Source organism: Haloferula luteola, assembly GCF_014201715.1.
GTDB lineage: Bacteria > Verrucomicrobiota > Verrucomicrobiia > Verrucomicrobiales > Akkermansiaceae > Haloferula > Haloferula luteola.
In genome coordinates this window covers 1-115,343 of the sequence record NZ_JACHFD010000007.1, presented here as the reverse complement: position 1 = coordinate 115,343, position 115,343 = coordinate 1, and the positions used below count along the sequence as shown (strand labels likewise).

Below are 115,343 nucleotides of genomic sequence, written 5' to 3'. Positions count from 1 at the left end.
GCACCTACCGAGGATCCTGAAATGACAGAGGCAGGTCAGCGTGCCGTCGAACGGCTGGAGGCTCTCGGGCGAATCTCCGACGACCCTCACTTCCTCCTTCGCACCTTCCTCTCGCCCGCCAGCCGCCAGGCAGGGGATCAGGTTATGGAGTGGATGCGTGCCATCGGCATGTCCACCGACCGCGCCCGCGACGGCACACTCCGTGGCATTCTTCCCGGGTCACAACCCACCGCACGCCCGCTGCTACTCGGCTCCCATCTCGACACCGTCAAGGACGCCGGAAAATACGACGGCCCCCTCGGAATTCTAACCGCCCTAGCGGCGCTGGAAACACTCGGAAATCAATCCCTCCCCTTTCCCGTTCATCTCCTCGCATTTTCCGACGAAGAAGGAGTTCGCTTCCACACCACCTACCTCGGCTCCCGCTCACTCGCGGGACCTCTCGACTCCGAAACTCTCGCCCAACGGGACGCCTCCGGCACCACTGTCGCCGCGGCCCTCGCTCACGAAGGCTTCGACGACGGAGTTGAAATCTCCTATTCATCGGACTCTATTCTCGGCTACGTCGAAGCTCACATCGAACAGGGACGTGTCCTCGAAGAAGCAGGGGAAGCACTTGGCGTCGTCTCGGCCATCGCCGGCCAATCGCGACTCACACTGACCCTCACCGGTCGCACCGACCATGCCGGCACCACTCCCATGCCGCTCCGCCGTGATGCCCTAGCAGCAGCAGCCGAGTGCATTCTCCACATCGAAGCTCAGGCCCGTGCGCACCCCCCTCTCGTCGCCACTGTTGGCACCCTTCATCTCCACCCCTCGGTCTCCAATTCGATTCCTGGCTTCGCTTCGCTCTCGCTCGACTTTCGCCATCCCGATCCAGTCGAACACCGACTGCTCCTGGCTCGCCTCCACGATACCCTTCACGAAGTCGCCTCACGTCGCGAACTCACATTGAACTGGTCCATCGTCCAGGAGAACCCTCCTGTTCCTTGCGATCCGCTGCTCACACGGCACCTCGCCGAGGCCATTGAGCAAGAGTTCGGCATCTGCCGTACTTTGGTCTCTGGTGCTGGTCACGATGGCGTCGCCATCTCCGCCCTTGGCCCCATCGCCATGCTCATGGTCCGTTGCCGGGATGGGCTTTCCCACCATCCCGACGAATTCGCCTCCCCAGAGGACATCGAGGCCACCATCCGCGTTCTTGTGCGCTTCTTAAAATCCCTCGCTAACACCTGATGTACGATCTTCTCGTCCACGCTCTGGCGCCTGACGGCCAACCCCTCTCCCTCGCCGTGGAAGAAGGGTTTGTCGTCGACTCCGGTCCTTCAGTGAGCGGATCCGCCCTTGAAGAGATGGAGGCAATTCACGCGGTTCTCCTTCCGGCTTGGATCGATTCTCACGTGCATTTCAACGAACCGGGTCGCCAACACTGGGAAGGCATCGCGACCGGCTCCCGGGCACTCGCCGCCGGAGGAGGATGCGCCTTTTTCGACATGCCGCTCAACTCGTCTCCTCCGGTCACCACCCGCGAACGCCTCGAGGAAAAGCGTCGCTTGGCCGAATCTCTCTCCCATCTCGACTTTGCGCTCTGGGGCGGACTCACGCCCGATTCCATCCGCCATCTCCCGGAAATGGCCGCCGCGGGTGCCATCGCCTTCAAGGCTTTCATGTGCGATTCCGGAATCGACGAATTTCCCGCGGCGGATGCGGCAACCTTGCGCGAGGGCATGCGCATCGCGGCCGACCTTCACCTTCCCGTCGGAGTTCACGCCGAAATCGCCCAACCCCGGCAACTCACGGGTCACGACATGGCCGCCTGGCTCGAATCAAGACCGATCGACTTCGAGCTCGACGCCATCCAGCTCGCCCTCGACCTCGCTCACGAAACTGGCTGCGCCCTCCACATCGTCCATGTGACCTGCCCCGAAGGCATCGATCTGGTCACGACCGCAAAATCGGCTGGCATCGACGTCACGGTCGAAACCTGCCCCCATTACCTCCTTCTCGACACGGATGATGCCCAACGCATCGGTGCTGCCGCAAAATGCGCCCCTCCTCTCAGGTCACCCGCCACGGTCGCAGCGCTTTGGCAACGACTCCTTTCAGGACAGATCGACACTCTCGGCTCGGACCATTCTCCATCTTCTCCCGAACTCAAAATCGGCGACGACCTCTTTGCCATCTGGGGAGGCATCGCTGGCATCCAGCATGGCCTCCCTTTGCTCTTCCAGCACGCCATGGACTTTGCTCCGGCTTGGAGCTCCCGTGTCGCATCCCGCTTCCGTCTGCCACACAAAGGTCATCTTCTCCCCGGATTCGAGGCCGACTTCGTGCTCGTCGAATCCAACTCCGAGCCCATCTCCACGGATCAACTCCTCACCCGCCATCCCCTCTCACCCTACCTCGGTTTCACACCCCGCTACCGCATTGCAGAGACCTTCTTGAGAGGCCAACGGGTCGCCGCGCAGACCCGCGGTCGCTTCCTTCGGCCCTCTCACACCGAGCACGGACCCATGCCCCTTTTCCCATGAACACTCGAACCTCCGTCCAAGCCCGCCACGCCCTCATCGCACCGGATGGGCATGTTCCGTCGGACTTCCCTCATTGGTCCGGAGTGCGCACCCACGTCATCCTATCCCCCGCCATCGGGGCCTCCCTCAGCCAATTCCTCCTGCTGTTCGAACAACCCCTCGCGACTGCATTTTTTCCCGAAAGCGACCACGAGCACGCCATCTACGTCGAATACGGCCCGGTCCGCGCCGAATGGTCGGGCGGCTCTCAAGAACTCACCTCAGGCGGCTTCCTTTTCACCCCGGCTCACACCCACCTCACCCTCCACGGGGAACCTGGCGCGCGCCTCACGGTATTCCGCAAAGTCTTCGCGGCGATTTCCGGCATCCCGAGCCCTCCCGTCACCCATGGAAATGCCGCCGACATTCCCGCCGAACCGTTTCTCGGCAACCCGCGCGCCCTCCTGCAAACCCTTCTGCCCACCGATATCCACTTCGACCTCGCAATCAACATCTTCACCTACCAGCCCGGAGCCACCCTTCCATTTGTCGAAACCCATATCATGGAACACGGACTCCTGATGCTCTCCGGACAGGGGATCTACCGCTTGGAGGACCGCTACTATCATGTCCAGGCAGGCGATGCGATCTGGATGGCCCCCTACTGCCCGCAATGGTTCGCGGCCATCGGCGACGAACCCGCCACCTACCTCTACTACAAGGACATTCATCGACTCCCATGACCCCGATCGGTGCGTGGACTTCCTCAAGCACCTTGCCACCTCACCTCCGTGCCTCTCCTTCCCAACATCCCCCGCCTTCTGGATGAACTGGCTCACCTCGCCACGATCTCCGCGCACCCGGCACCTGCCGTGACCCGAGTGCTCTTTTCCGAGGAAGACCTCACCGCACGCGCCTGGCTTCTGACCCTTGCCGAAAATGCCGGCCTTCGGACCCGCTCCGACTCGATCGGCAACCTCTTCATCACCCTGCCAGGGAGCGATCCCTCCCTGCCCGCCGTCGCCACTGGCTCCCACACCGATGCCATCCCGAATGCCGGCGCCTACGATGGCGTCGTCGGAGTCCTCGGCGGCCTCGAAGCTCTCCGCTCCATCGCCGAATCCGGTGAAACACCGCGCCGCTCGATTGAACTCATCATGTTCACCGCCGAAGAACCGACCCGCTTCGGCATCGGTTGCCTCGGTTCCCGCATGATGGCCGGCACGATCACCGCCGACGAAGCCCGCCAACTCCGCGACCCGAACGGCATCTCCCTTGAACAACTACGACCTCCCCAGTATTCCGGCGACCTTGCCGCAACACGCCTCACTCCCGGCTCCTATTCCCACTTCATCGAACTTCACATCGAACAAGGCCCTCACCTCGAAGCCGCCGGTATCGATATCGGGCTTGTCGAAAAAATCGCTGCTCCCGCCGCCTTCCGCCTCACTTTCACCGGTACCGGCGGCCATGCCGGGGCCGTCCTCATGCCTGGCCGCCACGATGCCTTCCTCGCCGCAGCCGAAACCGCCCTCGCCGTCGAAACTGCGGCCCTCGAATCCGGTTCCCCCGATACCGTTGGCACCACCGGCGTCATCGAAGTCAAACCAGGGGCGATCAACTCAATCCCCTGCCACGCCCTGATGGAGATCGATTTCCGTGATACCGACCTCGCCGCCCGCGATGCCGCCCTCATCCGAATCCGCCAGTCCGCAGAGACCATCTGCGAACGACGCGGCGTCCAGCTCGATTGGTTCCTCATCAATTCCGATCCACCCGCCCTTTGTTCCCAGGAAATTCTCGCAGTCGCAGAAACTCACACCACCGATCTGAGCTATACTTCCACCCGCCTGATCAGCCGCGCCTACCACGATTCTCTTTTCATGGCCCGACTCTGCCCTACCGCCATGATTTTCATCCCCTGCCTCAATGGCTGGTCGCATCGTCCCGACGAATTCTCCTCTCCCCAAGCCATCGCCAAAGGCACCACCCTGCTCGCCCATACCCTCCTCACCCTCGCTGCTTCGTGATCCCCGGCCCCGAATCCGACTGCTGAAAATCCGCCCTTCTCTTCCGTGCCCACCCTCACCATCAATCGCCGCGCCTTCGATCTCGCCGGTCTTCCGCCCCACCGGAGCGTTCTCGATTTCCTCCGCGATCACCATCTCACCGGCACCAAATGCGGCTGCAACGAAGGCGACTGCGGCGCATGCACCATCCTTCTCCTCGAAGTCGATCGACCCCCGCGCGCCATCAACGCCTGCATCACCCCCGTCCTCTCCCTCTCCGGTCGCGAAATTGTCACCTCCGAGGGCCTAGCAGACTCCCATCGCCTCCATCCTGCCCAACAGGCAATGGTCGACCACCACGGGTCCCAGTGCGGCTACTGTACCCCTGGTTTCATCTGCTCGATGGTCGAAGCCGCCGACCGGGGCATCACCTCCGACCCCGCCAAGCTCGCCGACCAACTCTGCGGCAATCTTTGTCGTTGCACCGGCTACCGCCCCATCCAGCACGCCGCCGCCAATCTCCCCCCGTCTTCGCTTCGCGAGCACGCTTGCTGCGCTCCGAACTCGGCGGACCTGGGCACACCCAACTTCCATGTCCCCACCACTCTGGCAGAGGCCCTTTCGCTCAAAGCCAACTTCCCCGATGCCCTCTTTGTCGCCGGAGCCACGGAACTCGCCGTACTTTTCAACAAGCGTGCCCTCCGCCCCGCCGCCCTCATCTCGCTCGAAAACATCGCCGAACTGAAGCGCATCGAAACTTCCGACTCCCATTGGCATGTCGGTGCCGGAGCTCCACTCACCGACGTCGAAGATGCCCTCGCCAACGAGTTTCCCATCCTCACCGAACTCTGGCCCCAATTCGCCTCCCGGCAAATCCGCCACCGCGCGACCCTCGGTGGCAATCTCGCCACCGCTTCGCCCATTGGCGACACCGCGCCCGCCTTGCTCGCACTCGACGCCTCCCTCACCCTCGTGTCGCGCAACGGCTCCCGCACGCTTCCGCTCAGTGACTTCTTCGTCGCTTACCGGAAAACCCAGCTTCAGGACGGCGAACTCATCCTCTCCATCAACATCCCCCGGCGGCAACTCGGCACCGCTCACTTCTTCAAGGTCGCACGCCGCCGCGAACTCGACATTTCCATCGTTTCCGCCGCCATCCGCATCGCCCAGGACGGAAACGGCCGCATCACCGATGCCCGCCTTGCCTTTGGCGGTGTCGCCCCCACCCCAATCCGCGCCCGCAAAACCGAATCCGCCCTGCTCGGACTCTCCGAATCCGCGGCGCGATCCGAAAACATTCTCTCTCTGCTCGCCACCGAGTTCGCCCCAATCTCCGACGCCCGCGCCTCCGCCACCTACCGCCACCAGCTGATCCGCGATCTCTACCTCAAATTCACGTGCGCCACCGGCACCGGCACCGGCCCCCCTCCCCGCCCGCACCCGGCAACCCCGTCGGCCCGATCGCTCGGCACTCCGCATGAAAGTGCGGTGAAACACGTCACCGGCTCCGCACTCTACACCCAAGACATCGCCCTGCGCCGCCGTACCCTCCACCTCCACGGCGTCCGCTCGACCGTCGCCTGCGGCGTCCTCGAGTCCATCGATCTCTCCCTCGCCCACCAAGCCCCCGGCGTCGTCACCATCCTCACCGCCACAGACATCCCCGGCAGCAACAACACTGGCTGTGCCAGCCACGACGAACCCCTGTTCGCTCACCACGGAATCGACTTCCACGGCCAGCTCATTGCTGCCGTCATCGCCGAAACTCCCGAACAGGCCCGTCACGCCGCCTCGCTGATCACGCCGAAATTCACCGCCCTTCCACCCATCCTTGGCATCCCCGCTGCAATCGAAGCCGGATCCTTTCACACCACCCCACACACCCTCGCCCGTGGCGATGTCGACGACGCCCTCGCCCACTCCGAATGCCGCCTCGATGGCCGCTTCGAAATCGGCGGCCAGGAGCAATTCTACCTCGAAACCCAGGCGGCCCTCGCAGAACCCGATGGCGAAGGCGGCATCCACATCACCTCCTCCACCCAGCATCCCAGCGAGACTCAGACCATCGTCGCTGAAGTTCTTGGCCTGTCCCGGCACCAAGTCGTCGTCGAGTGCCCGCGCATGGGTGGCGGCTTTGGCGGCAAAGAATCCCAGGCCAACCCCGTCGCCGCCCTGTGCGCCCTCGCCGCCATGAAAACCGGATATGCCGTGTCCCTCCAGCTCGACCGCGATGAGGACATGACCACCACCGGCAAACGCCACCCTTTCCTCGCCGAGTACCGCGTCGGCTTCAACGCCACTGGCCGGCTCCTCGCCGCCGACGTGCAGCTCTATTCCGATGGCGGCTGGTCGCTCGACCTCTCCCTTCCCGTCAACGACCGCGCCCTGTTCCACCTCGACAATGCCTACTTCATCCCGCACGTCCGCTTTCGCGGCCAGGTCTGCAAAACCCACGTCACCAGCCACACCGCCTTCCGCGGCTTCGGTGGCCCCCAGGGGATGCTCGTCATCGAGGAAATCCTCGCCCGCATCGCTGAAAAGACCGGACTCCCCGCTGAAGAAGTCCGCCGGAAAAATCTCTACCACGGCAGCGGCGAGACCAATACCACCCACTACGGCGAGGACCTCGGCGACAACCGACTCGACCGCATCTGGACCGAACTCCTGGATTCATCGGAGTTCACCGCGCGGAGAGCGACCATCGATACTTTCAATGCCGGCAGCCCTCACCTCAAACGAGGTCTCGCCATCACCCCGGTCAAGTTCGGCATCAGCTTCACGTTGAAACACTACAATCAAGCCGGCGCGCTCGTCCTCATCTATGCCGACGGCTCGGTTCAAGTGAACCACGGCGGCACCGAAATGGGCCAGGGCCTCCACACCAAAATCCTTAGCGTCGCCTGCCGCGAACTCACCCTGCCCGCCGATCGCATCCGCATGATGCACACCCGCACCGACAAGGTGCCAAACACCTCCGCCACCGCCGCCAGCAGCGGCTCCGACCTCAACGGCATGGCCGTTGCCGACGCCTGCCGGACCCTGCGCCAACGCCTCACCGGCGTCGCCGCCGGCAACCTCGGCGTCGCCCCCGAGGACCTCACGCTCACCAACGGCAACTTCCGTACTTCTTCAGGCGAATCCCTCACTTTCGCCGAAACGGCCGCGCTCGCCTACATGCAGCGGGTCCAGCTTTCCGCCACCGGCTACTACAAGACCCCCGGCCTCCAGTGGGACTGGTCGCAGCCCAATCCCAAGGGCCGCCCGTTCCACTACTTCGCCTTCGGTGCCGCCGTCACCGAAGTCGAAATCGACGGCTTCACCGGCATCCACCGCATCCTGCGCACCGACATCCTCCACGACGTCGGGGATTCGCTGAATCCCGCCACCGATCTTGGGCAGATCGAAGGCGGCTTCGTCCAAGGGGCCGGCTGGCTCACCAGCGAGGAGCTAAAGTGGGACGAGCACGGCCACCTCCTCACCCACAGCGCCAGCACCTACGCCATCCCCGCTTGGTCCGATGCCCCCGCCGACTTCCGCGTTTCACTCCTCACCGACGCGACCCAGGACCACACCATCCATGGTTCCAAAGCCGTTGGCGAACCCCCCCTCATGCTCGCCATCTCCGTCCGCGAAGCCCTTCGCGATGCCATCCACGCCTTCGGCAATACCGAGACCCTGCTTTCATCTCCCCTCACCGGCGAGGTCATCAAACAGGCCATCGGCCTCTTGGAGGTGGGACGCCCCCGTCCCACAACCTAGCAATCTCAGCCCATTTTTCCCCACTACCACTCCAACATGGATCGATACGAACTCCGACCCGACCTCAGTGGCGTCGTCTTCAGTTCCGGGGCAAACTACCCCATCGCCGAAGCGCTGGCCGAACTCCTTGGCAAGCACTTCCCCATCGTCCCCTACCGCAGCTTTTTCGACCGCGAGGGAGAAACGATCCTGACCACTTTCCTACGCAAGCTCCTCACCATCGACGTCGCCGTCCTCGTTCTCGGCGCAGACGACGTTCAACTCCAAACCCTCGTCGACGGCTCCAGCCGCGAAATCCGAGTCCCTCGCGACAATGTCGTTTTCGAACTCGGTGCCACCATGGCCCGGCTCGGCACCAAGAAGGTGTTCATGCTCGTTCCTTCCGAGTTGAACGTCCGCGTCCCCTCCTACATGCGCCACAGCAAGCTCTTCTCCTACGACCCGGCTCCTGCCATGCCGTGGGAGGAAGCACTCCAACCGATCGCAAACGAGATCATCGCCCAGCTCTCCAATCTCGGCGAAGACCTCTTCCACTCCGACCTTCCGGCCCTGGGTCTCGTTCAGAGCTACTTCTACAACTTCGTCAACCCGGTCCACGAGAAGCTGGATGAAGAGCAGTCGATTCGTTTTGAGGACGACTCAGCCCATCCATGGAAGAAGGAGTCGGGCTACACTCTCACCATCGTCGTTCCCAACCATCTGATGAACCGCAAGCAGGTGGATGAATACTGCAAGCAGACTCTCCACACCTCGAATGTCCACGTCCGAATCCGCGACGGTAGGGACATCAGCGTTTATGCTCTTCCAAGGACAGGGGCGAACTCACCCCTGCACATGATCGACATCCCCACCACGCTCCTCACCTCGGATGAGGTCATCACCCGCGTGGACGATTTCTGGCGGACTCAGGACGAAACCCGCCAGTTGGAAGCCAACGTGGAATTCCGGCAGCAACTCGCCCGCCGGGAGATCGCCACCTTCTATCGCCGCATGACCGCGATTCTTTCCGAAAAGGGCATCACCACCTCGACCATCGAACTCAATTCCATCCGGGTGATTCGAATGGAAGAGCTGGACAGCTATCTCCCTACCCTCGGAGATTGATTCAATGCCTCAGCTCTTCGGCTCCTTCTTCTCTCCAGCCTCCTTCAGTCGCCGGTAGTCGAGAAAATGCAGGTTCGCCTGGATGTTGTCGGTGTTGGAATACACGTAGCTCAGAAAAAACTCCTCGATCGCCGCGTCGCGCTTTTTCAGCTCCTCGCACAGCCGTAGGATCAGCGCCGGGCGGTGGCGGTTCTCGTTTTCAAAGGTCTCCCACCACTTGCGCGCGCTGCCGGTCGTTTCTCCCCATCCGAGCCTCGCCTTGATCTCTTCCACCCGGTTCCAGATCGCCTCTTCGGTCCAACCGGAGACGTCGGTCAGGCCGTCCGCCGCGGCGTGCCGCAGCACCGGGCGCGGCCTCGGCGGCAGGCCCCGCAGGCTTTCCCGGCGCAGATCCTCATCGATCGGCTCGAAGATCCGCTCGCCCTTCACCAGCGTCGGCTCGCCTTGGCCCAGCGCGGCGGCGCTGTCGATCTCCACCCGCGTGACGCCGTCGCGGGCCAGCTCCGGCCAGCGGTAGTCCACGCCGTCCACCGCCTTGCCGATCAGCCGGTGCAATCCGCGCGCACCGGTTCCCAGCTCCTGCGCCTCGCGGGCGATCGCATCCAGCGCGTCGTCGGTGAGGACCAGCTCGATGCCATGGGCGCGGGCCAGCTTGCGCTGGCGGCTCAGCGGCGATTGCTCGGTCTCGGCACCCGCGATGGCACGCAGGTCGTCGAGGCTCAGCTCGTGCAGCACGCTGACCGTGGCGAAGCGACCGATGAATTCCGGGATCATCCCGAACTTCACCAAGTCCGCCGTCTGCGCTTCCCCCAGCAGCTCCCGGGTTTCCGCGTCCTTCCCGCCCATGGCATGGAAGCCCATCGTCCCCTTCCCCCGACCGAGGCGCGCTTTGACGATTTCCTCAAGCCCGACAAAGGCCCCGGTGCAGACGAAAAGCAGCTTGCCGGTATCCACTCCGGCGTGGCGGGAGGTTTCCTCACCATCGGACATCCGGCCGTCCAGCAGGGTGAGCAACGCGTTCTGGACCCCCTCGCCACTGACGTCCCGGCCACCGGTTTCGCCACGGCGGATCTTGTCGATCTCATCGAGGAAAACGATGCCCTTCTCCGCCTTCCGAGCATCGCCCCCGGCGCGGTCGAGCAGCGCCCGCACCACGCTTTCCACGCTGCTGCCCTTGTAGCCGGCCTCCACCAGCGAGGTCGCGCTGGAAAAGCCCACCGGCACGCCGAGGAAATCGCCGAGGGTCCGGACCAGATAGGATTTCCCCACACCCGTCGGGCCGATCATGAGGAGGTGATGGCGGCCGAGATCCTCGCCGTCCCGCTCGCGCAGGGCCCGGGCGAGGTAGTGGTTGTAAACCGCCACCGCCAGATCCCGCTTCGCCAGCGTTTGGCCGCGCACGTAGCTGTCGAGATGCGCGGTCATCTCTGCAGGCGTCGGCAGTTCGTTCGAGGGGTGGTTCATGCGTCAGAATTTTCGCCGCTGCGCGGCGGGAAGTTCGTATTCAGATCCGCTCCGTCCACCCCTTCCGCCACGGCTGCGTCGTCCCTCCTTGCCTTGGCTCCAGTCGCGGACTCCGCTCTGGCCTCCGGCCCCTGTTTCACTGGACCGGGGAACACACACAGGCGGAAGCCGATGAGCCTGTGGCGGAGGCCGGGCCAGCGCCTGAAGCGATACGCCGAGCGGCACCCCCAGGCCGTGAAGTCCCAGGAGCCGCCGCGCAGCACGCGAGGGCGGTGGTCATCCTTGCGCCGTGGTCCGCAAGCCGGCCAAGGCATCACCGCCCCGGGCACCACCATCCGGTAGGCATCGTCCTCATCAACATCCGCGCACCACTCCCATACATTGCCATGCATGTCATGCAGGCCGAAGGCATTGGGACGCCGCTTACCCGCAACCACGTGCGTGCCACCCTTGACCCATTCCTCGCCATGCCATCCCACCTCCACCAAGGCAGCCTCCCCATCACCACTCCAATACTCCGTCTGCGTCCGCGCCCGGCAGGCGTATTCCCACATCGCTTCACTGGGCAAACCCACCCCATGCACGCGAGGCAGCCGATCGAGAGCCTCCATCCGTTTCCGCAATTCCACCGCCACCGCCATTGCATCATCCCAACTCACCTGCTCCACCGGCCGCCGTGCCGAATCCTCGAGATTCTCGAAATAACTTGGATTCGGGTCCAACCCTGCCCAGCCCGCCATCACCCCATACTGCTCCAGCGTCACCGGTGTCTCCCCCATCCAGAACTCCCCGACGAAGACTTCCGTCACCGGCTCTTCGTTCGCCTCCCCACCCCGCTGCCCCATGCGGAAGCTCCCCGCCGGGATGTGCCGGAAGGTCAAGGTGACGCCATCGTCCAGGGGAACAATGATCGGGGGCTTTCTTTGTTGTCCCACAGCCAAACGACTTAAGTGTTCCATTTGCATTCAGCACCCGGGGCCTTTCCGGTTCGAATGCGTGGTTTCCAATCCCTTCTTCACGTGATCGAGAACTTCCGAAAAATCCCAGCCGCCACCAGGCAAGCTCAAAGCATGCGCGTATGTCCCGAGATTTCCACGGCGCGCTTGAAAGACCGCGAGATTACTCACCGCAGTCTTGAAGTGCAGGCTCATATCCTGCAAAGGTTTGAACTCCACTTGGCCATCAGAGCCTTCAGCAACGTATTGGCGCCAAAAGTGATCCTCGAGTGCAAGGAACCGCGTCTTGGCGACCCTGTGGATCGTTCTTGAATTGACGATCTCACCAGGAGAATAGATCACCACCGTTTGCGCCGGAACTCGCTTGCCACTCGCCATCGCCTTGACAGCATCCGCCAGCTCCCACGCACAATAAAATTTGGAATTGTCCTCAGATAGGTAGTGATCCGAGAGGATGAGAACAATCACCGGAGGAAGTGACAGGCTCTTCATGAAGTTCATCAACTCCGCCCGGTCGCCCGAGCGGCATTGATCGTCGCGATACCAAGCAGTCCTAAGACCCTTGGCTTTCAGGAAACCAACGAGCGCTTCGGCAAGCGACGCGTCCGCGCCCGCACTCGATACTGCCACTTGAAAGTCCCCACCTTCCAGCTTCCGATAGAAACTGATGTCCAATTCATCGTGACAATCTCTCGCTCGTTTCAATCTGCGCAAGACCGGAACCGGACAGGCATCACCGGCCAACGCTTCCTCAAGGAGGCCTGCATAGGCCTCGATGACATCGCTGTCAGCGCAAATCCGGGCGTTCAGGCGCCCTGAGAAGCCGTCTTTCTCCTCCTCTTCCCATTTCAACTGAATGAACCAGTCCGGATTGAGTTCATCGTTGGTTGCGAACATTCCGTTGCGGAACCAGATGACGTTTTTCCCGAATCGAGTGCTGAGGTAACCGCTGAGGGCGCGGTAGTCGAATTCCGAAATCTTCGGTTCCTCGAATCGGAAGTCCTCTCGCATCAGGGTCCGCGTGCCCGGTCGCCTTACATACTCGGCCACTGCGGAAATCCGGGCTTCGACCGCAGCGAATTCAGGCAGGAGCCACTTCTCTGTAGCAACGTACAATGCTCCGCCCAAGCGCACCTCTCCGTCCCCTGCAATTCTCGCGATCACCCGACACTCCTCCATGTAGCGCAGGATCATCTCACGCTGCAGCCCATCGGGTAGCCGCTGCCAGGTTTTCGTGACCTCCAGCGCGGCCAACTGGAACCATCCTCCGTTCTCTTTGATCACCCTTGTGAGAGGCGATCTTGGGGAAAGCAGCGAATAAAGGATCCTGCTGCCCCAGTATTGATCGATCAGAATTGCCTCCTCGCCATTCCCCCGGACCCTGAAGATCCTCCCACCATCGTGCAGGTAACGAGTGATCGCTTCGATGTCGTTCGAATCCAGACCCAGGCTGGATGAGGTTTTCGCGTGCGCTTCCTGCACTCTCTTGCCCCAATCCTTGGCGCTGATCAGGAGATGCCGGGGATCCCTGTGCCGGGCCCGCTCCCGCTCGTTCTCTTCGAGCAAACTCCCGACGTAGTCACCGATTTCCCCGAAGAAGCGGGGCTGGACGATTCCCGTCCGCCAAGCTTCCCCTGCGCACTTCTCAGCCAGCCACTTGCGCAGATCCTGATACTCTTGATTCGCCGCGCAGTCGATGTCATCGACGCTATCGAGATGGAAGCACTCGATCCCCTCGCGGGCCGTGTGGCGCCCGAGTCGCGGCTTCCATGGTGCCCTGGCTGCGGTCGATTTGCACCCGGTGCACACCAAGGCAACTTTGGCGTCCTCCCGCATTGAGAAGATATAGTCGAGCCAGTATTCAAGTGTTCTCCGCCGGTTGAAGTCGCGCCATTCCTCCGGCGAAAAACCAACGGTCTCGCCCTCCTTGTCGATCTCCTTCCAATCCGGATCATTTTCATTCCAAACTAGGAGGAACACCGTCCCTTCGCTGGCGAAGATCCGGTGGGTCATGTGATAGAGTTCCTGGCCTCCGAAATCGAGCATCCGAACCGTGGCGGGCATCGTCCCGAATTCATCGCACGGTGGATCGAGGCGGGCTCGTTCCGCTGTCGCATTGAGTTCGTTGGCCTGCTCCGGCTCGAGGAAGACGCGCGTTTGCCAACTGCGGAAAGCGACCTTTTCGGTAAAGGGCTCTCCGACCACCGGTCTGGCGGAATGATTCGCCGCCTGCCAGTCCGAACCCATGCTGTCCCAAACGAGTCGCTTCGCGAGCGTGGTTTTCCCAACCCGGCCATCTCCCATAAGTAGGATTTTGGCGTGGGCGGAAAATCCGATTTCGTCGCCGAACTTCTGCCTACTCCGAAGATTGGCGATAACGTTCTCATCCTTAGCTCCCCGGTCGAGAGGACCGAGCTTCTGACCGAGAAATCCGGTCAAGACGTCACAGCCATGCAGGATCACGTAACGCATGCCCGCAGGCAACTTCGGCAAGTTTTCCAGAGCTTTGCACCCTGAAAGGTTGAGATGATAGAGCCACGGGTAACCCGCGAGACAAGGCAGTTTCCGAAGAGACAAACAGCCTTCGAGCACCAATTTCTTCAGCCTCCGCGGAGGGAACTGCGGGTGCCCTTCTCCATCGGGCGGGTTGGCGTCCTGCTCTGGCAACGTGAGTTCGTCGATTTGGCTGCATCCTTTGGCGCTGAATTCCTCCAAATCCCGGCAGTCCTCCAAGAAGCTGGAGATCCGTTTCGATGAAATGTCCAGGCAGCCGTCCACATGGAACCAGCGCAGACCGGAGATCCCCTGCTTTGGGAGACCCTTGTCCTTGAGTGCCACGCATTCGCCGAGATCGAGGGTTTCGAGCGCGTTCGGGAGTACTGGCAAAAGGGTAAGCCGAGAGCACTTCCTCACATCCAGCACCTTCAGTTTGTCCGGCAACGGGCCGAGTTGTTCCATCGGCAGGCCCCAAAAGTGGAGGTGGGTGAGATTGGGGAAATGGTCCTTGAGGCCGGAGGCGAGGATGGGGAGGACATCGGACCAGTCGTTTTCGTCCATGGCTTCGCCCAATCGGCCGAGGACGAGTTTGACGATGTGTTCCCTCTCGCCGGGTTCGACGGGCCAAGTGGCATTGCGAACGGGGCCGCTTTGCTGCCAGTCTTTGCCGTTTTCTGATCTGAGGGCACGTTGGATTTCGGAAGGGGTGGTCATGAAAATAAAAGGGCTTAGATAGTCAGAAAATTTCGCCGCCGCTGCGCGGCGGGAGGGTGGCGTGGCTCAGGTTCACCGCAGTCGCTTCGTCCCCCGCCTGCGCTTGCTGCACCTCGTCCCTCGGCTCCACTGCTGCGGCTGCGGACTCCGCTGCTCGTGGGCCTCCGGCCGCCGGGTCATCGGAACCGGGGAACACGCAAAGACGGAAGCCGATGCACCAGAGGCGGTAGACGGGCATGAGCCTGTCGCGATACGCCGAGCGGCACATCCCGGCCGTGCTGACCCAGGTGCCGCCGCGCAGCACGCGATCACGGTCGCCTTTCTTCCTCTCTACTTCATTCAGATAGGTCGCGTCGTCTCCCGCATCCGCCTCATCCCCCTCCCTCGCGACCCAGCCATCCGGGCGCTTCCGATACGCCTTCGCATCCCACACATCCGCGCACCATTCCATCACGTTGCCGTGCATGTCATGGAGGCCCCTGGAATTGGCGGGCAGCTCACCCACGGGGTGGGATTTCCCAGTATTGTTATCGGAAAACCAACCGACTTCCTTCAGCGCCGCCGCCCCATCACCGCTCCAGTATTCCGTGTCGGTCCCTGCCCGACAGGCGTATTCCCAATGCGCCTCGGGTGGCAGAGCCGAATGCCAGCCCGCAGGCAAAAGCCCGGAGTGAGTCAACCATCGTGCGATGGCATCCGCATCCTCCCAACTCACGTTTTCGACCGGGTGCAAGTCGCCTTTGTACTCGCTCGGATCGATGCCCAGATTGTGTTCAATGGCGCTGAGGTCCGCCAAACAAGCCATCGCCATCGCGCGATATTGCACCTGCGTGATGGCAAAAGTGCCGAGGTAAAAAGGCTGGGGAATTCTCACTAGGTGAACGGGTTCTTCGTCATGCGGTCCGCCGCGCTGACCCATGCGGAATCCCCCCGCCGGAATGCGGCGGAAGTGGAGGGGGACGACCAGATTCTCTTCGAGTGGCAGATGGATCGTCAGGTCGGAATCCTTCTCCGCCTGGAGCCAGCCGGGCGTGGGATCGTCGGGTTGCCAGATGCGGGGAGTCATGGGAAACAACGTGGGCAGGATCACCCCGCCATGAAGGGCTCCAAAGGACGGGCGCGGTGCTGGATGAGCCACTCAGCGTTCTCATTGAGGGCCTCGCAGCCAATCTGATAGAAGATGTCTTGGATTTCAAAAAGCAGGCGGGCTTCCTCCGCACTGCCTTCATCTGCGGCCTGGTAGCGGGGAATGAGCCGCTCCAGCCGGCGGTCGGCACAGCCAAATAAATCGGCCATGGACCGATACTGGCGGGCTTCCTCGCCAAAAAAGTTCCGCTCCGCCCACGCGATACAGAGTCCGCCGGCCAGCAGCGCGGCACCGGTGAGGATGATCCACCAGTTGTGGCCGTCCGGCCAGACGGTCGTCAACTCGCCGAGGGTGAACGCGATGGGGAAGATGAGGGAGGCGATGACCAGTGCCGCTCCCCAAGTCTGCCAATCGCCGAAGATCCAGCGCAGGAAGCCGGTCCGCCGCTGCGCATCCCCTGGCTCCACCTCATGCGGGCTGCCGCTGTGGCCGCGCTTTTTCCCCAGGAAGAAAAGAAGCAAGCCGCCGATCCATCCCGGCAGAGCACATTTCCAGTAGTGATGGTGCAGATAGTCCGCAAGCGGCGGCGAGAGTTCCACCAGGAGCATGGCGATCATGCAAAGCAGCCCGGCGGTGGTGAAGATCCAGCCCCGCGAATGAAAATGGTGGGCTTTCCTTTCGGACTTCGGCGCCTCGTCGCGGAACCACTCATGCTGCTTCGCGATCCACTCCCGGTGAGCAGACGAAAGGAGCACGACGCGAGCCTCTTTTCGGAGACCCAGCATTCGACGGCGGGCTACCTCGAAGGGAATCGAAAGGGAAGAGACCACGTAGCGAATCCAGTCGAGTTCATCGCGCTGGCGCTGCATGTAATCAGCGGACACGCTGCGCCCGGTGCCCGCAAGCTGCCAGTAGAACTGGACCCGCAACGCCTCGCCTATGGCACGGTAATCGAAGCGGTTCTCCTCCGTCCCGGAAATGCGGTAGCGGTAATAGCGGATTCCGGAAACCAGAAGGCTGACCAGCGCAACCACCAGCAGCCCGCACTGGATGCGCGAACCGGTGTCGTGGGCGAACCACGGCAGAGGCTCCGGCAGATGCGGGTGGCTCAGATGGTGATGCCAGTGCTCGTATGCTCCGAAGGTCAGCGCGGCCACGGCGATCAAGCGCAGCAGATTGAGGAGCATGGAATCGCGTTTTTTCTTTAATCTTGAAGCCTCGTTTGCCGCGCGGCGGCGGACGCAGGCGATCGGATCGAGGCTACTGGCAAAGGCCAACGCTTCTGGAACTTTCGCCACCTCGTCACCGGCCATCTTGAGAAGCTCGCTCTCTTCCTTGGAGTCCTCCGGCAGGCGGTTGAAGCGCTCCTGCCGGACGAGCACCCGTCGGAAACGCTCATCGCCCGCCTTTTGCCAGGCGGGATCATTGTCCGGTCGTTCAGATCTCGAAGCGAGGATGTCATACGGATGCAGGAAGTGCATGGGCCCAGGCTCCGGCAGGGCGGCCGCATTGTCGGGATCAAGGGTGAGGCGTTTGGTGCGCCTAATGGGTAAGACCAAGACCGGGCCATTGTCCGCCCAAGCCACGTTGTTCGAAACCGCAAGGAGTTCGTGGGTCAGGCCCGAGCGCTTGGACTCGACGATCGTCGCGCTTCCGGCTTCGAAGATGTCGTCGGCCTTCGACTGGTCGAGTGCATCGTCGAACACCGCGAGGAGGAGGTCGCTGTGGGCGGCGATGTACTCTCCCGCAGCGCGGTAGCGCAGGCGACGGCGGGGTTTCCCGAAGCAGGGATCGATCGCGGTGAGGTCATCGTGAGCCTCTTCCGGATCGCCCCGCAGGAGATCGTTATCTAGCGCGACCTCGAAAAGCCGGCCTTCGTCGAGGCGGCTGCAAAGCTCTAGGAAGCGCTGCTTTTTCTCCGGAGTGTCGAAGGTGCTCGCCTCAACATAAACGTCGACTGGGAATGGCAGTGGCGCGAGGATTGAAATCTCGGCGTCAGGATGTTGTTCGGCGTAATCGAGAGCAGCTTCGACCACAATCGTGTCGATTCCCGGGGCGAGTGAACTCAGGATTAGGATCGGGGAATGAGTCATCCCAAGCCCCTGCCAGCATGCAGCCTCTCCCGTGTCTCTATGGCCATCACCAGGACGCGCATGTGGCAGGAAACGCCCGGCCATCGGATCCAGCTCCCCTTTCCCGGCGCGGACCCAGTCGAAAACGGCTTGGATGCGCGCTCGCAGCTCAATGATCTGGGGCGAAGCGTCGCAGGTGGCGTGGTCATCGTGATAACCCTCTGGATCCACGTTGCCGGTGACGCCAATGACAAACGGAGGGCGCGGAGTGTGCGAAATCGGTATCGAATAGGGAGACATGGCAGGAGGACTGTTGGAGATCCAAAATGAAAACCAGCATTCAACTAACATAATCCGCCCGTCCTCGCATGTTCAAATCCCCGGTCGGAAGCGATAAACTTCACCGCTCCTTCCATCCGCTTACAGTTGCCCGACGAAATGTGCCATCTTCTTGGGTCTCAATACTGCAATCGCGGGGTCAACCATCTCCTTTTGAAGCTCATCACCGAGCAACTCAAATGGGACGAGCACGGCCACCTTCTCACCCACAGCGCCAGCACCTACGCCATCCCCGCTTGGTCCGATGCCCCCGCCGACTTCCGCGTTTCACTCCTCACCGACGCGACCCAGGACCACACCATCCATGGTTCCAAAGCCGTTGGCGAACCCCCCCTCATGCTCGCCATCTCCGTCCGCGAAGCCCTTCGCGACGCCATCCACGCCTTCGGCAATACAGAGACCCTGCTTTCATCTCCCCTCACCGGCGAGGTCATCAAACAGGCCATCGGTCCGATCCAGCTCGGACGATGACCCTCACTTCAGAATCTCCACTCCCGCAGATTGCATCTCCTCCACGGCTCTTTCCACATCGCCAGGCTCAAGATTCACGCCGCGGCAGGCATCCACGATCAGGCTCGTCCGGAATCCTTCCCGCAAGGCATCGAGCGCCGTGAATTTCACACAGTAGTCGGTCGCCAACCCGCAGACCGCCACTTCATCGACCCCCTGAGCTCTGAGCCAATCCCCCAGGCCGGTGGCATGGCGGCGGCCGTTGTCGTGGAAGCCGCTGTAGCTATCGACCTCGACTCGGGTTCCCTTTGAAAACACCCGGTCGATCCGGTCGACCGCAAGGCCGTCGGCGAACTCCGCCCCTCGGGACTCCTGCACGCAGTGCACCGGCCACAGCACTTGCGGCAACCCATCAAGTTCACCCAACTCGAAAACCTTCCCGCCCGGATGATTCACGGCGAAACTTCCGTGGTCCGGCGGATGCCAATCCCGCGTCGCCACGATGCGGGGAAATGCTTCCATCCATCGATTCACCACCGGCAAGATTTCATTCCCTCCGGGCACCCCCAAGGCCCCGCCGGGCAGGAAGTCGTTTTGCACATCCACCACAATCAATGCCTTCATAACAGTTTCTGGTAAAGTTCGAGGTCAGCCTTCGAGAAACAGCAAAACGTCACCGCCAGGTCGGCCCCCGTCTCCTCCAGGAAATCGCGGCAGGTTTCCACTGCCACCTGAGCTGCGAGATCCGGTGGATATCGATACACCCCCGTGCTGATGCACGGGAAAGCAATGCTTCCCGCGCCCTGGTCCATCGCCAGGCGCAATGAATTTCGATAACAACTCGCCAGTTTCTCCCGCTCGTGAAGGCCTCCGCCATTCCACACGGGCCCAGGAGTGTGAATCACCCAGCGGGCGGGAAGGCGGTAGCCTTGAGTCAGCCGAGCCTCACCAGTCTTGCAGCCACGGAACTTTCGACACTCCTCCACCAACTCGGGTCCGGCTGCCCGGTGAATGGCACCATCCACTCCCCCGCCACCAAGCAAACTCGTATTCGCAGCATTCACAATCGCATCCACCTGCAATCGAGTAATATCTCCCTGAATCGCCTTCATTCGTCTAACTGATTTCCCAGGACAAGCGACCTCCGGAAAGCTTCTGACCACTTCAATGCGTCCGACAATCCGGCGATTGAACTCATCGAGTTCCTCCGCTGGCACCCAAAGTTCCACATGCTCCCTGCCGCCAACGACCTGCACGGGAAACCTCTGAAGATATTCGGATTCTACCTGAAACTGGGTGACAAAACCCGATCCCGAAGACGGCACATTCCAGTCACGAGCAATCTGAACCGCATCGTCCACATTCAACACCGGATAAAAAATCGGCTGATCCGGCAAACGCGGAGGAAAGGCAGTCCATTCACTTTCTTCAATCCGCTTCAACTCGAGTGGCCCCACCGGGCGGTACAAGGTGGTTGTCTTCATGATGATTGAAGAAACTTGGGCGGCACCTCATCCACAAGCCAAACTCCATTGGGCGAGCGATAAAAGGCATACCCTTCCGCCGCCATCTCTTTCGCAAGGACGACCAGGATGACAGGACTCCCCCGCCGCATGGCCACCTGCCGGGCAGTCGATCGATCCTGACTGAGATGCACATGGTGACGCCGACCCCGAATCAGCCCACGCTTGTGGATGCTTTCGAGGAACCGCTCGACAGTGCCATGGTAAAGCCGATCGGGGGGCGACTCTTGGGGAAGTTCCAATTCCACGGAAACCGAATGCCCTTGATTTGCACGAATTCGCTTTCCATCAGCACTTAAGGCAAACCTTTGCTTGTCACTATTTTCTACCAATTGGCGCAGCTGCTCAAAATTCACAACATTTCCACGCTTCGCCAGCGCTTTGAGCAACGCATCGCAGGAGATCCATCCGCTTTCATCCAACTGTAGATCCAGAGTCTCGGGACGATGTCTCAACACCAAACTCAGCAACTTGCTGATTCTTACTTCTTCTTTTGCATTCATCTTCGTTGTTTCTTCAAATCATCCTCCAAGCCCCTCACCACTCAGAATTGGCCATCGACAGAAGGTCTTGGGATCGAGGTTCTCATCATCAAGGTGAAAACAGGGGGCGTAGCGTTCGCGCTTCCATTGATTTCTCCTCCACAGACGGAAGAACGCCTCCACCCACCTTTGTCTCTGCTCTGCCGAAATTTCCGGGAAAGTCACCCCGAGTTCATCGAGCAACCCCTCAGGGTCCTGACGATCGCACAGAAACGCTCGCTCGATGAAATCGAGAACAGGGTAGGGCATCAAATCCACTTCATCGGTTTGGCCGCATCCGGGGGGACGGAGCTCAGCCGTGGGTTCCTGCCGATTGACCAGCGCAAGCTCGGGGATGGCTCGTCGTCTTCCACCGATGACCGGACCAGTAAGCTCCAACCACTTCAACCACTCACGAAGGAAGGCTTTATCGATTCCGGAGATTGGAGCCAATCCACCCGAAGTATCCCCATCCATCGTGGCATAGCCAACCGCGGCCTCACTCCGGTTGCTCGTACTCAGGAGAATCGCACCTCGCAAATTCGCCAGCATCCAGATCCCAGGGGACCTCACCCGAGCCTGCACATTCTGCAATGCCACGTCATGATGCTCCCAGTCGAGGGTTTCACCGACCGCGCTCTCCACCATCGCCACATAGGCCTGCCGAATGGCCTCCACCTCCAGTTCCCGGTGGCAGGACCCAATCGCCGTCGCCACCTCGCGAGCAGCATTCCGGGTCAACTGCCCGCTGTTCTCCGTCGCTTGGTAAGCGGTCAGCAAAAGATCCTCGAAACGGTCCACAGGCAGCTTCTCGCCGATCCTGCCTTCAAGCTCCTCATGAGCCATCTCCCACATCAGTCGCACCAAACAGGCTGCGGCCGAAGAATCCGCACCACCACTCAGCGACACCACATACCCGCGGGCCCCCGATTTCCGAAGATAGTCAAACAGCCCCAAAGCCACAGCCCGGGTGAACTCCTCCATCTTCTCCTCTCCGATCGGCTCCGCTCGACAGACCCTCTCAGGTCCCACTTCCGGCCAAATCCACTCAACTCTCACGCGCCCCCGATCTTCACCGAGTTGAGGAAAATAGCTGGCGCTCTCCGCCATTGCGAGCCGACCCGATCTGAGGTTCACCGTCGCTGTAAGAATCTCCGAATCCTGAAAACCAAAACGTCGACTTTCGGCAAGGATTCGACCCTCTTCAGCAATCATCAACTGCCCATCATAGAGAATCCGTCCCGCCTCGTTGCCGAGGAGGTTAGCATAAACATACACCGCACCAAAGGCTCGCGATCCCTCTTCCACCAGCCGCCGACGTATTTTCGATTTACCGAACGCAAAATGGCTGGCGCTCGGATTCACGATCAACTCGACACCCCTGGCCGCAAGGAGAGCTCCCGGACGCTGAGCCACCCAAGCGTCCTCACAAATCTCCAGTCCCAACCGGACCCCTCCGACCTCGACCACCAAGTTTCCGATCGGAACACCCCCCTCAGGTCCCCGATACTCATCGACCACGCCCACAGGCCATGGCTTGAACCAACGAGGCTCATAGTGGATGCCATCGCCTGCGAGATGTTGCTTCGCCACTAGCGCCTCGATTTCACCGTTCACCAACACCGCCGAGGCATTGAACAACGCCCCTTCGTGACGAATCGGCAATCCCACCACCACGACAAGCCCCTGAGTCCTCGGCTTCAAGTCCTCCAAAGATTGCCAGGCATGCTCGGCGGTGGATGGCAGAAAGAACGCATCTTCACATCCATACCCACACAGACACAGCTCAGGAAGAACCACGATCTGGGCACCCTGCTGTCGAGCGCAGTTCACGGCCTCCCGGATCCGCATCCCGTTCCCTACCCAATCCAAGGGCGTTTGATTCACAGCCACCGCCGCCACCCGAACCCGCTCAGGTTTTCCGCGCAGCCCTCGACCCGTTCGACCATGCCTCATGCTCTCATGAACGTTCATGCTCGCGCCTCCAAGAGAGTTTCCCGATATTGCCACAATCCCCGCTCCAAACCTGCGGGATAACGATGAGGATTCACTGCCCTGCGGACTCCCGGATGGAGTGCAGCCAGTCCCGCTCGGCACCGTTCCCGCGCCTCATCCAATCCTTGAGTGGCCCCCACTCTCCGGCCTCCCCGCCATACCGGCTGAAGGAGATCGAAAGACTCTCCTACCAGCTTCTTACGGCGCACCGGATCCGCGGGATCCACAATCACGGGATCGCCAGTAAAGCCACGATCTTCGTCGTAGATCGCATCTCCCACCCACTCCGAGCGATTCCGAAATCTCCTCACCTGCAGACGCCCCGGAATCGAACTTTTGGCGCTTTGTTCGCTGCGCTTGATCCGTGGCTTCCAGCTTCCATCCGGCTGCCGGAGTGCCGCGAGCTTGTAGACTCCACCCAAAGCGGCCTGATCTCCTCCCGTCACCAGTCGCGTTCCCACTCCCCAGACATCAATCCGAGCCCCCTGCTGGCGCAGACTTTCAATGATGGACTCATCCAAGTCATTGCTCGCCACAATCTTCACCTCCGCGAACCCAGCTTCGTCGAGTAGCATCCGGGCTTGCTGGCTAAGCCAGGCCAAGTCGCCCGAATCCAGTCGAATGCCTCCCAGCTCATGTCCCCTCTCCCTCAACTTCCGTGCAGTGAGGATGGCATTCCGGACACCTTGCAAAGTATCGTAGGTATCCACCAATAGAATCGAGTTGTCCGGCATGGCTTCCGCATAGCGATCAAAGGCTTCGGTCTCCTCATCAAACGACATCACCCACGAGTGGGCATGGGTTCCTCTGACCGGGATCCCATAGCGTTGCCCCGCGAGGACATTCGATGTTCCAGCGCACCCTCCCATCCATGCCGCACGACTCGCCGACAAAGCCCCATCCGGACCTTGCGCCCGGCGATACCCAAACTCGACGACAGGGGCTCCTCCCGCCGCGTCGACCATGCGCGCAGCCTTCGTGGCGACAAGGGTCTGAAAGTTCACCATGTTCAGCAGAGCCGTTTCCACCAACTGAGCATGGAGAATCGGCCCCTGCACCCTCAGCAGCGGTTCATGCGCAAAGACCGGCTCCCCTTCCGCCACGGCGTCGATCGATAGATCAAGCCGCAACTCCGAGAGAAATTTCAGAAATTCCGGCGGAAACATCAACTCCCCTCGTGGCGTTCGCAATTCGCCCAAATAGGCGATGTCATGCTGGGCAAAATGAAAAGTCTCCACCCACTCCAGCACCGATTCCAATCCGGCAGCGATCGCATATCCACCTCCAAATGGCAATTGACGGAAGAACGCATGAAACACGCTTTCCTGATCCGCAGTGCCGGAATGCCAATAGGCCGCCGCCATCGTTAACTGATACAAATCCGTTTGTAATGGCGAGTTCATGATGAGGTCCGATCCAATGTTCGCAGTCCGAAGATCAACCCCGCAGTCGAGGCGACACCGGCTTGTGGTGTATTTTTCACACCTTGTCAAGCTCCACTGAATTTCTCCTCTTTTCGATCCGGCCCAGCTTCTGCTATCACTGACTGATCCCCATGGACCTGCCACCCTGCGATTACATTCCCGAGGCCTATCAGGGCCCCTCGAAGGAAGAACTGCTGGCCCGCCGCAAGGCAGTGCTCAATCCCGGCATCTTCCTGCTCTACAAGGACCCCTTCTATCCTGTCCAAGGGTACATGCAGTACTTGTGGGATGAAACGGGGAAGCGCTACCTCGATGCCTTCGGCGGCATTTGCACCGTGAGCGTCGGCCACTGCCATCCAGAGGTCACGGCAGCCATCACCGCCCAGGCGGGAATGATCCAGCACGCGCCCACCTGCTACCTCCATCCCGCCGTCGTCGAGTTCGCAGAATCCCTCGTATCGACCTTTCCCGATCCGCTCAAGCGAGTGTATTTCGTCAATTCAGGTTCGGAAGCCAACGACCTGGCGATCCTGATGGCGCGGCTTTTCACCGACCACCACGAGGTCATCTCTCTGAGAAATTGCTACCATGGCGGCAATGCGGTCGGCATGTCGCTCACCGGCCATCACACTTGGAAATACCCCGTGCCTCCCATGCCGGGCTTTCAACACGCCAAGGCACCTCACCCGATCTGGGGGCCCATTCGCTACGACACCCCTGGAGCCGGGCGCGACTATGCAGCAGAAATCCAGCAACTCATCCAATTTGGCACCTCCGGCAAGATCGCCGCATTCATTGCCGAGCCCATGCAAGGCGTCGGAGGCACCGTTCCCTACCCAAGCGACTACCTAGAGCACGCCTACGCCCACGTCCGCGCGGCGGGCGGCGTTTGCATCGCCGATGAAGTCCAGACCGGCTTCGGACGCACTGGCACCCACTTCTGGGGTTTCGAGAACTACGGCGTCACTCCCGACATCGTGGTGATGGCAAAATCGATCGGCAACGGCTTCCCGCTCGCGGCTGTGGTCACCACCGATGAGATTGCGGCAAAAATGTCCGAGCGCATCCACTTCAATACCTTTGGCGGCGACCCGCTGGCCATGGTCGCCGGAAAGGCAACCCTCGACGTCATGTTGCGCGACGACACGATGGGGCACTGCAAGCTCATCGGCGACCGCCTCATCACTGGCTTGAAGAGCCTCCAGTCCCGGTTCCCGATCATCGCCGACGTCCGCGGCAGCGGACTGATCCTCGGAGTCGAATTCGTCATCGATCGCCAACCCGCCACCGCCTTCACCGCCGATTTCTTCGAGCGCTGCAAGGACCATGGCCTGATCGTCGGCAAAGGTGGCCTGTTCGGGTCGGTGATCCGCATCAAGCCGCCAATGTGCCTCACTGAAGCCGATGCGGATTTCCTGCTCGGCGTTTTTGCCGAGGTCCTGGCAGAACTTAGCTGAACATCGGGGTCACTCAGAAGTGCGTCGGAATCCGGGCAAGAAATCGCCCGTGCCCGGCCTCACCCACAAACTTTCCCTCGCGCACCATGACTTGCCCCCGCACCGTTACCATGCTGGGGCGCCCGAGAATCTCCATGCCCTCGAAGCCCGAGTAGTCGGTGCGCATCGAGTGCGTTTCGGCGGAGATCACGCCCCGGTATTCGGGATCGTACACGACCACATCGCCATCGCTGCCCGGTGCGATCTCGCCCTTCCTCGGATAGAGACCGAAGATCTTCGCCGCTTCGGTGCTCGCCACTTTCACGAAAGTCGGCAAGTCGATCCGGCCAGTTTTCACCCCCGCAGTGAAAAGCAGGTTCACCCGATCTTCAACACTGGGAATCCCATTGGGGATCAGGGTGAAATTTCCACCTTCTCCACGCGGGGAGAAGTCCGCAGTCACGGCCTTCTCCACGTCGGGATGTCCCATGTGTTTCTGAGTCTCGAAATCGAATGGTGCGTGATCGGTCCCCACCGTGCTGATTGAACCGTCCGCCAACCCTTCCCACAGCGCAAACTGATGAGACTTATCCCGGATCGGGGGGCTCATCACCCACTTCGCACCTTCAAAGTCAGGCCTCTCAGCATACGACTTGTCGAGAACCAGATAGGGAATGACCGTCTCGACCCAGGCCTGCACGCCGCGGGATTTCGCTCCGCGAATGACGTCGAGCGCATCTTTACAGCTCGTATGGACGACGTAGACATGCGCTCCGGTCGCCTCCGCGAAAGTCATCAAGTGATGGCAGCCCTCGGCCTCTACCTGCACCGGGCGGGACGGTTCATGCCACTCCGGACCGGTCTTGCCGTCCGCCACCAGTGCCGCCTGGAGTTTCGCCACGAGCGCAGCATTTTCGCAGTGGGCTGTCACGATCACTCCCAACTCCTTCGCCAGCCTCAACGTTTCGTAGAGCTCGGTATCGTCGATGCCGAACGCTCCTTGATACGCGAGGAAAACTTTGAACGATGCCACCCCCTCTCCGACAATCTCCTCGAGTGCCGAAGCGGTCGCTGAATCAAACCGGGTGACCCCCATATGAAAAGTATAGTCGCAGGACGAAAGTCCCTCCGCCTTGCTCTTCCAAAGATGAAAGGCTTCCAGGGGATCCTCGTCGCGGCCTGGACAGCACATCTCGATCAAGGTCGTTGTGCCTCCCATCAACGCCGCCCGGCTCGCACTCTCGTAGTCGTCCTTGGCGAACGTTCCCATGAACGGCAAATAAATGTGAACGTGAGGATCAATGAACCCAGGAAAGACGTACTTCCCCGTCGCGTCGATGACCTCGACTCCCTCTGGAGCCTCCAAATCGGGGCCCACCGCTTCGATGGTTTCCCCGAGGCACAACACGTCTGCCACGAATTCTCGCTCCGCGGTCACCACCGTTCCATTTTTGATCAGCCAACTCATCGCTCCAAGATTACTTCACCCAGATGTCGCCCTCGCCGAAGCTGAACCAGCGCACCGTGGTCGTCTTTTGTTTGGTGTAGAAAAGCACGCCTTCACGGCCCTGCATGTGAAGATCACCGAAAAAGCTCCGGTTCCAACCGGTGAACGGAAAGTAGGCAAGCGGCGCCGGCACGCCGACATTGATGCCCACCATCCCAGCCGACACCCGGTGCCTGAACTCCCGGGCCGCCTTCCCCGACGTGGTAAACAAACACGCTCCGTTGCCAAATGACTGCCGGTTCGCGGCCGCGATCGCATCATCCAGCGTCCGAGCCCTCATCACACTCAGCACCGGCCCAAAAACCTCCGTCGTTGATAAGTCGTTCCCGTAGTCGACACCGTCGATGATCGTCGGACCAACGTAGTAGCCGCCCGGAGCATCGTCCACGCGCACCGAACGTCCATCGGCAAGCACCTTCCCACCTTTGGCTTCACCCAGTGAAATCAGCTCTTTCACCCGGTCGCGATGGGCCCCAGTGATCAGCGCACCCATGTCAGGTTGGTCGGCCGTATCAGTGGGACCAATCCTCATCGAGCCGAGAATGTCCACCAACGCGGGGAGCACCCGCTCGCCCGCCTCACCCACCGCCACCGCCACGGACCCCGCCATGCAGCGCTCGCCTGCACAGCCAAAGGCGCTGTCACGCAGCGCCGAGGCCGTCGCCGCGACATCGGCATCCGGCAAAATCACCAGAAAATTCTTTGCTCCTCCTGCCGCCTGGACCCGCTTTCCGTGGAGACAGCCCTTCTGATAGACCGCTTCGGCCACTGGCGTCGATCCCACAAAAGACACCGCCGCGACCCCAGGATGCTCCAGCAATGCATCGACCACCTCACGCCCACCGTGAACGATCGAAAACACCCCGTCGGGAAGCCCCGCCTTCTTCATCATCCCAGCGATCCGCTGCATCGTCAGCGGCACCTTTTCACTCGGCTTGAGGATGAAACAATTGCCGCACACCAGCGCCAAGGGCCACATCCACATCGGCACCAGAGCGGGGAAATTGAATGGACAGATGCCCGCCACCACCCCCAGTGGAATGCGGTCGGTGTGGCAATCGATGCCGCGTGCGATGTTCTCAAGACTTTCCCCCATCAGCAGCGTGGGAGCCCCGCAGGCATACTCCACCATTTCGATGCCCCGACGCAGATCCCCGCGTGCTTCCACCAGGGTCTTGCCGTGCTCTTGGCAAATCCCCATGGCCAGCTCCTCGAACTCATCTTCGAGCATGGCCTTGAGCCGAAACATCACCTGCGCACGGTCGTTCGGCGGCGTTTCTCGCCAATCGGGAAATGCCTTGAGTGCCTCGGCAACGGCTTCTTCGACTTCTGCCGCTGACGACATCGGAACCGCCGTAAGGCTTTCGCCCCGCGAAGGATTCATGACAGGAGAGGTCTCTCGCACGTTCGGCGTCCGCCATTGACCGCCGATCAAATTCGGGAGCAGCTCCATATCAATTGCGGGCGAGCCCATCCGACTGTTTCACGAAATCATCTCCATCCCAATCGCCGTCCGCGGTCACCATTCCCGCTTTCTTGGCCGCCTCCTTCGCCTTGCGCTCCGTTTGCATCCGCACCAACTCGGCGTGGGTCGTGAAATACTGCAAACTATGGCCCTTGAAATCGTCCAGGGTCTCGAAGCCCTTCGACTCCATGAACTCCAGCAGCTCATCACAGAAACGCTGCACAACCGGATATCCAAACTTCATCACCCCCGTGCACACCTGCACGGTATCCCCTCCGAGGAGGATAAACTGAGCCGCATCCCAACCACTTTCCACACCCCCGATGGCCGAGAGGGATTTCCCGGGAAACTCCTTCCGAATCATCGTCGCCAATTCCATCACCATCCGCAACGCAATCGGTTTCACCGCCTTGCTCGAATACCCGCCAGGCGTCGTGAAACCCTCCACCGTGGGTTCTGGCCTTAAAGTCTCCAAATCCACGCCCATCACCGAGCGGATCGTATTGATTGCTGCCAACCCCTCGCACCCGGCACGCAGGGCCGCCCGACCTGGATCTTCAATGTGAGTCACATTCGGGGTCATCTTGGCCCACACGGGAATCTTCGCGACCTCATTCACCCATCCACATACCTCCTCGAGAATCGCGGGATCTTGTCCCATCGCCGCCCCCATTTTGCGTTCTGGCAGACCATGCGGGCAGGAAAAGTTCAGCTCAAATCCATCGACACCCACTTCCTGGCACCGCTCGATAATCTCACACCAGGCGTCCTTGTTGAACTCCTCCATCACCGACGCGATCAACACTCCATCCGGATAGCTGTCCTTGCACTCTTTGAACTCATCGAGCCACTTTTCAAACGGCCGATCACTGATGAGTTCAATGTTCTCCCAGCCGATCACCTCATTCCCATCTGCCGATTTCAACTTCGCGTATCGGGGACCCACATTCACCACCTTCGAAGCATCGAGGCTGATGGTCTTGGCGATCACCGCTCCCCAGCCCTCCTTGAAGGCACGCTGAATCACTTTGAGATTGGTCCCTGGAGGCCCCGATCCGATGACAAATGGATTGGGGAGATGAAGTCCGTCAACGGTCGTGGAAAGCGTGGGCATGATTTCTGCATCAGGTAGCTCGCCCGGAACGAGTTCCGGGCGATAAGTTGAACCCTGACATTTGAGCAGAAACCCTGCCAGATGGCTATGCCTGTTTTTCCCATGTCGTCGCAACCTCCTCAACTAACCTACGGCATCGAAGACAAACCACCATTGCGCGAGTCGATCCCGCTCGGTTTTCAGCACTATCTCACGATGTTTGGGTCGACCGTCGCGATCCCCTTCATTCTTGCCGATGCCCTTGGGGCATCCCCCGGCCAGGTGGGTCAGCTCATTGGTACGATTTTCTTCGTATCTGGCATTGCCACCCTGTTGCAAACCACCTTCGGCAACCGTTTGCCCATCATTCAGGGCGGAACCTTCTCTTTCCTTGCCCCTACCATCGCCATCTGCAGCATGGCCGGCCTGGCCGAGGCCGGCTTCGAAGTTCGCATGCAGCACGTTCAGGGAGCCGTCATCGCTGGGTCCATCTTTGAGATACTGCTGGGCTTCACGGGCGCTGTAGGACTTCTTTTACGCTTCGTCTCTCCGGTCGTGATCGCCCCCACCATCGCGCTCATCGGCCTGGCGCTATTCCAATTCGGGGCCACGCGCTCGGGAGCTGGGGCCTTCTGGCCGATCGGAGGCCTCGCCATTGGCTTGATCATCGCGTTCAGCCAGTATCTTCGGAAAGTCCATCGAGCCTTCAGCATGTATCCTGTCTTGCTGGGAATCGTCGGTGCTTGGGCCGCCTGCATTCTCGGCACCGAAGTGGGTTGGTTTGGTCCCGGTCACCCGGCATTCACCGATTTTTCAAAAGTCTCCGACGCCCCTTGGTTGCGCGTTCCCTATCCCTTCCAGTGGGGCCCTCCCCATTTCACCATCACGGCGATCGTGGGGATGCTCGCTGGCTACATCGCCTCCGTCATCGAATCCGTGGGCGACTACTACGCTTGTGCCCGTTTGTCAGGCGCCCCGATCCCCACAGCGCGCCAAGTCAACCGTGGGATTGGCTTCGAGGGCATCGGTTGCTTCATCGCCGGCATCTTTGGCTCCGGAAATGGGACCACTTCCTACTCGGAAAACATCGGCGCCATCGGCCTCACCAAAGTCGGATCCCGGCGGGTCGTGCAATGCGGCGCGGGCTTCATGCTGATTCTCGCCGTCTTCGGAAAATTCGGCGCACTCTTTTCCACCATTCCCCAACCCATCGTTGGCGGAATGTACTGCGTCATGTTCGGCATGATCGCCTCCGTCGGACTCAGCAATCTTCAGTTCGTCGATCTCAACTCGGCCCGCAATCTCTTCATCATCGGTTTCTCGCTATTCATGGGGCTCTCCCTTCCGGAATACTTCCGAGCTCTCGAACACCCGCTGCTCGACGGCCGTGCCAAATGGCTGGGAGATATCCTCACTTCCATCGGACTGTCCGGCATGTCCGTGGGGGCGATCATGGCCTTGATTCTCGACAACACCATTCCTGGCACCGCCGAAGAACGCGGCCTCATCGCCTGGCAGGGAAAACCCTAACCTCACCCCCTGACCTGCAACAGGCGCGCCACAATACTGACCGCAATCTCTGCCGGATCATTGCCCCCGATGGGAAGTCCCAAAGGACACTCCAGTTTCTCCAAGAACGCATCTTCCACCCCCTCGTCCCGCAATTCCTTCCACAACACAGCACGCTTCGAAGCACTGCCAATCACTCCGACGAAGGACCAATCAACGCCCGACTTGGCCACCTCCCGCAACACAGGCCGATCACTGGCGTGCCCCTTGGTCACACAAACGACAAAACTCCCGTTTCGCACCAAGCGCACACCATCTTCAAAGCGATCCACACGATGTTTCCTCAGGCGCGCACCGTCCGGCACCGCCGCAAGCCACTCCTCGCGGGGATCCACCAGATCCACCGTACATCGGAGAGTGTTCAATAGTCGAACCAAGGCCGCCCCGACGTGTCCGGCACCGAAAACCACGATCGACCAGTTCTCACTCGCAGCCACGTTCTCAAACAAGAAACCCATTTCGCCGCCACAGGTCATGCCGATGTCCCGTTGCAGATTCCAGATCACCGATTCGCAAACGCCACCCTCCTCCAACATCTTCATCGCATGAGCCACGGCTCGGGCTTCGACTTTCCCTCCTCCCAAGTTCCCCGCAGTCAATCCCCATCGGCTCACCAGAGCCTTGCCGCCAAGCTCCCCAGGCACACTGCCGCGCGCTGAGATCACGGTGACGACCACCATGGGCATTCCCGACTTTCGGGCTTCGGCAATCGCCAGCCAAACATCCATGCCCCCATCGTCGCCACGCCGCCACAGCAAAACAATCCACTTTTCCGAGATTGCGGTCCCTCTACCATCTCGGCAGAAAGATCGATATGACCCTCGATGCCCTCAATGAGCTTTCTCCAGAAGCCTTCCTCGATGTCATGGGAGGCATCTACGAGCACTCCCCTTGGGTTGCCTCCGCGGCCTTGCCTTTCCGACCCTTCCCCAATCTCCCCTCCCTACAACAAACCCTGCGCGAAACGGTCGACGCCGCTCCCCTTGCGCGGCAAATGACTCTCATTCAAGCCCACCCTGACCTCGCGGGCAAACTCGCCCGCGCAGGCAACCTCACCGCAGAAAGCACCCGAGAACAGGCCGGGCTTGGACTCGATCAACTGTCCGACCAAGAATACCTTCTCTTTTCCGAACTGAACGCCCGCTACCGCGAACGCTTCGGATTTCCCTTCATCATCTGCGCTCGTAAGCACTCCCGGGACTCGGTCCTCGCCGCATTCCGGCAGAGACTCAAACACGACCGTGACTCGGAAATCCTCGAAGCTCTCCGTCAAATCCATGACATCGCCGCGCTGCGATTGGGCGACGCCATCCACTCAGGATCTTGATCCTAGCACACCTCCTGCTAGGAGAATGCCATGGAATCAGGTTTTTCCGAAATCGCCGCCATCCTCTTGAGATTCGCTCACGTGGTGGCAGCGATCATGTGGATCGGGAATTCCCTCCTTTTCACTTGGATGGAGTTGCGATTGATCGCTCGCAGATCCGGCGCTCCGGATGATGATCTCATCGGGCATCTCGACATGCTCCACGGAGGCGGTGTGTTTCACCTCGAGAAACGCATCCTTCGTCCCGGCGCGATACCCGTGCCGCTCTACTGGTTCAAGTGGCAATCCTACACCACGTGGTTGACGGGATTCAGCCTCCTCTGCGTGCTCTTCTACCGGGACGGCTCGACCCTCGCGGATGCCACTCGCTCAGACCTCAGTGGACCCGCATCCGCCGGTCTCAGTCTCGCAGGACTCGTCATCGGGTGGATCTACTACGACCTCCTCTGGCGCTCCCCCCTGGGAAAAAACCTCTGGACCGGTGCCATCGGCACCTTCGTCGGCATCGCTGCCGCAGCTGAATTCTACGGCCACTATTTCAACGGACGAGCTCTCTACCTCCAAATCGGTGCCATGATGGCCACTTGGATGACCGCCAATGTCTTCGTCCACATCATGGGCAATCAGCACCGCTTCATGCGAGCCCTGGAATCCGGACAACCTCACGACCCCAGTTTCGGCAAACGAGCCAAATCCCGCTCGCTACACAATCATCACCTGACCTTTCCGGTGCTCTTTCTGATGCTGAGCGCCCATTTCCCCCGCCTCCATGCCGCCGACCTGCGTGTGCCGATTCTCTTGGTCACCATTCTCACTCTCGTCGCCGTCAAAGCGCTGATGAATGCTCGCCTGCACTTCCGTGCATGGTGGATCATCCTCACAGCACTCGTGGTCAGTGCCACCGCCATCGTCGCCGCCCTCATTCACCGACCTTCCACTTCCCCGGTGAACCCCGAGATCACCCACGGCCGTCAAGTCTTCGAAGCGATGGCTTGCGGCTCGTGCCATATGCAAGGAGTGGCCCAGATTGCGCCTTCACTCCACGGGATCTACGGCACCCAGCAGGCGCTCGCAGATGGCACCACAGTCCTGATCGACGAATCCTACCTGCGTGAATCCATTCTCACCCCCCAGGCCAAAATTGCCGCCGGTTTTGCCCCGGCCATGCCCAGCTTCCAAGATCGGCTGAGTGAAGAAGAACTCTCCGCTCTCATCGACTACGTGCGCTCTCTCACGCCCACCAATCCCTGATTTTCTGGGAGCCGCGAAGACGTAATCGCCAGATCATCAATTTCAGTTAAATATCGAGCCGTCTTCAACACCTGCCGAATCGAAAGCGGACTCCCTTGGATTCCCCCAGATTGAGCCCAAGACCCGAGACGCTTTTCCCCAGCAGACCGCCGCGAACCTTCCTTCGATTTTCCCCGAAGGCCGGTCAGAGCAGGAGATGCAACCCGTATCCACTGAAACCCCCGAACTCCCGCTTCCGGTCCCCCGCTGGAAGCGGGACGGCGGAGGGGCCCAATTCCTTTCCTTTTACGAGGCCTCCTTGCGGAGCACCGCAAACCAAATCCAGGCAAACCCTGCCACCATCGCCAACCCTGAGGGCACCGCCCATTCCCATTGCTTCAACAGGGTGTAGCCGATGAAGAACATCCCTCCCCAAATCAGCGCCATCCCCGCAAAAAAATTGGGCAAAAAGTGCCGCGTCACCTCCCGATCTCGCTCGCCGCCGATCTCTGCCAAGTCCCGCCACCAACCTCCTGGCCGCACCTTCTGATAGAATGCCCGAAGCTGCTCTGAAGGTTCCGGAGGAGTCGCGAAGGTGACTCCCAACCAGGCCACCACCGAGACACCCACCACCACCAGAAGCTGGAGATGAAATGGAAATGGATGCCCGGCGATCACCGGGTCCCGACCGAAAAGAACATAGGCCTCACCTCCACGCATCGTCTGCACTGCCGCCAGCACCTCAAATCCACAAGTCGCCAGGAAGGACACCGCCAACGCTGAGATCTCCGACCAGGCGTTGATCCGCCACCAGAACCACCGAAGGATCAAAACCAGCCCGATGCCGCTGCCCATCGCCATCACGAACTTCCAAGCCTTTTCAATGCTCCCCATGTTGCGAGCAATGACAGCCGCCACCACAATCAGCCCCACCGTCGCCAACTGCCCCGCCACCACATAGTGACGCTCGCCTCGATTCGGCTGAACAAATCGCCGGTAGATGTCGTGAACAAGATAGGAGGAACCCCAATTCAAGTGAGTATCCACCGTCGACATGAATGCCGCGAGGAAACTCACGATCAGCAGCCCTTTCAAGCCAGGGCCCAACAACTGGTTCATCACAAGCGAGTATCCCGCTTTCTCCCCCATCGGGTGCCCGGCCAGATCCGGAAACAACACCACGGAGACGAGCGCCACCAAGATCCACGGCCAAGTACGCAGGGCATAGTTCGCGAAATTGTACCACAAATTCGCCGCCAAGGCATGTCGTTCATTGCGCGCCGCCATGGTGCGCTGGATCAGATAGCCTCCGCCATCCGTGGCATGATTCGACCACCACATCACCAGAATCAAGACCAGGAACTGGAAAAACTGAGAGTTGAGAAACTCGAATGAAAACCACGAAACATCGGTCGGCACTACCGGCACCACACTGATTGCCTCCGCCGCCGATTTCGGCATCTGTTCGTAGGCACCCTGCAGTGCGGCCACCACCTCGGGCGTCGCCCCCGCCTCCCGGCTCGCTTCCAACTGCACTTGGGCCGCCTGCGCCTTCGCCGCGAAGGTCGTATCCAAACCTTCCATCAACCCATCAATCCCTCCCACTTGGTTCACCGCCACCACCGCGAGCACCACTGCACCCGCCATCGCGATGAAAAACTGAATCACATCGGTCACCACCACGCCCCAGAAACCGGACAACAAAGCGTAGAGCGTCGAAATCCCCACCAATACCCACACCATCACCTCCCGAAAGTCCCACTGCACTGACCATCCCGCGATCTCGAAGGCCAAGGGCTCACCATTTCCTAACATCACCGTCAGCACGGATGACATGCCGTTGATCACCCAGCCGAGAACGATGAAATTGTAGAGCAGCGCAAAATACCCCGCCTTGAAGAACCTCAAAAAGGCTGCCGGCCGCCCGGAGTAACGCATTTCCAATAGCTCATTCTCCGTCAAAACCTCCGCCCGTCGCCACAATCTCGAAAATAAGAACACCGCCAGCAACCCGTAGAGCAACCAATTCCACCAAAACCAGTTCTCCCAAATTCCCTTCATCCGCGACATCTCCGTGATCGCCAAAGGAGTGTCCGCAGCAAAGGTCGTCGCCACCATCGATGTCCCCAATGCCCACCACGGCAACTTTCGCCCGGCGAGGTAGTATTCTTCCGAGTTCTCACTGGCCCTCTTCCGACACGCGATGCCGATCCCCAAAGCGATCAGCAGGTAGAGTCCGATGATGCACCAATCGATGGCGGCAAGCTGCATGGAGGCAATACGGCAGGTTCCCTGGATTCATTCAAACCTCAGCTCACCCCAACGCTCGGGCCAGTGCATATTCACGACCCCTTGCGGACTCCACACCCAGTTGTCTTCAGGATGATGTTGCTCTTCCGGATTCAATCCAATGCCCAGATCCGCTCCATGGGGAGGAATTCGAACGTAGCTCCCGTCGACAATCTCATGCTGCCACTGCACCCGCGAAAAATTCGCCCTCCAACATTCGCCGGTTTCTGGAGGACCCTTTCGCCCCCCTCGATAGGGAGCCAGTCCCTCCCACGGGATGGAGACCCGTGCCTCCCAGCCTCGATCCTCATCGCCAGGATCGTTGACGGTCCCATCCACCACGGCCTCCGCCACCAAGCCTTCGATATTGCAACCTAACACCGGGATTCCTCCCTGCGCATAAGGAACCGGCAACGACAACTCCCAGAGAGTGCCCAGGGCATTCATCTCAAACTCGTAGTAGTTCCGCCCATCACAGTCCGGATCGAGAAAGATCTCAAAATCATTGTCATGGAAGATCACCTCATTCTTCTGCGTGATCGTTCCCCAAACATGCGGCTCCTCCATTTCTGCACGAAAGTGCAGGTAGGTCTCGTCCCACGCGATCTTCATCCGCGTGCGAAAGCGTGGCGCCCGCTCGGCACGGCCGGTGATATCGACAAAATTTTCGCTCCAAGGGATCTCCTCCCACCCGCCATCACCAAGCTTGGGACAGCCATAGCTTCGTCGCAGCGCAGGAGTCCAGAAGTCATCACTCATCAAGCGAATCCCTTGGATGGCCCAACCACCCGTGGCAAGCCTCGAAGCGCGATCACCCCAAGACTCGCCGCACTCGCAGCGGAAGCAGCCACCCTGTCACCATCGCAATCCCCACCCCCATCGCCGTCAACATGCCGGCCACACCGCCAAAATGCAGCCCTCCCCATGCCAAGAGCGCCACCAGTGAGGTTTCCGCCAACTGAATCCTCGCCAAGGATTTCACCTGACCCGAACCAATCATCAGGACGTGATTCAAGTGCCTCCATGTATGCGCCATGAAGTAGAACCCGAACGCCGCCATCAAACTGCGCGGCAGCCTCGCAAACTCATCACCCAACCACAGCGAAATCAGCCAAGGCCCCACACTCACCCAGCCCACCGCCGCCGCCAGGGCGAATCCGCAGCCGAGCCGATAGAGTCGCTTCGCTGCCCGAGCCGCCCATTCTCGATCGCCCCGCGCCAAGGCCTCCGCAACCGCCGGCCACGTCGGCGTGCTCACCATCATCACAAAGCCCAGCTGCATCACACTGAGCTGAACAAAGATCATATACAGCGCCACCTGCTCCGGTCCGCCATGCCGCCCCACAAGCCAGGTGCAGCCATTGGATTCAACAAAACCCACCAGCAACGAGCAGGTCGCGAATGCAGCTCCATCCCCGATCAAATGACGCAGCAATCCTCGATCAAACGCCCTCCGCCTGGGCCTCACATCCGGGTGCCCTCGCCAAAGACTCCAGGTGTTCGCCACCTTTGCCACCACCATTGAACCATGCACGGCCAGCACCAAAAGCCACACCTCCGGCCTCACCCACACCACGGCACCCACCGCTCCTGCCGCCAACAAATTTCCAGCCGCTCCCCACGTGTTGGAATGGGCCACTTCCAGCAATCCTTCCCGCAAACGCTCCGTGAGATTCAGAACCACCATCGCCAGAAACAGCCCCAACCCCAACCACAAAGCCGGCCGCATCACCCCTTCACTGCCTGCAAAATCAGGGCCAAACAAGGTCGGCACCGAAAAGCTCATCAACACTCCCGCCGCCGCCAGACCAGCGATCCAAGCAATCCCCAAAACCAGAAAAAACGCCGTGGATGCCAGGCGCTGCTGCAAAGCTCGATCCCCCGTGGCTCCGGCCTTGGAAATACCATGAGCCAAAGCCGGACCAATCCCGATCTCCAACAGGTGCACCGTCGCCAATGCCGTGCTCACCGCACCAAAGATCCCGAATTCCTCCCGTCCCATCACCCGCAATGCCGCGGGCAAGGCCACCAACTGAAGGAGAAACGTCCCCCCTTTGGAAAGGAAGGACGTCAGCACGGCCCGGCGAATCGATGAATCCCGCCGGGCACCGGCTTCAATGGCCTCAGATGGCTGCACGGCTTCGAGCATAGGCATCCGCAAGCAGGTGAAAAGCCACGATCAGCACGCGCCCTTTCGCTTGAAGAAAGTCAGCGCCATGATCTGGACGTCGAGCCAGAGATTCCAGTTCTCGATGTAGTCCAAGTCGAACTTCACGCGTTCCCGCAGGCAGGTATCCCCACGCAGGCCATTCACTTGCGCCCAACCCGTCACTCCGGGTTTCACGTTGTGACGGACATTGTAGTAGCGAATGTCTTCCTTGAAGCCCTCGATCAGTTCCGGCCGCTCCGGCCGAGGACCCACCAAGCTCATCTCGCCACGCAAGACGTTCCAGAATTGCGGCAGTTCGTCGATGTTCCAAGCTCGCATGAAAGCCCCCACCTTGAGGCGACGGGGATCATTGGCCACCGTCCATCCCGGAGCCCCGGTGGATTCTGCATCCAACTTCATGCTGCGGATCTTGAGGATCTCAAAGGGCATGCCATTGAGGCCGATACGCCGCTGACGGTAAATCACAGGTCCGCGACTTTCGAAATAAACCATTGCCGCAAAGGCCGCCATCACCGGCGCCGAAAGTGCCAGGCCCACCAATGCCCCCACAATGTCCACCGCCCGTTTGAGGGCATTGTTCATCGCATGGTGCAGTGGAAGTTGTCCCACACCCAGCACCGGCACGCCATGCACCGTCTCCAGCTGCAAGCCAGATACCAGAACTTGGAAACAACTCGGCACCAATTTGAAATCCAGGAACTCTTTCCCACAGGTCTCCGCGAGTTCGATCATCTGCGCCCGATCCAGCGCACCATCAACCGCCATCACCACATCAGCACCCGACTCACGCAGCACATGCCGCGCATCATCGATCGATCCCAGAACCGGAACATCGCTCGGAAGGGAAGCATCCTCACCCGTGACAATGCGACCGAGCACTTGGAAGGCATGAGCACGGCCGTCGGCAAATCGCCGAGCCGTCACCTCACAATCATCGTTCCACCCCACAAACACCACCTTCTGGCGCAGAGCTGAGGCAATCGGTTCGCGACGCAGAAGACAGTAAAGCACCCAGCGCCAAAGGCTCAGCGACAGCCACGCCATGCCCGCACCTACCATGCAGTAAATGCGGCTGATCGGCGGGTCGATCTTCAACAACAGCGCCAAGCTCAGGAACAACCCAAACCACAAGGCCACGGATTTGAAAACCACCAGCAAGGTCCGGCGGAAATTCAGAAAGTTCCGCGGATCGTGTGCACGGAAGTTCGCCAATAGGAAAATCATCAGCACCGCACCCAGCAACACGTGCCCAGCATAATCGCGCAGGCCAATCGCGTGATCGAGCACACCGACACCACGCATCCGGGTTTCAAAGCGGATCAAATAGGCTCCCAGCAAACTGAAGATGACCATTGAGGCATCTCCCAGAAAACTCAGGGCTACCAATTTTTGGTGCGCCATCCAGGTACGATGGCGGTGACGCAGCGTGAAAAGACGCTGACGGGCATCAGGCGGGCTTCCTTGGGGGACAGAAGCCTCGCACGACTCGGGGGCGGTCGCGGGATTCATGTGGGGGTGATGGGGGGTGACAGCTGGTTGGGGTAAACCAGGAATTCACCGGGGGTGCGGTGAACAGGGGAATGATCTGCGAACGGGCCGCAAAGTCAAGTTGAAGTCCGGGATTGGGGCGAAATGATCATATCCGAGGCTGAGCCATGACCCAGCCCTTCACGAAGTACGGTCAATGACGGAGCATCGCCTCGCGCCACGACTCGTTCATTCCAAACGAAGCCAACCAGATTGCCTCCGGAGGAACGAAGATGGCGGGCGGCTTCCCGCAGCTCACGTCGATCTCCGCCCTCACGTCCAACAACAAGGCAGGTGCGGTCAGCACAACGCGAAAGGATCTGCGCATCCGGCGATCCCAGCACTGCAGGGGCATCGATCACGATCCGGTCAAACCAATTGCCAGCTTCCTCAATCAAGGCCGCAAAGCGAGTTCGCGACAACAACTCCGGTGCGTCGGCGCGCATCTCGCCGGACGAAATCAGATAGAGCGCGGGCACCGAAGTGCGCACACAGGCATCCGCTGCCGTGGCCTTACCGTCGAGGTATCCGCCAAGACCCAAATGACCCGCCCGCTCTTTGAGGAAATCCCGGCTGAGACCCGGAGTCCGCAGATCCGCATCGATCAACAAGGTCCGGTGGCCCTCCACGGCCAGCGATACCGCGTGATTCACCGCACAGAAAGATGCGCCTTCTCCCGGCTTCGCTGTCGCGAACAAAATGGTGTGCAGTCGGTCATCCTGACTCCGCGGAGCCAGCACCACCCGCAAGCGTCGAAAGGCATCCGCCAATGAAGATTGCGGGTCCGAAAGCACCACAGCACCCGAACGCTCGTCGCCTACCGGAAGTTCGCCAAGCATCGGCACCCCGGTCGCGCGCATCACTCCAGCTGCTCCACGCACCCTAGTATCGCCCAACTCCAATCCCACCGCGATCACCAGACCGAAGCCAAAAGCCAAGACAGACCCCACTCCGAGCATCAACGCCTTGCGAGGTCGAGATGGCTTCTCAGGAACCGTCGGTTGGTCCCGCCAACTCAAGACCGATGCTGGAACCGACCCAGCCAAATGCGCTTCGCGAAGCTGTCGAGAAACCTGATCATAAAGCTCCCGGTCATTCGATGCCTGTTGCTTCAAGCGAGAGAATTCCGCACGCAGGCCCTCGACATCGACCGTTTGACTCCGCGCTGAGGCCACCTCTCGGCTCAGCTTGTTCTCATTCTCCGTGGCGATCCGATACCGATTGCCGATCGCCTCAGCCGCCGTCGCCATCGCAGTTTTCAGATTGTTCCGGGTGTCGATGAGTTCCGCTTCAGCTCGCTTGAATTCAGGGTGCTTGTAAAGATAGCGCTCTTTGACCCTCGCAAACTCCAGCTCCTTCTCCCTCACTTCCCGAACAAGAGCACCTACCTCTTCCGTCGATCCACTCGCAGGCAACCCCGCTAGAGCATTAGGATCTTCCGGATCCAATCGCGCGAATGCATCCCGCTCCGCCTCCAAGCGCATCCTCTCTGCCTTCGCCTCCGAAAGCCGAGCAGCCAAAATCGACCATTCATCGCCCGCCGAAGCAGCCCCTGCTTCGCCGTCCAGTCCAGGTACCGGATGCGCTTCCCGGAATGCCGTCACCGCGCCTTCGGACGCCTCCATCTTCATCTGCAGGCGCGACTCCTCGGCATGCAGCCCTTCAATCATTTCCTGCAGGATCGCCTCCTGCCGCTCCGTGCTCAGGGATTCATATTCCTCCTTCACCGCCGTAACGATTTGCTGTGCCCGCACCGGGTCCGGGTCCTCAACCGTAATGTCGATGAGCCGAGTCCCACGCCGCAACGCGACTTGAAGACGATGCGAGAGCACCTCCAGCCTCTGAGCATCGGTCGTCGCTTTCGGCGCAAAAGATGGATCCTTGGCCAGAGCCAGCCGATCCGACACCTGCATCAAAAGCATGTTGGAAAGCATTCCCTGCTCAACCGACTGCATTTGCTCCAGATCGCGGGACTCCTCTGTCGTCGCCGCCTGAATCTCAGAAATCCGGGGTGCCTCGGTGCTCACATACACCGAACCATGGGAAATGTAGTATTTCGTCACCTTCCCGGAAATCCAGAAAGCGAGAGCGCCACCCAGCACCCCGAAAACGACCGGTAGCCATCCCCAACGCTTGAGGAATCCACCCACCCGGGTGACTTCCACCTTAGGTAGAAAAAATGCCGGATCCGACCCCGGACCGGAGGATGGGGGCGGAGTGGAAGAAGGCCCTGGAAGAAATGAACTCATAGGAAACTCAGAAGAGGCTTTCTGGGATCGAAATCACATCGCCGTCGCGCAACGGGATGTCCTTGGCCTCGCCCGCAGCGATTGCCTTCACGTTGACCCGATAGGCACGCTCGCTCCCCTTGCGCTTGAGGGTGACCTTCTTTTCATTGGCGATTCGAGTCATGCCCCCTGCTAGGCCAATGGCCTCGATCAAGGTGAGTTCGCGATTCGGATCGATTTGAAACACTCCCGGCCGCTGCGCTTGACCCAAGACCGTCACCGTTTTGCGCACTCGCGCGGTGATCGCCACCGTGACCTCTGGCTTGACCAAATAGCCATCGCGCAGCCGGGCCTCGATCACCCGTGCTGCTTCCGTGGTAGATAGGCCCGCCAATCGCACAGCACCGATCAACGGCACTTCGATCTCACCCTCCAATGAAAGCTGACCCCGCGTGGTCAAGTTGTCCTCTCGGAACACCCGCACCTCGACGCTATCCCGGCTTCCGATCAATCCAGATCCAGCCTCCTGTGCCAGCGCTGGCACCAGCAGAAAAAGACAAGTCCAAAGGGCCCACAGCCCCGATGCCATTCGTATCTTCATCCTTCAGAAGTCATACTGGAGTTCCACACCAACCTGATGATTATCATAACCATAGGTGTTGTTATTGGAGGTATTCCGCTCATAGCGGTATCCCACCCCCACCCGAAAATCATCGCTCACCGAATACTCAACCGACGGCCTCACAAACATCACCTCGTCGCGGCGGCCTGCCGCCGCCGCTCCGGCAGCCACCTGCTTGTAATCCGAACTCTCCCACCCAGCTTCCAACGAAGCCACCCAGCGGCGTCCTAGCTTTTGTCGCACTCCCCCGCTGAGGCCGGCAACCTTGATGTTCTGACCGGCGAATACAGCCGAAACCTCTTCCCGCTGATAAGCACTGGCGAACACCGTCGTGCCCTCACGTGGCTGCCACTCGACCCGGGCATCCACGATGCCATGGGTGTCTCCACCCTGCGCATAGTCCCGCGATTCCACACCTCCCTTGATGTGGATGGACCATTTTTCCCGTGGCTTCCACACCAGAGCCAACGTCGCCTGCTGATAGGTCTGATCTGGCGAACCTTCAACTTCGGCACGACCGCTCCGGAAGGCCGCCGTCACACTTGTCTTGGGCGAATAGGCAAATTCCAGAGCTGCCTCCAAATAGTTCGAGCGCGAGTCCGAAAGCGTCGCTCCATCGTAGTCCTGCCCGGAAGTTCCTGCGGCCCATTGAACCCCCAGCTTCTCTTTCGGCCTCCAAATAAACCGGAGCTCTTGGTCGTCTTCGGTGCGATCCGCCTTGATCGCCCCCAATTCAGCCGTGGGATTCCCCAAGCGACGTACCGATCCCTGATAAACCATCCCACTACGACGTCCTTCGTATCCCACCTTCACCGCAAGATCATGATCAACACGATTCTCGCCACCGTGGTCGAGATAGATGACTGCGGAAGGTTGATAAACCGCCGACAAATAAGCGCCTCGTGCGCCCTCGACGCCTTGAACCCAACCCACCTTCGGAGTCACCTTAACCACCAAGTCGGACTCCTCCTGAGAACGGGAAAGAAAAATATTATCGTCCCACAGCGCGCCCACCTTGATCCCAAGATCGAGGCCCTGCTCCGGCATACCGGCATCACTCAAATCTTCCCGCGGTGCCAACTCACCCAACTCCACCACCTCCGCATTCACTCTCGCCTCCTCCAGCGGACGGACTTCCAAAATCGCATCCAGTGATGCCTGCGCCCACGCGGGGCCCCATCCGACTGCCCCTAGGCAGACGGACCAAGCCAAGATTCGTGAGAATCGGGATGCCACGGAAGGATTCAAAGTGGGAGCTGGGTGAAGCACATCATGTAAAGCCCAGAGTGTGGTGATGAAAATCCCCTGTTATCGTAGGTTCAGGCTTTTACGGAGGGTTGACCCGGCGCCTCGTGAAGACACCGGTTGAATCGATCCGCTAGGGGCGCGACGTTGCCCTCCTCGAACAAGGTCAGGTGCTCTCCCGGGACGTCGATCATCTCCAACTGATCGACCAAGGGCCCCCAACCGTAATCATTCGGAACCTCAAACTTGTCGTTCACCTCGGCGGCACGGAACACATGCAAACGCCCATGGAACGGACCCGGACGGTAAGCATCCATGGCAGCTTCATGCGCTTCCCGAAGCAGCACCGCCCGTTCCTCGGAATGGGCACCAGCATGGCCAGCACGATGGGCAGCAGCGGACTCCGACTTCACTCGTAGGTGCGTATTCACGCCCTCAGCAAATCGATTCGCCAACTTCAGAATCCGCTCACCGAGAGACAAACCCTGCTTGGCATTCCAGTAAACCGACACTCGCTCGGTCAGGGCATAGGGCCGGATCTCTGCCGCAGGATTGATCGTATCGAACAGCCCAACGAAGGGCACCTCCTGCCCGGCATTGACCAACTGTCGTGCCATCTCATACGCGACCACCCCTCCATAGGAGTAACCCGCAAGCAAATAGGGACCTTCCGGACGATCCGCCCGAAGCATCTCCACATAACGAGCGGCGGTTTCTTCAATCGTGTCCACCTGGATGGCCTCATTGCGCCCCAAATCGGGCGATTCGATCGCCTTGAATGGACGGTCCGATGGCAATCGCTCGGCCAGCTCCCGATAGAACAGAATGCCACCATCTCCGCCATGGATCGCATACAGAGGTGCCCTCTCGCCCTCCGATTGAATCACCGCCAGATGATCATCCACCTGAGGCGTCAAAACCTGCGCGTGGCGATTCGCTTCGTCGATGGCCAGAGCCAAAGCCGACACCGTCCGCGCTCTCAGCAAAGTCGCCAAGGGCAACATGGCACCGAACTCCCGATGAATCCGGGCAAACATCCGCAGCCCCCCCAACGAATTGCCACCCATCTCGAAGAAATCGTCGTGCCGATGCACTTCGGAAACTCCAAGAATCTCGCGCCAGATGGAGGCCAGCCGAATTTCCGTATCGCCGTCCGGCACTTCCACCATCCCCGTCACTTGCCGCGTGGCACCCGGCTCAGGCAAGCTCGTCACGTCCACTTTGCCGTTCGCATTGACCGGCAACGCATCAAGCCGCATCATCCGATCCGGCACCATGAACGCTGGCAGGCTTTCAACTAGCTTCTGCCGAACCCACTCTTCCGCCACCGATTCAGGGGCCACATACCACGCAAGCAGTCGTTTGTCCGCCGCACCCTTACCCCGCACAACGACCTTCGATTGCCGGACCCCCTCGCATGACTGCAGGCAGGCCTCGATCTCAGCCAACTCGATGCGGAAGCCCCGCACCTTCACCTGATGATCGCGTCGCCCGATAAAGGCCACACTCCCATCCGCTCGCCAGCGGCACAGGTCGCCCGTACGATAGATCCTCCCACGGTCCGTTGACGCAAATCGCTCCTCGGTCAGATCGGGTCGGCCAAGATAGCCGAGCGCCAAGCCCGCACCACCTGTCAGCAATTCGCCAGGAACGCCTACCGGCACGCGTCTTCCTCCAGCATCGACGATTTCGACAAAGGTTCCACCAATGGGCGAGCCAATCGGAAGGGTCGCCCCCATCAGGTCACTTTCTCGGATCGTCCGCGCCGTCGTGAAGGTCGTGTTTTCCGTGGGGCCGTAACCGTTGATAAGGCGGGTATCGGGAAGCGCTTGCATCGCTCGGCGCGCATGCACCATCGACACCACATCTCCTCCCACGAGGAACTGTTTCAGGCCTCGCAGGTCCGCGAGATGTTCATCGACCATCAGTTCGAACAATCCAGCCGTCAGCCAGAGCGTGGTCACTCGTTTCTCCCTTACGAGGGTCCCCAAGACCGCCAGCGAAAGATCACCCGGTCCGGGCAAAACCAATCGTGCCCCGTGCAGCAAAGCACCAAAGATCTCGAACGTGGAGGCATCGAACGCGGGCGCCGCCGCATGCAGAAAAGTCTCCTCAGGTCCGAACTGACAATAGCGGGTGTTCGTGACCAATCGGACAATCCCGGAATGGGGCACCACCACACCCTTGGGCTCCCCGGTCGATCCGGAGGTGAACATGACATAGGCCGGATCTTGGGGCGTCCTGGCCACCAAAGGACTCTCTCCAGCACCCACCGTCGTCGGATCAAGAACATCACAACCCTCTCCGTCGCCCCGCGACAAAACGATGCGCGCCTCGCATTGATCCAAAATCTCGCGACGACGCTCGCTTGGGAAGCTCGCTTCCAGCGGGACGTAACAAGCACCGGCCTGCAGCACTGCCAGTTGGGCAATCACCCGCTCCGGACCGCGGTCGAGAAGAACACCCACCCGGTCACCCGGCTCAACCCCTCGCTCCAGCAAGGCGCCGGCCAAACCGGAAACCCGCAACGCGAGATCATGATAATTCATTTCCCCGCCATCCCACACGAGGGCAGTGCGGGCAGCATGCAACCGAGCGGTTTCCTGAAAACGTTCGCTCACGGTCACCGGAAGCACGCGAGATCCCCCTTGGCTCCAAGACTCGATCCGCGCGTTGGCATCCGCACTCAAAATCTGGAGCATGCCCACCGGGCACGAAGGGTCCTTGGCGGCATCCAAAAGCAGCTCCCGGAGGCACTCAAGCCAGGCGCGCATCGTCCCTTCGTCGATCAACTCACAGTTGAACGTCGAGGACAGAAGCATCCCTTCCGGCATCAACATCAAGTTGAGAAAGATTGTCGAGTTGCTGTATCGCGCTGGCACCGTCTCAACCTTGGCGCGCAAGTTGCCCACATATCCCGGGTCGCCTGACGGTTCCAAGTTGAAGATGATTTCCATCATCGGCCTACGGCCGCCCTCGCGCACCGGCTTCAGCGTGCGCAGCAGCTCTCCATAGGTCACTTCACCATGCTCCAGCACATCGAGTTGATCCATCGAAGCGCGAGCCACCAAATCCTTGAACGAAGCCTCAGGATCCACCTGCGCCGGCAGAGGAAGAAAGTTGACGCAGTGCCCCACTAAGGACTCCTCACCGGAACTCATCTGCCCAGCAGAAGGGAATGTCAGCACGAACTCCGACTGCCCCGTCAAACGATGAACGAGCGCCTCGAACCCTCCTAACAAAGTGCTATTGAGGGTCGCGCCACACTTCCTTGCCAGCTCCTTCAAACGGCCAGCTGTGGCAGCATCCAGCATCAACTCACAGGTTGACGAGCGATAAACCGGGGCCGCGCCGTAGGCCTTTTCCAAGGGCAACTCGGCTTCCTTCACTCCACCCGCAAAACGCTCTTTCCACCACGCCAGGGTTTCCGCGGGGGCACCGCCCTGTTGATGCTCGCGGAGGGCGCGATCAACGATCGATGGCGCACTCTTCTGAATCGGCTTCATGCCGGCCTTTCTCGCCTCGTAGGCGACCTTGAAGTCCTTCATCAGAACCTCGAACGACCAGCCATCCGCTGCAAGGTGATGAGCCACGAACTGCAGCACCGTCCGATCCTCCCGCAAGCGGGCAACCACCACTCGGAAAACCGGCCCGGTTTCCAAATCAAAGGGCGTTTCCCGTTGTTCCAGGCCAGCCTGCATCAAGCGACCTTCGCCATCAGCCTCGCCGCGAAAATCCTTCTCGAGGATCTCCACCGATTGCCGGCTATCGATCACAAATTGAGGCGCCTGCCGCGACGGCACCCGTAGCCGCAAGGCGTCATGACGATCCACCAGATCCTGCAAGGCCGCTCGCACCGCGCCTAGGTCAATCGTACCTTCCAGCCGCAACTGGAGCATCTCATTGAAGGCAAGATTGGCCTCCTCACCGAGCAAAGAAGCCAACCACAGCTCCGACATCGGCTCGGTCATCGGGAAGGGCCCGCGAACTCCCGGTGCCGCTTCGGTTTCCGTCGAGATCGTAAGCCGAGGGAAGAATCCTCCATCCTGCAGGGCGGCGATCGTTTCGCGGAAGGCTTCAATCACCCGATCCACATCGGCATCGCTGTGCGCCGCCGTCAGATAGAAGGGCAGACCCTCCATCGCAAATACGCCCCGTTTCCGAAGATGGTAGTAGATCAGATTCCCGTGCTTCTCTCCCTCACCGACCCGAAGGTACATCTGCGAGTTGAAGTTCACCATGCGGACATCAATCCCATGATCTCGGAACAAACGATCGACCGTACCCGCCAGGCGATCCGCACGGGAGCCAATGGTTTCCCAATACGCTTTCGGCTGCTCCTTCACGTGTCGTAGCACTGCCCGACAGGCCGCCATGGCCAGGGGCAAACGGACGAACGTCCCCGCGAAGAACGTCACTTCCTTCTCCGGGAAAGACTCGTCGCCATACTGCCACTGCCCACCATCGAAGGTATCCATGTATTTGGCCTTGCCGCCGATGATGCCAATCGGCAGCGCACCGCCACCAAAGACTTTGCCATAGGTGGCGAGGTCGGCACGGATACCATACAAAGCCTGCGCGCCTCCCGGTCCCTGGCGGATACCGGTGATGACTTCGTCAAAAACCAATAGGAACCCACTTTCCTCCGCGATCTTTTTCACCTCATGGACGAACTCGATCGGGATCAACTCCGGTTGACGACTCTGCACGGGCTCCACCAACACGGCGGCCAACTCGTGGGCGACCTCGCGGATCATGTCCAAGGCCTCCGGTTTCCCCCACGGCACCACGATCACATCGCCCACTGCACTGTCCGGAATCCCGGGAGCCAGCGGCAGCGTCCGACGCCGCGCGCCCTTGCCAACCGAGCGCACCAATACCGGATCGAAGTTCCCGTGATAATCCTTGTCGAAAACCAACACCTTGTCGCGGCCTGTCACCGTTCGGGCAATGCGCATCGCGGCCTGCACCGCTTCCGAACCCGTATTCAGGAAGCACACCCGCTCGTTGCCGGTCACTTCGCAAAACAGCTTCGAACACTCCATCGCCGTCTCGCATTGCGGGCCGATCTCCAGCCCGGTCGCCAGTGCCTCCTGGATCGCACTCGTCACGAACTCCGGAGCGTGACCAAGGAAATTCGGCCCGAATCCATTGACCATGTCGATGTACTCATTGCCATCCACATCCCACATCTTGCAGCCCTGCATGCGCGTAGCCACAATCTGATAGACCATCTCCTTGTAGAGGCGGTTGAAACCGTTGACGGTGCGCGGATCGGCATGCCACGGCCGGTATTCCTGAGTCTTCGATTTCGAGGTCTTCGTCTTCTCGCAGTATTCGAGAATCAATTGATCAAGGTGTGCCCGCTGGGGTGGGGTCAACTCGTCGGACCGCTGACTGCGATCGATGCGAGTGCGTGGTCCTGAAACTCCAGACTCTTCCTCCGGAGCTGCCGGCGGGGCCGGAATCACCGCCTTCTCGACCACCGCGGAGGCCGATTTGACTGCAGAAACTGGAACTCCCTGAGCTTCCAGATGCTCCACCAATTGCCCCAAGGTTGGGTAGGCTTGCATCAAATCGCGGAAAGCGATGGGCACCCCAAAGGCCTTCTGCAACTCCCTCGCTGCCTGCGTCAGCAACAACGAATCAAACCCCAATTCGAGGAAGCCCGAATGGGGGGACATTTCAGCAGCCGGAATTCCCGACAATCCTTCCAGCACTTCGCGGACCCGCCCCAACATATCCGCGGGGGCGGACATCGGCGCCACCTCCCCCTCAGGCGGAATCGCCGCAGACACCACGACAGGCTGCGGACGCGGGGCGGCCACGGCGTTCTTTTCGAGATGTGCCACCAGACGCTCAAGCGTCGGAAAGCTCTGCATCAAATCGCGAAATGCAACAGGCACACCAAACGCCTTCTGCAGTTCCCTCGCCGCCTGCGTCAGCAACAACGAATCAAATCCCAACTCAAGGAAACTGAAGCGAGGCTCCATCTCCTCCCCGGGAATTCCGGATAGCCCCTCCAGGACTTCGCGAACCTGATCGAGCATTCCCACCGTTGCCGTGACGGCAGGGATTTGGGGAAGATCCGTGACCGTCTCCGACTTGGGCAAGGGAGCCAGGCGCTCGACCGGGCGATCCAGCAGTCGGCACTCAAGCCATGCCCGCCGACGCTGGAATGGATAGGTCGGCAGGGGCACCCTTCGCTTGGGCGCATCGCCATGAAATCTTTCCAACTCAAGAGCAGCACCGTGGGCCCATAGTTCCCCAGCAGCCAGCAACAGCCGCTCGTGGTCAGATCCTTCCGCAGCCGGATGATGACAGCTCGCCACAAACCCTTTGCCACGACGTCCGACCGATTGGCGGGAAAGCGTGGTCAAAGTTTGGCCGGGACCCACCTCAAGATAAAGTCGACCTTCTTTCTCGGCAGCCGCCACCACCGCTCCATGGAAGTCCACCGTTTGGCGCAAGTGCGACGCCCAGTATCCTGGATCCATCGCCTGCTCATCCGTCAGCAACTGACCAGTGACCGTCGACAGAATTGGCATCTTCGGCGGGTGCAGCCGCATCGATTCCAAAGTCTTACGGAAGCGGGCGATCACCGGATCCATCATCCGACTATGAAATGCGTGGGACGTGTGCAACTCCCGCACCTGAATGCCATCCGCTTCCAGTTCAGCCGCGAAGTCGGCCACGGTGTCCCGCTCACCAGCGACCACGACCAACTCGGGACCATTCACCGCCGCGAGGTCCAGCGAATCCGGCAAACGGGCCCGCAACTTCTCGGCGGAAAGTCGCACGGAAAGCATCGACCCTCCCGGCATTGAGCCCATCAATTCCCCCCTTGCCGCCAAAAGCCTCAGCCCATCTTCGATTGAAAACACCCCGGCCAAACAAGCCGCGGTGAATTCCCCGACGCTGTGACCCATCATCAGTTCCGGCAACACTCCCCACCGGGCCCACTGCCGGGCCAGGGCCCACTCGACCGCGAAAATCGCCGGTTGCGCCAGCACCGTATGAGTGAGCCGCTCCGCCTCATCTCCCTCCCGGGCAAACAAGCTCGCCCGCAGGTCCTCGCCGATCAAAGGTTCAAGGAAGTCGGCACAAAAATCGATATCAGCCCGGTAACCCGCCTCCGCGGCGTACAAGTCCGCCGTCATGCCCGGATGCTGAGCGCCCTGTCCCGGGAACATCCACACCAGTCCCGGCGCCGATGAGGCCGATTCGACGGGCGCCATCCGACCCTCACTCAACGCCCGGCCCAGATCGGCCCAATCCCGCGCTACCACCGCAGTACGCAGTGCCATCGGTTTGCGGCCCAGCGCCAACGTCCGGGCAGCAGCCGAAAATGACTCTTTTCGCTCTCCCGCCGCAAAACTTCCAAGCTTTTCAGCCAGGTCATCGACGGCCTTTTCCGTACGCCCCGAAAGCACCCACAACCGAGGACCTGCCCCCTCTTCCTGAGGCGTCACATCGCGAGGGGCCTCTTCAAGAATCACGTGCGCATTGGTTCCGCCCACACCGAAGGAACTCACTCCAGCACGCCGTGGCGAACCCGTAGCAGGCACCCAAGGACGCAGAGTATCGTTCACAAAGAACGGCGACTGGGCCCAATCAATCCGCGGATTGGGCGTCTTGAAATGGAGCACCGGCGGCAGTTCACCGTGCTGCAACGAGAGTGCTGTTTTGATCAAGCCGCAGACCCCTGCAGCGGTATCAAGGTGCCCCAAATTGGACTTCAAAGATCCAACCGCACAAAATCCGACATCCTCCGTACCTTTCCTGAAAGCCGCCGTAAGCCCGGCAATCTCGATCGGATCGCCAAGCGGAGTCGCCGTCCCATGCGCTTCCACATAGGTGATCGTCCGCGGATCCACACCCGCATCCAAATGCGCCCGCCGGATCGCATCCGCTTGGCCATCGACGCTCGGGGCCGCATAGCTGTGCTTGGTACCCCCATCATTGTTCAGCCCATATCCGCGGATCACCGCATGAATCGTGTCGCCATCGCGAACCGCATCCGCCAATCGCTTGAGAAGCACCACTCCGCCACCATTCGAGAAGACCGTCCCAGAACTTTCCGCATCGAATGGCCGACAATGACCGTCACGCGACAGCATCCCCCCTTCCTCGTGGTGATAGCCCCGCTTCTGAGGCACAGTGATGGTGATGCCACCCGCCAGGGCCATGTCGCAATGCCCGGACCGCAGAGCCATGGCCGCATGTCCCACCGCGACGAGCGAGCTCGAACAAGCCGTTTGCACCGTCAAGCTCGGCCCCTTGAGGTTCAGCTTGAAGGCAACTCGGGTCGCCAGATGATCCTTATCATTGCCAAACTCGACCTGCAGAGCCCCCACCTGCGCCTCCGCCAAATGGCGACGGTGCATTTCCGGGTCCGAGAGGATATGATGCGGAAGGTAGGTGTCATAGTAGCAGCCGGCATAAATGCCTACACGGCCTCCTTCTTCCTCAGCCGCATCCGGCCGATAGCCACCTCGCTCCAAAGCCTCCCAGCACAACTCAAGAAAGACCCGTTGCTGGGGATCGATGATCTCCGCCTCTCGCGGCAGGATCCCGAACAATCCCCCATCGAGCCCCTCATACAACTCCGGCTTCAACAAGCCCCGCGCACGAACGAACGCCGGATCGTCCGAGGGACCCGGGACCTCCTCGCCCGCGGCATCAAACACCTCAATCGATTCAACGCCCGCCCGCAAATTCTCCCAGAGCTCCTCAGGAGTGTTCGCTCCTGGCAAGCGCACCGCCATGCCAACGATCGCGAGAGCCTCTCGACCCTCCAACTCAGGGGTCGCCTCCACGGGTGTCGGAGTTGGCTCGACCTCTTCGACGACCAACTGGGCCTGCTCTTCCACAGTCGGATGTTCGAACATCCGGACCAACTCGAAGGGCTTTCCAAACTCCCGCTGCACCTGAGCATGAACTCTCACCAGCTGCAGGGAATTGCCCCCCAAATCCACAAATCGATCGTGGCGACCCACCTTTTCCACATTCAGAACGCCGGCCCAGATCGCCGCAATCCGTTCCTCGACGAATCCCACCGGATCGACGTAACGCTCGGAAATCTCCGGCCGTGGCCGCATGGGCTCTGCCATCCAAGAACCAATCGCCTCCGCCGTGCGCAGTTGATGCGCAATCATTGCAACGCACTCCGCATCGGTGACCGGCTCTCCTACCACGGCTTGCGTCGTAGTTCCTGCCAGCGCCGAGGGCACCAGGGAACATTGACGAGCCAAGGCCGCAGGAATGATCCGCAGCTCATCCTCCCAACGTCCTGGCAAGCCTTCCAAAAACTCGCGCACCGGTTGATTCCGACCACTATCGCTGAACCAGATCGCGATCTCTTCAAGCTGCAGTTCGCGCGCAAAATCCCCGAGGTATCGCAACATCCGTTGCTCCACCCCCTTGCCCAGTGCTCGGCAGCTCAACAGGAAAGTCTCTGCCCATAGCCGTCCTCCGTCCTCGCGGAAAATCATCAGGCCCACCGCACCGTAATCGCCAAAACGATCCCGCACCTCGACAAGACGCGCCACCATGCCCCGGCAGCTCTCCCGCAACTTCGCCTCATCCCGCGGCCGCGGGCAGGAATTGAACTGATTCGTCCGTCGGGTCAGCTGACTCGCACGACCCAAATTCGAATCATCCAGCGGAACGATTTCCATGCGCAGATCCAGACCGGAAATGAATTCCTCGTAACTCCCGGTGCGTTCACGCAATGCCCGCCGTTGCGCTTCATCATGATAAAAATCCGCTCTCCGCACGTCCTCCGCACTCGCGTCATGCCGATCCAACACCCAGAGATGCTGCAAGAACGCTGGCAAGTCGGCCTCATTCTCAGGAATTCTCACCCCCATCACCGCCGGCGCATTTGCCGCCACCTCGGCAATTTCCGCCGGGCTATCATCCAAGAACAGAAACGCATCGAGCCCCAGATTCAGCCGCGCCGCGATCTGCCGCAGATTCGAGGACTTGGGCTCCCAATTGATCATCGACTCCACAAAGGCATCGCGACCGATCACCATGTCCGGATGCTCCCGAAACACCGCTTCGACATCGTCGGGGTGGTTCTTGGACACCAAACACAACAGATGACCCTGCGACCGGCACTCCAATAGAAACTTCTGAAATGCCCGACGGGCTGGACCGACCTCAACCCCGGACGCACCCACCTCGCCCACGACTCCCGTCCACAAAGTATGATCGGCATCCACCGCAATCACTTTGATAGGCTTGCGCATACCAGCCAGCAAGCGCCGCGACACCCATGTCCCCAAAGCGCGATACATCGCATCGGTATACGGAACCGCCGCCGCCACCTCCGCCTCCAGGTCGTAAGCGTCTTCAACCTGATAAAGTCGCGCCACCGCAGACGCGTCCAAAAACTCTGCCCCTGAAATTTCCCCCACCTGCTCTCTTAACTCCGCCAAGAAAACCTCCTCTGCCACTTGCGCCTGTTGGCAGGGGCAAGCCACCACCAGAGTACGAATTCCATTTCTTGCCACCGACTCCGCCAAGGCGGCACCAATCTCTCGTGCCGCTGAACGCCCGCGAGCTGGCGTGCCCACCGCTAGATCCTGCCCCCGGACCAGTACCACATTCACTCCTCCCCGATTGCAGGAAAGCAAACTACCCGGATCGAGGAGCTGCTGATGAACCTGCTGAAATCCTGCGATCTTTACCTCTGCAGTCAGACCAAATGCGGCCAACCACGATTCCAAAACAAGCGACAGGGGATCGACTGTAAAGGTGGCCGAAAGGCACACCGGTACCTGCTGGGGGTGGGACATGGGACGGGGAAATGAGGGTGGGTAAGACGCTGCCCTAGGGGGGAGCAACGCACAGCCAGCCTAGCCTGATGATTCAGTATTACAAGAATTTAGCCACTCACTGCATTTTACCACCCTCCAAGTTTAACCACTCATCCCCAGTGATTTGCGTATATTTCCGCGCAACCCACGTCATCCCGTAGGAAATCCTTTTGTACATTTTGAGCATTCACGACAGAGATTTTATGATTTTCAAAGGGTCGCACCGATGCCCGTCACGCTCCATTTGCTCGACCCCCTATCCATTCGGGAAGAGGACACCCACCGCGATCTGAGCCTGGAGGAGACCAAGCGGGCGCGACGATTTGCCTTCCCTCATCTCGCTGCGCGCTGGAGGGCATTTCGCGCCCTTACCCGCCGCCACCTCGCATCCCATCTGGCGATGTCGCCTCGTGAGCTCATTTGGAGAGAAGCCGACTGGGGCAAACCTTTTCTCGAGGGTTGCCCACTTCACTTCAATCTCACTCACACGGACCACCTCGGCGTTCTCGCGATCTGCAACGATCATCCTGTGGGAGTGGATCTCGAACGCACGGACCGCGGCCGCGATTTGGTCGGATGCGAGACTCACTTTTGCCATCCCGAAGAAATCCACGAGATCCAAGCGCTCACTCTCCCGGACCGAGAACATCGATTGATCGAGATTTGGACCAGCAAAGAGGCGGCTCTGAAATGCCTCGGAACTGGTCTCAGTCACCCACCGCAGCAGGTTCGAATTGGCAACTCCTCTGCCACTGGAAGCCTCCAAGACTTGGCCAAGCTTACCCTCTACCACCCGCACCATCCCTCCCTCACAGGCCACACCTTCGCCCTCGCCACCACCGCCCCATCACCGGAGATCTCCTGGGCCCCGTGATCGACAGTCGCCGACCCACCTGAAAGTCTTCTTCACCCCTCGCACTCATGGCGCCCCTGACTTTCCATTGCCCCTACTGCCAGTCCCGCCTGCACGTGCCGGCGACGGCTGCAGGCACCGCGGGCCCTTGTCCCTGCTGTGGCCGGCAAGTCACCGCCCCCCCCTTCGATCCATTCCAACCCTTTCCCATCACCACCCCACCCGTTTCTGCAGGACCTCCGGACAACGTTTCTGCCTCCCTTCCGTTCAGCGGGCTACCGACTCCACCGCCGTCATCGGAACCCATTCCTCCAGGCGATCCGCGACCCTTCTTTCGCCCTCCTTCGCCTCCACCACCGCCTTCTCCGTTTGCCGAACCCGAGACGCCGGCCCAACTTTCCATCTCCACGCCACCAGTCGCCCCAGAAATCACGGCACCCATTGAGCCCGCGGTCGACACGGCTTTGCCTCCCGAACCTCCCCCCCTTCCGGCTCCCGCTCCTTCGAATCACCCGGTTGAACCGGAAGCCAATGTTCCTGCACCCGTCGAATCCCTGGCGCCCTCCTCAAGCGATCACCCATTCGAAGGATTCGATCCCTCGCGACCGGCTCCTGCACCTCCGGAACCCATCGAAGAACCGAAGCCCGCAACAGCCACCTCTCCGCGCTCCACCACCATCCCCACTACCCTCGAAATCCCCGCTCTCGGTCGCCTTCGCTGGGCCGTGATGCTGCTCGCCTGTCTGGTCTTTTTCATGCTCGGTCTGCTTGCCGGCCAGGCACTGACCCTCACCAGACTCTCCTCCGCATCTCCGATATTCCTCACTCCAGGCCCCTCCCTCAACGTCCCCGCGCCACCACCCCCCTCCTCGGAGCCCGCCCTTGCGGCCTCATCACCCACCCATCGGAAATCTCCCGCAGACCCTCCTCGTCCGCTACCCGACCTCAGCGCCTCCGAGCTTCCCGACCTGCCTCCTCTTCCCGATCCCGCTCCCGCCGCACCGGTATCAGCCGACCCCTCCCGCCTTGCCCTCGAAGCCTTCCTGGATGCCCCTCGGTGGGACCAACGGGTGCCTTTCCTTCTTCCTCAGACCCCATCTGCTGATGATCCGGAATCCTCCGATCTCGCTTCCGAAGCCTCAGCCCTTTCCGACGGACCCATCGCCTACACCCGGATCGAAGGCCCGATCCTCCTTCCCGGTCTTCACTTCTTCCAGGTTTTCACCCCCACCCTCCCGAAAGGCTTCCCCGTACCCATGATCGAGCGCGACGGTTCATGGAAACTCGACGGGCGACTCTTCCTCGAATTCCACGACGACTGGTTCTACCAGTTCGCCGCTGGCCGACGCGGCTCTCAGGGTGAATTCCATCTCCAAATCAAACCGCGCGGCCAAGGCGACGGACGCTTCATCCCCTACCAGCTCACCGCCCCCATCGAGGGCCGCAGCTTCGGCGGATTCGCCCGCGAAGGCTCCCTCGCCCAAACCCTGTTAGACTCCCTTTTCCATGGCGATTCCAAAGACGACGCCGAACTCCAGCATCTCATCTCTGGCGATGGTGTCCCTGTCGTGGCCCAGCTTTCCTGCCGGGAAACGGCCTCTGGAAAACGCTTCCTCGTCATCGAAAACGTTCGCGTTCGAGGATGGGGACCTGAGGCCTGATTCGATGCATCGAAAACTCCTCCTTTTTCGATGCGTTTTCCCCTTGCAAATGCCGACCTCGCCCCCTAGACCTCCGGCCCCGACCGGGACAAGGGCAGATACCAGAGCGGTCAAATGGGGCAGACTGTAAATCTGCTGGCGTGAGCCTACGAAGGTTCGAATCCTTCTCTGCCCACCATTCTCTTATTCAAGAGGTTGCGTGAATCCCGGACTTACGTCACGCCAAGCCGGCCCCACTGAGCGGGCCATTTCTGGGCCATTTTGGGATTTGTGGGAACCTAGCCTCTCGCGCAATCAATCGCCTCCTTGGATGCCTCTTCATCTCGGCCTACATCGGCGCGTCAAACCACGTATGCTCATTTGCGCACCGCAATATGTGGCACCCCTTTCCGACCAGAACCCACATATTGGTTATGAACCGAAAAAGCGGCCTAGACTGGTTCTTGAAACATTAGCGCAGCCACACCACACTCCCTCCCGTTCACGATAATCAAACCCTTCGTGTTTCCTCCAGATGAAGAATTCTCCGGCCAACTCTCCCACGATTTCAGGACGGGGCGCCCCACTGCAATCAGCGCTTCCGAACTCTGTTCGAGACAGCGAGCAGCTTGCACTGCCATTAACCGAGAACGAGCGAATGGAATCCTGGCAGCATCTCGAGCGCCTTCATCCCGGCAATCGATTTCGGTTGATGTTTGGAATGCCGCTTTTGCCCAACGGGCGTTAGACTTCGAAGTCCCGCTAATTCCTCTTTCCTCTCTTGGTCTCCAACGAGGATCTGACGGCTTGCTGTTTGGAGGCGATCTCATCCCGCTACCATCAGGTGCGGAAGCGGCACCATATCTGGACGAATCTCAACGGGTCGTCTACAAACTCTTTGATCTACGACCGGATGGGTCACTTGGGAAGCGATTCGAGATAGAGAGGAAAAGCGATTCTGATTTCCCAGGTCTACCTGAGGAGGAGCGATATTCGGTTGTGACACGGAACGCGACGCTCCAAAGCACATTAATCAAACTCGCCTTCCTGAATCAGGCGGGTGCCCACCCTACTGAAATCGTGGGCCTTACCGAATGCGGCGACTTCTTGTTGGCAAAGCAACCGCAAGCAAAAGTGATCGATCAACGCCAATTCGAGCGCCTTCGAGAAGCAGCTATTAATGCCATGCGGGGTGTGGAGGTCCGCCGCGTGCGGCTAGGGCGTGTGGTTGTTGCGCTGTGGGTCGATGGGACCTCCTTTCTGATGTCTGACCTCCACCGAGGAAACATCATGCTCGACCACGATGAAAATCCCACAGTCATCGACGCTTTGGTCGGCTCGGTTTCAGAGAGGCATGTGCGCAACCTCCCGCTGATTCAGAATGCTTTCGATCATGCCCAGGCTCTACGGTTCGGCAGAAAATACGAGGACCCGTCGGTTTTGAGGTTGCCTCCAGATGAAGAACTTTGAACGAACCAAATGTATCGTTTCTAGATCAGTAGGCCCTGATCTCCATTTGAGCGGCCGGGACAAATGGTGGCGGCGAATGTTAAGATTTGGTAGCATTTGGAGACGCTCTCCGAATGAAAAAAACGGAGAGGAATGTGGCTTCTCACATCCGATCGACAAGGATCGGCGGAGCACCACCGAGAGAGTTGAGCGCGTCCGCCGAGCAAATGCAGATTGATGTTCTACCTAGCCTGCCTTGACCGTCGCCATTGCGCGGGGATCGTGCTCTCCGACCTGGAGCGATCCGAAATCGACGGTCCCGTTCTCGATGACCAACAGCTTCGGATCGGCATCGAAGTCCTGGCGGGTGGCTCGAAATTCGGCGAGCACCGTCGCGTTGGCCTCGACCTCTTTGGCATACCTCATGCCGTTGAGCTTGCCTGCGAACCCGGCAAGTCCGTCTTTTTTCTTTTTCCTGTCCTTGAGTTGATCCTTGGTCTCGACATCGCTCTCAATGGCGGCCCGTTCGAATTGCGCAATGGCCTCCCAAAAAAGGATAGGAACGGAGGAACGCACATTTCCATCTTGTATGCCTCCCCGTCGAAGCCGACCGGGACCCAGAATTCCGGAGCGTCGAGCTCCCCATCCTGCTGGCTTCCTATTTCAACCAGCTCATTGGAGACCAGCACCGGCCGCTCACTTTCTTCGATCCGAAATCGAAACTTCCGAACGTCTTTGATTCCGCGTTTGCGCAGAGATGGTTGATTTCCCGAGTTCCCGGATCCATCGCGAAATTCTTCCGCAGGATCATCATCCCTCCTCTTCACGGTGAGATGATTCGTCTATTTTCAAGAGTCGCAAGACAACGGTCCTTCGTGGGCCTCGCGTTTCGACGATCACCCCTAAAACAAGTCGCTGCACCCGCAGGAAGAACCCTCTCCCACGAGTGCAGCGATGTCTGGTGTCCTGGAAAAACCGTTGCTGATTCCTACTGGGTCTGCACCACCTTGACCCTCACAAAGACCTTCCCGGGCACCACCCCGGAAACGGTCGCACTCACCGTGGTGGTTCCTACCTCAGGGTCATTGGCACTGGATACGAAATCGACGCTCGTCTCGCCATCGCTCGCACCATCGGCCCACCATGTGGTGAGGTCGGTACTCCACTCATACGATGCCATTCCATCAGTCGCAGCACTCGCATTCTCATAGTGATGGAACGATAGGCCACCCGAAGCAGGCGAACATCCAAAAAGGCCAGGGCTCATCACACTTGGATCCGTTCCGAAGAAATTCTCCAAACCATTGGCCAACCCGTCCCCATCGGCATCTTCTTCGAAACCCGTCATCGACCCCACTCCCGGATATCCCGCAATCCAATCTGCAAACGTCGAGGCTTCTCCCGGTGTCAGCTGGACAATCTGGAATCCCGCAAGATGAAGCTCATCGCTGGTCGCATCCATCGTCACCACCACGTTGCCCGACAAACCACTCAACTTCACGTAGGTGTCGCCTTCCACATATTCATCACCTGGAGCAAAATTATTCGGCGTGAAGGTATTGGTCAATGTGGCCGCTACCGTGGCACCTCCATCAAGGCTGAACTCGACCACTTCATTCCCCCAACTGCTCAAGTAGATGTAGAGGTCATAAGTTCCATACGGCACCCCCTGAAGCGTCAAAGTCTGTGGATCGGCACCCATCCAAGCCTTGTCGCTGAATAGATTTTCATCAGGAGTCCCCACCGTATTCCAAGAATCCATCACCCCTGCTGATAGAGCCACCGCCAAGGAGGTCGCCAGCCCACCGGAGTCCATGAAGGTCACATTGTGATCAAGATCCATCACATTGTTCCAGCGCGACACCGGCACCGCACCCGCCACATCCGAAATCGCCAACTGAGGCGTAGATGACTCCTTCGCATAGTTGACGCTGATCACTGGAACGGGAATGGAAGCTCCCGAAAGGGGATCCGTACCATATCGAAACTCATCCAGATCACTCGCACCGTCACCATCCCAGTCACCCGTCCCTGCACCCGGTCCAGAGCCGGCTGCCTTGGAACCATCGAGATCGGTCAGATTCCCGACATAGGCCATCTCCCAACCGTCGCCGACCCCATCTCCGTCGACGTCGACAAAGTCACTCGGATCCGTGGGGTCCGTGCCCGCAGCTTGCTCCGCAAGGTTGCTGTCGTAGTCGCCATCCGAATCGTCTTCACCAGTTGCAGCGACAATCCCTCCAAAGTAGGTCCACTCCCAGGCGTCCGCCAATCCATCACCGTCCGTGTCGGTCGGGGTCGATTCCGCCAGCGTCGGATCCGAGAAGGGATCGGCTGAGTATTCCTCAAAATCGCTGAACCCATCGCCATCAAAATCGCCGGTTCCAGATCCAGGGCCACTACCCGCTTCGAGAGTCCCATCGAGATCCACAAGATTGCCGGCAACGGCCATTTCCCATCCATCTCCAATCTGGTCGCCATCTGAGTCCACGAACGATGCCGGATCGGTCGGGTCCGTACCCGCCGCTTCCTCCGCCGCATTCGTATCGAAATCCCCATCGGAATCCTCGTCGCCCGTCGTCGCGCCAATATAGAAGAAATACGTCTCTTCCCAAGAATCCGTCAGACCATCCGCATCGGTATCCAGAGGCGTCGAGACCTCCGAGGTGGGGTCCAGCTTCGGATCGAACTGGAATTCCTCCAGATCGCTGTAGCCATCCCCATCGAAATCTCCCGTGCCCGAACCCGGACCGGAGCCCGCGGGCAGCAAGCCGGTCAGGTCCGTCAGGTTGCCCGCAAATGCCAGCTCCCACCCATCACCCAAACCATCCGAATCACTGTCGACAAATGAATCCGCGTCGGTCGGATCAGTCCCCGCCATTTCTTCCTCCGCATTCGTGTCGTAGTCGCCATCGTAATCTTCATCACCGGTGGTGAAGTCGATTCCGAAAAAGTACTCGTCTTCCCAGGCATCCGACAGGCCGTCGGCATCGCTGTCGATTGGCGTCGATGCCGCATTCGTCGGATCTGAAGAAAAGGCGGCTTCGAACTCCTCAAGGTCACTGAAACCATCTCCATCGTAGTCCCCCGTTCCACTGCCCGGACCGGAACCCGCCGTCAACGTCCCATCCAGGTCCGTCAGATTCCCAACCCAACTGACCTCCCACTTATCGGACAATCCATCGTCGTCGGTATCCACGAAAGACTGAGCATCCGTGGGATCCGTACCCGCAGTATATTCCTCAAGGTCGGAATCGAGGTCCCCGTCAAAGTCGCCGGTACCAAATCCCGGACCAGGTCCGCTCAGGAGCCCCGTCAAATCCGTCAAATCCAACACCTCAGGCCAAGACAACTCCCACCCGTCGGGCAATCCATCGAAATCCGCATCCCCGTCGACCGACTCGACAATTTGAAAGCCAGCAAGGTGCAACTCATCGCTCGTCGCATCCATGGTGACCACCACATCTCCTGTCAGACCCGTGAGGCGAATGTAAGTGTCCCCCTCGGTGAACTCATCTCCGTCCGAGAAATTATTAGGATTATAAGAGTTGCTCAAGGTCGCCACCACCGTTGTCCCGCCATCCAGGCTGAAATCAACCACTTCACTTCCCCAACTGCTCAAATACACGATCACATCGTACGATGCATAGGGAACCCCTGTCAGCGTCAGAGTCTGAGGATCGACTCCCATCACCACCTTATCACCAAACAAATTCTCGTTCGCGTTGAAGTTGGTATTCCAGGAATCCATGTATCCCGCCGACAAGGCCACCGTCAGGGCAGTCGCCGCCCCCGTGTTGTCCACGAAGGTGATCGCGTGATTGAGATCCACCACATTGTTCCAGTTCAGCGCCGGAATCGCCCCGACCGAATCCGTCGCAGCCAGCGGCGGCGTCGAAGACGCCTTCTCATAGTTCACACTGATCTGCTTGGCATGCACCAGCCCGACCATCATTGATGCCGTCAGCCCGTGACCGACCCATCGGCCCCTTTTCATTCGTCCCCACAGAGACAAGGATTGGAATGCATTCATTCGTTGAGTTCTTTTTGTTTGGCCTTGTGCCAAAGTTCTTGGTTTTTACTTCAAAACTTCGATGGAAGAGCTCCTTCCGAGGAGCTTCTCCCTCGTCCTTCCTTGATCTCCCCTAAGCCGGGGAAGCGCGCGACCCTCTGGCGGACGTCCCCACTCACCGCCGATGACGACGACGGAACCCTGCCCAACCGAACAGGGCGGCAGCCAGCATCCCGGCAGCGCCCGGCTCGGGCACCGTGCTCAAACTCACATCGTCGACGTAGAAGGTCGAACTCCCGCTAAATCCGGTGAAGTTGAACTTCATCCGGTTCTTGTCGGGATCTCCATCCGCGGCCACAAAATCTCCACTGATCTCCGTCCAGGTGTTCGGTGTCAGACCGCCCACGGTGATCGTCCCACTCGCTCCTCCCGCGTCTTGGTTTAGCTCATTCGAAACCAGGATCTGATAGTCGAACTGACCGTCGCCCACCCCGTCCGTATACACCCAGAAACTGTAGCTCCAGGTCATGCCCTCCACTTCCGAGGCGGCCAAGTTCAATCCCGTGTTGGTGTAGATGATCGCAAACTCATTGGCGGTCGTGATCTCCAGAGCCTGCGCACCGCTCAGCTTGATCGTTTCCTGAACTGCCAAGCTGCCGGAAAACCCTCCCTGAAAGGCCGACCAAACATTGCTGCCCCCACTATCCGGAAGGATTCCCGCCGTGGTCACTTCAAACCCGGAATCGACAATCACATTCGCACCCATTGCCGGCATCATCGCCAAGACCCCGCTCAAACCCAGGAAGCATCGAATCGTTTTCTTCATATCACTGGAATCGTATGTTCTTGCTCTGGGAATTTGACGCCTTCCTGATGCTCCATTCGGCAACGAGAGGCTCCCATTCCTCAGCGTCTTGTCGATTAGCACGGAGGCTTGGGTTGGAGGAACCTCCGATCCCTTTCCCAGCTTGTCTTCTACTGAAACAAATCGCCCCCGCCACCTCCGCCCCCGTGCCGGATCCCTACTCTCGACGGCTGTGAATTTCCCCGGAGCAAGTTTCCCGCACCCCTTTACCGTCAGTCGACTTGGGAAGACCCCATCATGGATCTAACAGGACACCAACGTGTGGCGTCCACCCTTCAACCGGAAGAAGTCTCATCTCCGACCACCCTGGACCCTCTCGCTTGTTCTTGTCTTCCGGTAGGACTTGTCCAAAAGAGAGGGACGCTTGGGCGTCTGTCCCATCGTCTCGCCAACGGAGCGACCTATTCCTCAACCTCAGTTGCCATGCCCGCCAACGATCCATCGCGCATTCCTGTCCGGACACTTCTTTCTGAGCAGGCGGCACGGTGCATTCGAGAACGCATTGCCAACGGGGAATGGCAATCCCAACTCCCTAGCGAGTCCGCCCTTTGCCGTACTTTCCAAGTCAGTCGGGTCACCTTGCGAAGAGCCCTTCAGGAACTTCTCGATGAAGGGATCTTGCTGGAAGGAGGTCGCGGAATCCGTCATCGCATCGCGACGGATTTTGTAGAAGCTCGCCGTTCCACCACCGGTCGCGTCGTGCGCGTCCTGGCCCCTTTCTCCTCATGGAAAATGGGAGCTATCTCCCATGCGATTCTTGAAGGCCTTTCTCAGCGCGTCGCTACCCGGGATTTCCGAGTCGAGTTCGAAAGCCGCCCGCAGCTCTTCGAAAGCCACCGTCCCAAAGAGCTCGAACATCTGGTGCAACTTCCCGAAACCGCGGGTTGGGTTCTCTTTTTCTCCACCGCACCCATGCAGGAATGGTTTGCTCAACGCAAAACGCCCTGCATCCTCGCCGGTCGCCGTCATCAAGACCTCGGACTCTCCTGCGTCTATCCTGATATCGAAGCGGTCGCACGTCACGCCGCTGGCCTCCTCGTTTCCCGGGGACACCGTCGGATTGCCCACCTGATGGCGCGTCACACCAGCCTCGGCGACCGCCTGGCAGGTGCGGTCTTTGGAGCCACCGCACGAGAACTCGGCGCTGAAGTGCAGTTGGTGGAGTATGATGACAATCCCCATTCGATCTGTCGCATGGTCAGCTCCGTCATTGCCTCTCGCCCGAGCCCAACTGTCTGCTATTTGACCTGCCCAGAAGATGGCGTCACTGCCCTCTGTCACGCCATGGGGGCCGGAATCACCGTTCCTGGGCAAATGGAGTTCCTGATCGGTTGGGACGATCCGATCCTCGAAGCCACCGTACCCAGCCTTGCCCACTATCGATTCGATGGACAAAAAATGGGCAAACAGATCGGCTCCCTCCTTCTCAAGCAACTCGACGCCAGCGTTTCCAAAACTCAAGACGTCCCCATCCTCCCTGAATTCTCTCCGGGGGATTCCTTGAGCAACGGCAATCGATCCTGATCGTCACTATTCGATCACCATCGCCGCCAAGTCCGTCGGCAACCGGTCCAAGCGGTCCACCGAATCGGCTCCCACCGCGAACATTCCTTCGAGACGGATGCCACCTATGTCCGCCAGATATACTCCCGGCTCCACGGTGGTGATCATCCCAGACTCAAGAATTTCTCGGGAGTGAGCCCGCAACCACGGTCCCTCATGGATGGCCAGTCCGACCCCGTGCCCGACACCATAATGGAACTCGGGATAACCCGCGGCCATGACCGTTTCCCGTGCTGCAGCATCGATCCAACCCATTTCGGCACCCGGCCTCAAAACCTTTTCAGCGGCATGCAATGCAGCCTCCACCACCGGGTGGGCCTTTCGCGCATACTCCGGAACGGACCCGAGATAAAGAGTGCGTGTCAGGTCACTGCGATAGCCTCCCAATTCCGCGCCCCAATCGATCAAAAGTGCCTCACCCCATGCGGCCATTCGGCTCCCTGGCGTGTGGTGCGCACTCGCACTGTGAGGGCCACTTGCCACGATGATCCCAGTTTCCGGAAACCCTTGCCGATCCGCGCCCAGCCCGATCATCCGATTCTCCAACTCTCGGGCCAGCTCTCGCTCCGAGCGCCCCACCAAACCCGCGGCACCTTCCTCTAACAGACCTCGAAACGCTTCTTCGGCAATTTCAACGCACCGCTCGATCCATTGCCGTTCCATCGGTTCTTTGCACTGCCGCAGACCCTCGATCCAGCGCTCTCCTCGACCCACTTCCAAGCCCATCTCCGCCGCAGCCTCTTGAAACCGCAGGAAGGTTCCGGCTCCCATCCGCCCGGTATCCACCGCCACCGATCGGATCCCTCGACGCTTCATCTCTGCCACGACGAATGCCTCCAACTTCACCGCGTCGGTCGAACGCTCACTGGGCAGCAACACATCAAAGTCCCCAATTTCCTCCATCACTTCCCGCACCAGCATGTGCCGAGTCACGGCAAACCCACCCTCAGGCCCCACCACCAGCCATGAAACCCCTTCGCGCACTCCGCTGAAGTAACCTACATCCAAGGGATCACAGATCGCCATCGCCTCCATCGGGCAAGTCCCCGAAACTTCGGCCATCAGGGCTCGCAGACGCGACCTCCGCGCTGAGTGATCAAACGCGATCGGCGCCTCACTGGTCGCCGACGCCTCGGAAATCGAACCGCTATCAAACATATCCAACATGCACCTTGAGAAAATCCTGATCGGCATGACCCAAACTCAACGGGTCTTAAATTCAAGCCTCTCCGTCTTGTCTTCTACCAAGACAATCCCGAGCGCGGCCAATACCTCGCTGAGGAGCTCCTTTCGGCCCCCAAGTAAACAACGCCACTTCTCCCCATCCTCCTCTTCGGAGAGCGGATCCGCCGCTTTTCTCAAACGAGATCTGCCCGCTGTCAGGCTTCCAAAAGTGGGAGATTCACAGGATTCGTGAACCGTGGTGAAATGAGCCATTCGTCATCACTTCTTGGCGCCCGCACCCAGGATCTCCTTCAGCGCCTGATCAGGATGGCCCCGCCCCAAATCCTCAAAAAGAATCCGCACGAAGCTGCTCGCGAAGTCGGCCATCAGCTTGGAGGACTTCAGCACACTCCCTCCCGCAACTTGAAACATCTCCCGGCTATCTGGGCGTCGGAATCCGCCCAGCCCGTCATCGCGGCGAGATTCCACTCAAAGAGATCCCTTGCCTCAATCTCAATCTCACCCTCATTTTCCTCCAGGTCTGAGCCTGCTACCGAACTCTTTCGGCATTCTCTTCTTCCGCCTCGAGAACAGTCCTCCTAGCTCCATCTGAATCATGTTGAGCCCCATCCGAAAGGCGACTTTCTTCACCCCGAAGTCCCAATGTGGATCCAAGCGCTCAAGTTCCTCATGACCCAAAAGATCACGGCGATCTGGCCGTTCTCGCTTGGATGAAGATTCCGTGAATTCCAAAAGAGCTTCGGTTTTTTACTAACATATTCTCCTCATTCCCGCTTATAGCATGGCAACCTTTTTTTGATGGGTCATGCTGACGGAATCCGAATCATCCCTTGAAACCGCTCGCGATGCCGCGCAGCGGATCACCACAGAGCTTTCCCGTGCCATCGTCGGCCAAGAAGCCATCGTTGCTGCGCTGATGGCCTCGATCCTCGCCCGAGGCCACTGCTTGCTGATCGGGGTTCCCGGTCTCGCAAAGACCCTGCTGGTCCAATCGATCGCACGAGTCCTGGGTCTCGACTTCAGCCGCATCCAATTCACTCCCGACCTGATGCCTGCCGACATCTTGGGATCCGAAGTCATTCATGAAGTGCAGGGGCGAATGGAATTTGAATACCGTCGCGGGCCGGTGTTTGCGAATCTCGTACTGGCCGACGAAATCAACCGCACCCCCCCAAAGACCCAGGCCGCACTGCTGGAAGCCATGCAGGAACGCCGAGTGACATTGGCAGGGGAAACCCATGAGCTACCCAACCCTTTTCTCGTCGTCGCCACACAGAATCCCATCGAACACGAAGGAACCTATCCGCTACCCGAGGCTCAGTTGGATCGCTTCATGTTCTCCCTCGACCTCGGCTACCCGAATCGCCAGGAAGAAATCGAAGTCGTCCGCCGCACCACCATTGGTGACTTCCCCGAACTCCAACCTGCGGTCGGTCCCGCGGAGGTAAGAGCCATGCAAAAGCTGGTACGCGCCATGCCCGTGGCCGACCACGTGCTCGCCTACGCTGTCGATATCGCCAAGGCGACTCGGCCCGGCGAGGACAGCCCCTCACCCACGGCGGTGAACTATCTCGAGTGGGGCGCGGGTCCCCGGGCCTCCCAATACCTGGTGCTTGGGGCAAAAGCCATGGCCCTCCTCCAGGGACGAGCCGCACCGGCATGCTCCGATCTTCGGGCCGTCGCCACCTCCGTCCTCGCCCACCGGATCGTGCCCAACTATCGCGCCACCGGTGAAGGTCTCAAGGCCTCGCGGCTCGCTGCCGCGATCGTGAATGAAGTCCCCGAACCCCGCTACTGATGGCACCCCTCCCGTCACCAGGATCCGCACACGACACCGACCAGCAACGCGCTCGGTTGGCGGCCGGATTGGTCACTCCGGAGTCGCTCGATCGCTACCGTCATTTGGTCGCCTTTGCCCGCACCACGGTGGAAAGCCGCTTCGCCGGCCGCCACAAGTCCGCCGAATTGGGCACCGGGGGAGAATTTGCTGAATTCACCCGATACGTGCCGGGGCTCCCCACTTCGGGCATCGACTGGCGGCTATACGGTCGCTCACTTCGGCTCTACCTCCGCCGCTTCGAGGAACTCTCGGACATGACCGTTCATCTTGTCGTCGATACTTCCGGCTCGATGCGATTCGGCACCCCCGGCAACGACGCCAAGGCCCTCCGGGCTGCTCGCACTGCCGCCGCCTTGGCCTACCTGATGATTCGTCAAGGCGACAAAACCTCACTCACTCTCTTCAATGATGTCGTCCGGCACCACCTGCCGGCGGGAGGCACCCAACGCCATTTCCACCAAATGCTGCGCAGCCTCGTGACGCCCGCCTATGGTGCGAGCGGACCGACTCGGATCGCCGACTCCCTGGCCGCGACCATTCCCCTTCTCAAGCCACGAGGACGTGTCGTCCTTCTTTCCGACTTCCTCGGCGAAGACCCGGAAGCGGTTCTGACAGCGCTGGGCCCGCTGTTGCACCGGGGTCACGAAATCCTCCTGCTTCAGCTTTCCGATCCTGCCGAGCGAACCCTGCCCGATATCCCTTTGGCGCGCTTCATCGACATGGAAACCCATGAAGAGATCCAGGTCGAACCTGCTGAAATCCGCCATCGGTTCGAAAAACACGTCGCCCACCGAACCGAGATCCTGCGCCGAGGTTCCTTGGACCGCGGCATCGATTTCGCCGTGCTGCGGACCGAACGGCCCTATCAGGAAGCCATCGAGGCCTACCTCGGCTTCCGTCAATGGAATACCCTCTGATGCACTTTCTCCAACCCGGCTTTCTGGTCCCCTTTGGCCTCTTGGTGGGCGTCCCGGCGCTCATCCACTGGCTGAGTCGCCGGTTTCCCAAGAAGTTTCCTTTCTCCTCCATTGAGGACCTCAAACGAACCATGACGGGGCGCTCGCGGTGGTTCAAGTGGCGGCACCTCGTGCTGTTGATCCTTCGCACGCTCGCCCTGCTCGCCCTGCTGTTGGCCTTCCTCTTGCCGGTCATCGGACATTCCTCACCCGCCGACTCAACGGGGGGCCGCCGAGTCCTCCTCATCGTCGACCACTCGCTGTCGATGACCGCCGCGGAAAGAGGAGCCAGCGCTCGCTCTCGGGCCATCGGAGAAGTTCGACGCCTGCTCGCCTCACTCGGACCACAAGACCGCTTCCAATTGATCCTCGCGGGCCGCTCCCCCCAAGCAGTGTTTCCCGATTTCACCGATCATCGCCGGGCCGCCCTCGATTTTCTGGAAGACGCTCCGCTCCCCGCCACGAGTGCCGATCTGCTCGGGGCCTGCGCCTTAGCCGCGACACTCAGCGAGGGCCTCCCGCATCCGCCCGATGTCATTTTCTTTTCCGACTTCCAACGAAAGAACTGGGCCGATGCCGCCTTCGATACCCTACCCACCGGTTCGCGCCTCATCTTTGTCCCCACCACGGAACATGCCGATCGCCCCAATCGCGCCATCCTTGATCTCGAGCCTCTCGCCTCCGATGCCGTCGCAGGGGCTCCCTTCGAATGGACCGCTCGAGTGGCCAACTATTCCGCCGATGCCTGGCAGGGGAAAATCGAGGGTCGATTCCTCGACGGCCCCACCACCGAAGAGGAAATCTCACTGCCAGCTTGGGGTGAAACTGAGGTGTCCATGGCCCTCAATGTCCCCGCCGTGGGTCCCCAGCTCCTGCTCGTCTCCCTGCCCGATGACGACCTTCCTCTAGACAACACTCGTCGTCTCGTGATCCAGGCCGGCGATCAGCAGGAAATTGGCATCCTCACACCTGCCGCGGCCACCCTTGATGCCCCGAAGCCAGCCTTGTTCCTCGCCACAGCCGTGAATCCCTACGGACCCGGCGAAGGGGCCTACCGCCCCCGCTTGCTCTCACCGGACGAGCTCACTGCCACGGCGCTGGGAGCTGCCACTCACATCATCGCCGCCGAATTGCCCGCATTGCAGGAGGAAGCACTTGGAATTCTGGCGGGGCAAATCCGTGGCGGAGGCGGCATCGTTTGGTTTCTCGACGGCCCAGCAGCATCCGAAAACCTTGTCGGCCTGTCCCACGCCCTTGGCATCTCCTCGCCGCTGCGGCTCGCCGGCCGCTACGATCGCCAGCATATGCCCGAGGGGGCTCTGCAGCTCGCTCGCGGCGATTTTGACTCGAGATTCCTCCGTTTGTTTGCCGGAGAACGGCGTCAAAATCTGGGGTTGCTCGAGTTTTACGAAGTCCAGCGTGCCGCCGATGAAGGCGTCGGAAAGGTGCTGCTCAGCTTTGCCGATGGCACCCCTGCAATGGTCGAAGTTCAGGCCGGACTGGGCACTCTGCTGGTCTGCAACTTCTCCCTTGCGGAGGAAGCGTCCAACCTTGCCCGCCAACGGCTCTTTCCTGCCTGGATTCACGAAATGCTGCGTCGTCTCGACACCTCCGGCGCACTCGCCCAAGACCGCCATCTCCCCGGCGACAGCCTGCACGCCGATGCTTGGACCAGTGACATCGCCGGCCGCGAAATGACCGGACCCGACAACAACAACGCCCCCTATCTCACCCGCCTTGAGGGCGAACGCACCTCGCTCACTTTCACTCCCGATCGCACCGGCTTCTACACCATCACCGGTGCTGTTGGCCAAACCCTGCTCGCCTTTGCCGTCAACTCCGACCCCGTCGAATCCGACCTCCGCAGCCTCGATCCGAGCATGCTTCCCGATCGAGCCAGCGGCCAGGGAGCGGCCGAAGCATCGACCCTTGAAGCCCGTGGCGATTTCTCCGACGCGCTCAACGGCCGCCCAATCTTCCACGGGTTTGTCCTGCTCACCCTCCTGCTGCTCGCGATCGAATCGATCATCCTGCGCATCACTACCCCCAAAACCGCATGACCTGGGACGCCATTCTTCCCATCCCATGGATCGTGATCATCGCCATCATGGCGGTCGGAATCACCCTTTCTTGTGCCATCCGCGCCAACCGTCGCTTGGGCCGCCTGCGCGCGGGCTTTCTCACCACGATGCGACTTCTGGGCGTGGTCGGACTTCTCGCCCTGCTCCTCCAGCCCTCCCGGCGGGAATCCCTTCAGCCGCCAGCCCGCCAACGCTCCCTCCTCGTCGCCGTCGACACCTCCGCTTCCATGGATACCCCTGATGCCGATGGAGCCAGCCGTCTCGATGCCGCACGCGAATGCCTCGACCAAGTAATCCTCCCCGCCGCCGCAGGCACTCCGGTCAACCTTTTCGTGTTTCACGAAACTTCCCGACCCATCCGCCCCAGCGCACTCACCGAAATCGCCAATGCTTCCGGTCCCGAGACTCACTTTCACAGCTCGATCGAACGCATCCTCGAAGGCACCTTCAATCCCCCGCCTACCGCCTTGCTCCTGCTCACCGACGGCCACGATCTCGAAGGCGAACCCGCCACCCGAACCGCCCGCATCGCCCGTGATCGCAACCTGCCCATCTTCCCGATTCCCATCGGCACCCCCGAGACCTCTCCCGATGTCTCCATCCGCATCGCCTCCTACCATCCCTACACCTTTGTCGGCCAAACCACCTACCTCACCGCCACCTTGCGGGCCCAGGGATTCTCCCACCAAGCGTTAACCATCGACCTCTACCGCGAAGAAGAACTCATCTCCACCCGCACCGTCGACCCGGGCGGAGAAACCTTCATCGACGTCCAGTTTCCCGTCACCGAAGAACAAGCCGGTCAATTTGGCTACACCCTCCGCGTGCGACCCATGCGCGGAGAAAAGGAAGCCTCCAACAACTCCGCCACCACCTACCTCAACATCGTCGACGACCTCCTTCGGGTCCTCGAAATCGAAGGCAATCCCTATTGGGACAGCACCTTTCTGCGACGCTCCATCACCCGCAATGACAAGTTCGAGATCGACTCCCTTGTCGCCTTTTCCAATGGCCGCATTCGCGCCATCCGCTCCGACGCGGAAAAGCCCACCGATGAACTGAAACCGCCCTCCCGCGCCGAAGATTTCGAAAACTACCACATGGTCCTGCTCGGACAGAACTGCGAGCGCGTTCTTGGACAAACCGGCATCGCGGCCCTCCAATCTTGGGTCACCGAACACCAAGGCATCGTGGTCTTTACCCGCGGCCAAGCCTGGCCCTCCGGCACGGCCGATGACCTCGAGCCCATCACCTGGGGAGATGGCCTGCGCGATCAGGTCAACCTCGACCTCACCTCCACCCAAGGGTTTCCCCCACTCGACATCCTCCGCGAGGCGCGCCGCAACGACGACCAACTCCGCTTCGATACCCGCCCCGGAACCTCCTCACCCAAAACCCTCGCCACCGTCTTCGGCGAAACCCAGGGAGACGAACCCGCCATCGTCTACCGCCGCTGCGGCAAGGGCCAAACCCTCTCCATGGGCCTCGCCAACACCTGGCGCTGGGTCTTCAACGAACGCACCGAATTCGACAACAACACCTTCGATCGCTTCTGGGATCAAACCACCCTCTGGCTGCTCGCCAACCGCGGTCTCACTCCACTCTCAGGCTTCAGCTTCACGGCCAATTCCGCCAACATCCCTCTCGGAGACTCCATCACCTTCTCCCTGCAGGCTGCCGGCACGCAACTCCCCGCCGAAGCGCCCAACATCACCCTCTCCAAAGAGGATCGACCACTCACCAGTTTGGCCATGGCGCCCCAGGCCTCGAATGCCTTGCTGAGCGCGACCTTCACGCCCGAATCGCCCGGCCGCTACACGGCCACCACCTCCCTGCCGGATGGCACCACCAAGGTCATCCGCTTCATTTGTGTCAGCACGCAACTGGAACGCATCGAAACGGCGGTCGACCCCGGCTATCTCACCTCGCTCGCAAAATCGTCCGGTGGCCGCCTCTTGCGGACGGATGAGGTCGCTTCCACCCTCAAAACCCTCCTCATCGATACCGGCGCCTCTGATCCCATCGAACGCTTACGTCCCCTCTGGCCACAACCACCCGTCTTCCTTCTCCTCGTCCTTCTCCTCGGCCTCGATTGGTATTTCCGCCGCAAATGGGGCCTCTCCTGATTCCCGAATTCCTTCCCACGATGAACGACGACCTCCGTCAAGCCCTCGCCCAAGCCGGCAGCACTTACACCCGACACCGGGTGCTGCGAATCGCCTTGGGACTCCTGCCCGCCTTGATTGGCCTCGGGCTGGCGGCCATCGTCGTCGATATCCTGCTTCACCTTCCAGCAGGTACCCGTGCCATCATCCGCAACGCCTTTGCCGGCCTTGCTCTCGTTCTGGCCCTGAGTGGAATCGCCATCGCGCTCCTGCGACGACCTCCGATCCTGCGAACTGCCCGGCTTCTGGAGGAGACGCTTCCCGAGCTCGACTCCCGGCTCATCAATCTTCTCCAGCTCGAAAAACAGGCGACCGATCCTTCGACTCCGGAACTTACCCGCAGCCTCGCCCGCCGGGCCATGGACGATGCCGCCCGCGATCTGCCCATTCGCCAACTCCCCATCGCCCTCCGCACCCCTCGTCTTCCCCTCCTTTTTCTCCGCGCGGCTTACCTCCCCGCCGCCATCGCCCTGCTCACCGGACTCGCCGGAGAACCCGCCCGCCGCGAATGGGCTCGGTTCCTCGACCCCCACGGAGACCACCCTCCCCTTTCCTTCACCCAACTCGCCATCGCAGTTCCCGATAGGGATGGCTTCACGGTCGACTATCGCGATGGCTTCGATCTGCTCGCCATCGCTTCCGGACATCGCCCGAAAGAGCTCTTCGCCACAGCCTTGGATCCCTCCGGAGAGATCCTTTTCACCCTGCCGCTCGTCTCGCAGGATGGCCGACAATTCACCGCGCACATCGAAGACGTTCGGCAACCCCTGGCCCTCTACGTCCACACCGCCGACCAAGCCTCCCTGAGCACCCAGCGACACATCGAAGTGCGCCTCGAACCTCGCATCGACTCCGCCGAACTCACCCTGACGCCACCGGAATACACCGGTCAGCCCTCCCAATCGATGCCCTTCCGCTTTCAAGGTCTGCGTGCGTTGCAAGGGACCGAACTCCGCTTTCGACTCCGCTCCAACCGCCCGCTCGGACGTGGACGAGTCCTCTATGAAATCCCGGGCCGCGAGGCTCTGGAGATCCCCCTCACTCCCGTCCCCGACGCCCCCGAAACCGTCGAGGGCGACCTAACCGCCACCTCCTCGGGACGCCTCGTTTTCTCGGTCGAGGACCCTGAGGGGCGTCCCGGTCAGGAAACCGCCAGCACCTCCATCACCGTCACGCAGGATGCCGCACCTGCCGTGAACCTGCGATTTCCCACCGAGAACACCTTCGTGGTCGAAACCATGACTCTCGTTCTCGCCGCCGATGCGGCCGACGACCTCGGCCTGCGCTCCATGCGCCTCCACCATGCCGTCGACGGCCACTTCACGGAACCCGAACTCGCCCGCTTCGATCCCCCCGGAGAACTCCGACACTCCCTCATGCGCACCTTGGACCTTCCCGCCCTCGGCCTGCGCGCTGGACGCGTTCTGACGGTATTTGCCGATGCCCTCGATGGCGCTCCCGATCCCCACCTCACCCGCACGGAAACGCGCACCCTCACCCTCATCACCGAGGACGAATACAACGAATACCTCCGTCGCGAGGCCGATGTCGGCCTGATTGCCGGCAAATATGAAGAAGTGCTCGATCGCCTTCGCGCCGCCATCGAAGAACAACAGGAAATCGAAAAGGCTTTCGCTTCCACCGCCGACCTGCCCGCCGATGAAGTCGGCGCATCCCTCGCCGCTGCCTACGAGCGCCAACGCAGTCTCAACCAGAAACTGGAAGCCCTCGCTGAAGATTTCCGCCACGTCGCCCGCGAGAATCCCGTCTATGACTTCGAACAAGAACTCGGTGAGCGCCTCGCCGAACGCGCCGATGCCATCGAAGCCTCCGTGGCCGACAACCGTCGCGATCTTGAAGACATCCTCGGTTCCTCCGCGACCGGCTCTCCCCAACCTGATCGCGAAGCCGATCTCTTAGAAAAAGCTGCCCACCAACAATGGGAGCGCCTCGGTGGCGAGCAGCAAACCGCCGAAGAACAAGTGCGCGAACCTCTTGAAGATCTCGCCGCCTTCCACGAACTCCTGAAAAACTTCAACCAACTGCGCGATCTCGCCGATCAACAACGCCAGCTCTCTGACCAAACGGCCGCTGTCGATCACGGTCAGCCTCTCACTCCCGAAGACAAAGCGGCCCTACGAGATCTCGCCCACGCGCAACGCCAACTCGGACAGCGACTCGATCAACTCGAAAAGAAACTTCGCCAAGATGCCGATCAACTCGGTGAGGACCTCGGCGACATCGCCGATGCCGCCAGAAACCTTGCAGATCAAATGGGAGCCCGTGGCCTGCCAGGCCAAGCTCGCGACGCGGCGGGAGAAATGCTCGAGGGCGATGCGTCCAAGGCCCATCGCCAAGCCGGCCATCTCGCCCAAGAACTGGAGAATCTCCTGAAAGGTCCAGGCGACTCAGGCCAACAAGACGGGGAACGCACCCTGGCATCCCTGCTGCAGGCACTCGGCCTCCAACCGGGCCAGAACTTCCAGCAAATGCTCCAGTCCCTGCGCTTTTCTCCACCCAACATGGGTCAAGCATCCGGCTCGTCCGGCATCGGGCTCGGTGGCATGCAGTCGCAAAGCATGATTCCCGGAATCCCCTCCATGATGTTGGGGGGCGAGAGCTTCCGATCTGGCGACATCGCCCGCCGCATGGCCGGCATCGGTGGAGGTGGAGGCCTCGGGACCGGCCACGAGGCCCAAGTCGAAGGCTCCGCTCCCGCTCCCGAAACCCTGCGCTCTTCCCGACGCACCGATACCCCCCAGACCGCCTCGCTCCTCCAACAATATGAGGCGATTGCCGACGCCTATTTCCAACGACTCACTACGCCCGAATCGCCATGAAATACCTCCTTGCTCTCCTCGCCTCGTCACTCCTCGCCCACGCGAAGGACCCCAATCTCGTCGAATGCGGGAACCTCACCTACGGCAAAAACCAAACCTCCGTCTGTTTCGCCGAAACCTTCCTCAGCGACGCCGCAAAAGAAACCGGCATCGAGATTGCGCCCAAATTCATTCGCATCCCCCTTGCCGAACCCAGCGTGTTCCAAACTCCCTTGTGCGTCTTCACGGGAGAAGGCGACTTCAAACTCTCCGAAGCCGAACGAACCCATCTCCGACGCTACCTTGAAAACGGCGGCTTCATCCTCGCCAGTCCTGGATGCTCCGACGCCCAGTGGAATCGTGCCTTCCAGCGGGAAATCCCTGCCGCACTTCCTGATGTCGAATTCACCCCCCTCGAAATGAACCACGAGGTCTTCTCGACGGTCTACCCCATCACGGAAATCGCCACCCACACCAAGTCCGTCAAACTCCAGGGACTCATCCTCAATGGGCGCCTCGCACTCCTCTATTCCCCCGAGGGCCTCAACGACGTTCACAACGCCCCCGGCTGCTGTTGCTGCGGTGGCGCGGAAATCAAGCAAGCCCGTCAAATCAACGTCAACGCCCTCGTCTACGCGTTGCTTCATTGAGCTCCTCCATGCGCCTGCTCTCCATCCTTCTTCTGGGTTGCCTCCTTGCGTCCTGCCGCCGTGAGCCCGCCGCTCGCGTCCCCCTGGCCATTCATTTCACCTGCGACACCATCGGTCGCCTGGAGCCCTGCGGCTGCTTCACCGGTCAACACGGGGGCCTCACCCGCCTCCGCACCTGGCTCCAGGAACGCGATCGCGAAGGCGCCTCGCTTCGTCTCGATGTCGGCGGCGCGTTGGCAGGCCATCACGACTACCAACTCCTGCAATACCCCTACCTCCTGAAGGCCTTTGGTGCGATGGGATATCAGGCGCTCAACCTTGGCGGACGCGAAGCGACAGTCGATGCCTCCTCTTTGCGCCAACTCGTCGCCCACAGCCCCGTGCCCGTGATTTCGGCTTCGATCGTCGACTCTGCCACCCGCGAGCCCCTCTTCTCCCCGTATACCCTGATCGATTGGCAGGGCCGGAAAATCGCCATCCTTGGACTGCTCGACCCCCACTCCGTACCCCAGCTCGGAGAAGGACTCGCCATCCTCGATCTCCCCGAAGCCGTCGATCGCATCCTTCCCGAGCTCCGCGAAAAATCCGACCTCATCATCGCCCTCGCTTTCACTCCCGAGGCGGGCCTTGAGCGGCTCGCACGCTCCTACTTCGAATTCGACATCATCCTCGGAGGCGACGTCGGCCAGCCGGCACCCTCTCTCCAGAAAATCAACGACTCCCTCGTCGCCTTCACCGCCAACGAAGGTCGCACCGTCGCCACCCTTTCTGCCTGGATTCCACCAGGAGAGAACCCTCGCCTGGAAGATTCCGCATATCACCCCCAGCTCCTCCTTGATCAAATCCCTCAGGACCCTGAATTTCACCAATGGGTCGTCGATTACCGCGCCGAGATCGCCGCCGCCGATCTCGCCGTCGACCACCCCGAACAACTCATCGCCGCCGGGGCCATCCCTGGGGTCACCGCCAGTGCCACCTACGTTGGCTCTGCCGCTTGCCAAACCTGCCACCAAGACGATCACGCACTCTGGGCCTCTAGCCAGCATGCGCACGCCTTCGATACCTTGATGGAGCGCGGAGCTGCCGCCGACCCAAACTGCATCCCTTGCCACACCGTCGGCTTCGGAGAACCGAGTGGTTATCGACGCTCCGACGCCAACTCTCGACTCACCGGAGTCGGCTGCGAATCCTGCCACGGCCCCGGCTCCACTCATGTCGCCGAGCGCACCTCAGGCCGTCCTCCTCGGTTCCGCTTTCGCCCTCTCGGCGCAGCCGACTGCACCACCTGTCACCACGGTGAGTTCTCCCGCCCCTTCGACTGGGAAACCTTTTGGCCACCTGTCCGGCACGGATCTCCCGGACCATGAGCCCCCAGTCCCACTAAGGAGATGCCATCGCCGAAAGCACCTTCACTGCCTGCCATGTAGCAGGAACCTGATGCACCCGGAAAAGGTGCGCGCCCCGGCGCATCGCCACTGCCACACAGGCCACCGTGCCGGCATCTCGGTCCTGAGGATTCGGCAGATCCAGAACCTCCCCAATCACGGTCTTGCGACTCACCGGAACCAAAATGGGTCTCCCCCATGATTGCAGCCTCCCAAGGCCCGCATACACCGCCAGATTGTCGTCTCGTTGCTTCGCAAAATCGATTCCTGGATCCAAAATCAACTGCTCACGCGACAACCCTGCCGCCTCCGCCATGCGCAGCTTGTCTTCGAAAAACTGCTCCATGGCCCCCATCACATCTTCCCACTGTTGATGCAGGTGCGGAACCTTGGGTTCCCCCACCGTATGCATGATCAACAACGACGCTCCGTGCTCTGCACACAGCCGAGCATTCCGCCCGTCCGGCAGGCCGCCCATGTCGTTGATCAACTCCACCCCCCACGGCAATACCGTCTCCACCACCTCCGGACGCCAAGTATTCGCAGACACGACCGGCGGCCACACTTGCTCCGCATCCCTGGGCTCCAATCCCGCCACCAACTCTGGCCATCGCCGCAAAAACCCCTCGAAGCGCTGAATCTCCTCCGCGACGGCCACCGCCTCCCGGTTCGTGCGGGCGCTCTCCGCGCCCACATCGATCACATCCGCTCCCGCCTCGGCCGCCGCTGCAGCTCGCGACAGTGCCTCATCGGGATCAAGCGTCCCGTCTCCCGAGAACGAATCATCGTTCACGTTGACGATCCCCATGACCAAGGGTCGACGAGGAAAGCTCAACTCCCGATGCGGCAGCTTCCAGATCACTCGAAGTGCTCTTCGAACCAGTCGTTGATCGCATCGACGATCTCTTCGTAGCTCTCTTCGCTGAACATGTGACCTGCACCTTCGATCCACACCGCATGCTTCGGATCGGCTGCGGATTCCAAAGCGTCCTCGCTATCCGATGGGGGCACCACATCATCCGCAGTTCCATGAATCAGCAAATAGGGAGCTTCGATCCGCTCGATCTCCAGCAGCATGTCGCCAATCAGTTCCAGGTCGCGGACAAATTCAGCAGACAGCGGGCAGTCTTTTTCATCCCACATGCAGCCTTCATCCGGCGTCACTTCGCCGAACTCTCGCTCCACGAATTCCGCCGTGTGAACCATTCCGGCCAGAGTCGTCAGCACCTTGATCCGCTCCTCTTCAGCTGCCGCCATGATGCCCACCGCTCCGCCCATACTATGGCCGACGTAAGCAATTTCGACTTCATCCGGGATCAACTCAATCACATCGGCGAGGTCTTCACTCTCCTTCGTGATATTCGATTCGCGGAAATCCCCCTCCGATTTGCCATTGCCTGAGAACGAAAGTCGCAAACAAGGCCATCCCTTTTGGGCAAGACCATCGGCGATCGCTTTGAGCAAGGGGCGATCCAAGTTAGCGGTGACGCCGTGGCCGATGATCACCAACTTTTCCTCACGTTCACCCGGGTGGAAAACGGTATCTAGCTTCTCTCCCTGGCGGTTTCTGAAATCAATCTTCTCAATCATTGCTGCGTCCGGGGAAAGTGAGTTCCGCCACGGCGCTCTTGTCCAGCTCTCCTCGGCCCATACTCACCAACTTCTGGTATTGCTCCTGGGTTGCCTTGGATAAAGGAACCCCCACTCCGACTTTGTCTGCCAGCGAGTTAGCAATCCCACTATCCTTCGCGGCATGGGCCGCCGAAAAGTAACAATCGTGCTCCCGCGCGATCATGTCATCGCCATCCGTCTCCAACACCCGCGAATTCGCACCCGTCTGCGAAAACACCTCCTTCAACATCTCCGGATCCAACCCCAAGGCCACGCCCAAGCCCAAACCCTCGGCGAGCCCCGCGGTGTTGATGTTCATGACCATGTTCACCAGCGCCTTGACCTTCGCCGCCGACCCCGTCGGCCCGATATAGCGCAGCGATTTCGAAAGATCCTTCAACAGCGGCTCCACCTCCCGAAACGTCGCTTCATCCCCCGCCACCATCAAATAAAGGGTCCCATCGCGAGCTTGGGTGATGCTTGAAGCCATGCAGGCCTCCAACGAACGAGCCCCTGCCGCCGCACAGGCCGCTCCGATTTCTTCATGCACCTCGGGACTGACCGTCGCGCAGTTGATGAAAACCTTGCCCTGAGCTCCCGCCAGCAACTGATCCGGAGCAAAAATCGCCCGCATCGCCTTATCATCCGTCACCACGGTGACGACCACATCCGCAGCAGCCGTCACCTCAGCCAGCGATCCGGCCGCCTGCGCGCCCAGTTCCTCAGCCATCTCTCCGGCCAGCTCGGGAACCACGTCAAAGACCGTCCCGACCTCATGGCCGCAATCCTTCATCCGCCGGGCCATGTTCGCGCCCATCCGTCCGAGTCCGACAACTCCAATCGTCTTCTGCTGCATCGCGGGAAACCTGTGCCATCCGAACTCGCTTTGTCCAACGAAAGGGTGCTCCAGACCCTACTCCCTGACCCGACATCTCGTCACCACCTCGTCCCAGGTAAAATCTTCCCTCAGCATCTTCACCAACCAAGGATCGACCTCCGGCAATTTTCCCGCCTGCAAAAACCTCTCCGGAGTCGTGATTCGCGTGAAAAGCACCCGCTTGCAGTCGTCTCGCGGCACCGTCTTCACCCCATAGCCCCCAGGTTGGTTGCTCGACCAGAACCTCACCGAATCGGCCGTATGGCCCAAATACACCACGTGGTGCCCTCGCTCCCGACCCCCGATCGCTTCGGTCCACCAGATCTTGAGGAAATCCCCCGGCCGAGCCTGCTCCCAGGAGGTAAAATTCACCCCAGCGGCGAGATCCGCCACCAACTTCGCAGCCCCAGGGCCATTGGCGTTCCAACGCCCGAAAACCCCATGCCCATCCTGATGATCCACCACCGGAAACAAACTCGTCGGTCCTGAGCCCAAAGCTCGGAGCAACACCAGATACGTCGCCCCCGAACAAAAACTCGGCCGTGCCACCCGCGCATCGATCGTCCATATCCCGTCAGCCACCGCGCACGCTTTCGGCAGCCGATTCTTGGTCGCGTCGCTGCCGTCGTATCCCCCTCCTTGCGGCATCGTTTTCACCGCCGCGAGCACCCTGGCATTGAAATCCTCTCCTTCACCGGTTGCCACCGACGCGCATCCCGACATCCCTATCATCCAAGCTACCATTGCCAGCCATCTTGCCACCATGCGGGCAACCAAGCCGAGATCCCCTTTTTCTGCGAGCGAATTGCCCCGCCATGCCCCAACCGAGTTCGTTCACCCTCCCGTCGACGCACTTCCCGCTTCCCTGACCACCCCTCCCTCCGCTTGGATGCCTGCCCCCATGAAACTTGAAACTCTATGCCTTCACGGCGGCCATACACCCGACGCCGTCACCCACTCGCGAGCCGTGCCCGTTTACCGCACCGCTTCCTACGTTTTCAATAGCACCGAGCACGCCGCCAACCTGTTCGCCCTGCGGGAACTCGGAAACATCTACACCCGCCTGATGAACCCCACCACCGATGTGCTCGAAAAGCGCATCGCTCTGCTGGAAGGGGCTCACGAACTCGCCGGTCTCGGCCATGCTTCCGGCACCGCCGCCATCTTTAACTCCGTGATCAACCTCGCCGAAGCCGGAGACAACATCGTCTCTGCCCGGAACCTCTATGGCGGCACCTACACCCAGTTCAACGACCTCCTGCCCAAACTCGGCATCGGTGTCCGCTTCGTCGATTCCACCCAACCGGAGAACTTCGCCGCCGCCATCGATCGCAACACCCGCGCGCTGTTTTGCGAAACCGTCTCGAACCCCGCCCTGGAAATCTCCGATCTCGCGGCCATCGCCGACATCGCTCAGTCCCACGGCATCCCGCTCATCGTCGACTCCACTTTCTCCACACCTTTCCTTACACGGCCACTCGATCATGGCGCGGACATCGTCGTCCACTCCCTAACCAAATGGTTCGGCGGCCATGGAACCGCCATTGGTGGCATCGCTGTCGATTCCGGACGCTTCCCATGGTCCGCCGGTCGCCACCCCCTCTTTGATCAACCCGATGCCTCCTACCATGGCCTTCGCTGGGGCCATGACTTACCCGCGGCTCTCGCCCCACTCGCCTACATCCTGCGCATGCGCACCGTGCCCTTGCGCAACCTCGGGGCCTGCATCTCACCCGACAACTCTTGGTTCCTGCTCCAGGGCATCGAGACCTTACCCCTGCGCATGGAGCGTCATTGCCAAAATGCCCTCGCCGCTGCCCGCCACCTCAAAAACCACCCCAAAGTCGAGTGGATTCGCTTCCCGGGTCTGGAGGATGACCCCGAATTCGCTCGCAACCAAAAATACCTCCAAGGCAAGGGGGGATCGATGGTCGTGTTCGGAATCAAAGGCGGCGCCGAAGCCGGCAAGCGCTTCATCGAATCCCTTCAACTCTTCTCCCATCTCGCCAATGTCGGCGACGCCAAATCGTTGGCCATCCATCCGGCGACCACCACCCACAGCCAACTCAGCGAAGCCCAGCAACTCGCCGCCGGCATCCCGCCGGAAATGATCCGACTGTCCGTCGGCATCGAACACATCGACGATATCCTTGCCGACCTCGACCAGGCTCTCGGCTGATCTGATCCCCGCTCTCCCATCCCAGGCCGACTCTCCTCCACGGAGGTCGGCCAAGATTCCCAAGGGCAATTCCAACCCGCTCCACCACCACGGCCCCATCGCGCATTGTGCCCGAGAGCCGCGCCCTTTGCATGATCTTTGGATCACGCATCTTCAACCCTAACTCTGACAATCAGCAGGTTAAACCCTTGGCCTATCTTCTGCGAAGTCGCGCGCCATGCCCAACGTCGCTCTTTCCGCCACCGTCGAGTCCACGCTCCCTGTCACCGAGACCCTACCGAACTGGCCGACGAAGCGAGAGCCGTCGCCTTCCGAAATCTCCGCCAGCACTCGTCAGGGACGCCTCGCAGGACGCAGGGCACTGGTGACAGGAGGCGACACCGGAATCGGGCGCGCTGTGGCCGTAACCTTCGCCCGCGAGGGCGCTTCCGTGCTCGTCGCCTACCACGGCGACGAATCCGATGCCGAAGAAACCTGCCGCCTGATCCGAGAGCTTGGAGGCCATTGCCACGCCCATCGCTGCGATCCCCGCTCTCCAGAAGATTGCTCTGAAGTCGTTGCTCGCGCCGTCCTCGAACTTGGCGGTCTCGATATCGTCGTCAACCACTCGGACGACATCCCGACCTCAGAATCGCTCCTCGAACTCAGCCCAAAGCAGCTCGATACCGCCTTCCGCCGTCATCTCTTTCCCCTCGTGTTCCTGACCCGTGCGGCCCTGCCCCACCTCGAACAATCAAACGCTGCCTGCATCATCAGCACCACCTCGGAAACTTCGGGCCCGACCAGCGGCCTCGACCTTTCCGCCACACAAGGAGCCATGGCCAACTTCACCCGCACCCTCTCCAGTCAACTCGCCCCGCGGGAAATCCGGGTCAATGCCGTCTCCACCGCGACCTCACGCATGGCTCCGGTGGCCGACACCGTCAGTTCGACCGAATGCTACCTTTTCCTAGCGAGCTCCTCAGCCCGCTATGTGACCGGACAGCTCATTCACCCGAATGCCGGTGCTCTCCTCAATGGATGAGCCGACGCCCACCTCGCTCCCCACCCAAGCCACGACACCTCTGGAACCTCACCAAGCCGTCCCCACTCCCTACCGCCCGATGCGGTGATGGAAAAAGAAAAACCCGCTGCCCATCCGGACAGCGGGTTCTCCATAATCAGCAGTAAAGCTTACTTACCGGCGCGGCGGGCTTCTTCCCGCTTCTTCGCAGCAGCAATGACCTCGTCGGCCACGTTCTTCGGACAAGGTGCGTAATGGCTGAACTCCATCGAGAACTGGCCCCGACCGGAGGTCATGGTGCGCAAGTCACCGATGTAGCCGAACATGGCGGAAAGCGGAGCCTCTGCCTTCACCCGCACCCCACCGGGGGTCGGCTCTTGGCCTTGGATCATGCCCCGGCGGCGGTTGAGGTCACCGATCACGTCACCGATCTTCTCTTCAGGTGAGAACACATCGAGCTTCATCATCGGCTCAAGCAGCTGCGGAGCGGCCTTCGGCATGGTCTGACGATAGGCAGCCTTGGCGGCGATTTCGAAAGCAATGGCGGAGGAGTCCACCGCGTGGAAACCACCATCGGAAAGCGTCACCTTGAAGTCGAGGCAGGGGTAGCCGGCAAGCGGTCCCTTATCCACCGAGGTCTTGAAGCCCTTTTCGACCGCCGGGATGTATTCCTTCGGCACGTTGCCGCCGACCACCGCGGACTCGAACACGAAGCCAGTGCCAGCCTCGGCAGGTTCGATCGTGTAGTCGATCTTCGCATACTGACCCGAGCCACCCGATTGCTTCTTGTGGGTGTAGGTGTCGGTGACCGCCTTGGTGATGGTTTCGCGGTAGGCGACCTGAGGGGCACCGACCTCGACCTCCACCTTGTGGGTGCGCTTGAGAATGTCGATCTTGATGTCCAGGTGAAGCTCACCCATGCCCTTGAGGATCATCTCGTTGGTTTCCTCGTCGGTTTCGACACGGAAGGACGGATCCTCCTGAACCATCTTACCGATGGCATTGCTCAGCTTTTCCGCGTTGGCCTTGTCCTTGGCAGCGACAGCAATCGAGATCACGGGATCCGGGAACACCATCGGCTCGAGGGTGGCTGGATTCTTCTCGTCGCAAAGCGTGTGACCGGTCTGGACGTTCTTGAGTCCGACGATAGCGATGATGTCGCCAGCGCGGGCGGAATCAACTTCGTTGCGGTCGTCGGCGTGCATTTCGACCATCCGGCTGATCCGCTCGGTCTTGCCGGTGAAGGAGTTCAACACAGTGTCGCCCTTCTTGATCGTGCCCGAGTAAATCCGGGTGAAGGTCAGCGCACCGAACTTGTCGTCCATGATCTTGAACGCGAGGCCACGGAAAGGCGCATTCGGGTCAGGCTCGGCAAACTTGCCGGTCTCGTTGCCCTCTTCGTCAACTTCCGGCAGAGGCTTCACTTCCACGGGGCTCGGGAGGTAGTCCACCACCGCGTCGAGGATCAGCTGCAAGCCTTTGTTCTTGAAGCTCGAACCGCAGTAGGTCGGGAAGAAGGCGAGATCAATGGTGCCCTTGCGGATGCACTTCTTCAGCGTGTCGATGTCCGGCTCGGTACCTTCAAGGTAGGCTTCCATCACTTCATCGATCTGCTCAACGGCCGATTCGACCATGGCGGAGCGATACTCCTCAGCCTTCTCCACCATGTCGGCGGGGATATCGGTGACCTCGAAGTTCTCCGGCTGTCCGGTTTCGTCCCAGATGTAGGCTTTCATCGAAAGGAGATCGACGACCCCCTTGAAATCGCTCTCCGTGCCAATCGGCAGCACCATCACCAGAGGATGAGCACCCAGCACGTTCTTGACCTGGTTCACGACGCGGTAGAAGTCGGCACCGATCCGGTCGAGCTTGTTGACGTAGATGATCCGGGAAACCTTCGAGTCGTTGGCGTAACGCCAGTTAGTTTCCGATTGGGGTTCCACTCCCCCGGAGCCGCAGAACACACCGATGCCGCCGTCGAGCACCTTCAACGAACGATAAACTTCGATCGTGAAGTCAACGTGCCCGGGAGTGTCGATGACGTTGAATTGGCAGCCTTTCCAGAAGCAGGTGGTCGCGGCGGATTGAATCGTGATGCCGCGCTCGGCTTCCTGGTCCATGAAGTCCATGGTGGAAGCGCCGTCATGGACCTCGCCGATCTTGTGAATCTTGCCAGTGAGCTTGAGGATCCGCTCGGTCGTCGTGGTCTTCCCGGCGTCGACGTGGGCGAAGATGCCGATGTTGCGATATTTGCTGAGGTCGGTCATGGCGTCCGTAGGTGTTTGCGCGCGAGCGGCTGGGCTCGCGAGGGCGCGGATTTAGCGGACCCGCAGAATTTGGCAACCCCGGACTCTCGGAAATTCCTCGCCCCCATCCAGAAACCGGGAATCCGAGTCCTCATCAAGGCTGCTCTGCCGAGGTCTGAGGTGGCGAATGGGGCAACCCCTCCGCCCCCAGTCGCGACGGCGCCACTCCGTGCACGCGTTTGAAAACTCGAGAGAAATGATACGGATCGGCAAATCCCACAAGACGCCCCGCTTCCGCGACCCCATAGCCCCGCCGCAAGATCAAATCCGCTGCATGGCGCGTCTTCAACCGATTGAGCATCTGCAACGGACGTTCGTCGGAGAACCTCTGAAACAGGCGCGACAAATACGCCGGATCGAGATGGCAACGGTCCGCCACCTCGCGGATCGAACCAATTTCCACGTATTGTTCATGAATCAACGCCCGGCATTTCTCAAAGGTTTGCCGACCTTCCGTTCGCAAATCTGGACGTTGCCCGCCCTCGACGGCCAGACGCAGAAGCAACAACTCCGACAATCGCCTCCCAATCTCCGGCGCCGCCGCCCCCAGCCGCCCGCAATCGAGGACCTGGTCCCATAAATCTTGCACCCATCGCGTCCGCGTCAGGTACCTCACTGACCCCTCCGCCACTCCTGCCTCTCGCAATCGGTCTTCTGCACACGCCCCCGTGAGATTAAGGAAGTACTTCGTCCGATCCGGTCCTCCCACCGACTCTAGAGAATAAGAGGTCGTCGGCCCATACCCAAACACCGCACCCGGCCGCAATAGCTCCTCACGGCCTTTTCGACGCAACCGCCAGGTCCCCGCGAGAACAAATTCCACCGTCACGAACGGGAACCCTTTGCGCTCGATCCGATACTCTGACGTACACTCCTCCCGCCCCCCTCCGACCAGGATAAGATTCGTTCCCTCTGAAACCCCCATGTCGAGAAAGCAATAGCTTCCCGTTTGGACATCCGGAGAGATGAAAGACGGACGAGCGGATGGACGGTCCATACCGAGAAATCAAATTTGTCCATCCATCGGTCAATTCGAATCATTCTCCACCTCGGGCATTCCGGTAAGATGATTCCCCCATCATGGCGATGTCTCGATTTCATCGAAACCCGCCTCACCGACTCCAACGAGACCCTCTCCTGAGAACCCTCCTCGCTCGCATCCACACCCATCCCGCATGACCTCATCCGCGCTCGCTTTCCTCCTCCTCTCTCTCGCTGCCACGGCAGCACCCTCACTCGATCTGCGTTTCGATACTCCTGCAAAAGATTGGGAAAAACACGGCCTCCCCCTCGGCAATGGCTCACTTGGAGTGATCATGATGGCCGATCCTCACGTCGACACCGTTCAATTCACCGTCGATTCCCTGTGGACGGGCGATGGCAATCCCAGCGGAGCCTATGAATCCGAAGAAAAAGAGCCCGGCCAGGGCTGCTTCGGCTCTTTCCAATCCCTCGCTGAACTCCGCTTCACCTCGCTCCCCGCGTCCAACACCGAAATCACCGACTTCCATCGCACCCTTCATCTCTCCCGCGCCGTTCACCAGAGCACGTGGAAAGCGGGCGCCTCTGCCATCACCCGTGAGGCTTTCGCTTCTCATCCGGACCAGGTCTTCGCCTGGCGCCTCACCACCTCAGGATCTCAGGAACTTGACGGCACTTTCCAACTCCAAGGGCAGCACCCTGATGAGACACTCAAAATCGATGGGACCGACCTGAGCCTCACGGGGACCCTCCCCAATCATCTTCGCTACGCCGCCCGGGTGCGCGTCATCCCCAGAGGAGGAAAGCTCACCGTCCAAGGGGACGAACTCCGCCTCACTGGAGGCCAGGAAGCTTGGGTGATCGTCGCGGCTGATACCAACTACATCATGGATCCCGGCGCGGGATGGATGACGGGGGATCCTGCTCCCAGCCTGATCGAACGTCTCGACGAAGCCGAAAAACGCGGCTGGCAAGATCTGCTGGCCCGTCATGAAAAAGACCACCGCCAACTGTTTGGCCGGGTCTCTCTCGACCTGGGCTCCACCTCGCCGGAGATCCTTGCCCTCCCCCTCGATCAGAGAATCCAGCGCTACCGCGATGAAGCCCAGGAACTTCCCCGTCCCTGCCTCGATCCCGAACTTGAGGCCCTCCTCTTCCACTACGGTCGCTACCTCCTCATCGGCAGCTCTCGCCCCGGCACCCTGCCCGCCAACCTCCAGGGCATCTGGAACCACCAAAATCGCCCCGCCTGGTTCAGCGACTACCATACCAACATCAACCTCCAGATGAACTACTGGCTGGCGGAAACCGCCAACCTCCCGGAACTCACCGAGCCCCTCTTCCATCTCCTCACCACCTGCGCCCCCCTCTACCGAAAGGCCAGTGCCAGTCAGGACCCTCAAAACACCGGCGGCTTCGTCACCCGCATGTCTCTCAACCCGTTCGGCGGCTCCGGATGGAACTGGAACATCGAAAGCACCGCCTGGCTCGCCCAACACTTCTGGGAACACTTCGCCTTTTCCCATGACACGGCCTTCCTCGCCGAAACCGCCTGGCCGTGGCTCCACGACGTCTCAAAATTCTGGCTCGCCCGTCTCAAAACCCTGCCAGACGGAACCCTCGTCGTCCCCCAGGCTTGGTCTCACGAACACGGCCCCGTCGAAGACGGCACGGCCCATGCCCAACAGCTCATCGACGATCTGTTCTCCCACACCCTCGCCGCGGCTCGCTTGCTCGACCGCGATCCCGAATTGCAACAACGCCTCGCCTCTGCCCGCGAAAAACTCGCCGGACCCCAAATCGGCTCGTGGGGTCAGCTCATGGAATGGCGCGATGAAAAACCCGACCTCGAAAAGAGCCACCACCGACACACCAGCCACCTCTTCGCCGTCCACCCGGGCAACCGCATCAATCGCCGGTCGACCCCCGACCTCGCCAAGGCGGCCGAAATCTCTCTTACCCAACGCGGCGAAGTCGGCGATAGCCGACGCTCATGGACCTGGGCCTGGCGCACCGCACTGTGGGCCCGGCTCGGAAACCCGGATCGTGCCCACGGTTGCATCGCCGGCCTGCTCGCCCACAACACCCTCGATAACCTCTGGACCACTCACCCCCCGTTCCAAATCGATGGCAATCTCGGGATCACCGCCGGCATCGCCGAAATGCTCCTCCAAAGCCACGCCGACGAAATCGAGCTCCTCCCCGCTCTCCCCTCCTGCTGGCCGGACGGTGAAGTCTCCGGCCTGCGCGCCCGCGGCGGATTCCTCGTCCATCTTCGCTGGCAGGCCGGTCAACTCGCCGAGGCCACCCTTCAAAGCACCACCGGAACCACCGCGCGCGTCCGCCTCGGCGACACCGTCCGCACCATGGAGTTCCAGCCCGGCCAATCCCAACACTTCACCCCATGATCGCCCCATCTGAGCGCCCACCGCGCTTTTCCGAAACACACCCCGATCCGATAGACTCCTGAAAAAACCTGAGGCAGCCCCAAACCACCTCATCATGCACCTCGTTCCCCTCGCCACACTGCTCGCCATCGCTTCGCTTCACGCGGCCAGCTTCACCCACCCCGGATGCCTATCCACGCAAACCGATCTCGACCGGATGGCAGCCAAAGTCGCCACCTCCGAACAACCATGGAAAGCCAGCTGGGATCAACTGGTCAGCAACACCGATGGATTCATGGACGACCCTCCCGGAGTGCAGGAAATCCTCCGTGTCGGAGGGCGCGGTGGAGAAAACTACATCCGACTCGCTCGCGATGCCGCCAAAGCCTACCAACTCGCCCTTCGCTACCATGGCTCTGGTGAAGGAAAGTTCGCGGACAAGGCCATCGAGATCCTGAATGCTTGGGCCTCCGAACACAAAGAGTTCCTCGGCGACACCAATGTCAGCCTGCGCAAAGGCATCTATGGCTACCAGCTCGCTTGCGCGGCAGAATTACTGCGCGACTACCAGCGCTGGGATCGCCACGCATTCCAAGGGTTCCAGACATACATGAAAGACATGTATCTCAAGGGAAACCAAGATTTTCTCACCAACCGCCACGGCACCGTGCCCACCCACTATTGGGCCAACTGGGGACTCGCCAACGTCGCCTCCATGATGGCCATCGGAGTGCTATGCGACGACCGCACGATCTTCGACGAAGGCCTCCAAACCTTCCAACAAGGAGATGGGAACGAAGCACTCCAACAGCTCGTGAGCTTTCTCCACCCAAATGGTCTCGGCCAGTGGCAGGAAAGCGGTCGCGACCAAGGACACTCGCTGATGGGCCCCCAACTCGCTGGAGTCATCTGCGAAATCGCTTGGAACCAGGGCATCGATCTCTACGGCGCGGAAAACAACCGCATTCTCGCTGGGGTCGAGTACGTGTCCAAATACAACCTCGGCGAAGACGTCCCCTACACGACCTACGTCTACGTCCACCAGCATCCGGGAAATGAAAAGCGCTCGGTCCAGGCTCAGATCTCTCCCGATGGCCGTGGCGCGAGCCGTCCTGGCTGGGACCTCCTCTATCATCACTACGTCAACCGCCGTGGACTCTCGGCACCCTGGACCCGAAGATATGCCGAAAAGCAACGACCCGAAGGAGGTGGCTTCAACTACGGCAGTGGCAGTGGAGGCTTCGACAGTCTCGGATTCACCACACTCACTCACAGCCGAGATCCCATCGCGCAGGGTGCACCACCCAGTGCCCTGCAAGCTCTCGTTCAGGGCCGTCAGATTACCCTCTCCTGGTCCGGCTCTGCCTACGCCAAAAGCTATCAGGGGAAGCGCTCCACCACCCGCGGCGGCCCCTACACTCCCATCGCAACGCTTGAAGAACCGACCCAGTATTACGTCGATACCGGTCTCACCCCCGGCACCACCTATCACTATATCGTCACCGCCCATCCGGGGGGCGACAGCGAGGAAATCACCGCGACGGCGGACCAGCAACTCGATGGCGCGATCATCGGCACCACAGGTTCCTACGCGAACAGCGGAGCCGACCGCACCACCGCTTTCGATGGATCCTTGCAGAACGACTTTGACCCCCCGGGACCCGACGCATGGGTTGGCCTCGATCTCGGAGACGGCTCGGAAGCCCAGATCACCGGCGTGCGCTTTTGCCCGCGCAATCAGGCCTCCGACCGCATGATCGGAGGCAAATTCCAAGGCTCGAACACCCCCGATTTCACCAGCGGTGTCGTGGACCTCTTCACCATCCATTCCGCCCCAAAAGAAGGAGCCCTCACTTTCCAAGCCGTCCACGAACCCACCCGATTTCGTTGGGTTCGCTACATCGCGACCGAAGGCGAACGCTGGTGCAACATCGCAGAACTCCAGTTCCTCGGACAACAATTTGAACCCAAGTCGGATACCGTCGAGACGATGACCGGAGCCGAACTCGCCTCTCAGCAGAAAAGCTCCATCGTTTTCAAAAGCCGCGATTCGCTCCAGGACGCCAGCCTCAAGCTGTCTCCTGCTGACCTGAAACCTTGGCGCGACGCAAAATTCGGAATGTTCATCCATTGGGGCCTCTACGCCATTCCCGCACGGGGAGAATGGGTGATGCACCATGAGGCCATCCCGGCCGAAGAATACGCGAAGCTTGCGGAAGAATTCGTGCCCAAGCACTTCGACGCCAATGCCTGGGCAACCGCCGCCATCGCAGGTGGCATGCGATACGCCGTGCTCACCACCCGCCACCACGACGGCTTTGCACTCTGGGATAGCGATGCCAGCGAAGGCGGATTCTGCAGCACCAAAACCGCCGCGAAACGCGACTTCGTCGCGGAATACGTCACCGCTTTCCGCAAGGCCGGACTCGCCGTCGGACTCTACTACTCACCCATGGATTGGCGATTTCCCGGCTACTTCAATCCCAAGGAACTCCCGGAAAATGCTGCCCGCATGAAGGCGCAGGCCTATGGACAAATTCGGGAACTGATGAGCCACTACGGCAAAATTGACATCCTGTGGTACGACGGTGGCTGGCTCGCCCACCAGGGTACCGACGCTGATGCGGCTTGGTTGTGGGAACCGATTCCACTCAACGCCATGGTGCGTAAACTCCAACCAACGATCGCCATCAATCCGCGCTCTGGCTGGGAAGGCGACTTCCAATGCGACGAAGGCGGCCACACCGTCACGGGCCCGATTCTTGATGAACCCTGGGAGAAATGCCTCAATCTCAACCAAACCAGCTGGGGCTTCAACACGCGGCAAAACCTCATGGCGAAATCCTCGATTCTGCGCATGCTGATCGATGTCGTTGGCCGCGGTGGCAACCTTTTACTCAACGTCGGGCCGGATCGCAATGGCGTGATCCCTTCCACCCACGTCGAGCGACTCCAAGAAGTCGGCGCCTGGCTTGAGAAAAACGGGGAAGCCATTTACGGCACCAACGCAGGCCCGATTCAACCCGTCGACGATCGCTGCGTTTCCACTCACTCCGGATCCCGCGTTTTCCTGCATCTTCTCGATCCGAAAAACCCGGAAGCCCTTCACATCCCCCTCGCAGGACTCTCGGTAGCTTCCTGCAAACGACTCCATGGTGCCCCCGTCGCCTTCACTCAAACGCAAGGCATGCTCGTCCTGAAACGGGAAAACCTCGGCGAACTCTCCGACGATCCCGAAGTCCTCGAACTTACCGTCAAACCCTAGCTCCAACTGCTCCACCGTGATGAACTTGCGTTGCCTCGTCCTCCTCACTCTTGGGTCGTTTGCTCATGCCAACGAAGCCCTCACCCTTTGGTATGACAAGCCCGCCAAAGCCTGGACCGAAGCACTCCCCCTCGGCAATGGACGGCTCGGTGCCATGATCTTCGGCGGGCCCACTGAGGCCCGTTATCAACTCAACGAAGACACCCTATGGGGCGGCGGTCCGACCGACCCCTCGAACTCCGGAGCCCTTCAGTCCCTCCCCGAGGTCCAGCAACTCATCTTCGCCGGCAAATATGCCGAGGCTGAAAAACGGATCGCCGAAACTATGATGGGCACCCCGCCCACCCAATCTCCCTACCAAACCGTTGGCAACTTGCGTCTCCAATTCTCCGGTGGCGGTCCAGTCACTCAATACCGCCGCCAGCTCGACCTCGATTCCGCAACCACCACAACCCGGTTCCAACAAGGCGGAGTCACGTTCACCCGCGAAGCCTTCATCAGCGCGGTCGATCAAGTCCTCGCCATTCGACTCACTGCCGATCGCCCTCGCTCGATCTCCTTCACCGCCTCTTTCGATTCCCCGATGGGCGTCGAAGTCCGCTCCGAATCCCCGCGAACCCTCGTGATGCATGGCCACGGAGGAAAAGGCGGGGGACTCGACCACGGCGCCCTCTCCTTCGAATGCAGGGCAAAGATTTCCACCACGGGCGGCACCACCACCTCCAACGCCCAACACATCTCCGTCGAACAGGCCGACAGCGTCCTCATCTTCCTCGATGCCGACACCTCATTCCGTCGCTATGACGACGTCTCCGGAGATCCTTCTCTTGAGCCCGTTGCCCACCTTGCTGCCGCGGAGAAAAAGGGCTGGGATACGCTCCTTCGCGATCACCTCTCCGAACACCGTCAGTATTTCCGCCGCGTCTCGCTCGATCTCGGCTCCAGCCCCGCCGCCGAGAAACCCACCGATCAGCGCCTCCAAAACTTCGCCAAAGGCTCCAACGATCCATCCCTTATCGCCCTCTACTATCAATGGGGGCGCTACCTCCTCCTTGGCAGTTCGCGTCCCGGCACTCAGCCCGCCAACCTTCAAGGCATCTGGAATGATCAAACCTCGCCGCCCTGGCAGAGCAAATACACGGTGAACATCAACACCGAAATGAACTACTGGCCGGCCGAAACTGCCAACCTATCGGAATTGACCGAACCCCTCATCCGTCTCGTCAAGGAAATCGCCGAAACCGGGAAACGCACCGCCCAGATCCACTACGGAGCCCGTGGTTGGGTCTGCCATCACAACACCGACCTCTGGCGTAACACTCAACCCATCGATGGCCCACAATGGGGCATGTGGCCGACCGGTGGCGCCTGGCTCTGCACCCACCTCTGGGAACACTACCAATTCACGGGCGACCGCGACTTCCTCAGTGACATCTACCCCGTCCTGAAAGGTGCCTGCGAATTCTTCCTTGATACCCTCGTGACCGATCCCCAGCACGGCTGGCTTGTCACCAATCCCTCAATCTCTCCGGAAAATCGCCACCCCTATGGGGCCAGCGTCTGTGCTGGTCCGTCCATGGACATGAGCCTGCTGCGCGACTTATTTTCCCAAACAGCCGAAGCTGCCAACATCCTCCACTCCGATGATGATTTCCGGCAGGAAATCCTCACCGTCCGAGAAAAACTCGCCCCGCTCCAGATTGGAGAAAAAGGCCAACTTCAAGAATGGATGGACGACTGGGACAGCAAGGCCCCCGACCAGAACCACCGCCACATCTCCCACCTCTACGCACTCTTCCCGAGCAATCAGATCGACCTACGGAAAACTCCCGACCTCGCCCAGGCGGCCGCCCGTTCGCTCGACACCCGGGGCGATTTCTCCACCGGTTGGGCCATTGGCTGGCGCATCAACTGCCGCGCTCGCCTCCACGATGGAGACCGTACTTTGAAAATCCTTCACGCGCTGCTCGACCCCTCCCGCACCTATCCCAACCTCTTTGACGCTCATCCACCCTTCCAGATCGATGGCAACTTCGGCGGAACCGCCGGCATCACCGAAATGCTCCTGCAAAGCCACAACGAGGAGATCGAACTGCTCCCCGCTCTCCCCGCTGCCTGGACTACAGGGAAAGTGACCGGACTCTGCGCCCGCGGCGGATTCACCGTCGATATCACCTGGAATGACGGCCTCGCCACCGAGGTCACCCTTCACTCCCGCCTCGGCCAACCCTGCACCGTCCGCATCGGCGATCGAAAACTCCATCCTACCATCGAGCGCGGAAAATCACTGACGCTTGCCCTCACCGAATCGGACTGAGGACTCTGCTCCACCGGACATCTTCGGAGCCCGTCCACTTCGCGCTTGCCAGTTCCCGCGGCGGGCTCGATCCCTTCACCCGTCATGCTGGAGATCCATGAAATCGGCAAAAACTTCGGGTCCTTCAAGGCCATCGACAAGGTCTCCCTCCAAGTCGCAGAGGGCGAGACAGTTGGCCTACTCGGCGTCAACGGCGCGGGCAAAACGACCCTCATGAACATGATCCTTGGCCTGATCACCCCGACCAGCGGTTCCATCCGCGTCTTCGGCCTCGATCTCGCCAAGCACCGCATCGAAATCCTGCGCCGAACCAATTTCTGCACCACCTACGCGTCCCTGCCGGGCAATCTCAAGGTCCGCCACAATCTCGAAATCTTTGCCCGACTCTACAGCGTCAAGCCCCCCAAACCCCGAGTCAGCGAGCTCCTCGGACTGCTCGGTATCGAGCACCTCGCCGACCGAATCACAGGCCAGCTTTCCGCCGGAGAAACCACCCGAGTCAACCTCGCCAAAGCCCTCCTCAACGATCCCGACCTCCTGCTGCTCGATGAGCCCACCGCTTCGCTCGATCCCGACATCGCCGACCGCGTACGCACCTTTGTCACCGAAATCCAGCGTCAGCGCCCCCGCTCGATCGTTTATACCAGCCACAATATGAAAGACATTGAGGTCCTCTGCGACCGCATCGTCTTTCTGCACGAAGGGCGCATCCTCGCCCAAGGCACCGCCGCTGAGCTCAAAACCATCTTTCAGCGCGAACATCTGGATGATGTTTTCATCCACGTCGCCCGGGCCAAAGAAGGCGAACTGGGGTTGCCTTGATCCCACCCTGCGCATTTTTTCACCCCCCACCCGGCTTCCCACTTCGCCTCCATCTCCTTCGACGGCAGATTCTTGCCTCGATTCCGTCGACCATCGCTCCCGACGCCCACCTCAGGTTTTGATAAGCGGAAGCAACGCTTCCCGTAGTGCCATGGAATCCCTGTTTCCATTGCCATGAAACCACACTGCCCCGGCAACCCGCTCGAACGCTACTCGTCCCGCCGCGAGTTCTTCTACGTCGGCCTCCTCGGTGGCCTCGGTCTCACTCTCCCCGGCTTTCTCGGGAAAGCCCATGCCGCCCAGAAATTTTACGAAACCAAGGAAGGCGTCGCCAAAGGCATCATTCACATCTTCCTCCCCGGAGGCATGTCACATCAGGAGTCATTCGATCCCAAACCCTATGCCCCCGCCGAATACCGCGGCCCCTTCGGCGCCATCGACACCTCCCTTCCCGGCATCCAATTTGGCGAAAAACTTCCCCATCTCGCCAAGATTGCCGACAAAACCACCCTCATTCGATCGATGTCCCACGGGGAAGCCGCGCACGAGCGCGGCACCCACAACATGTTCACCGGCTATCGCCCGTCTCCTGCCGTCGAATACCCCTCCATTGGTTCGGTGATTTCCCACGAACTCGGGCCCCGCAACAACCTCCCACCCTACGTCTGCGTTCCCTTCGTCCCCAACGAATTCGCCAACTCCGGCTACCTATCGTCCGCTTACGGACCCTTCGCCCTCGGCTCAGATCCCGCGCGCGGCAACTTCCAAGTGCGGGACCTCAACCTGCCGAAAGGCGTCGACGATCACCGCTTCGCTCGCCGCCGCTCCTTGCTTGAAACCGTCGATCAACACTTCCGCCAACTGGAGTCCTCCGACGCTCTCGACTCCATGGACGCTTTCTATCAACACGCATACAAACTCATCTCCTCCCAAACCGCTCGCGAAGCCTTCAACCTCAGCGCCGAGCCCGACTCCATGAAGGATCGCTACGGCCGCAACGAGCCCGGTCAACGCATGCTTCTCGCCCGCCGGCTCATCGAAGGAGGCGTGCGCTTCGTCTCGCTCACCGCTGGCGGCTGGGACCACCACGACAACATCAAGGCCGCCATCGAACGCCAGCTTCCTCCAGTCGATCAAGCCATCGCAGCCCTCATCTCGGATCTCGATGAACGCGGCATGTTGGATAGCACCCTCGTCATGGTCACCTCAGAATTTGGCCGGACTCCAAAAATCAACCCACAAGGTGGCCGCGACCACTGGCCGCGCGTCTTCTCCGTCATGCTCGCCGGCGGCGGCATCAAACGAGGTCACGTCCACGGCTCCTCCGACGCCCTCGGAGGCGAAGTCGATACCGACGCCGTCTCCGTCGCCGACCTTGCCACCACCATCTATCAGCAGATCGGCATCACCGCCGACAAAGAGCTGATGGCTCCCGGCAATCGGCCCATCGAAATCGTCGATGGCGGCAGCGTGCTCGAAAGCATCCTCGCGTGACCCGGCGCTCCGCCTCCCACTGCCAGGCAGGACTTCCCCTGTCCCAGCATCTCACGGCCACTGCCCGATCATGAAATCGCTGCTTCTTCTCACCGCTCCCGCCCTGGCCTTCTCGCCCGACCTCCAACAGGTTCAACCACGGGGCGGTCCGCGTGGAGCAGAGGTCGAAATCCACCTCCTTGGCGAACGGCTGCAAGACCCTCAGGAAATCTTATTCCATCACCCCGGCATCGAAGTCCTCGAACTCAAAGGCCAGGAAGATGGCAAACAAGCCATCGCCAAAGTTCGCATCGCGGCCGATGCCTCCCTCGGTGAGCACCCACTGCGCCTGCGCACTTCGGGCGGCGTCTCCTATCTCCGCACCCTGTGGGTCGGCGCCCTCCCGGAAATCCCTGAAATCGAGCCCAACAACAGCTTCGATCAACCTCAATCCGTCCCCCTGAACACCACCATCCAGGGAGTTTCCCAATCCGAGGATGAAGATTGGTTCAGCGTCCACCTCGAAAAAGATCAAACACTGTCTGTCGAGATCGAAGCCATGCGGCTCGGGCGTACGTTTTTCGACGCCTACCTTGCCATTCTCGATCCCAACCGCTTCGAACTCGCCTCCTGCGACGACGCCTCCTTGCTCCGCACCGATGCTTTCGTGTCCGTCATCGCGCCAGAGACGGGAGATTATCGTATATTGGTACGAGAGGCGGCGTACGAGGGCAACGACAACTGCCAGTATCGCCTGCACGTCGGCACCTTTCCCCGGCCCTCTGCCGTTTTTCCTCCTGGCGCCCGCCCAGGAGAAACCCTTGAGTTTGACTTTGGAGACGGCCTTCGAATTCCCTTCACCATCCCCGAAAACGCGATCGGGCACTATCCTCTGTTTGCCAGCCGCGGAGACCAAATCGCCCCCTCACCGAATTGGATCTTTGTATCCCCACTGGCTACCGCCACCGAGATTGAGCCTAACAACCTCTTCAAAGAAGCCACACCTCTGCCACCTCTTCCCTGCGCCGCTCACGGTCGCCTCGACAAACCCAAAGATCAGGACATCTACCGCTTCTCTGCCACCAAAGATCAAAACCTGGATATCCGGATCCGCGGCCGAGAACTCCGTTGCCCCATCGATGGCGTGCTCTCCTTGCGCGATGCCCAATCGAAGCAACTCGCGTCCAACGACGACCAAGGCTCTCCCGACCCCTTCCTACAATGGACCTGTCCAGCCGACGGCGAATACCTGATCGTCGTCTCCGACAAGCTCTCCCGAGGCGGCCCTGACTTCACCTACCGGCTCGAAATCGATCACCGCTCCCCCGCCATTTCCGCCACTTTGCCGGTCTTTGAGCGCGACAACTCGCAAGCCAGGAAAATGATCGTGATCCCTCGCGGCAATCGCTACGCGACCACCGTCAATCTCACCCGCAGCAACCTCGGCTGCGATGCCTTGTTCGAAGCCGGTTCCCTGCCCGATGGCGTCACCCTTCAGATACCGCCCATCCCGCGCACGATCAACAGCTTCCCCGTCATCTTCGAAGCGTCCGCAGACGCTCCCATCGCCGGTGGCTGGCACCCCTTTAGCATCCGTTCTACCGGAGAAAATATCCCTCCAGCCTCGGGACCATTGCATGAAACCGTCCATCATATCGAGATCAACAACCAAGGGCCTTACCACACCACAGAATCCGATCTCATCGCTGTCGCGGTGACCCAGGAAGCCCCCCTCACCCTCGATCTCGATCCCCCCGCCGTCCCGGTTGTCCCACGGGGAATCCTGCGTCTCCATGCCCGGCTCGGACGCCAGGATGGATTCAATTCCCCCGTCACCTTGCGCATGCTCTGGAACCCTCCCGGCATCGGCTCGCCTGCCACCCTTCGCCTCGAGGAAGGACAAACGGAGATCGACTATGAGATCAATGCCAACCCCGACGCGCCCCCTGGGGATTGGCAAATCGCCGTCCTCGCCGAAGCCGATACTCCCCAAGGGTCGGTAGTGGTTTCCTCCTCACTCGTTCCATTAAAAGTCGGCGAACCTTGGGTCACTGCCACCATCGATCTCGCAGCCACCGAACAAGGGCGCAAAGTCCCCGTCGTTTGCCAACTGGAGCACCCTCGAGAATTCACCGGAATTGCCCGCGCCGAGTTGCTCGGACTCCCCCACGGAACCCAAACGACGCCCTTGGAGTTCGATGCCAACACCACTGAATTGACCTTTCCCGTCGAAGTCGCCGCCGACGCCGCCATGGGCAAACATGCAGGTCTCTTCCTGCGCATCGATGTTCCCGACAACGGCACCACCGTGCTCCATCAAACGGGTCACGGAGGCACCCTGCGCATCGATGCCCCCGCTCCCGCGGTCGCCGAGGCATCACCGCCCCCTCCTGCAGAAACGCCCGCGGCACCTCCTACCGAAAAGCCTCTCTCGCGCCTCGAACAACTCCGAGCCCAAGCCCAGCCATGAAGATCCGCGCCATCCTCGGTGCGCCGGTTTCCGTCGGCGTCCTCCTCGCTTCATCCGCGATTGCCGACCCGTTCCCGCAGGCCCGCGCCATCCTTGAAACTCACTGCCTCTCCTGCCACCACCCGGACAAGGACAAGGGCAACCTTATCCTCACCACCCGCTCCTCCATGCTTACAGGTGGAGATTCCGGTGCGGTCCTCTCACCAGGCGACTCTGCAGGCTCCCTGATCATCCAACGCATCTGTCTCTCCGAAGATGACGATGACTTGATGCCCCCCAAAGGAGGCCCTCTCGATCCCGCTGACATCGAGACCTTGAAACAATGGATCGATGCCGGTGCCCCGTGGCCCGAGGGAATCACCCTCGCACCCCGGCCGAAGACGGCACTTCCCGATAGCGACGCCGCCCCGGACCCCTCCATCACCTCCATTGAGGCCTTCCCCAAAGCCATCTCCCTTGAAAGCTCCCGCGATTTCCACCGCGTCGTCATCCTCGCCCACTTCGAAGATGCCGCCACTCACGACATCACCCGGCAGGTCAAAGCCTCGCTGGAGGACCCCTCCATCGCCTCTCTGACGGATACCACCCTGCGCCCTCTCAAAGACGGCACCACCATCCTCCATCTCGACTACCGCGGACTCCGAACCTCCCTCCCCGTCACCGTCAAGGGAGCCACCGAACCCCGCCCGATATCGTTCCAACTCGATGTCATGCCGGTCCTCACCTCCGCCGGCTGCAACACCGGATCGTGCCACGGCTCCGCCCGCGGTCAGGATGGCTTTCATCTCACCCTCTACGGTTTCGATCCCAAAGGAGATCACTTCCGGCTCACCCGTGAACTCCCCGGTCGCCGTCTCAATCTCGCACTCCCGGAAGATTCCCTGCTCCTCACCAAGGCCATTGGCGAAGTTCCCCACACCGGCGGCAAACTCTTCGACAAAGACAGCGCCAACTACCGGACGCTCGTAGAGTGGATTCGCCATGGTGCCCCCTACGATGCGGAGGACATTCCACAACCTACGGGCATCACCGTCGAGCCCCCTCAACTCGTCCTCAAAGGCTCCAACCTCGAAGTTCCCCTCACCGTTCGTGCGACCTATTCCGACGGCACCGACAGGGATGTCACTCCTCTCGCCACCTTCTCGACTTCAAACGATAACTCCGTGGCCATCGATTCCGCCAGAGCCCTCGCCACCTCTCAAAAGCGAGGCGAAGCTTTCCTCCTCGCCCGTTTCCACACCTTCACCGAAGGCGTCCAGGCAATCGTCGTTCCGAAGGATCTTCCCTACACCCGACCCGAGCTCCCCGAGTTCAATGAGATCGATCATTTCGTTCACGAAAAGCTCCACAAACTTCGCGTCATCCCCTCCGAAGTCTGCTCCGACGAAGTCTTCGTTCGACGAGTCCACCTCGATATCATCGGTCGCCTTCCCACCCCCGAAGACCGTGCGCGCTTCCTCTCAGATCCGTCTCCTGACAAACGCACTGCACTCGTCGACAACCTCATCTCTCGCAAAGAATTCACCGAAATGTGGGTCATGAAGTGGGCCGAGCTGCTGCAGATCCGCACCTTCAACAATGGCCCCAATCAAGTCTCTTACAAAGCCGCCCTCGGCTACTATGGATGGCTGAGAGAGCGCATTGCCGCCAACGTCCCTTTCAACCAAATCGTTCGAGAGCTCCTTTCCTCCCAAGGAGGCACCTTCGACAATCCCGCCACGAACTTTTTCCAGATCGAACAAGATACCCTGAAGCTCACCGAAAACGTCGCTCAGGTCTTCATGGGAACCCGCATCCAATGCGCCCAATGCCACAATCATCCATTCGACCGCTGGACCATGGACGACTACTATGGCTTTGCTTCATTCTTCGCCCAAGTAAAACGCAAACCCTCAGAAGACCCCCGGGAACGGGTCATCTTCGATGGGGGAGGAGAGGTCAAACATCCCGTCACCGGCCAAAACGCCCAACCCCGATTCCTCGGTACTCCCACCCCTGATTCCTTCAAAGGGAAGTCCCGCCGCCAGGCGCTCGCCGATTGGCTCGCCTCCCCGGACAACCCATGGTTTGCCCGCAATGTGGTCAACATCACTTGGGCTCACTTCTTCGGCGTCGGCATCACCGACCCCGTCGATGATGTGCGCATCTCCAATCCCCCCTCCAATCCCGAACTGCTCGACGCCCTCGCCCGAAAGTTCACCGAATCCAACGACGACATCCGCCAGATCGTCCGTGAAATCTGCACGTCACGCACCTATCAACTCTCAACCCGCACCAACGAAACCAACGCCACCGACGAACGGAATTTTTCCCACGCCCTGATTCGCCGCCAACGCGCCGAGGTGCTTCTCGACACCATCTCTCAGGTCACCGAGACACCCAACAAATTCAAGGGACTCCCCAGTGGCGCCCATGCCGTCCAAATCGCCGATGGCAATACCTCCAATTACTTCCTCACCACCTTCGGTCGCGCAACCCGTGCCACCGTCTGCTCCTGTGAGGTGAAGATGGAGCCGAATTTGTCCCAGGCTCTGCATCTTCTCAATGGCGATGCCACCCATAACCGCATCCAACGCAGCCCGGTGATCCAGCGACTCCTCGACGAGGGCGCCACACCGCAAGAGGTGATCACTCAACTCTATCTCCGCACCCTTGGACGGGTTCCGACCACCGAGGAGACCGATTCCCTCTACCAAGAGGTCGATGCCGTCACGGACCCCAAGGAGAGACGCGCACTCCTCAATGACATCTTTTGGGCACTCCTCAACTCCAAGGAATTCCTCTTCAACCACTGAAACCCTTTCCACCCGCCTGAGGTCGTGACATTCCGCCCACACACCCTCCTTCTCGCCTTGGCATTGCCCTGCATGGCCGAGGAAAAAGTCACGTACGACGACCACATCTTCCCGCTGTTTCAGCAGTCCTGTCTCAACTGCCACAATCCCGACAAAGCCAAAGGCGGACTGGATCTTTCCTCTTACACCGGGGCAATGAAGGGAGGCTCCGGTGGAAAAATCGCAGAAGCCGGCGACACGGGATCCAAGCTCCTCGCCGTCATCCTCCAAACTTCCGAGCCCAAAATGCCGCCAGAAGGCGACAAATTGAGCGACCCAAAAATCGCCCAAATCCGGGCGTGGATCGAAGGCGGCTTGCTGGAAAATGCCTCATCGAAGGCCCAAAAACCCAGTAAGCCGAAGTTCGACATGAGCCTTTCGGCCCATCCGACTGCGAAGCCCGATGGCCCGCCGCCCATGCCCCGCCATGTTTTGTTAGAGCCTGCAGTGGTCGCGGAGCGCCCCGCCGCCGTGCAATCCATGACCACCTCCCCATGGGCACCTTTGTTGGCGGTCACTGGGCAACACCAGGTTCTCCTGTTTGACACCACCACCCTCGATCTCGTCGGCATTCTTCCCTTTCCGGAAGGTGATCCGGTCGCCCTCGCTTTCACTCCCAACGGTCGCTATCTCATCGTCGGTGGCGGTATCCCTGGCAAATCCGGTGTCACTGTGACATTCGATATCTCCGACGGCAGTCGAGTGATGACCGCCGGCAAGGAATTCGACTCCATCCTCGCCTGCGATCTTCGGCCCGATCTCGCGACCGTCGCCACCGGATCTCCCTCTCGCAAAATCAAAATCTGGAACACCGCCGACGGATCTTCGGTCGCTTCCATCAAAAAGCACACCGATTGGGTCACCGCTGTCGATTTCTCGCCTGACGGCGTGCTCCTCGCCACGGGCGATCGCAATGGCGGCGTTTGGGTCTGGGAAGCTGCAAGTGGCAATGAATTCCATACCTTGCGTGCCCATCAGGCCAGTATCCGCACCGCCGCTTTCCGAGCCGATTCCAACGTGCTCGCGACGGCCTCCGAGGATGGCACGGTGCGCTTTTGGGAAATGAACAATGGGAGCGAGATCAAGAAGATCGACGCTCACCCCGGCGGCGTACTCGACTTTTCTTGGGCCCGCGATGGCAGCTTCGCCACCTGCGGTCGCGATGGCAAAGCCCGACTTTGGAAGCCCGACTTCAATCCTCTTCACGAAATCACCGAGCTTCCTGAGCTCCCTGTCTCCATCGCTCTCGATGGCGAGGGCCAACGCGTTTTCATCGCCTGCTACAACGGAGTCATTCGAGTGCATCAAGTCTCCGATGCCACCTTCCTCGGACAGATCGATGCCAACCCTCCCACCATCGAGACCCGGCTTGCGCATATTCGATCCGCCCTCGAATCGCAACCCGGCATCGTCACCCAAGCAACTCAGGCTCGCGACCAACGAAGAGCCGCGCGCAATGAAGCTCAAACCGCCGTGACCTCCCTGCAAACCCGCAAAAGCGAAGCCGAATCCACGGAGCGCGAAACGGGCCAGCACCATCAACAGGAACGAGCAGAACGCGATCGCCTCCAAGCCGAACTCTCCCCCCTCCATCACGAGCGAGAAGTCCGCCAAACAGAACTCGCCGATCTCGGAGCCCAGATGGGGGCGCATCGTCAACAGCTGGCTCCCCTCGCCCAACAACGCGATGAAGCCCAGGCCGCCTTGGCCAACGCAGAACTCCACTGGAATGAAGTCCAACAATCGGCCGATGATCCAGAAAAGCCCGCACGCATCGCCGCCGCCACCGCCTCACGAGACCAATGCCGCCAAAAATCGGCCGAAACCCAATCTCGATTCGACGCCTCCGCGAGCCAACTGGCCACACTGGAAACCCGCCACCAGGACACCAATCGCCAGCTCGGGGAACTGAATGACCGCATCGCACCCCTCGAGTCCGCTCTCGCCGAACACCAAAAAACGACTGCCGAAAGTCAACGTGCCTGGGAGGATGCCCAAGCCCAACTCGCTCCTTTGCAGAGCTCCATCGAAGCCGCACAAAAAACTCTCGCCGAACACGAGAAGGTCCTAGCCGAAGGCGAATCCGAACTCGTCGAGGCCCAAGCAACCCTCAGCCACCTAGAACAGGATCTCCAACACTGGACCGCTGCCGAGATCCGCACAAGGGCTCTCGCCGCTGCCCGTTTGGCCGAAGAATCGGCACTCCAGAGCGACACTCTCGCCGAATCCTTCAACCCCCTCCAAGAGGGCTTCGAAAAGCAACTCGCCATTTTGCAAAAAGCCCGTGCTGAAAATCTCCCCGACCTCCCTGCCCTCGAAACCCAGCTCCACCAGCAAGAGCACGACTTGATCCTCGCTCGCCAGGCCCTCGCCAAAGCCCTCGCCGAAACCGAGCAACGACGTCACCATGCCGATCAGCTCCAGCAAAATTACCTTCAGGCACTTGGCGAGAGCCATTGATTTGAAATAGGCTGCCATCATGCAGCCCAGAATCAGCATGATTACCCTCGGAGTGAGAGACTTCGACCGCTCCGTCCGCTTCTACCGCGAGGGCTTGGGACTGCCCCAAATGGACTCCCCTCCAGGCGTCGCCTTCTTCACCCTGAACGGCTCCTGGCTCGCTCTCTACGGCTGGGATGCTCTCGCCGAAGATGCCCAGATGGCTCCCCATGGAGAAGGATTCCGTGGCTTTTCCCTCGCCCACAACGTCTCTACCGAAGAAGAAGTCGACGCCCTCTTCGAGAAAGCCGTGGGAGCCGGGGCAACCCGCGTCAAATCGCCTCAGAAAGTCTTCTGGGGCGGCTATAGCGGATACTTTGCCGATCCCGATGGCCACCTTTGGGAAATCGCCCATAATCCGCTATTCTGGATCGGCCCTCCCGACCAAGGCGGAAATGTCCCCGCCGATTTCAGCCCTCCGGTATCTTGACTTCGTCGCGCGCGACGCCACTATCGCCGGAAACGACAGGGGAGCCCGCACGTCCGCCGGGCCGAGATTTTCCAACGCGTGGAAAAGACCCTCCGAACCTGATGCGGGTCACGCCGCCGTAGGAAGTCGAACGGTTTTCTTCCTTAGGCCACGTGGGTTCCGCGTGGCCTTTGTCGTCTCGACGCCGCCCTCCAACTGAAACCGCCATCTCTCGCCATGAACCCGCAAGACACCATCACCCCGGAAAACGCCCACCGCCGCTCCGACTACACCGGCAATTTCGTCGAGGAAATCGACAACTCCTCCGAACTCGCCGCCATCGAGAAGGATCCCACCATCTTCCCCAACTCGAGCCGGGTCTACCTGAATGGCTCTCTCCACTCGGACCTCCGGGTTCCGATGCGCGAAATTCGCCTCGCCGACACCGAATATCCCGATGGCTCCAAGGTCCCAAACGAGCCCGTCCGGGTCTACGACTGCTCCGGCCCATGGGGTGACCCCTGCTTCGAAGGCGACGTCACTCAAGGACTCCCCGCTCTCCGCCGCGACTGGATTCTCGCCCGCCAAGACGTCGAAGAATATGCAGGCCGCTCCGTAAAACCGGAAGACAACGGCTACCTTTCCGACGCCCACGCCGAAAAATACAACGAGAACAAGGCCGCCAAAAACAAGCTCAAGGAGTATCCCGGTCTCAAACGCCAACCCCTCCGCGCTTCCATGGGCCATCCCGTCACCCAGCTGTGGTACGCTCGCCAGGGCATCGTCACTCCAGAGATGGAATTCGTCGCCATTCGCGAAAACCTCGGTCGCCAAGAAGCCTTCCAAACCATTTGTGACCACTATCCCCATCCTGCTGACGCCCCCCCTGAAGTCCGGGCCCAGATGGATCAGATCTGCTCGACGCCCGAAGGCTACAACATGCCCCGCCCGTCGGAAATCGATCCCCACCGCCAGGTTCCGCGCAACGTCATGCACCACCAACACCCTGGCCAAAGCTGGGGTGCACAGATCCCCGCCATGATCACCGCGGAATACGTCCGCTCCGAAGTCGCACGGGGTCGCGCCATCATTCCCGCCAACATCAATCACCCCGAAAACGAGCCGATGATCATCGGCCGTAACTTCCTGGTGAAGATCAACGCCAACATCGGCAACTCCGCAGTGGCCTCGACCATTGATGAAGAAGTCGAGAAAATGCGCTGGGCCACCAAATGGGGAGCCGACACCGTGATGGACCTCTCCACCGGCAAAAACATCCACGCCACCCGTGAGTGGATCATTCGCAACTCCCCAGTGCCCATCGGCACCGTTCCGATCTATCAGGCCCTCGAAAAAGTCAACGGACGCATCGAGGACCTCACGTGGGAACTCTATCGCGACACCCTCATCGAACAAGCCGAGCAGGGAGTCGACTACTTCACCATCCACGCCGGCGTCCTCCTGCGCTTCGTCCCTCACACCGCCAAACGCATGACCGGCATCGTCTCCCGCGGCGGCTCCATCATGGCCAAATGGTCCATCCACCACGGCAAGGAGAACTTTCTCTACACCCATTGGGATGAGATCTGCGATATCTGTGCCGCCTACGATGTTTCCTTCAGCATTGGTGACGGCCTGCGCCCCGGCTCGATCGCCGATGCCAATGACTACGCCCAACTCGCCGAACTTGAGGTCCAGGGTGAACTCACCCAACGGGCTTGGGAAAAAGGCTGCCAAGTCATGAACGAGGGCCCCGGCCACGTTCCCCTGCACCTCATTCAGGAAAACATGCAGAAGCAAATCGAGTGGTGCCACGAAGCTCCCTTCTACACCCTCGGGCCCCTCACCACCGACATCGCGCCCGGATACGACCACATCACCTCCGCCATCGGAGCCGCCAACATCGGCTGGTACGGCTGCGCCATGCTTTGCTACGTCACCCCTAAAGAACACCTCGGCCTGCCGAACCGCGACGACGTGCGCGAAGGGGTCATCACCTACAAGCTCGCCGCCCACGCCGCCGACCTCGCCAAGGGCCACCCCGCCGCCCAAGTCCGTGACAATGCCATCTCCAAGGCCCGATTCGAATTCCGTTGGCGGGACCAGTTCGCCCTGGGACTCGATCCCGCCAAGGCCATCGCCTTCCACGACGAGACCCTGCCGGCAGAGGGCGCCAAAACCGCCCACTTCTGCTCAATGTGCGGCCCCACCTTCTGCTCGATGAAGATCACCGCAGACGTCCGCAAATACGCTCAAGATAACGGCTACCTCGGCTAAGCTCTTCGATTCCCATCAACTCACCGGAAGGCGGCTCGCCCACCTTCCGGTTTTTTTGTACCTTCGCCTCTCATCACCCCGTAAGATCCGCCGGTTTTCACTTCACTCTCGCTTTCTTGCATCCCGCCAACTCCACCCACCCGTCATGAAATTCCATTTCCGGCTGCTCCTTGCCTGCTTACTCAGTGCCTCATCTGCCGCCGCCGCTCCTAAGCCCAATGTCGTCGTGATCCTCGCCGACGACCTCGGCTACGGAGACGTCCACGCCCTTCACTCCGAAAGTCGCATCGCCACCCCCGCCCTCGACCAACTCGCCCGTGAAGGCATGATCTTTACCGACGCCCATAGTAGCTCGTCCGTCTGCACTCCCAGTCGCTACAGTTTGCTTACCGGACGCTATGCTTGGCGCACACACTTGCAGAAAGGCGTGCTGGGTGGATTCGCTCCGCCACTCATCGCGCCCGATCGCCTCACGCTTGCCAGTTTTCTCAGGGAACAAGGATACACCACCGCCTGCGTCGGAAAATGGCATCTCGGCATGACCCTCTCAAAAGACGGCAAAGGCACCATTCCCGACGGCCCCCTCACCCGGGGATTCGATCATTTCTTCGGCATCAGTGCGTCGCTCGACATGCCTCCCTACGCATTCTTCGAAGACGATCACTTCACTGCACCTCTCGATACACAGAAAGCCTTCTTCCCCAAACGTCTCGGTCCTGCAGCCCGTGATTTCGAAGCCATCGATGTCCTCCCCTCCCTCACGGATCGGGCAGTGAAATTCATTCGTAAGCAAGCAGCTTCCCCTCAGCCATTCTTGCTCTACCTCCCCCTCACATCACCCCACACCCCCATCGCTCCAACATCCGAATGGAAGGGGAAAAGCCCCATGGGCTCCTACGCTGATTTCGTCATGCAGACCGACGACACCGTCCGGCAAATCATGGCCGCCCTCAAGGAGACCGATCAATCCGATCACACCCTTCTCGTCTTCTCCAGCGACAACGGCTTCGCCCCCGCTGCCGGAACCCAAGCCCTCGAATCTCAAGGCCACTTTCCCAGTGCCGGATACCGTGGCTACAAATCGGACATCTGGGAAGGTGGCCACCGCATTCCTCTCATCGTCCGCCTCCCAGGGATCACTCTGCCCGGTTCGAAGTCCACCGATCTCGTCTGCCTGGGCGACCTCATCCGCACCTGCTCCGACCTTCTCGAAGTTCCCCTTCCCGCTCATGCAGGAGAAGACAGCATTTCCTTCCTCCCGTCCCTCCGTGGCCAACCCGGCCTCCGCACCTCTCTCATTCACCACTCCGAAAATGGCAACTTCGCCATCCGTCAAGGCAACTGGAAATTGGAGTTCTGCCCCGGCAGCGGCGGTTGGGGAAACCCGACCAACAAACTCGCCATTGAACGCAAACTTCCCTCCAAGCAGCTTTACCGACTTTCGTCCGATCCCGCCGAACTCTCAAATCTTTACCATTCCCCCGATACCCCCGTCGCGGATCTGACCCGCCAACTGAGACGCCAGATTTCAAGCGGACGCAGTACCAGCGGGCCTGATCAGCCCAACGACGTCGAAGTCGCGGTCGAATTCCTTCACTGAAAGAGGCTTCGAATCACGAGCCCTCTGTTCGAATCACCACCTCCTCACTGGAGAACAACCTCGCGTGCGGCAACTGGAAACCGTCCAGCTTCTCTCCCCCACACTCAATGGAAGTCATCTTCCGGCTATTCCCATCGCGGCGCACCACCACCTCCTGCTTGCCGGGCAGGGAAATTCTCACCTCATCAAAAATCGGCACCGTCACCACATACTCCGGGTCGGCCGGTGAATAGGTGTATATCCCAATCGCATTGTAAACATACCAAGCCGACATCTCCCCCGCGTCGTCCATGCCCGCAAGCGTGTTGCCACCCTTCATGCCGTAAAAACGCTCCATCGCCTCATCGATCACCGCTTGGCTCTTTTCCGGTTTGCCCACAAAGTGATAGAGATAAGGGAAACCATGGGAAGGTTGGTTGCCATGGCAATACTGCCCAATGAAGCTGTTGATATTCATCGCAATATGCTGCGGATTCCACGGAATCTCGAACAATTGATCCAGCTGCGCCTCGAACGCCTCCGGAGACTCATACAGCCCCATCAGGCCGGCCGTATCGTGAGGCGCGAAGAACGACGAATTCCACGCATTCGCTTCCCGATACTGATATTCATAGTACGGCTGAGTGGCATCGAATGGCATCACCCACTCGCCATTCGACCAGCGTCCCCGCATCAGCCCGGTCGAAGGATCGAAAAGATTCCGATAATTTTTCGACCGCTCCATCAATGCATCTCGCTTCTCTGTCTCCCCCAACTCCCCGGCCAACAGCGCCAATGCATAGTCGTCGTAGGCATACTCCAAGGTTTTCGTCACTCCCGCCTTGGCCTTGGTCTCCACCACAGGGCGGTTGATCTGTGGCGTCGAAATATAGCCCTTCTCCCGATACTCCTTCAAATGGGGTCGCGCATGCGGACTTTCCTCCATCGCGTTCTTCCACAGCTCCTGAAACGCCCCTTGCACATCAAAGTTCCGGATTCCCCGCAAATAGGATCCCGCCACAAAGGCCGCCGCATGGTCCCCATGGAAATACGTCGCCATGTGCCCGGACCGCTCTCCTCGTTCGACCAGAGATTGGATCACATCACCCGCCACCTGAGGAGAAAGCCAGCCTAACAAAACCAACTTGTTCCGATAAGTATCCCAAAGCGCCGGAGTCGCATAGTGCCCCCGCTCAGGGTGACGTCTCACCTCTCCGTGGATGCGGTACTCACCATTCACGTCACTACGGAGACCCGGCCACTGTACCGAGCGGTAGACGGATGAATAAAACAACCTTCGCTGCTCATCCGATCCTCCCTTCACCCGCAGACGCCCTAACATACTCTCCCAGGTCATCGATGCCGCCGCGCGAACCTCGGCAAATGCCCGCTCCCCCGCTTCGCGCTCTCGGTTTTCCCGCGCATTCTCCACGCTCACGAATGAAACCCCCACCCTCAGTTCCAGCGGCTCCTCTCCTCCCGCAAAACTCACCACCACCACCTCGCGGTCACCCGCCTGCATCCTCTCCACCGAGCTGATCTTCGCACTGGAGCGCGCTCCGAAAAACACCCTCTCCCGCCCATTCTGGAATCCCGTGATCTCCTGATCTCCCGCCTGCTCAAGATTCCACTCCGAAATCCCTTCATTTGAAACCCCAAGGTCGAACAAGACTTTGCGATCCGCTCCTTGTGGAAACTGATACCGATGCAGGCCGCACCGAGGCGTCACAGTCAACTCCACATCGATCCCGTAACGATCCAAGAAAACCTGATAGAATCCTGGTTCAGCATGTTCCTTCTCATGCGAAAATCCCGAAGCAAAGTCCTTCGGGTCCACCTCACCTGTCACCGGAAGCATCGGCAAGTGGCAAAGATCCCAGTGACCTTTATTGGTATGCGCAAATGCGCGGATGGTCCGATCCTCATACTCATACCCCGCCCCGCTCCCAAATTGCGTGATCGGGCTAAGCTGGACCATCGCATTCGGAAGCGTAGCACCCGGATAGGTGAGGCCCGCCCAAACACGGAAACTTGGATCAAATCCTATCTCCTTCACTTCAGTGATCGCAGCGGTCCCCAAGAAAGGATTCACCAGATCAACCAGCTTCTCTTCGGCCCTCAAGCCGGCCAACAACACAGGGAACAACAGCAAGAATCGCATGGGGACAGTGGAATCAAACAGTTCGCCCCCCCTACGCCGCCCATCCCATCCGGCTTTCGCCACTCCGTCGCTTTCCGCAAATCCCCCAGCCTCCGCATTCCACACTTTCCTCACTTTCCCAACACTCCCGTATGGACCTTCGGGCTCATGCCTGCTTCAACGACCGCCTCCCATGCCGCCGAAAAAGCAACTCATCGAAAGCATCCTCACGGAACTCCGCCAGCGTTTCGCCCAAATGGAAAGCGCCGCCAAGGATGCCCACGCCGCGGCCAGCGATCCCGACTCGAAAGCGGAATCCAAATACGACACCCGCAGTTTGGAAGCCTCCTACCTCGCCGCTGGCCAAGCCCAGCAAGTAGCCGAACTCGCGGAGGCCGTCACTCGCTTCGCAGCCTTCGAGGGACGCGAATTCGAACTCGACGAATCCATCGACGCCGGGGCTCTTGTCGAAATAAGCGGAGAGGACACCCCCTCCTGGTACCTCCTCGCTCCCGCAGCTGGAGGCCTCTCTGTCACCTTCGATGACATCGACATCACCGTCCTCACCCCTGCAAGCCGCCTTTATCAATCCCTTCTTGGCAAACAGCTTGGAGACGAAATCGACGACGGTTTCATCACGGAAATCCGCTAAAGATGCCCCTGAGAAACCTCACTCTTGGAAGGCCCTCAAAAACGCCGGAAATCACCCCCCTTCAGTTCGTAGTGGCACGAACCACCATCTGAAAACCTGTCAATCGATAGCGGTCGAGAATCTCTTCCCCTGTCAAAACTTCACGTCCCCGTAGAGGGTCCCCCACCACAAACGCCTCTCCATCCTTTTCAAGGAGAGCAATGAAGTGACCCGCACCACCCCATCGAACGCCAACCATCGCAGGCAGGGACATCCTTTCCAAAACCTCCGACTGGAAATCAAAGTCCACTCTCACTCCCCGTGATCGAGCTGCCCGGGCAAGATACCATGCTTCCGTTCCGCCCGCATACGAATGAGCCTCCCGTGCAAGTTCCCTTTCGGTCACCTTGATCCCGAGCTGCTTGAGAAGTGTTGCCGTCGCAGCCGCCCCGCAAGTCGAGGGCGTGCTTTGCAGACAAACATCGCCATCCCATTGATCTCGGTAACTCACGGCCGGGATCGGTCCGATCAACGGCTTGATAAAGGGAAGAATCGAACCCCCTATCACCCCAAGCAACACGGGAAACCCCCACATCCGAGGAAGTCTCCCCGCCAACAACCCACCAGCCAATCCCACGAGCACCACCAATCCTTCCGTCCCCCGAAAACTCCGGAATGCATAGTAGCCATCCGATTCAGGAAGAACGTGAAAATAGTAAGCCGCGAAACTCGCACCGGGAATCGCCGCCACCACTGCAGCCATGGAGCATCCCAACCAAACCTTGAACGGCAGCTTCACAGCATAGCGGGACGCCAGCCAAAACGCGGCCCCCGAAAGAATCGCCGAAAGAATTCCAAGGCCGTTCAGATTCATCCCACCTTCGATGCACGTTCGGGTTGCTGCTGGATTCGCCACTTATTCGCTTCCTCTCCGGAACCAAACTCTAGCTCCGATAGAAACTCCGCCACCTCCTCACGAGTTCGAAGATAGATCCACTGCTGCTTTCCCATGGGCTCCTTCATGGACTCCATCAACCCAGGGCGAATTCGGACCGGAAACTGCCAAATGATGCGACATAGTGTTGGGATGATCAAAATCTCGGGACACCCCGGCGGCAATTCTGGACGCGATTTGAAAAGGTGAGGGAGATTCCTCCAAAAAACTCTCCAGAACGACAATCTTCTCGGCACATCCAAAAAGACCACGGTATCCGCCCGCGACAGCACCCGCGAGGAAACCCCATCGATCACCCAGGCCTCCTCACCTGTCCACTCATCCACCCGCCGGTCCCGCAAATCTTGCGGAACCTTCTTCCACCCGGGCAACCACACCGCCATATCCATATGATGGATGGGAAACCCCAAAATCGCCGACACGGCCTTAGCCACCGTCGATTTTCCTGCGCCAGCATTGCCCGTCACGAGAACTCTTTGCATACTCCTTCTTCTCCCATGGACCGTCCCGCAGTTCTACCACGGAGAGGGTTCCTCCGTCAAAGAGAGGTTCCAGACGAAGGATCTCACCGTCCTTTTCAAAACAAGCTTCCCCACTCCACAGGCAATCTATTGATGTATTCCCCTCGAAGGCCTTGAAGAAAGCTTCAAAGAAGTCGTCCACCGTCCCTTCCGCCTTCGGAACGAGGATCACCTCGTCGGCCACCCCAATCATGTGCTCTTGTTCTGTTTGTAACCGGGCATGAGTTCCGGCGGGCCATACATCGGTTCGTCGCAGATCGTGCCGGAGCCGGGCGGCCATTCGCAGTCCTCGTGGAAGAAGAGCTTCCAGAGGCGTTGCTGCATCCGGCCCTGTTCGCCGTCAGGGCGCGTGAACGGTTCCGGCCAGCACTTGAGGTAGAGGTAGTGCGGGGTGTCGCGCTTCTCGATAAAGAAGTCCACCGCCAGCGCCTCCTCCTTCGTGCACCTGGCATACTGCCAGAAGTGCGGGCCGAGCCACATCTCGGCAGTGGGGTAGAAGTTCACCACTGAAGAGAGCGCCTTGGGACGGCCCGGGTTCTTGGATATATCGATGAACACCCTATCAGGTTGCGGCGTTAGTGACGGCCCCGAAAATGGTTCAGACCATGTTTTGCAACCAAGAGGAAACTCTCCATACCGCTTCTCCCAAAAGCGATCTACAGTTTCAGAGCCTTGCCACGAGTGATATAGGCTGTTACTCTGACTAGCAACCACGCATTGGTTCTTCGAAATAACCTCTTCGATGAGGGGGTTCCAGGGAGCAGGAACCTTCGTCCCCTTTTCAAAAAAGCAAGTAAGTATGCAACCTCGGTCCTCCTGACTAGTCAACGTGTATTGGAAGCTCCTTGCGCCTGAACCAGAATAGACCCGAAATCCATTCAGGTTCCGCTCCAGAATGAACGCCTCAACCTCGCCGACTGCCAACTTGGCAATGAGCTGTGAATCCCATTCTTCTGGTCGACCGGTCATCCAACGCAGTTCAACTTCATTTGGTAATGCCTCACGTTCAGCCAAAAAATCAACCAGCTGCCGCCATATATTGCTTACATGTCTTGGCGTAGTTGAAAACCCTATGATAAATCGAGGCATATTCGTATTGTCACTCATGGCACCAGCTCGAACTCTTGAATGATGACTTGAACTTGCTTCACGCGGGCATCGTTCGAGTTGTTTATATAGAAAAGCAAAGCTTCCTCCAGCCGATCGCTTCCCGATCCGGGCTTTTTGAGAATATGTAAATTTAATCCTGCCGGACCAGACGGAGGCGGCGGCAGGCCAGCGAGCGCATCCACCGCCTTCGTCATGGCGCCATAGGCTCCGTCGGGATTCTTGAGCGTCTTGATCTGGACGTATTCCGCCGCGGACTTGAAGTCGACTGCTGGCGCGT

The 115,343-nt window shown here is 60.1% G+C and carries 75 protein-coding genes, 1 tRNA gene and 1 riboswitch (1 of these 77 running past the window's edge); of the genes, 38 read left to right on the top strand and 38 right to left on the bottom strand.

The window, feature by feature from the left end; genetic code table 11:
* The 7 genes in view from uraH to HNR46_RS08550 are tightly spaced (at most 45 nt apart) and all read left to right on the top strand, a layout consistent with a single transcriptional unit that may run on beyond the window.
* Positions 1-20, top strand: partial view of a hydroxyisourate hydrolase gene (gene uraH / locus HNR46_RS08580; RefSeq protein WP_184017788.1) — the final stretch only. 304 nt of this gene lie to the left of the window's left edge; 20 of the gene's 324 nt are visible here — the last part of the coding sequence; its start codon lies beyond the left edge, outside the window; it ends in the stop codon at positions 18-20.
* 1 nt (position 21) lies between these two features.
* Positions 22-1,236, top strand: coding sequence for a M20 family metallo-hydrolase (locus tag HNR46_RS08575; protein WP_184017786.1), 1,215 nt, complete (start codon positions 22-24; stop codon positions 1,234-1,236).
* Positions 1,236-2,531 (top strand): allantoinase AllB, encoded by a 1,296-nt coding sequence (gene allB / locus HNR46_RS08570; RefSeq protein ID WP_184017784.1) that lies wholly within the window; start codon positions 1,236-1,238, stop codon positions 2,529-2,531. Before HNR46_RS08575 ends, allB begins: the two co-directional genes overlap by 1 nt.
* Complete coding sequence (allE, locus tag HNR46_RS08565; RefSeq protein ID WP_184017782.1) at positions 2,528-3,253, top strand: (S)-ureidoglycine aminohydrolase; 726 nt, start codon at positions 2,528-2,530, stop codon at positions 3,251-3,253. Before allB ends, allE begins: the two co-directional genes overlap by 4 nt.
* Positions 3,254-3,262: 9 nt before the next feature.
* Positions 3,263-4,540: a M20 family metallo-hydrolase gene (locus HNR46_RS08560; protein ID WP_343076027.1), complete on the top strand. Its 1,278-nt coding sequence runs from the start codon at positions 3,263-3,265 to the stop codon at positions 4,538-4,540.
* A 45-nt stretch (positions 4,541-4,585) separates the two neighbouring features.
* Positions 4,586-8,278, top strand: coding sequence for a xanthine dehydrogenase molybdopterin binding subunit (gene xdhB, locus HNR46_RS08555; RefSeq protein WP_184017780.1), 3,693 nt, complete (start codon positions 4,586-4,588; stop codon positions 8,276-8,278).
* Positions 8,279-8,314: 36 nt separating this feature from the next.
* On the top strand, positions 8,315-9,382 hold the full coding sequence (locus tag HNR46_RS08550; RefSeq protein ID WP_184017778.1) for an STING domain-containing protein: 1,068 nt from the start codon (positions 8,315-8,317) through the stop codon (positions 9,380-9,382).
* A gap of 9 nt (positions 9,383-9,391) precedes the next feature.
* Here HNR46_RS08550 and HNR46_RS08545 read toward each other — a convergent pair whose 3' ends face one another.
* From HNR46_RS08545 to HNR46_RS08525, 5 genes are read right to left on the bottom strand one after another with little or no spacing between them, the layout of a single operon-like run.
* The gene (locus HNR46_RS08545; protein ID WP_184017776.1) at positions 9,392-10,846 is read right to left on the bottom strand and encodes an AAA family ATPase; all 1,455 of its coding nucleotides are present in this window, start codon (positions 10,844-10,846) and stop codon (positions 9,392-9,394) included.
* Entirely contained in the window at positions 10,843-11,811 is a 969-nt protein-coding gene (locus HNR46_RS08540; protein ID WP_221285081.1) for a formylglycine-generating enzyme family protein, read from the bottom strand. The genes HNR46_RS08545 and HNR46_RS08540 overlap by 4 nt, the downstream gene beginning before the upstream one ends.
* A complete protein-coding gene (locus HNR46_RS08535; RefSeq protein WP_184017772.1) occupies positions 11,812-15,012 on the bottom strand; it encodes a hypothetical protein in 3,201 nt (1,066 codons plus the stop codon).
* Between the two features lie 22 nt (positions 15,013-15,034).
* On the bottom strand, positions 15,035-16,078 hold the full coding sequence (locus tag HNR46_RS08530) for a formylglycine-generating enzyme family protein (RefSeq protein WP_184017770.1): 1,044 nt from the start codon (positions 16,076-16,078) through the stop codon (positions 15,035-15,037).
* Between the two features lie 20 nt (positions 16,079-16,098).
* On the bottom strand, positions 16,099-18,471 hold the full coding sequence (locus HNR46_RS08525) for a hypothetical protein (protein WP_184017768.1): 2,373 nt from the start codon (positions 18,469-18,471) through the stop codon (positions 16,099-16,101).
* A gap of 138 nt (positions 18,472-18,609) precedes the next feature.
* Between HNR46_RS08525 and HNR46_RS08520 the strand changes: the two genes are divergently transcribed.
* Positions 18,610-18,981 (top strand): hypothetical protein, encoded by a 372-nt coding sequence (locus HNR46_RS08520; protein ID WP_184017766.1) that lies wholly within the window; start codon positions 18,610-18,612, stop codon positions 18,979-18,981.
* A gap of 3 nt (positions 18,982-18,984) precedes the next feature.
* On the opposite strand, the gene pncA is transcribed toward HNR46_RS08520, so the two are convergent.
* The 5 genes from pncA to HNR46_RS08495 form a co-directional block, all read right to left on the bottom strand.
* A complete protein-coding gene (pncA, locus tag HNR46_RS08515; protein WP_184017764.1) occupies positions 18,985-19,584 on the bottom strand; it encodes a bifunctional nicotinamidase/pyrazinamidase in 600 nt (199 codons plus the stop codon).
* Complete coding sequence (locus HNR46_RS21370; protein WP_184017963.1) at positions 19,581-20,072, bottom strand: O-acetyl-ADP-ribose deacetylase; 492 nt, start codon at positions 20,070-20,072, stop codon at positions 19,581-19,583. The genes pncA and HNR46_RS21370 overlap by 4 nt, the downstream gene beginning before the upstream one ends.
* 368 nt (positions 20,073-20,440) lie before the next feature.
* On the bottom strand, positions 20,441-20,986 hold the full coding sequence (locus tag HNR46_RS08505; RefSeq protein ID WP_184017762.1) for an RNA 2'-phosphotransferase: 546 nt from the start codon (positions 20,984-20,986) through the stop codon (positions 20,441-20,443).
* Between the two features lie 18 nt (positions 20,987-21,004).
* The gene (gene nadE, locus HNR46_RS08500; protein ID WP_184017760.1) at positions 21,005-22,960 is read right to left on the bottom strand and encodes an NAD(+) synthase; all 1,956 of its coding nucleotides are present in this window, start codon (positions 22,958-22,960) and stop codon (positions 21,005-21,007) included.
* A 14-nt stretch (positions 22,961-22,974) separates the two neighbouring features.
* Complete coding sequence (locus HNR46_RS08495) at positions 22,975-24,402, bottom strand: nicotinate phosphoribosyltransferase (RefSeq protein ID WP_184017758.1); 1,428 nt, start codon at positions 24,400-24,402, stop codon at positions 22,975-22,977.
* A gap of 152 nt (positions 24,403-24,554) precedes the next feature.
* Between HNR46_RS08495 and HNR46_RS08490 the strand changes: the two genes are divergently transcribed.
* Entirely contained in the window at positions 24,555-25,880 is a 1,326-nt protein-coding gene (locus HNR46_RS08490) for an aspartate aminotransferase family protein (protein WP_184017756.1), read from the top strand.
* Between the two features lie 13 nt (positions 25,881-25,893).
* On the opposite strand, the gene hydA is transcribed toward HNR46_RS08490, so the two are convergent.
* Genes hydA through preA form a run of 3 tightly spaced genes read right to left on the bottom strand, consistent with a single transcriptional unit; the run spans position 25,894 to position 29,945 of the window.
* The gene (gene hydA, locus HNR46_RS08485) at positions 25,894-27,327 is read right to left on the bottom strand and encodes a dihydropyrimidinase (RefSeq protein ID WP_184017754.1); all 1,434 of its coding nucleotides are present in this window, start codon (positions 27,325-27,327) and stop codon (positions 25,894-25,896) included.
* Between the two features lie 10 nt (positions 27,328-27,337).
* The gene (locus tag HNR46_RS08480) at positions 27,338-28,819 is read right to left on the bottom strand and encodes a CoA-acylating methylmalonate-semialdehyde dehydrogenase (protein WP_221285088.1); all 1,482 of its coding nucleotides are present in this window, start codon (positions 28,817-28,819) and stop codon (positions 27,338-27,340) included.
* Position 28,820: 1 nt separating this feature from the next.
* On the bottom strand, positions 28,821-29,945 hold the full coding sequence (gene preA, locus HNR46_RS08475) for an NAD-dependent dihydropyrimidine dehydrogenase subunit PreA (protein WP_184017750.1): 1,125 nt from the start codon (positions 29,943-29,945) through the stop codon (positions 28,821-28,823).
* A 102-nt stretch (positions 29,946-30,047) separates the two neighbouring features.
* Between preA and HNR46_RS08470 the strand changes: the two genes are divergently transcribed.
* The gene (locus HNR46_RS08470) at positions 30,048-31,454 is read left to right on the top strand and encodes a uracil-xanthine permease family protein (protein WP_184017748.1); all 1,407 of its coding nucleotides are present in this window, start codon (positions 30,048-30,050) and stop codon (positions 31,452-31,454) included.
* Between the two features lie 2 nt (positions 31,455-31,456).
* On the opposite strand, the gene xdhC is transcribed toward HNR46_RS08470, so the two are convergent.
* The gene (gene xdhC, locus HNR46_RS08465; protein ID WP_184017746.1) at positions 31,457-32,221 is read right to left on the bottom strand and encodes a xanthine dehydrogenase accessory protein XdhC; all 765 of its coding nucleotides are present in this window, start codon (positions 32,219-32,221) and stop codon (positions 31,457-31,459) included.
* An 86-nt stretch (positions 32,222-32,307) separates the two neighbouring features.
* Between xdhC and uraD the strand changes: the two genes are divergently transcribed.
* Together uraD and HNR46_RS08455 are read left to right on the top strand one after the other, a co-directional pair.
* Positions 32,308-32,820 (top strand): 2-oxo-4-hydroxy-4-carboxy-5-ureidoimidazoline decarboxylase, encoded by a 513-nt coding sequence (gene uraD / locus HNR46_RS08460; protein ID WP_184017744.1) that lies wholly within the window; start codon positions 32,308-32,310, stop codon positions 32,818-32,820.
* A gap of 30 nt (positions 32,821-32,850) precedes the next feature.
* The gene (locus HNR46_RS08455) at positions 32,851-34,071 is read left to right on the top strand and encodes a urate hydroxylase PuuD (RefSeq protein WP_184017741.1); all 1,221 of its coding nucleotides are present in this window, start codon (positions 32,851-32,853) and stop codon (positions 34,069-34,071) included.
* Positions 34,072-34,356: 285 nt separating this feature from the next.
* Here HNR46_RS08455 and HNR46_RS08450 read toward each other — a convergent pair whose 3' ends face one another.
* From HNR46_RS08450 to HNR46_RS08415, 8 genes are all read right to left on the bottom strand, one after another.
* Positions 34,357-36,321, bottom strand: coding sequence for a sodium:solute symporter family protein (locus HNR46_RS08450; RefSeq protein WP_184017739.1), 1,965 nt, complete (start codon positions 36,319-36,321; stop codon positions 34,357-34,359).
* 27 nt (positions 36,322-36,348) lie between these two features.
* Positions 36,349-37,098: a carbohydrate-binding family 9-like protein gene (locus tag HNR46_RS08445; protein ID WP_184017737.1), complete on the bottom strand. Its 750-nt coding sequence runs from the start codon at positions 37,096-37,098 to the stop codon at positions 36,349-36,351.
* Positions 37,099-37,150: 52 nt separating this feature from the next.
* Positions 37,151-38,494: a lipopolysaccharide biosynthesis protein gene (locus HNR46_RS08440; RefSeq protein WP_184017735.1), complete on the bottom strand. Its 1,344-nt coding sequence runs from the start codon at positions 38,492-38,494 to the stop codon at positions 37,151-37,153.
* A gap of 24 nt (positions 38,495-38,518) precedes the next feature.
* The gene (locus HNR46_RS08435) at positions 38,519-39,910 is read right to left on the bottom strand and encodes a sugar transferase (RefSeq protein WP_184017733.1); all 1,392 of its coding nucleotides are present in this window, start codon (positions 39,908-39,910) and stop codon (positions 38,519-38,521) included.
* A 203-nt stretch (positions 39,911-40,113) separates the two neighbouring features.
* Positions 40,114-42,285, bottom strand: coding sequence for a GumC family protein (locus HNR46_RS08430; RefSeq protein WP_184017731.1), 2,172 nt, complete (start codon positions 42,283-42,285; stop codon positions 40,114-40,116).
* 7 nt (positions 42,286-42,292) lie between these two features.
* Complete coding sequence (locus HNR46_RS08425; RefSeq protein ID WP_184017729.1) at positions 42,293-42,865, bottom strand: polysaccharide biosynthesis/export family protein; 573 nt, start codon at positions 42,863-42,865, stop codon at positions 42,293-42,295.
* 3 nt (positions 42,866-42,868) lie between these two features.
* A complete protein-coding gene (locus HNR46_RS21365; protein WP_184017727.1) occupies positions 42,869-44,122 on the bottom strand; it encodes an outer membrane beta-barrel protein in 1,254 nt (417 codons plus the stop codon).
* Positions 44,123-44,205: 83 nt separating this feature from the next.
* The gene (locus HNR46_RS08415; protein ID WP_184017725.1) at positions 44,206-54,936 is read right to left on the bottom strand and encodes a non-ribosomal peptide synthetase/type I polyketide synthase; all 10,731 of its coding nucleotides are present in this window, start codon (positions 54,934-54,936) and stop codon (positions 44,206-44,208) included.
* A 247-nt stretch (positions 54,937-55,183) separates the two neighbouring features.
* On the opposite strand from HNR46_RS08415, the gene HNR46_RS08410 reads away from it, so the two are divergent.
* The 4 genes from HNR46_RS08410 to HNR46_RS20625 all read left to right on the top strand — a co-directional run bounded on the left by HNR46_RS08410 (position 55,184) and on the right by HNR46_RS20625 (position 58,920).
* The gene (locus HNR46_RS08410) at positions 55,184-55,831 is read left to right on the top strand and encodes a 4'-phosphopantetheinyl transferase family protein (RefSeq protein ID WP_184017723.1); all 648 of its coding nucleotides are present in this window, start codon (positions 55,184-55,186) and stop codon (positions 55,829-55,831) included.
* A 47-nt stretch (positions 55,832-55,878) separates the two neighbouring features.
* Positions 55,879-57,471 (top strand): hypothetical protein, encoded by a 1,593-nt coding sequence (locus HNR46_RS08405; protein ID WP_184017720.1) that lies wholly within the window; start codon positions 55,879-55,881, stop codon positions 57,469-57,471.
* A 92-nt stretch (positions 57,472-57,563) separates the two neighbouring features.
* Positions 57,564-57,649: transfer RNA gene (locus HNR46_RS08400), tRNA-Tyr, on the top strand.
* Between the two features lie 1,064 nt (positions 57,650-58,713).
* The gene (locus HNR46_RS20625) at positions 58,714-58,920 is read left to right on the top strand and encodes a hypothetical protein (protein WP_221285080.1); all 207 of its coding nucleotides are present in this window, start codon (positions 58,714-58,716) and stop codon (positions 58,918-58,920) included.
* A 225-nt stretch (positions 58,921-59,145) separates the two neighbouring features.
* On the opposite strand, the gene HNR46_RS08390 is transcribed toward HNR46_RS20625, so the two are convergent.
* The 3 genes from HNR46_RS08390 to HNR46_RS08380 form a co-directional block, all read right to left on the bottom strand.
* The gene (locus tag HNR46_RS08390; RefSeq protein WP_184017716.1) at positions 59,146-59,475 is read right to left on the bottom strand and encodes a hypothetical protein; all 330 of its coding nucleotides are present in this window, start codon (positions 59,473-59,475) and stop codon (positions 59,146-59,148) included.
* Positions 59,476-59,887: 412 nt separating this feature from the next.
* On the bottom strand, positions 59,888-62,896 hold the full coding sequence (locus tag HNR46_RS08385; RefSeq protein ID WP_184017714.1) for a hypothetical protein: 3,009 nt from the start codon (positions 62,894-62,896) through the stop codon (positions 59,888-59,890).
* A 190-nt stretch (positions 62,897-63,086) separates the two neighbouring features.
* Complete coding sequence (locus tag HNR46_RS08380) at positions 63,087-63,737, bottom strand: PEP-CTERM sorting domain-containing protein (RefSeq protein ID WP_184017712.1); 651 nt, start codon at positions 63,735-63,737, stop codon at positions 63,087-63,089.
* Positions 63,738-64,199: 462 nt separating this feature from the next.
* Between HNR46_RS08380 and HNR46_RS08375 the strand changes: the two genes are divergently transcribed.
* Positions 64,200-65,300, top strand: coding sequence for a substrate-binding domain-containing protein (locus HNR46_RS08375; protein ID WP_184017710.1), 1,101 nt, complete (start codon positions 64,200-64,202; stop codon positions 65,298-65,300).
* Between the two features lie 6 nt (positions 65,301-65,306).
* On the opposite strand, the gene HNR46_RS08370 is transcribed toward HNR46_RS08375, so the two are convergent.
* Complete coding sequence (locus tag HNR46_RS08370; protein WP_184017708.1) at positions 65,307-66,506, bottom strand: M24 family metallopeptidase; 1,200 nt, start codon at positions 66,504-66,506, stop codon at positions 65,307-65,309.
* Positions 66,507-67,329: 823 nt separating this feature from the next.
* Between HNR46_RS08370 and HNR46_RS08365 the strand changes: the two genes are divergently transcribed.
* Genes HNR46_RS08365 through HNR46_RS08335 form a run of 7 tightly spaced genes read left to right on the top strand, consistent with a single transcriptional unit; the run spans position 67,330 to position 78,402 of the window.
* Positions 67,330-68,322, top strand: coding sequence for an AAA family ATPase (locus HNR46_RS08365; protein ID WP_184017706.1), 993 nt, complete (start codon positions 67,330-67,332; stop codon positions 68,320-68,322).
* Positions 68,322-69,281, top strand: a complete 960-nt coding sequence (locus HNR46_RS08360) for a DUF58 domain-containing protein (protein ID WP_184017704.1) — start codon at positions 68,322-68,324, stop codon at positions 69,279-69,281. Before HNR46_RS08365 ends, HNR46_RS08360 begins: the two co-directional genes overlap by 1 nt.
* A complete protein-coding gene (locus tag HNR46_RS08355; protein WP_221285079.1) occupies positions 69,281-71,380 on the top strand; it encodes a vWA domain-containing protein in 2,100 nt (699 codons plus the stop codon). The genes HNR46_RS08360 and HNR46_RS08355 overlap by 1 nt, the downstream gene beginning before the upstream one ends.
* The gene (locus HNR46_RS08350; RefSeq protein WP_184017700.1) at positions 71,377-73,527 is read left to right on the top strand and encodes a vWA domain-containing protein; all 2,151 of its coding nucleotides are present in this window, start codon (positions 71,377-71,379) and stop codon (positions 73,525-73,527) included. Before HNR46_RS08355 ends, HNR46_RS08350 begins: the two co-directional genes overlap by 4 nt.
* Before the next feature lie 20 nt (positions 73,528-73,547).
* Entirely contained in the window at positions 73,548-76,406 is a 2,859-nt protein-coding gene (locus tag HNR46_RS08345; protein ID WP_184017698.1) for a coiled-coil domain-containing protein, read from the top strand.
* Positions 76,403-77,035 carry a DUF4159 domain-containing protein gene (locus HNR46_RS08340; RefSeq protein WP_184017696.1) on the top strand — a complete coding sequence of 211 codons (633 nt, stop codon included), beginning with the start codon at positions 76,403-76,405 and terminating at the stop codon, positions 77,033-77,035. Before HNR46_RS08345 ends, HNR46_RS08340 begins: the two co-directional genes overlap by 4 nt.
* An 8-nt stretch (positions 77,036-77,043) precedes the next feature.
* On the top strand, positions 77,044-78,402 hold the full coding sequence (locus HNR46_RS08335) for a multiheme c-type cytochrome (protein ID WP_184017694.1): 1,359 nt from the start codon (positions 77,044-77,046) through the stop codon (positions 78,400-78,402).
* 13 nt (positions 78,403-78,415) lie between these two features.
* On the opposite strand, the gene folP is transcribed toward HNR46_RS08335, so the two are convergent.
* The 4 genes from folP to HNR46_RS08315 are packed head-to-tail and all read right to left on the bottom strand — an operon-like array spanning position 78,416 to position 81,631.
* Positions 78,416-79,282, bottom strand: coding sequence for a dihydropteroate synthase (gene folP, locus HNR46_RS08330; RefSeq protein WP_343076026.1), 867 nt, complete (start codon positions 79,280-79,282; stop codon positions 78,416-78,418).
* Positions 79,279-80,010, bottom strand: coding sequence for an alpha/beta hydrolase (locus tag HNR46_RS08325; protein ID WP_184017692.1), 732 nt, complete (start codon positions 80,008-80,010; stop codon positions 79,279-79,281). Before HNR46_RS08325 ends, folP begins: the two co-directional genes overlap by 4 nt.
* A complete protein-coding gene (locus HNR46_RS08320) occupies positions 80,003-80,887 on the bottom strand; it encodes an NAD(P)-dependent oxidoreductase (RefSeq protein ID WP_184017690.1) in 885 nt (294 codons plus the stop codon). The genes HNR46_RS08325 and HNR46_RS08320 overlap by 8 nt, the downstream gene beginning before the upstream one ends.
* A 57-nt stretch (positions 80,888-80,944) precedes the next feature.
* A complete protein-coding gene (locus HNR46_RS08315) occupies positions 80,945-81,631 on the bottom strand; it encodes a hypothetical protein (protein WP_184017688.1) in 687 nt (228 codons plus the stop codon).
* Positions 81,632-81,809: 178 nt separating this feature from the next.
* Here HNR46_RS08315 and HNR46_RS08310 point away from each other — a divergent pair, with 178 nt between their 5' ends.
* On the top strand, positions 81,810-83,087 hold the full coding sequence (locus tag HNR46_RS08310) for an O-acetylhomoserine aminocarboxypropyltransferase/cysteine synthase family protein (protein WP_184017686.1): 1,278 nt from the start codon (positions 81,810-81,812) through the stop codon (positions 83,085-83,087).
* A 217-nt stretch (positions 83,088-83,304) separates the two neighbouring features.
* The gene (locus tag HNR46_RS08305; RefSeq protein ID WP_184017684.1) at positions 83,305-84,111 is read left to right on the top strand and encodes an SDR family oxidoreductase; all 807 of its coding nucleotides are present in this window, start codon (positions 83,305-83,307) and stop codon (positions 84,109-84,111) included.
* Positions 84,112-84,260: 149 nt separating this feature from the next.
* On the opposite strand, the gene fusA is transcribed toward HNR46_RS08305, so the two are convergent.
* Entirely contained in the window at positions 84,261-86,357 is a 2,097-nt protein-coding gene (fusA, locus tag HNR46_RS08300) for an elongation factor G (RefSeq protein ID WP_184017682.1), read from the bottom strand.
* A 133-nt stretch (positions 86,358-86,490) separates the two neighbouring features.
* On the bottom strand, positions 86,491-87,393 hold the full coding sequence (locus HNR46_RS08295; RefSeq protein ID WP_184017680.1) for a helix-turn-helix transcriptional regulator: 903 nt from the start codon (positions 87,391-87,393) through the stop codon (positions 86,491-86,493).
* Positions 87,394-87,571: 178 nt separating this feature from the next.
* Here HNR46_RS08295 and HNR46_RS08290 point away from each other — a divergent pair, with 178 nt between their 5' ends.
* The 11 genes from HNR46_RS08290 (at position 87,572) to HNR46_RS08240 (ending at position 109,730) form a co-directional block, all read left to right on the top strand.
* The gene (locus HNR46_RS08290; protein WP_184017678.1) at positions 87,572-89,785 is read left to right on the top strand and encodes a glycosyl hydrolase family 95 catalytic domain-containing protein; all 2,214 of its coding nucleotides are present in this window, start codon (positions 87,572-87,574) and stop codon (positions 89,783-89,785) included.
* A gap of 94 nt (positions 89,786-89,879) precedes the next feature.
* On the top strand, positions 89,880-93,029 hold the full coding sequence (locus HNR46_RS08285; RefSeq protein WP_184017677.1) for an alpha-L-fucosidase: 3,150 nt from the start codon (positions 89,880-89,882) through the stop codon (positions 93,027-93,029).
* Positions 93,030-93,048: 19 nt separating this feature from the next.
* Positions 93,049-95,346: a glycoside hydrolase family 95 protein gene (locus HNR46_RS08280; protein ID WP_184017676.1), complete on the top strand. Its 2,298-nt coding sequence runs from the start codon at positions 93,049-93,051 to the stop codon at positions 95,344-95,346.
* Between the two features lie 84 nt (positions 95,347-95,430).
* Positions 95,431-96,168, top strand: a complete 738-nt coding sequence (locus HNR46_RS08275; RefSeq protein ID WP_184017675.1) for an ABC transporter ATP-binding protein — start codon at positions 95,431-95,433, stop codon at positions 96,166-96,168.
* A gap of 174 nt (positions 96,169-96,342) precedes the next feature.
* On the top strand, positions 96,343-97,662 hold the full coding sequence (locus HNR46_RS08270; RefSeq protein WP_184017674.1) for a DUF1501 domain-containing protein: 1,320 nt from the start codon (positions 96,343-96,345) through the stop codon (positions 97,660-97,662).
* Between the two features lie 70 nt (positions 97,663-97,732).
* The gene (locus HNR46_RS08265) at positions 97,733-100,111 is read left to right on the top strand and encodes a PPC domain-containing protein (RefSeq protein WP_184017673.1); all 2,379 of its coding nucleotides are present in this window, start codon (positions 97,733-97,735) and stop codon (positions 100,109-100,111) included.
* Entirely contained in the window at positions 100,108-102,906 is a 2,799-nt protein-coding gene (locus HNR46_RS08260) for a PSD1 and planctomycete cytochrome C domain-containing protein (RefSeq protein ID WP_184017672.1), read from the top strand. Before HNR46_RS08265 ends, HNR46_RS08260 begins: the two co-directional genes overlap by 4 nt.
* A 24-nt stretch (positions 102,907-102,930) precedes the next feature.
* A complete protein-coding gene (locus HNR46_RS08255) occupies positions 102,931-105,405 on the top strand; it encodes a WD40 domain-containing protein (protein ID WP_184017671.1) in 2,475 nt (824 codons plus the stop codon).
* Between the two features lie 19 nt (positions 105,406-105,424).
* Entirely contained in the window at positions 105,425-105,874 is a 450-nt protein-coding gene (locus HNR46_RS08250) for a VOC family protein (protein WP_184017669.1), read from the top strand.
* Positions 105,875-105,901: 27 nt separating this feature from the next.
* Positions 105,902-106,016: riboswitch (TPP riboswitch) on the top strand.
* Between the two features lie 74 nt (positions 106,017-106,090).
* Positions 106,091-108,130, top strand: a complete 2,040-nt coding sequence (thiC, locus tag HNR46_RS08245; RefSeq protein ID WP_184017667.1) for a phosphomethylpyrimidine synthase ThiC — start codon at positions 106,091-106,093, stop codon at positions 108,128-108,130.
* 145 nt (positions 108,131-108,275) lie between these two features.
* Positions 108,276-109,730, top strand: coding sequence for a sulfatase family protein (locus HNR46_RS08240; RefSeq protein ID WP_184017666.1), 1,455 nt, complete (start codon positions 108,276-108,278; stop codon positions 109,728-109,730).
* A gap of 13 nt (positions 109,731-109,743) precedes the next feature.
* Here the strand turns inward: HNR46_RS08240 and HNR46_RS08235 are convergent, their stop codons facing one another.
* A complete protein-coding gene (locus tag HNR46_RS08235; RefSeq protein WP_184017665.1) occupies positions 109,744-111,870 on the bottom strand; it encodes a GH92 family glycosyl hydrolase in 2,127 nt (708 codons plus the stop codon).
* A gap of 172 nt (positions 111,871-112,042) precedes the next feature.
* Here HNR46_RS08235 and HNR46_RS08230 point away from each other — a divergent pair, with 172 nt between their 5' ends.
* The gene (locus tag HNR46_RS08230) at positions 112,043-112,501 is read left to right on the top strand and encodes a hypothetical protein (RefSeq protein ID WP_184017664.1); all 459 of its coding nucleotides are present in this window, start codon (positions 112,043-112,045) and stop codon (positions 112,499-112,501) included.
* Positions 112,502-112,562: 61 nt separating this feature from the next.
* Here HNR46_RS08230 and HNR46_RS08225 read toward each other — a convergent pair whose 3' ends face one another.
* The 5 genes from HNR46_RS08225 to HNR46_RS08210 form a co-directional block, all read right to left on the bottom strand.
* A complete protein-coding gene (locus HNR46_RS08225) occupies positions 112,563-113,354 on the bottom strand; it encodes a cysteine peptidase family C39 domain-containing protein (protein WP_184017662.1) in 792 nt (263 codons plus the stop codon).
* Positions 113,351-113,917: a P-loop NTPase family protein gene (locus HNR46_RS08220; protein ID WP_184017660.1), complete on the bottom strand. Its 567-nt coding sequence runs from the start codon at positions 113,915-113,917 to the stop codon at positions 113,351-113,353. Before HNR46_RS08220 ends, HNR46_RS08225 begins: the two co-directional genes overlap by 4 nt.
* On the bottom strand, positions 113,862-114,140 hold the full coding sequence (locus tag HNR46_RS20620; RefSeq protein ID WP_221285078.1) for a hypothetical protein: 279 nt from the start codon (positions 114,138-114,140) through the stop codon (positions 113,862-113,864). The genes HNR46_RS08220 and HNR46_RS20620 overlap by 56 nt, the downstream gene beginning before the upstream one ends.
* A 5-nt stretch (positions 114,141-114,145) precedes the next feature.
* Positions 114,146-115,063 carry a hypothetical protein gene (locus HNR46_RS08215; RefSeq protein ID WP_184017658.1) on the bottom strand — a complete coding sequence of 306 codons (918 nt, stop codon included), beginning with the start codon at positions 115,061-115,063 and terminating at the stop codon, positions 114,146-114,148.
* Positions 115,060-115,343 (bottom strand): hypothetical protein (locus HNR46_RS08210; protein WP_184017656.1); only part of this gene is annotated, 284 nt, incomplete at its 5' end. The genes HNR46_RS08210 and HNR46_RS08215, both read right to left, overlap by 4 nt.

Coding starts and splice junctions, on each gene's coding strand:
- HNR46_RS08575 (WP_184017786.1), top strand. CDS start 22: ATGACAGAGGCAGGTCAGCGTGCCGTCGAACGGCTGGAGGCTCTCGGG.
- allB (WP_184017784.1), top strand. CDS start 1,236: ATGTACGATCTTCTCGTCCACGCTCTGGCGCCTGACGGCCAACCCCTC.
- allE (WP_184017782.1), top strand. CDS start 2,528: ATGAACACTCGAACCTCCGTCCAAGCCCGCCACGCCCTCATCGCACCG.
- HNR46_RS08550 (WP_184017778.1), top strand. CDS start 8,315: ATGGATCGATACGAACTCCGACCCGACCTCAGTGGCGTCGTCTTCAGT.
- HNR46_RS08545 (WP_184017776.1), bottom strand. CDS start 10,846: ATGAACCACCCCTCGAACGAACTGCCGACGCCTGCAGAGATGACCGCG.
- HNR46_RS08540 (WP_221285081.1), bottom strand. CDS start 11,811: ATGCAAATGGAACACTTAAGTCGTTTGGCTGTGGGACAACAAAGAAAG.
- HNR46_RS08535 (WP_184017772.1), bottom strand. CDS start 15,012: ATGACCACCCCTTCCGAAATCCAACGTGCCCTCAGATCAGAAAACGGC.
- HNR46_RS08530 (WP_184017770.1), bottom strand. CDS start 16,078: ATGACTCCCCGCATCTGGCAACCCGACGATCCCACGCCCGGCTGGCTC.
- HNR46_RS08525 (WP_184017768.1), bottom strand. CDS start 18,471: ATGTCTCCCTATTCGATACCGATTTCGCACACTCCGCGCCCTCCGTTT.
- HNR46_RS08520 (WP_184017766.1), top strand. CDS start 18,610: ATGTGCCATCTTCTTGGGTCTCAATACTGCAATCGCGGGGTCAACCAT.
- pncA (WP_184017764.1), bottom strand. CDS start 19,584: ATGAAGGCATTGATTGTGGTGGATGTGCAAAACGACTTCCTGCCCGGC.
- HNR46_RS21370 (WP_184017963.1), bottom strand. CDS start 20,072: ATGAAGGCGATTCAGGGAGATATTACTCGATTGCAGGTGGATGCGATT.
- HNR46_RS08505 (WP_184017762.1), bottom strand. CDS start 20,986: ATGAATGCAAAAGAAGAAGTAAGAATCAGCAAGTTGCTGAGTTTGGTG.
- nadE (WP_184017760.1), bottom strand. CDS start 22,960: ATGAGGCATGGTCGAACGGGTCGAGGGCTGCGCGGAAAACCTGAGCGG.
- HNR46_RS08495 (WP_184017758.1), bottom strand. CDS start 24,402: ATGAACTCGCCATTACAAACGGATTTGTATCAGTTAACGATGGCGGCG.
- HNR46_RS08490 (WP_184017756.1), top strand. CDS start 24,555: ATGGACCTGCCACCCTGCGATTACATTCCCGAGGCCTATCAGGGCCCC.
- hydA (WP_184017754.1), bottom strand. CDS start 27,327: ATGAGTTGGCTGATCAAAAATGGAACGGTGGTGACCGCGGAGCGAGAA.
- HNR46_RS08480 (WP_221285088.1), bottom strand. CDS start 28,819: ATGGAGCTGCTCCCGAATTTGATCGGCGGTCAATGGCGGACGCCGAAC.
- preA (WP_184017750.1), bottom strand. CDS start 29,945: ATGCCCACGCTTTCCACGACCGTTGACGGACTTCATCTCCCCAATCCA.
- HNR46_RS08470 (WP_184017748.1), top strand. CDS start 30,048: ATGTCGTCGCAACCTCCTCAACTAACCTACGGCATCGAAGACAAACCA.
- xdhC (WP_184017746.1), bottom strand. CDS start 32,221: ATGGATGTTTGGCTGGCGATTGCCGAAGCCCGAAAGTCGGGAATGCCC.
- uraD (WP_184017744.1), top strand. CDS start 32,308: ATGACCCTCGATGCCCTCAATGAGCTTTCTCCAGAAGCCTTCCTCGAT.
- HNR46_RS08455 (WP_184017741.1), top strand. CDS start 32,851: ATGGAATCAGGTTTTTCCGAAATCGCCGCCATCCTCTTGAGATTCGCT.
- HNR46_RS08450 (WP_184017739.1), bottom strand. CDS start 36,321: ATGCAGCTTGCCGCCATCGATTGGTGCATCATCGGACTCTACCTGCTG.
- HNR46_RS08445 (WP_184017737.1), bottom strand. CDS start 37,098: ATGAGTGATGACTTCTGGACTCCTGCGCTGCGACGAAGCTATGGCTGT.
- HNR46_RS08440 (WP_184017735.1), bottom strand. CDS start 38,494: ATGCCTATGCTCGAAGCCGTGCAGCCATCTGAGGCCATTGAAGCCGGT.
- HNR46_RS08435 (WP_184017733.1), bottom strand. CDS start 39,910: ATGGCGCACCAAAAATTGGTAGCCCTGAGTTTTCTGGGAGATGCCTCA.
- HNR46_RS08430 (WP_184017731.1), bottom strand. CDS start 42,285: ATGAGTTCATTTCTTCCAGGGCCTTCTTCCACTCCGCCCCCATCCTCC.
- HNR46_RS08425 (WP_184017729.1), bottom strand. CDS start 42,865: ATGAAGATACGAATGGCATCGGGGCTGTGGGCCCTTTGGACTTGTCTT.
- HNR46_RS08415 (WP_184017725.1), bottom strand. CDS start 54,936: ATGTCCCACCCCCAGCAGGTACCGGTGTGCCTTTCGGCCACCTTTACA.
- HNR46_RS08410 (WP_184017723.1), top strand. CDS start 55,184: ATGCCCGTCACGCTCCATTTGCTCGACCCCCTATCCATTCGGGAAGAG.
- HNR46_RS08405 (WP_184017720.1), top strand. CDS start 55,879: ATGGCGCCCCTGACTTTCCATTGCCCCTACTGCCAGTCCCGCCTGCAC.
- HNR46_RS20625 (WP_221285080.1), top strand. CDS start 58,714: ATGTCTGACCTCCACCGAGGAAACATCATGCTCGACCACGATGAAAAT.
- HNR46_RS08385 (WP_184017714.1), bottom strand. CDS start 62,896: ATGAAAAGGGGCCGATGGGTCGGTCACGGGCTGACGGCATCAATGATG.
- HNR46_RS08380 (WP_184017712.1), bottom strand. CDS start 63,737: ATGAAGAAAACGATTCGATGCTTCCTGGGTTTGAGCGGGGTCTTGGCG.
- HNR46_RS08375 (WP_184017710.1), top strand. CDS start 64,200: ATGCCCGCCAACGATCCATCGCGCATTCCTGTCCGGACACTTCTTTCT.
- HNR46_RS08370 (WP_184017708.1), bottom strand. CDS start 66,506: ATGTTGGATATGTTTGATAGCGGTTCGATTTCCGAGGCGTCGGCGACC.
- HNR46_RS08365 (WP_184017706.1), top strand. CDS start 67,330: ATGCTGACGGAATCCGAATCATCCCTTGAAACCGCTCGCGATGCCGCG.
- HNR46_RS08360 (WP_184017704.1), top strand. CDS start 68,322: ATGGCACCCCTCCCGTCACCAGGATCCGCACACGACACCGACCAGCAA.
- HNR46_RS08355 (WP_221285079.1), top strand. CDS start 69,281: ATGCACTTTCTCCAACCCGGCTTTCTGGTCCCCTTTGGCCTCTTGGTG.
- HNR46_RS08350 (WP_184017700.1), top strand. CDS start 71,377: ATGACCTGGGACGCCATTCTTCCCATCCCATGGATCGTGATCATCGCC.
- HNR46_RS08345 (WP_184017698.1), top strand. CDS start 73,548: ATGAACGACGACCTCCGTCAAGCCCTCGCCCAAGCCGGCAGCACTTAC.
- HNR46_RS08340 (WP_184017696.1), top strand. CDS start 76,403: ATGAAATACCTCCTTGCTCTCCTCGCCTCGTCACTCCTCGCCCACGCG.
- HNR46_RS08335 (WP_184017694.1), top strand. CDS start 77,044: ATGCGCCTGCTCTCCATCCTTCTTCTGGGTTGCCTCCTTGCGTCCTGC.
- HNR46_RS08325 (WP_184017692.1), bottom strand. CDS start 80,010: ATGATTGAGAAGATTGATTTCAGAAACCGCCAGGGAGAGAAGCTAGAT.
- HNR46_RS08320 (WP_184017690.1), bottom strand. CDS start 80,887: ATGCAGCAGAAGACGATTGGAGTTGTCGGACTCGGACGGATGGGCGCG.
- HNR46_RS08315 (WP_184017688.1), bottom strand. CDS start 81,631: ATGTCGGGATGCGCGTCGGTGGCAACCGGTGAAGGAGAGGATTTCAAT.
- HNR46_RS08310 (WP_184017686.1), top strand. CDS start 81,810: ATGAAACTTGAAACTCTATGCCTTCACGGCGGCCATACACCCGACGCC.
- HNR46_RS08305 (WP_184017684.1), top strand. CDS start 83,305: ATGCCCAACGTCGCTCTTTCCGCCACCGTCGAGTCCACGCTCCCTGTC.
- fusA (WP_184017682.1), bottom strand. CDS start 86,357: ATGACCGACCTCAGCAAATATCGCAACATCGGCATCTTCGCCCACGTC.
- HNR46_RS08295 (WP_184017680.1), bottom strand. CDS start 87,393: ATGGACCGTCCATCCGCTCGTCCGTCTTTCATCTCTCCGGATGTCCAA.
- HNR46_RS08290 (WP_184017678.1), top strand. CDS start 87,572: ATGACCTCATCCGCGCTCGCTTTCCTCCTCCTCTCTCTCGCTGCCACG.
- HNR46_RS08285 (WP_184017677.1), top strand. CDS start 89,880: ATGCACCTCGTTCCCCTCGCCACACTGCTCGCCATCGCTTCGCTTCAC.
- HNR46_RS08280 (WP_184017676.1), top strand. CDS start 93,049: ATGAACTTGCGTTGCCTCGTCCTCCTCACTCTTGGGTCGTTTGCTCAT.
- HNR46_RS08275 (WP_184017675.1), top strand. CDS start 95,431: ATGCTGGAGATCCATGAAATCGGCAAAAACTTCGGGTCCTTCAAGGCC.
- HNR46_RS08270 (WP_184017674.1), top strand. CDS start 96,343: ATGAAACCACACTGCCCCGGCAACCCGCTCGAACGCTACTCGTCCCGC.
- HNR46_RS08265 (WP_184017673.1), top strand. CDS start 97,733: ATGAAATCGCTGCTTCTTCTCACCGCTCCCGCCCTGGCCTTCTCGCCC.
- HNR46_RS08260 (WP_184017672.1), top strand. CDS start 100,108: ATGAAGATCCGCGCCATCCTCGGTGCGCCGGTTTCCGTCGGCGTCCTC.
- HNR46_RS08250 (WP_184017669.1), top strand. CDS start 105,425: ATGCAGCCCAGAATCAGCATGATTACCCTCGGAGTGAGAGACTTCGAC.
- thiC (WP_184017667.1), top strand. CDS start 106,091: ATGAACCCGCAAGACACCATCACCCCGGAAAACGCCCACCGCCGCTCC.
- HNR46_RS08240 (WP_184017666.1), top strand. CDS start 108,276: ATGAAATTCCATTTCCGGCTGCTCCTTGCCTGCTTACTCAGTGCCTCA.
- HNR46_RS08235 (WP_184017665.1), bottom strand. CDS start 111,870: ATGCGATTCTTGCTGTTGTTCCCTGTGTTGTTGGCCGGCTTGAGGGCC.
- HNR46_RS08230 (WP_184017664.1), top strand. CDS start 112,043: ATGCCGCCGAAAAAGCAACTCATCGAAAGCATCCTCACGGAACTCCGC.
- HNR46_RS08225 (WP_184017662.1), bottom strand. CDS start 113,354: ATGAATCTGAACGGCCTTGGAATTCTTTCGGCGATTCTTTCGGGGGCC.
- HNR46_RS08220 (WP_184017660.1), bottom strand. CDS start 113,917: ATGCAAAGAGTTCTCGTGACGGGCAATGCTGGCGCAGGAAAATCGACG.
- HNR46_RS08215 (WP_184017658.1), bottom strand. CDS start 115,063: ATGAGTGACAATACGAATATGCCTCGATTTATCATAGGGTTTTCAACT.